This window comes from Cryptobacterium curtum DSM 15641 (genome assembly GCF_000023845.1).
Lineage (GTDB): Bacteria > Actinomycetota > Coriobacteriia > Coriobacteriales > Eggerthellaceae > Cryptobacterium > Cryptobacterium curtum.
Genome location: NC_013170.1, coordinates 1320857 through 1436199, shown reverse-complemented (window position 1 = coordinate 1436199; position 115343 = coordinate 1320857). Strand labels below are relative to the sequence as shown.

The following is a 115343-nucleotide window of genomic DNA, read 5'->3' as shown; positions in this document are numbered from 1 at the left end:
GAAACCGCTACGACGGATTCGTCTTATGCAAAAGGTTGCAATGCAAAAATGCCATCACAAGCGGCTGCAAGCTCGCTGGTCGACTCATTCCAGACAGAGGGTCGCGATGCAAAAGCGGAAGGCATTACGCTTTTAGGCAATGCGGGCACGCAGTATGCCAGCGATTACGATCCCAGTTTGTTGGAAACCTTTGAAAACAAGCATGCGGATCACGATTACATGGTGACTTTCCGTTGCCCTGAATTCACCACGCTCTGTCCTATCACGGGTCAGCCAGATTTTGCCACGCTGTACATCAACTATATTCCGCAGGTGCGTATGGTGGAAAGTAAGTCGCTCAAGTTGTATTTGTGTAGCTTTCGCAATCATGGTGACTTTCATGAAGATGTGGTCAATGTAATCAAGGACGACCTGGTAGAACTGATGGAACCCAAATACCTTGAAGTACGCGGAATGTTCTATCCGCGTGGTGGTATTTCTATTTATCCCTTTGCCAATTGGGCGCATCCGCGTTTCGGCTATCAGGATATTGCACAACGTCGTTTATTTAAACAGTTATCCGATTTAGATCGAGGCGACGGGGCACGATGACTAGAACCAACGAAACTGCACCAGCGTCGACGGCCCATGCCTTGGTGTTATCAAGCGGTGGGGTTGATTCAACCACGTGTCTTGCTTTGGCGGTGGATCGTTTTGGGCAGGCAAACGTTTCAACAGTGTCGTTCTTTTATGGGCAGCGCCATAGCCGCGAACTGGATGCCGCTGCTGCGGTAGCCGAGCATTATGGCGTTCATCATTATGTGCTTGATCTGGCAAGTGTGATGCATTACTCCAATAATGCGCTCATGGCCACATCAACGCAGCATGTTCCCCATGGCAGTTATGCGCAGCAGATGGAAGATGACGGTCATCCAAATACCTACGTGCCATTTCGTAATGGACTCATGCTTTCTGCCGCCGCCGCTTTGGCTGCTTCGCTTTTTCCTGATACTTCGTGTGCACTCTACCTAGGTGCGCATGCCGATGATGCGGCAGGGAATGCCTACCCCGATTGCTCACCAGCGTTTACTGCACATATGGGTCGTGCTATTTCGTTTGGGACGTACGGAAATGTACGGCTTGAAACACCATTTGTTAATCAGAACAAGGCCCAGGTTGTGGCAGAGGGCTTGCGCCTTGGCGTACCGTACGAAATGACCTGGTCGTGTTATGAAGGGGGCGAAAAGCCCTGCGGTACCTGTGCAACTTGTCTGGACAGAATTGCTGCGTTTGAAGCAAACGGTGTGAAGGATCCCGTTTCCTATAGATAAGCAAGCATAAACAGAAGACGAGTGCAGGTAAGAGATGCCTTCACGGATAACATCTTCGTCCTTGTCATTAACTAAAATTGGCAAGGACAGCAGGCAGACACGGGTGCTAGACGGACCGACAAGAAATTTCATATCCATATTTCGTGACAGAGCCACCAAGTAGACAGAGGTAATAGAAAGGTTCATCTTGGCGACGATGCGCTATAATGCCGTCTGCACGTTGTCTGAATTCGGCATTGTGCCCGATCCCGCTTGAAGGCGGGGGTTGTTCGCAACATCCAACCTAAAAAAACTAAGGAGTTTCCCCATGAAGAAAACCAATCGTAACCTGCTTATTTGCGCCATGGTATTTGCCATTTCGCTTGTTATTTCGAATGTGGTTACCGCAAAAACCATCCAGACGGGCATCCCGTTATTTGGAAGCACTATTACCCTGCCAGGTGCTGCCCTGTGTTACGCAATTACCTTTCTGATGACTGACGTTGTTGGCGAAGTGTGGGGGCGCAAAGAAGCACAGACTATTGTGTATGGTGGGTTCGCTTGCCAGGTGTTGGCTACCGTGCTAATTGTATTCACGCAGTCGCTGCCGGCAGTAAGTGCCGATATGCAGAATGCCTATGACATGCTGCTGGGTCAGAATGTCGTCTTTGTTATCGGCAGCATGACGGCGTATTTTCTTTCGCAATCATGGGACGTGTGGGTATTTCACAAGATTCGCGACCGTGTGCTCAGTGGTAATCATTCTGCGCGGGCGCGATGGATATGGAACAATGCTTCAACGATGACTTCGCAGATCATTGATACGGTAGTGTTTGTTGGTATCGCTTTTGGTTTTGGCTTCGGTTGGTTGTTTGATGCAGCTCTGCTGCCACAATTAGGGGCCATGATGGTAGGGCAGTACCTTATCAAGTTTATGCTGGCTGCTTGCGATACGCCCTTCTTCTATCTATTAACTCGGCGGTCACAGGCACCCATTCAGTCTCAGCTAGAAAGCCTGCAAGCGGAAGATTTTCAGGCGGATGGCTCTCTCAAAGGACATGCTGCGTCAGCCTAAGCATTCGCCATACGTCACACTGCATCAACTTACTAGTCGCTGTATGGCTGGCCTCAGCCCCAGTGATGATCATCGCGTCACCTCGATTTTAGCGCCCTTACACTGTCTCAGCGTCAGTAGTCACTGTGCTGCTTCAGCTTATATGCTTTCGTATATTGGTAAAGAATCATTAACGAAAAGCCGAGTCGCCTCTGTTTACTTGCCTGCAAGAGGGCTGGATCTCTTGGTTTTGCTGTAACGGTCTTCAGTGGATAAACATCGCATCGCCAAAAGATAGCATGCGATATTTGTTATCGATGGCGTGGCGATAGGCAGCCATAATAGCGTCGCGACTGCTGAAGGCTGATACCAGCATCATGAGCGTGCTGCGTGGCACATGGAAATTCGTGATAAGGGCATCAATAACATGGAAGTTGCTTCCCGGTAAAAGGAACAGCGCAGTTTGTGCCTGGTCGCGCGCAACAAGTTGGTGCGTTTCAACATCCCAAGCCGATTCCAAGCTGCGGGTGCTTGTGGTACCAACAGCAATAACGCGTCCACCGCGCTGATGAGCTTCGTTACAGGCATCAACAACCCGCTGTGGCACAGTATAGGTTTCAGTGTGCATCGCATGGTTGCGTGGGTCATCTTCGTCGACAATACGAAAGGTATCGATGCCTACTTGCAGTTCGACCGTTTCCCAGCGAGCGCCTTTTGCTTTAATAGCCTCGATAAGCTCGGGCGTGAAATGAAGCCCTGCAGTGGGTGCAGCGGCGCTTGTTTCACGATTTGAATAGACGGTCTGATACATTTCCTCGTCGCCGACATACTGTTTGATGTACGGCGGCAGGGGTGTATGGCCGACAGCATGAAGCGCCTCATCAAGGGTAGAGTAGGCTTCTGTGGAAAGGCGGGCGATGCGTTCGCCTTTCCCACTTTCGACGAAGCCGACTATTTCGGCGGTAAGAGCCGTGCTTCCATTTGTACTGGGGAAGTCAATGATCGCACCAGGTTTCAGGCGTTTACCGGGACGCACGAGCACTTCCCAGTCCGATTGAGTGTTGTTTTGTTGCCCGTGGGGAAGGGGACGGAGCAAAAAGACTTCTGCCGCGCCGCCTGTGGTGCGTTTGGCACCGAGCAAACGAGCTGGCAAGACACGCGTTTCATTTGCAACGAGGACATCACCGGGATTGATGTAGTCGATGATGTCGCAAAATATTTTATCTTCAAGAGCACCGGTAATGCGATCCATGACAAGCATTTTGCACTTGTCGCGAATGGGTGCTGGCTCTTGAGCAATGCGCTCTTCAGGTAGATCGTAATCGAAATCGCTTGTTTTCACGACTGAACCATCTGTGCTCTTGCTGCATTACGTGCAGCTCGTTTTGCCTGCTGTTTACGAGCGTAGGCAGCTTGCTGTTCATTCTTCAGGCGACGCTGTGCTTCGGCAGCAGCCCGCAAGGGAGCTTCAGCTGCTGCGCGTTGTGCCTTTTCTTGTGCACGGCGACGCTTACGTTCGGCGCGCTCGGCATCAGCTTCTATTTTTGAATAGGCGCAGCCACAGTAATTTTGGCGATACATGCCAGCATCGCGACTGCGACGGGTCGCTTCCGGGTAATAGGGGCGAAAGTCTTGCCAAACACAGGTCAGGCCATACTGGCTGCACACCGCTTCCAATTCTTCGTGACAAATATCAAAAAGCTGATAGGGGCTTACAGCCAGGGTAGTCGACAGAGCTTCGAAGCCTTCTTCAGCAGCAAAACGAGCGGCCTCTTCAAGACGCATTCGATAGCACGCTCGGCAACGGTCGCTTATACGGCGTGTTTCTTTCCAAGCAGCCCCAGCCGTTGCGTTCCAGGCGGTGTCGCTGTAAGCACCTTCAATAACAGGAATTCCCTCTTCACGGGCCCAATCGTGCAGTGTTTCTAAGCGATGGTCATATTCGGCGCGCGGTTGAATGTTGGAATTGGCAAATGCGATAGTTATATCGTACCCTTGGGCGGCAAGTAACCGAACCGGCTCGAGCGAACAGGGCCCGCAACAGGCATGAAGCAACAGTTTCACGAATCGGACCTTTCACTCTGGTTGGTGGCGCCGTAATGCTGTAATACTCATACCCTACGAGGGAAGACGCGACGCGTAAAGCCCCAACCGCTGATGTACGGAAAATCAGCGCGACCACGTAGTCGTATCCTTTTAAGGTATATGTTATAGGGGTATGTTCTGTGTATTGCAAAGGTTCCCTCTATACTGCCGATACGCGGCAAAGAGAAATAGCTCGCTGTTTTGCAACCGATGAAGATGTGCGCCGTTTGCACTTGAAAGGTTTTTATGAACGATGCATGTGCACAGCCCGCTCAGACGGCTGTCTTCTATGATGCGATCTTTTTCGATTTGGATGGCACGCTCCTGCCAATGGATGTGCCTGATTTCCTGGAGCGCTATTACTTTCATCTGGGAGTGCTTGCTCGTGAGCGGGGGTTTGATGCCAGCGTTATGACCGAAGCGCTCAACGAAGGCATGCGCGTTATGGGCGACCATGAGCCGGACATTACCAATATTGAAGCTTTTTGGGGCATGTTCGAGCGTCGTTTTTATGAGCTTGAGGGCACGTGGGCAGATCGTCAGGCGATTGAAGAGTTTTTCGACGAGTTCTATCGCACACGTTTTGATTTGGCGGGCGAACACATTGTTGCCGATCCGTCTGCTCAGAGGGCGGTAAGCACCTTGGCTGCGAAAGGCTATCCGCTCTACTTAACTACGATGCCGTTATTTCCTCGTGAAGCAGTGCTCGCTCGATTGCGATGGGCAAAGGTTGATGCGGGGTTATTTGCGCGCATTACCTCATGCGAGAACTCAACGGCGGTCAAGCCGCAGGTGGCATACTATTACGAAAACTTATTTATTGCCCAGACTGAACCAGCACGTACGCTTATGGTGGGTAACAACACGTTGGACGACTTAGTGTGTCTGAATGCTGGTATGGATGCCTATTTGGTGACTGACCATCTTATTAATACGAATGGGTACAACATCGATTCCGTTAAGCACGGGACATTAGCGCAGTTTTGCGCGTTTGCGGAAAGTTTGCCGCCCTGTACGAGCACCACAGCGCTTGCAGGAGACCCTATGCGCTCGCCGCTTGAGGATGATTCGGCGGGAGTCGCTTGGGCACGTTCGGGCGATCGTAACCTACATCCGCATGCCGACTGGGAGGATACGCTGTAGCATGAGCCTATTTGATCTAACGATTGATGCACAAAGCGGTCATGCACGTGCAACCACCTATCAGACAGCGCACGGTTCATTTACAACGCCGTTGTTTATGCCGGTTGGTACGCACGCCACGGTAAAGGGCATTATGCCCGACATGCTCAAACAACTACAAAGCCAGGTTGTTCTTGCGAATACCTATCATTTATATATGCGCCCTGGTGTCGATGTCGTCGAAGAAGCGGGCGGCGTTCAAAAATTCATGCATTACGATGGACCCATGCTTACCGATTCAGGCGGGTTTCAACTGTTCAGTCTTGATCACATGATGAAGGTTGATGGCGACGGCGTTAGTTTTCAAGCGCGTGATTACGACGGCAGCCGTCATCGGTGGACACCTGAAGCTAACATGCGCATTCAGGAGCGTTTAGGTGCCGACATTGCGATGCAGCTTGATCAGTGCATTGGCTATCCTGCCGAAAAGAGTGCGGTTGCGGCGTCGACAAAGCTTTCGTGGGAATGGGCACGTCGCTGTTGTGATGCCCATGTACGACCTGATCAAGCGCTTTTCGGTATTGTGCAGGGTGGTATGCACCTTGATCTTCGACTGGAAAGCGTCAATCGGCTGGCTACCATTGATAAGGAAAGTCGCAACCAGGGAGGGCGCGGCTTTCAGGGCTGGGGTATCGGCGGATATTCAGTGGGCGAGCCACATGATGTCATGTTTGCAACGCTTGGCCAGGTTGCTCGTTCGCTGCCCGACCATATGCCGCGCTATCTCATGGGCGTGGGTAATCCAACAACGCTTGTGCGCGCGGTGCGTGAAGGGGTGGACATGTTCGATTGTGTGCTGCCCACGCGCACAGGACGCATGGGAACGGCGTTTTCGAGTACGGGACGCATGAATCTACGTAATGCACGTTATACGCACGATTTCACGCCACTTGACCATGAATGTACCTGCCCAGTATGCACGCAATTTACCAGGGCCTATATTCGTCATTTGGTTAAACAGGGCGAAATGCTCGGTGGCATTTTATTGTCGATGCATAACATTTATTTTCTTACCGATTTGATGCGTCGAGCACGCGAGGCTATTTTGGCTGATGCTTACGAAGAGTTTTACGCTGCATGGATGGCAAGCCCTGCCGCAAAGGACTATTAGGTAGATATCTTTGGGTGGGTTTTAGCCCGAACTTCTAGAAAGAGATTCTTACATTCATCTAGACATGTGCGGCTCAATATGAGAATGAAAACTCAGTGTTTGAATGAGCTTTCAAATTAAGTGTCGAATTAAGCAATGGGCAGCGCGCATCAGGTAATTTTCCTGCAAGACTGCAAGGTTTCCTTAGAAGAACAATAGTGATATGGCATAATGAATCGGATTGTATGGGAAAGATGCCAAGATGCTGCCAAGCTTTCAGGCGGCATCGAAGGCTTTGTTCGTGCGGCAAAAGTCGCGCTACCTATTTTGAAGGACTAACATGACCGAGAGCACACGCAAGAAACGTAAGCATACAAATGGCAACGATCGCCGCAATGTTTGGCTTCTTATTCTGACAACACTGCTGGTAATTGGCTCAGTCGTCATGTTTATGCCGCCACAGCAGAAGATTAACCAAGGTCTTGATATTCAGGGTGGTCTTTCGGTGGTGCTTACCGCAAACAGCACTACGGGCGAAGCGGTAACCAGTGAAGACATGGACATCAGCCGCGACATTATTGAATCGCGTGTGAACGCTCTTGGTGCTTCTGAAGCGACCGTACAAAAACAGGGTTCCAATCAGATTCTTGTGCAGATTCCTGGTTTATCTGATACGCAGGAAGCGCTCAATACCATTGGCAAAACCGGCAAACTTGAGTTTGCACGTCTTGATTCCTTCACCGACGAAGATGTTCGTCAAAAAATAGAAAACGGGCAGCTTACCCAGGGTTCAACGACTGTTTCCGACGCTTATGGCAATCAGTTACCCGCTGAAACAACTCAGCCACTTACGGTAGAAGAGGGCACTTACACGCCCATCGTTACGGGAAGCAATATCGAACGCGTTACGGTGGATCGCGCTAGCAGTGGCGGTGGCCTGTATTATGCCGTTAATCTTCAGTTGGATGCCGATGGCACGAAGGCTTTTGCTGATGCCAGTCGTGATTTAGCACCAACCCACGGAAAGATCGTCATTATTCTTGATGGTCAGGTAAATTCTGCACCTGCTGTTCAGTCCGAAATTACGGGCGGCAAAGTAGAGATTACGGGCAACTATACGCAGGATCAGGCTAATGGACTCAAGACTGTTCTTGAAAGTGGATCGCTGCCAGTAAGCTTTAGCTATGCTCAAAGTCAGACCGTCGGCCCAACCTTGGGTCAGGATGCTCTGTCGAGTGGTGTGCTGGTGGCGCTGGCAGGCTTGGTGCTCGTTATGCTCTATCTGCTTGTGTTCTATCACGGACTGGGCATGATTACAGCTGCTGCTATGGCAGTGTTTGCTGTGCTCTATCTTGGTTTACTTGCCACGCTTTCCCATTTTGGACTCTTCAGCCTTTCGCTTGCTGGCGTTGCGGGTATCGTGTTGACCATTGGTATGGCTGCTGACTCGTCCATTCTGACGCTTGAGCGTTTCCGCGAAGAAATACGCTTTGGGCGCAGTATCCGCGCTGCTTCCATTACTGGTGTGCGTCACGGTATTCAGACCTCTATCGACGCCGACCTGGTTTCGTTGGTCACTGCTCTTTCACTGTTCTTCTTGGCTTCAAGTGGGGTTAAGGGCTTCGGACTCACATTGGCGCTGGGAATTATGTGCGACATCGTGATGATGTTGCTGTTTAAAGCACCAATCATTCGTTTGCTTGCTCCTCATGCTATTGCCAAACATCCAGGTTTCTGGGGTGTGAAAGACTCCCAAGCGGCTTCAAAGGTGTATGGACGCCTTGCAGCTGCCGAGGGTGAAATGGTGGAAACGGCTGTTTCAGCTGAGGCTATCAATTCTGCCGAAAGTGAAGCGTACGCTTCTCGCAAGGGTGGTGCCGAAGGAACTGAAGCAGCGCAGGCAGCTTCGAAGGTTCGCGGTCGCTTTATTAAGCATGATATTAATTTCCTTGGAGCACGAAAGGTGTTTCTGAGTATTGCGGCTCTTGCTATGGTGCTGTGTGCTCTGGTTATTGGCGTGCGCGGGCTGAACCTGGGTATCGAGTTTGTTGGTGGCACCAGCATTGAGTTTAACGAAACGGGCAGTGTAACAACTGACCAGGTGCGCAGTGCTTTTGCTGCTGCGGGTGAATCGGATGCGGTCATTCAAACGACAGAAAGCAATGGAGAACCTGGGTTCATTGTGCGTATTGCCAATACGGATGCTTCAGCAGCAGCTGGCGCAGCCACACAGGTTGCGCAGTCTCTCAATCTTTCTACCGATAGCTTCCAGGTAAGCACCATTGGTCCCGATTGGGGTGCAAGCATCATTCAGTCGATGGTTATTGCCCTACTGGTGTCCTTTGTCCTGATTATTATCTATATCGCTATCCGATTCGAATACAAGATGGGCATCACTGCTATTATCGCCCTGTTACATGACATCATCTTGGTAGTGGGTGTGTATGCGCTGGTGGGGCGTGAAATTAACCCCAACACGATTGCTGCGCTGCTGACTATTCTGGGTTATTCGCTCTACGACACCGTAGTTGTGTTCCATCGTATTAGCGACAACATGCAGCATTCAGAAATCAAGTGCACATTTATGACCATGGCTAACCATTCGATGAACCAGGTGTTCATGCGTTCAATTAATACGACGCTAACATCGATCATCCCAGTTTTGGCCATGTTGCTGTTTGGCAGCGAAACGCTCAAAGACTTTGCATTCGCTATGACCATTGGTCTGCTTGCGGGCGCGTATTCATCCATTGCCATTGCCTGCCCCTTGTTTGCCATTTGGAAAACACGTGAACCGAAGAATGTGCGACTTGTTAAGAAGTATGGCGCTGCAATTATGCACTTTGAATTTGCACGTGGTGCTTCATCGGACGTGGCTTCGGCTGGTCAGAATGTTGCAGATAGTAGTGCAGCTGGCGCACGCAATGCGGCAGCTGATAAGCAGCAGGAAGCTTCTTCTGAAGAAGCGCCGGCAGCATCAGGCGGCAAGTCGTCTCGTGAGGTCTCTCATAAAGCATTTCAGAGTAACGCGTCGGCACAGGGTGGACAGAACGGCACTTCATCTGCTCATTCTGAGGGTGCTTCTGCGTCGAAGGCGAAAAGCGGTCGCGTGAGGTATCGCAAAGACACAGCACATAAGAAAGCTGCTTCGGGGGCGAAGCGTGATGCACAAAGCGAATCGGATAAGGGCTTGGGTGCTCCGGACATCAAAATTGTTGACCGAGAAAAATTCGACGATCTGGGTGCTGACGCGACCGGTAAGGAAACTGAATGAGAACAGGTAGTGCCCCGAATTTTGCTCCGCCTGTTGAAGAGGGCGCGGTTTTTACGTTTGAGGATGAATCAGGCGTTGAAGTCGCGCTCGAGTTTCTGGGTCTTTTGCTGTTTAACGAAACGCGCTACGGGTTTTTCTTTCCTGTTAGCGATGATGCGCCGGCGCTGTCATCCGGCGAGATTGTGGTACTGCAAGTAACAGAGCTTGATAGCGAAGGTCAGCCGACTTCATTCGAGATGCTCGATGATGAAGCAACGGCGCTGGCTGTTTACGAAGAGTTTAAGAAGGCGGCAAAAGGTCTTTACGACTTCGAATAGCTGTTTTGAGTGGAGTATAACTACTTCGAGTAACTTGCCGATATCTTGCGTTAGTTTTGTCTATTTGCTCGTTTGCAAGCGCTTCCGGTCTTTAGTGCGCCAGCAAAGTATTTGTTGCAATAACACTGATAAGCAGCACAAACACGAGGATAGTACCCAGCGTATCACGTTGTGTATACTGCATCGGTTTGAGTTTCGTACGCCCTTCGGCTCCATGGTAGCATCGAGCATCCATGGCGGCTGAAAGGGTATCAGCATGTCGAAATGCGCTGGTGAATAACGGAACCATCAAACTGGTTAGCATGCGAAGGCCAGCAGCGGGCGATTGTTTGCCGACGTGTGCCCCGCGTGAGATTTGTGCAGCGCGGATAGTCCGCCATTCCTCGATAAACTGCGGGAGAAACCGCAAAGCGATTCCCATGATCATGGCGCATTCATGGGCGGGAAATCCCACCCGTCGCAATGGGGCGAGCATTGCTTCAAAGGCATCGGCGAGATCGAGCGTAGCGGTTGTGAGCGTCAATAAGCTTGCCGCGAAAAGCAGTTCGGTTAAACGCAGTCCCAGAAACGCCGCGTTATGCAGTCCCAACTGGCTTATTTCAAGAGGCCCTGTTTGAAAATAGACCGGTCCTCCTTGCACAAAAAACATGTTCAATAGCGCAGTAATAACTACGATAAAGGCAAGGGGAGCAATGGCTTTGAACGCTTGCTGAAAGGGGATACGAGCGATCACATAGAAGAGGATGATATACAAGGCGCAAACCCCCAGGGCTGTAAAGCTGGCAGCTGCAAAGATAGCAATCATTACAACAAGAAGTGCCGTTAATTTAATGCGTGGATCCATTGCATGTACGGGGCTGTTGGCTGCCCAGTACTGGCCAAAGAGAGCATTCTGCGTCATTGCTGGGTGCCCTTCCTTTGAGCAAATGCCGCGCCCTCTCCTGTTTGAACGGGATTTTTCCGAAGAGTTTCTGCAATGCAGTCTGCAAGTGTCTCAATACTAAAATCGCCCGTCGGCAGAGCGATCGGCATGCCAGCTGCCTGGAGCTTGCGAGCAATACGAGCAGTGGAGGGGAGCGCGAGTCCAACCTGATTCAATCGTCCCTCGTCGGCAAATACTTCTGCTGGTGTCCCCAGCGCAAACAGGCGCCCCTTTTCCAAAATGAGCACACGATCGCACAGTCGTGCCAGGTCATCCATGTTATGGCTGACCATAACCACCGTCAGTCCTTCGCTGGTATGCAGTCGTTCGATTAAAGCCAGAAAGGATGCGCGTGATTGCGGATCGAGTCCGGCGGTTGGCTCATCAAGCACTAGCACGCGAGGCCCCATAGCGAGTACACCGGCGAATGCCACCCGCCGCTGTTGGCCACCCGAAAGCTCGAAAGGGCTTATTTCACGCAAAGCGTTTGCATCAAGCCTCACGACCTCCATGGCGCGTAGATAACGCTGCTCAATCTCGGCGGCATCAAGTTTGAGATTGCGCGGGCCAAATGCAACATCTTCGAAGACGGTTTGGGCAAACAGTTGCCGCTCTGGGTACTGAAAGACAATCCCAATCTGACCACAGATGTCGTCAGGTGCATTTTTCCCGTATGGTTCGCGTCCATCTATCAACACCCGTCCTTCGGTGGGAGAAAGCAACCCATTCATGTGCTGGATAAGCGTGCTTTTTCCACTGCCGGTATGCCCAGCTATGCCAAAGAACTCCCCGTCGTGGACGCTAAAGCTGATGTCTTCAAGTGCCCAGATAGCGGCAGGATCGTTTCCCCAAGCGGGCTTTTGAGATCTAGACAGGAATATGTTTTCGCCGTGCTTAGTGGCTTTGGGGGATTCTTGGCGCGCTGTATGAGTAGATAAGCGGGAAGGCTTCTTTTGCTTCCGGTTTCGAGGAGCCTGATACGAATAGGAAACCTGATTAAACTCAATCATGGACAGCCGCACTTTCATGAGCAAGCGCAGCAAGGTGCGCTATGATTTCGTCTTCATCTACCGATGTGGCAAGTTCAATACCACGCGCCTGTAGTGCGCGGCAAAGCTTTACGGCAAAAGGAGCCTCAAGGGAAAGATGGGCAAGCTCGCTGTCGCGGGAAAGCACATCGGCGGGGGAGCCTTGCATAAGGGGGTGCCCATCCGCCATCACAACAATACGATCGGCTTCGACAGCTTCGTCCATAAAGTGGGTAATCATGATAATGGTCATGCCGGCTTCATGGAGAGCGCGGCAGGTTTTCATCAACCCATGCCGCCCACGCGGGTCGAGCATAGAAGACGCTTCGTCAAGCACGAGTACACGCGGTTCCATGGCAAGCACTCCAGCAAGTGCAATACGCTGCTTCTGTCCACCGGATAATGCACTCGTTTCGTTCTTTTCGTACCCTTGCAAGTCGACAAGCTCAAGTGCTTTAGTTACTCGATTTCGCAGTTCAGATTGGTCAACACCCAAATTTTCGGGTCCAAAAGCTACATCATTTTCGACAATGCTTGCGACAATTTGATCGTCAGGGTTTTGAAACACCATGCCCGCAATACTGCGGATAAGGTAGGTGCATGACGGATCGGCGGTGTCGTTACTATCAATGAGTACACGCCCGCTATCAGGGGTAAGTAGCGCATCGATGTGTTTAGCGAGCGTACTTTTTCCGCTTCCGTTTCCTCCGAGAATAGCGACGAATTCTCCCTGCTCGATGGAAAGATTTACTCCATCAAGTACAAATGACGTACCGTCGTAGGTGAATGCGACGTCCTCGAAGGAAATAAACGGAAGCTTCTGCATGCTACGAACGGCCCTTTACCTGGTTTTTCTTAGGAGTAATAAGGTTCGAGATGCTTTTATACACGATAACGGTCAGCACGGAATTTAAGCAGGCTTTCGCCAGGTTGAAAGGCAACAGAGCGGGTACAACAAGGGCAGCCACTGCTTCGAAGGGCATACCCAGGTAGAGCGGGTCGATAATTAGATTGCTGACAATGGCAGCAATGAGTGTACAGATAATGCTGACGATCAAACCGATAATGGCACCTTTGAGCGTGCGATTTTTCCGATAGAGCGCAGCAGAAGGAACCACCATCGCTGCTACCACAATACTGGTCATCAGGGCACCTACCCAGTCTGCCATGATCATCCCATGAATAAGAGCGCTGATCAGGCCACAAGCTAATCCAGCTGCCGGTCCAAAAGCGAAGCCTGCCACCATAGCTGGCATGCATGAGGGGTCGTATTTCAACCAGGCAATACCAGGGATCAGGGGAAACTCGACAAAACTCAAAATGACACTAATGGCACAAAGAAGTGCGAGCGTCACGAGAGTTTTCGTCTCCCATTTATTAGTATTGTGGATGGATGCATACTGCTCAGACATATGATCACCTGCCTCTTTCATCCGGACTTTAACCGTTGGCTTCGGATTTTCACCGAATCAACCCCACCGCGAACCAACGCGGCAGGGCTCGCGGGCTTATCGGTTCATGCGCAGAGTGCGCATCGCAGGCTGTTGTCTGCGCCGAATGACCGCCAGTGGGGAATTTCACCCCGCCCTGAAACAGCGGGGCAATTCTAGCACGCTCTTCTTTACAGGGAAAGTCCTTTGCAGGAAGGTATTGAATTTAAATGAGGCAGAATTTTCTGGTATTTGGTTTGATGAATGGTATAGCGATATTCGCTCTACCAATTACGACTATGAAAACGAGCGAACTTTCATGAAACCCTTTTTCTTAATGCTGAGTCATTTTGGATTGGAGATGCGGCTGAGGTTGAAACTTTAGGTGAGGTTGAGACTTTAGACTTTATTTTGCACTTGCGCTGCAAGGCAGGGTCGATGCGTTATATAATCGCCCGCATGGATATAATAGCTATTCTTAATCAAATTGATGCGGTGGTGTGGGGCCCGGTAATGATCTGCCTGCTCTTGGGCACGCACATCTTTCTTACCATTCGCACGGGCTTCATTCAGCGCAAGCTTCCCCAGGCCATTAAGATGTCGGTGGTGGAAGACCCCGATGCTGAAGGTGATGTTAGCCAGTTTGGCGCCCTTGTTACCGCCCTGGCTGGCACCATTGGCACTGGTTCGATTGTGGGTGTGGCGACAGCTATTATCGCCGGTGGCCCTGGTGCTATCTTTTGGATGTGGCTGACGGGTGTCTTTGGTATTGCGACGAAATACGCTGAGGTTTATGCGTCGGTTAAATACCGCGTGAAAGATTCGAGCGGCGAAATGCTGGGCGGTGCGATGTACGCGTGGGAGCGTGCGTTTGCGCGCGCGGACGGATCAACCCCCTGGTGGGCACGTTTAGGGGCTGTGGCATTCGCCCTCTTTGCCGTTATTGCAACAATCGGAACAGGATCTGCCGTGCAGTCGGCGGCTATGACGGGCATTATTGAGTCAAGTATTCCTGGTTCTCCTGATTGGCTTATCGCGCTTATTATTGCTCTTGCGGTCGCGCTCGTTATTTTTGGCGGGGTGCGCTCTATTTCGACTGTCTGCGAGAAGCTCGTTCCCTTTATGGCCGTGGCGTACGCCCTTGGCTGCATCATCGTTCTGGTTTATAACGGTTCTTATGTGGGGCAAGCACTTTCGACCATCCTTGATTCTGCGCTGACGGGTCGGGCTGCTTTTGGTGGTGCTGTGGGATCAGGCATTATGGTGGCACTTCAATTTGGTTGTGCACGCGGTCTCTTTAGTAACGAGTCTGGTTTGGGTACAGCTCCCATTGTGGCTGCGGCAGCTGCTACAAGAAACCCAGCTCGACAGGCACTTATTGCCATGACGGGCACGTTTTGGTCAACGGTTGTCATCTGTGCTATTACCGGTTTGGTTATGGTGTCAACTCTCCTGGCAAATCCTGGCATTATCGAAGGTGGCGGCATCAAAGAAGGGGCTGCGCTCGCCAGTGCAGCATTCGCGACAATTCCGTACGTTGGTACCCCAATTCTCGTGGTGGGTATGGTCAGTTTTGCCTATTCGACAATTCTTGGTTGGAGTTATTACGGCAATCGGTGTGTTACGTATCTGTTTGGCCGCCGTGCTATTCGTCCCTATCAGGTGCTGTATGTGGCGGTTGGCTTTTTGGGCGCGCTGGGCGTTGGCGATATGGTGTGGACCATTTCTGATATTGGCAATGCGCTCATGGCGATACCGAACATCATTATGGTGTTGCTGCTTTCGGGTCTTATTGCACGCGAGACAAAGCATTACGTATACGAAGACAACTTAAACGAACCCGATCATACCGAGATTCCTACTATTCCAACAAAATAGAGTGCTTTACAGGGGTTTCTCGATTAAGAGTGACCATGCTGAGCTCATCTGTGGGTGAGAGGTCTTATCGGTTTATCTGTAGGGTCACAGGCGGTATGGTCACCTACAGTGATCGTAGAGAATGTGGTTTCGCAGCTGAGTTGCGGAAGACAAGGCGTAGCAGTCAGAGAGGACAAAACTGTAGCGATCACAGAAGCTATCTTGTTTGTTAAAGGGAAACCGGCAGAAAGAGGAAAATAGCAATGAAGCCCTTAATTATCAAAGAGATTCCTCTTGGGGTGGGTGCACCTAAAACAATTGTCCCGCTTATGTCAACCCAGCAAGAAGATCTTGCTGCTCAAGCACGCTGCGCCGTGCAGGCTGGGGCAGATTGCCTTGAATGGCGCATCGATTTTCTCGATGCACACGTTTCTCCCTCTGAAATTGTTCATCAAGCGGCAGCGCTTACAAACGCATATCCCCACAATCCCGTGCTGGTGACCTTCCGATCGAAAGAGCAGGGCGGTCAGGGGAGCCTATCATCACAAGATCAGGTAGCGCTGATCACCTCTCTTATCGATGAGCACGCAGCCGATTTAGTTGATATTGAAATAGGGCTGGGCGAGCGCGCGGTGCGCTCGCTAACGAAGGCTGCACGCGAGCAAGGCGTGGCATCGGTTGTTTCATTTCACGACTTCACGGCAACCCCGCCATCAGACGATATTGTGGAATTAATCAGGCAGATGCGCACATGGGGTGCCGATATCGCAAAGGTTGCAACCATGGCGCGAGCTCAGTCTGATGCGTTTGAGCTAATGCGCGCCACTGCGGTCTGTGCTCGCGCGGACGAAGGGCCGCTTGTGGCAATGGCTATGGGGAAGGAGGGTGTTATCACGCGACTTGCGGGTGAAACATTTGGTTCAGCTTTAACGTTTTGCTCGGTGTCAGGGACATCGGCTCCGGGCCAGGTGGAGCTGGCTGAAGCGCGCAGGATTATCAACCTGCTGCATGATGCACTTGCGCATGACGAGCTTGCTGAATAGGTGAGCGCACCATGTATGCGGTGCCACGAGTACGGCTTTGCTCTGTAGAATGGATGTATGTACCGAACCGGTTAAAGGTCGGTCGAGGGCTATAAAAAGCACCTCAGAAGAGGGTACATAGATAGAAAGCTCGCAGAGAACGATTCAAGTGGGGCAGTCAAATCGGAAGGAGACAGCAATGGTTGAGAAGTCGGTATCGATAAGTGGGTCAACTCATATGGTCTGTCTGCTGGGTAAACCAACCCATCACTCATTGTCTCCTGCGACACATAACCTTTCATTTGCGCAGGCTGGTATCGATGCTGTTTACTTGTGCTTCGATATCGAAAACGACAATCTTCCAGAAGCTCTTGCAACGATGCGCGCCCTTGATACCTGGGATGGCGCCAATCTGACAATGCCTGCGAAACAAGCAGTGGTTCCCTTACTTGATGAATTGGATGAAGCGGCGCAGCTTATGGGCGCGGTGAATGTTGTTTCGTGCCGGAATGGCATACTCAAGGGGTACAACACCGACGGCGTTGGCTTCATGGAAAACGTGCGTAAGCACGGCGTGAAGGATAAGGGCGCGCATATGGTTCTCATTGGTTGTGGAGGCGCCGGTTCTGCCATTCTTGTTCAGGCTGCTCTCGACGGCGTTTCAACAATTGATGTCTTCGTGCGCCTGGGCGGTGGAAGTGAAGACAATGCTCGTCGACTCGCGAACCCTCTCCATGATAGGACGGGCTGTTCAATAGCGATTCATTCCCTTGCCGATGTGCAAACGTTGCAATCGTGTGTGGCGCAGGCAGACATTCTGGTTAATTCCAGTTCGGTCGGTATGGGAGAAGCCTCAACGGAAACCCCGGTGCCCGCCGATTTTCTACAATCTGGTATGGCGGTGGCCGACGTCGTATATTTTCCTCGCGAAACGCAGCTGCTCAAAGATGCGCGAGTGTGTGGGTGCACGACTATTGGTGGCTTGGGTATGTTGATTGAGCAAGCGGCAGCTGGCGAAAAGATATGGTACGGCATCGAAATGGATACCGATCTTATCGAGCGAGAACTGTACCGATAAAAGATTAGTCGGAAGGTTGATCGCGGTATGAAATCAGGGCGTATTTCAGCAGGTAACGCATGGCGTATGCCATCATTTGCCCAGTTGGGATGGGGGTTTTTACTCGCCTGGGTATTCTGCATGTTCTACACCGATATCGCTGCGACAATTGTGGGAGCGGTGGACTTGCAGGGGCAGGCAAGCCTATCGGTGCGAGGCATGCACCTGTTGCTGCCGGTCGGTTCGACCATTGTTGTGTTGCTGGCATTGATTGTTTTGGAAAAACGCACTGGCCTAGTTACCTCTCACAAAGCGTTCGTGATTATTACCGCTCTATGTGCTTCAGTGGCATCACCGCTTGTCCACGTGCCGTCTTCGCTGGGGCTTGACGACGGTCTCAGCGGTGTTCTGTTTATTATTGGCGCAGTATGCACAGGTGCGGGGAGTGCGGTTCTGTGGGTTATCTGGGGCGATTACTATTCTCGGCTTTCCCGCGATGAAATTGAGTTGTTTGCTCCAGCCTCTGCCTTGCTTGCTTCGGTTGGTATCGTGGCCGTTTCAGCTATGAGTGGTGTGGTGGGTGCAGTGTTTGTGGCGGCGCTTCCGCTGGCATCGTGCTTGTGCTTCTACTGGGCGGAGCATGAAGATCGACAAAATAGTCGCAATCGTTCGGTCGATTCGTTTTCTACAGGCAGTCAGAGTGTTCACGAAACGGCGGGTAGTCAGCTGACTGAGCAGCCCTTCAGGGCCCTGCGCGCTATGGGGCGAAGTGGATGGGGCATTCTTGCGGCCTGCTTTTTTGTCTGCGTTGAAGGGGGCTTTTGGAGTGCTGGCGATGTGACGTCGGTGCAGGCGGTCATTGTGGTCAGCGCGCTTGTTATGGCAGTTGTTGGCTTGGTGTCTATTGCGGGGCCACGGAGAGTGTCGGTGTCATTTGCGTTTCGATGGCTTTGCCCCCTGCTGGTAGCTGGTTTTGCATCGATTTCCCTGTTTGGGGAAGGTTTAGGGTCGTTTCTTGCATATGGTGCTTCAATTGCCGGACGATTTGCCTTTTGCGTGATTACCCAGATGTACTTCGCGCGATTTGTGGCATCAGGTCAGGCTACCGCCACGCAATCGTACGGATGGGGTTGGATATTCGTTCATGTGGGCGATGCCCTCGGCCTTATCTGTTTGCTTGCGTTAGGTGACGGCTCCTTTGCTGGTATGGTATTTCCCGCTTCGCAGGTAGCATCGGTCTGCGTGATCCTTTTGGTTGTTGTGGCTATGTGTATGATGGGTGACGAGCGCAGTGTAGCCTATGCGTTTGAAGATCGCCTAGAAGTTATGCATCCTGTACCTCTGCGCAATCTTGCATTTGCATCTGCCAAGACGGCTTCGGAAAACGGACCGACAGTAGCTTCAAAAGAATCCTCAGCGATAGCGGGGGAGCAAGTGAGCACGACAGCGGGGGAACAGAAAATAGTGGATGTGCCGATTCAAGATGGATCCCCGCAAGAAAACACGCCACAAGAATCATTTGACGAGGTGATTGCACGTCTTGCCGCCGAGTTTTCACTGACACCGCGGGAAACAGAAGTGTTTTCCTTGCTTGTGCGCGGGCGATCGGTTCCCTACATTCGTGATGAACTGGTTATTTCACGCGATACGGCAGCTACCCATGTTAAGCATATTTACGCAAAAGCTGGTGTACATTCGCGGCAAGAATTAATCGATCTCGCCATACAGTAGAGACGTTCCAGTACATCTTTGTCTCAGTAGATCTTTAGTAGATCCGCACACCTTACTGCGCATAGCATTGCGCGCAAGTGGTAAACTCATGCTGTTTTGCCCGTCGAGGTGAGCCGCTTCAGAGATTTCACTAATCCTATTGGAGCGCTTCCTGTAGTTCGAAGGTCAGTTTTACAGGGTTATGATCGCTATAGGTAAACCCGCAGTCGATATTTTCAGCGTATGCTTGCACGTTGTCAGAAATAATAAAACCATCAACGGTGGTGGTATAGGTAACGCCCTTTTCATAGGGGATATCGCAACCACGACAGCTTGCTACTTCAGAAAGATTATCTGCTTTTACAATACTGAAACCAGTGGGGAGGTCGGCATCGTCGAGTATGGATACCCAGGGAGGAACTTGTTGCTTTGAGGGGTAGATATCTTCACTCCCAGCAAGTGCATGGTTCCAGTCGCCTCCGCAGATCACATAATTACCGGTATCATATTCCGCTTTCATAATGTTGCCGATAAGAGCCAGCTGCTGTGCGCGAATTTTTCCGCCTTTGTCGTAGGCTGACATGTGACTGTTGATAAGCACGAGGTCGTGACCATTTTGCACGGGTATGCGCATCACCTCGAAGCAGCGATCGAGATCGAAGTACTTCGCGGGAAACGACCCATCAACAGGATAGCTGCGCCGCACCGCCGAGGAAATATGAGCGCGCGAAAGGGTAAGAAGGCCCGATTCAACAGCACCATGAGGCTCGGTTAAGGGGTAAGCGAGAAAGGCGCTATGAAAGTCGGAGACGAAGGAAGATCCGTCAGAAGGAAAGGCCTCGATAAACGATTGTTTCTGGTTGACATGAAAGCTACGGTCAGAATCGGTATCAACCTCTTGGATTAAGGCGAAATCGGGGTTAAGACGTTTGAGGATTGCGATGCTGCCTGCAGTGCAGTCTTCCACGCTTTGCTTGCTGACTGCTCGGGATTGAGTGCCGGTTGTCTGGGTGCCATCATCCATGATCCCTTCATCCATAAAGAAGGTGTAATCAGGGGTATAGGCACCGAAGCCGATGTTGTAGGTTACAGCGGTATAAGTGTGGTCGGTTTCAAGGCTGGTTTCTGGGTTGTTTGCTACGGGTGCATCAACGTTATCAGCGATGCGGGAATAGGTTGCCTCGAGGTATATGACATATCCTCCAACAATAAGTATCAGGATTGCAATAAGAACAGCTATGACCAAACCGACGCGCTTGGCGATAGTTGTAGCAGTCATGGCAGCCTCTTTCAGGTAATGCTCTAATGGTGCGGTTCAGTGTAACGCATGATTCATAGGCTTACTTTAACAAGCGGACCGTGCGGCCGACAACGTGGCAACACGGTCCGCTTGCATGAGAGAGGGCATGGGACTCAAGGTACGCGTAGATAGGAATTATTCCATCGACGCGAAGGAGTGAACGCGTGCAAAAAAGGGAATCATTACAGGGCGGGGTGATGGGGAGGTATCTCAATACTGGTTAGGCGATTGAGCACGCGTCCTTGGCAGCGATGCGAGCAAAGGTTGCGCTTCGCCCTGCGTTAATACCCGTAAACTCGCTGGGATAGTTGTGCGGGTAGAAGCCACCTTGGTCGTTACCGCAGACATACAAACCCTCAATTACACTGCCATCTTCACGCAGGGCGCGGCTTTTTGTGTCAGTAATAATGCCGTTGATAGTTACCAGGAAGTTGCCGGCGGTACGAATGGCGTAGAACGGAGCCTCTTCAACGGTACTGTAGCGAAATGCTGCTTTACCGTAATCGATATCGCCCGTGGCTTGCAGGGAATTGTAGCGCTCAATAGTTGCTAGGAAGGTCGTACGATCTTCCTTTTCGGGGAACATGGTTTCAGCTAGTTCATCGATCGTGTTGCACTTTTTGAGAATGCCGGCATCAAGCATTGGTTGCATCCAGGTTGAATCCAAGTGCTCTTTACTGAGAGCTTCACAGTTATATACATCCGCATTAAAAGCACTGCCATCAGGTGCGGGCGTCAGGCGACTGCACCCGCCTGTGTCGAAGCGTTGGATATCTTCCCAGTAGGTGCCGTCAAACACCTGCCAGCTAAATCCGCGTGGCTGACGGGTGCCCTGTGCATAGATTTCCGGATAGGTTGAGTCTTCGTTCATAAAGCGCTCACCATGCACATTTACGCGCAAGAATGGTTGGCTTGCCGGCAGAAAGAGCGGCTGTGCCTTTTCAGGGCCAACTTCTTCGCTGTCATCGACGACGCTCCGATTCCACACCATAGCGCCAGCGCCCTTTTCAAGTACGCCGCCTGCCCACAGTGCCATACGAATGCCGTCGCCTTCTTCGGTGGTAGCTGCGGTGCTTGTGCAGTAATTCAGCGAGGCGGGGCAGAGCTCCTGAACCATATCTTTGTTCGCACCATAGCCACCGGTGCACAGGATGACACCGTGTTTAGCATTGTACTGTAGGTACTTTTCTTTGTTCTGGGCGATAACACCAGTTACCTTGCCGCTAGCATCCTGCACCAACTGCCGTGCTGGTGTGGTGAAGTCAATGCGCCCACCAGCTGCCAAGAACAGATCGCGGAGCACTTCGAGATGGGCGTACGCACCCATATTGGGTCCCTGAGGATTAAATTCACCCATAACAGGATTTGTGCAGATAGCGGGGTAATAGGCATGGGGGTCGGCGGGGGAATGGTATTCAAAGGGGAAGGTCATGCCGGCAGGAGTTTCAATATCTTCGAGCCAGTCCATGAATTCACCTGACTTTTCTGCCCAGGTACGATACAGCGCCATGTTAACATCGCCGCTCTGCGTGGTTTTAGCGTGATTCATTAGGGTGGGGATGTCTGGTTCATGTCCCTGAGAATGACGTGAACCGATAGTGCCGATAGCCTCGCGCGCCTGCGCGATCGCACCAGATTTTTCAAGCACAATTACATCGAATCCAGCTTCCTGTGCGGTCATTGCGCCAACGAGCCCACCGTTGCCTGCACCGACGACAATAAGGTCGCATTCCACGGTTTCGGAAATATTGGTAATAGCTTCCGGTTTGTTGCGCCAGTTTGATGTAGTTTTGTCCGCTGTTTTTTCGCTGGCACTTTTCGGACTTGCGCAACCAGAGAGAGCAGCAGCTCCGGCAAGACCCGCAGCGGCGATACCGCTGAATTTAAACAGATCGCGACGACTGAGATTAGTATTTGACATGATTCCCTCCTTGATTATCGCCGATGAGCTATCTGACAGCTATCGGTGGCCTCACGGGATTAATTGTGTGGGAATCTTTGCAAGAACACATCGCGCACATGCGGGTATCTTTCCGTACCCGAAAATGGGTGAAGCCACGGATCTGTTCAATGGAATAAACATTTGCACTTTTTTTGAATTTTACGGTTTTAAGAGCATTCGTCACAATAGGCGATTCATTTTTGCTACCTTTCTCTAAGGAAATATACTTTTCCATTCTGCAACTTTTCTAAGGGGGAGGACGGTTTTATGGCACGACCCCGTAATGACAAACTGAAAGAAGCTATCCGCCGCGAAGCATGGCACTTATTTGCAACGACTGGATATCATGCGACATCCTATACGGCGATGGCTGAGGCATGTGGTATTAAGCGCCCGCTTGTGCAGTATCACTTTCCGAAGAAGGAAGCTCTTGCGGCGCAATTTTTATCAAACGAACTCAAGCGCACTCAAGAAGCATGGGGCTTTTCTGATATTGATCTTTCAAACAGTCTCGATAAGATCTATGCCGTCGGTGCGGCATTCTATGGATCATTCTGTGTTCCGGGCGGCCGATCGACTTTTCTGTGCGACATCCTTGAAAGTCGCATGCTTACCGATCGAGTTATTCCGTTTAATGGGTCGTGGATTGCTTCTCATGTTGCGGTTGCATCGGGCGGGGCAAGCAATGTAGCGGCGCTCTGTCCGCCTTCCGATGAGATTATTGTTCCCTTTGGCGGCTTTCATGAAGCGTTGTATGTCCATTTGGACGGAGGGGAACCATACGATGTAGCCGAGGGTCTTGCTCCCGTTGTGAGAGCTATTGCCAAGCAGCTTGGGTACCCTTTGACGCAGCTACATCAGCTCAATCCTGAAGAGAGCTTTGGTACCTTCAATCTTTCTGCGACGTTGCACCGCATGCAGGAAGAATCGAGCGCAAGTTTTTCTGCATGACGCACGGGCTTCAAGGGGAATGCATGAAAACGGTAGTTATCGCCAGCAACAACGCCCATAAAGTATCTGAAATAGCAGACGCACTTAATTTTGAGGGGTGGGAATTTAAGACGCTCCAACAGGCTGGTATCGAATCCGACCCGGAAGAAAACGCCCAGACCTTTTTAGAAAACGCGCGGATTAAAGCACGGGCAGCGCATGAAGCATGGGGCGGAGCAGTGTTGGCGGACGACTCGGGTCTTGAAGTTGACGCGCTCGGTGGCAATCCAGGCGTTTTTTCTGCTCGCTATGCAGGTCTTCATGGCGACGATGAAGCCAATAACGCGAAACTGCTTGCCGAGCTTTCTGATGTTCCACAGTCATCACGAACAGCGCGTTTTGTTTGCACGCTTGTCTTTATTGATGAGGACGGAAGCGAAACAACCGCACGCGGTACCGTTGAGGGTATTATTGGCTTTGAAGCGCGTGGCACCGAAGGGTTTGGTTACGACCCGCTGTTCATTCCCGATGTTCTCGGTGGCGTTAAAACGCTTGCTGAAGTAACGCAGCAGGAAAAAAGCGCGGTTTCTCATCGAGGAAATGCGTTACGTGAACTCAAAAAGAAACTTCTTAACGCTTAAGCCAAGTTTGCTATAATGGCTGAGCTGCACAGGCGGGACGTGGCGCAGTTTGGTAGCGCGCCTGCTTTGGGAGCAGGATGTCGCAGGTTCGAATCCTGTCGTCCCGACCAGCTTTTTGATATTGATGCTGATCGGAATCCGCTTGCCTTCGCTGTCATTTCCAGCACTTGTCAGGTTTTTTTGACCAGGCAGCAGTTTCCTGTGCGGGTGTGGTTCAATGGTAGAACTGCAGCCTTCCAAGCTGCTAACGCGGGTTCGATTCCCGTCACCCGCTCCATTAAAGATAAAGAAGGGCCTGCTGTATGTAGGCCCTTCCAATTGATTTCATGCTGCATCAGCGTGTACATAAAAGAGGGCTTGTTCTTTAAACCTCTTTTAACCCTTTGCCTTTCAGAAACTCTTAATCAGCGAGCTTTATTGCGCTTCATTAAGGAAACGCCTTTTATTCGAGGTGGGCCTCCAGACGATTTCTTGGACACATCAGGCTGCCATCCTAAGAACAGTCGATACCCTTTTATTCGTTATGCGCCGACAACTTCGCGTTTCAGAAATTCAATGATGTCCTTCGATTCGTACAGTGCTTTACCGTCAATGACCAGGCAAGGGGACTGTACTTTGCCGCCGATGGCTTTGAGTTCGTCGGCATTTTCTGGCTCGCGCACACTACGGTGTTCAATTTTGATGCCCTGGTCGTCAAGAAAACGATCAACCCGTGCGCAGAAAGGGCAGCCGGGCAGTACATACAGCAGTAAGGAATCTGAGGAAACCATGATTATCCTTTCAATTGTCTCGTCGAAGGGATAATAGCGCCTTTGTTTAGTCACAGATGCCGGCGATCGCCGTTTTATCCCAACTGTTACCTGGTCGACCTTTTCAATCAGGCGATATATCGATTTCGCTCGGCAGCGATAGGGGCACTTTTATCGAGAGCCCAAAGCTTACAGATACGTATTTTTAGCTGCTCTACGAATCTATATCGCACAATTCTTCATCGAGAGATAGGTGTCATCTGGTTGCCTATTGAGAGACAGGTATTATCCCTGCCGATCGCCGTCGGATTGTGATAGTGGCTTGAGACCTGCTCTGAAATAACCTGGCTAACTCTTGGCTCGTTTTTGGCCAGCAAGCGGACAGATAGTCGCGCTAGCATCAAGCCTATTCGAAGCCGAGTGGGTTCATGTTAGAAGTACTTCAACAAACATCTCAAGTAAGTTGTGTCGCATCAGCAGTGTCGTCTGTCGTGCATGACGCTGCGCAGTTTGCAGCTGATGCTTTCTGGCCGCCGCGCTGCGCAGTATGCGATGCGATAGGTGCTGTTCTCTGCGATTCGTGCCGACAAAATCTTCCGTATATTGATCAATGGAAGGCGTGCCCGCGTTGTGGTGCGCCATGGGGTGCTATTCAGTGCAGTGAATGTAATTCGTTTAGTCTGCGCGAAGCGGGTTTAACCACCTTTCCTCTTGATGGATGTGTCTCGGCGGTACTTTTTGATGCAGCAACCGCACGGATTGCGACGGTATGCAAGGATTCTGGTGAGCGTCGTTTAGCGCATGACATGGCATTTACTATTGCCTGTGCGATCCCGTCCGATTGGGTTGAAGGGGCAACTATTACCTTTGTTCCTTCAACGCGGGCTGCACGGCTTCGTCGTGGTTTCGATCATGCCGAAGAGTTAGCCAGCCACGTTGCTTGTTTTCTGGGCGTGCCGCTTGCTAAAACAATTACCCTCGAGCATGCCCGTGATCAGCGCGGACTTTCACGAACAGAACGCCTAGAAAACATGCGCATGACGATGCAGCCATGTGCCTCATCGGTGTCAGGGCGATATATCATCGTGGATGATGTTCATACCACCGGCGCCACACTCTATGCTGCAGCGGATATTCTGTGCAGGAAGGGCGCGTCGGCAGTCTATGGTGCGACATTCGCCCGAGTGTACTAAGGCTGCACTCCCATAGCAAGGCAAACAACAAGTCGTCCTATGACACCAAGTTCGTGCGCACGTATTGAAACGGTGTTGTACTGAAACGGGTATATTAAAATTAAGCAATTTATCGAACGCGAGAGGGTGTTTGATAGAATCCAATTGCTTTTACGGGCTGTAGTTGCGAAGGTAGTTCCTTCTATTCCATGGCAGATGCGGTCAAAAGGATCCACGTAAGCCACACCGCAAGGTGTTGGTGAGCACGGCGCATTCTAGAAGTAAGACGCACCGTCCGCGTTATGCAGCAGAGGGCTGCACGGGCGAGAGGGTGATGGTGCAAGCTCAACCCCAGTGCGCGAGTGTGGGGGCGAAGACTAGGTCAGCCGTAAGAGCCTGTTCGTTTTTCAAAAAGGAGTTGGGCGCTTCATGAAGCAGAGAGTTTCGTTGCTGGCTGTTGTGTCAGCCTTGCTTATCGCCGTGCTTGGTCTGTGTGGATGTGCACAGGTGTCGGAACTTTCTTCGTCTCTTTTTGGTAAGCCGTATACCCCTGAAAAACTGCAGCCAACAGTATCGACACCAACTATCGGCAAAGAAGGGGTTCTGCGCGTCGGCGTTGATGCGTCGAATGCTCCCTATTCGACGCAGGTGTCAGGCAAGCTTGCTGGCATCGATGTCGACATGGCGGCAGCGCTTGCTGCACAGATGGGCTTGTCACTTGAGTTGGTTGATGTCGGAAGTGATGCCGAAGGGGCGCTTAAGGCAGGTACCGTGGACGTGGTGATGAGCATGGACTCATCCGATTCGTCGTCTTCTTATTGGCTTTCAGACCCCTATTTGCAGACGTGCGTGGCTCTTTTTTCGAAAGGTCAAGCATCTTCTGTGCCAAGTGCTTCTAGTTCGGTAAGCATCGAAGCGCAGGCCGCTTCCATGAGCGCCTGGGAAGTTTCAAATCAATTCGGTGACGAGGCGCTGAAGACCGTGCCCGATTTGAAAACTGCGTTTTCTGATTTGAATGACGGTAAAGTTGATTATGTTGCGGCCGATGCCGTTATTGGTGTCTACATTACGCACACGACTCACAGTGATGTCCATATTACTGCACTTATGCAGAAGGTTTCTGGTCGCTCTATTGGTGTTTTGAGCTCGAATGACGAACTGAAGAAAGCGGTCTCCGATGCCCTTGATGCCATCAATTCGGGTGGCATTGGCAGCATTATTGAAGCGAAATGGCTAGGAAGTGCCCTATCGCTCGATCAATATTCTCAGACAGCAACCGCACAACGCGCCTCATCGAAGACTTCAGGAACAGCTTCGTCTACCAATTCTGCTGCTTCATCGTCTACCACAGAGTCCTCTTCGGATTCCTCTTCTGGGACATCAACGTCTTCCACTGAAGCAACAACTTCGTCCGATTCTTCTAATTCTGGTTCTGCCACCGCTAATCCCAATAGCTCTTTGGCAGCTTAAAGTTTTTCCGATACGTCGTCATCGGGCAATTCTTCATCTGTGTGATTTTTCCTTGCATGCGACGTTACGTCATAGCGTACAGTTCTCGCAGTTCTAATTGCAGACGAGAGAAGGAACGCTATGCAGGATGCAACCGAGGCACCCGTGGGTCGGCATGCAGGGTATCCTCTGTTTGTTGATCTCGAAGACCGCCTGGTAGTGGTTATCGGTGGCGGCGCGATAGCTGAACATAAACTGCGCACGCTACTGCGCTATGGTGCGCGTATCAAAATTGTTTCTCCCAAAATTACCGAGGGTATTCAGGCGCTTGTCGATGAAGGCAAGGTCGAATGGATTCCTCGGGTCTATGAGCTGGGTGATTTAGCCGGCGCATCAATCGCGTTTTCCGTGTGCGGTATTCCCGCTGTTGATGTGCGCATTCACGAAGAAGCGCGTTCACGCAATTGCCTGCTCAATGTTGCTGATGTGCCTGAAGAATGCGATTTCATCGTGCCATCTATTGTGCGACGTGGTCTTTTATCCATTGCGGTTTCCACTTCAGGGGCGGCCTGCACAGAAGCGAAACGCATTCGTCATCGTCTTGAGGATGACTTTGATGAAAGTTGGGTCGCCTATCTCGACTTGATGACACAGGTGCGAGACCTCGTGAAAGAGCGCATTTCGGGCGGGCATGACGCGCGCAAACCTATTTTCGAGGCTGCTGCCGATGCTGGCTGGCGCAAACGTTTGGCGGCAGGTGAGCGCATTTCGGTTGAGGACGCTTATAACGAAGCGGTCGCCCTAGCGCAATCTGTATCGCAGACGACATCCGAATCCGGCGGGCATGCATCAGCAGTCAAGCATGACGAGCCGACAACCACCGCGACAACCGCCGGGAAAGAGCGGTAGTCATGCAGCTCTATCTGCTGGGACTGAGCTTTCGTACGGCCGATATGGCACTGCGCGAACGCGTTGCTTTTGGACGCACGACGCTGACAGAAGCAATACGCACACTTGTCGATATGCCTTCTATTCAGGGGGCAATTATCCTATCAACCTGCAACCGCATGGAAATCTATGTTGATGCAGCGGATATCACAGCTGCTCACGAGAGTATCCTTCAGTTTCTTAGTTCGTACAAAAATATTGATCCCGCTTCTCTAGAGGGACATCTGTATGTTCGGCAAAAAACCGAGGTCGTTCATCATTTATTTTCAGTTATATCTTCGCTCGACTCGATGGTTTTAGGCGAACAGCAAATTGCCGGCCAGGTTCGCACCGCATTTAGCGAAGCGCTTCAAGCGGGGGGCGCCACAATGATGCTCGCTCATCTGTTCCGTCAGGCGCTTGCGGTCAGTAAACGGGTGCGCAACCAGACTGCAATCAGCGAAAACCATGTGTCAGTCTCGACGGTGGCTATCGATCTTGCACGGGAAACGCTCGATTCTTTCGAAGGGAAAACAACCCTTGTGGTTGGTTCGGGAGAAATGAGCGAACTTGCCGCACGATACCTGCAAAGCCAGGGAGTCGAATCGTTTATTGTTTCTAGTCGGACATACGCCCATGCCTGCTCTCTTGCGCGTGAACTGGGAGGAAGCGCTCGCTATTTTGAGGAACTTGAAAGCCTTATCAAAATGGCTGACATCGTACTTTCGTCCACAGCCGCACCGCACTACGTTATTGGCCCTGAGATCTTAAAGAATCGTGACAAGCCGCTGTTTATGCTCGATATTGCTCTTCCGCGTGACATTGATCCTGCTTGCAAGAATGTTCCGGGGGTTATTCTCTACGACTTGGATGACATCAACGAACGTATCAAGAACAATCGCGGTTTGCGTCAGCGCGCTGCTGATGAAGCACGACGTATTGTCGATGAAGAAACCGACCTCTTTATTCAGTGGACGGGCGAACATGCTGTAACGCCAACCATCAAACGCATGCGCGCTGATGCTGAAGCGGTGCGCGCGGCCGAGGTCGATCACCTTTTGCGTGTGTTACACATTGAAGCGGATTCGCCTGCGCGCGAAGCGATTGATGCTGCTACATGTGCGCTCGTGAACAAGATTCTTCATACGCCGACGGTACGGCTTAAGCAGGGTGCAGGCGGTGCCGATCTCGAATGTATCGAGGCCGTCCGCTATCTGTTTGGCTATTCCGAAGACATGATGGGATGCACACAGGCAACAGATACGGGCATGGCCGACAGTGTTTCGCCTGATGTACCCGATGCACCTGGCGTAACTACGGTATATCCGCAGTTGAAAAACGTGACACAGACCACTTTTGTGCCAACTGTGCTTGCGCAATAAATCTCTGCCATTCTATGTGTCGAGGAAGCGATATGACCGATAAAACTATCACCATTGGAACCAGGGGAAGCAAGCTTGCTTTGTGGCAGGCTGAAAAAGTGCGTGCGCTTATACAGGCGACTTTTCCTGAAGTGCACTGCGCGGTAAAGGTAATACGCACTAAAGGCGACAAGATTCTTGATGTCGCCCTTTCAAAAATTGGGGATAAGGGTCTATTTACTAAGGAACTCGAGCGGTGCCTGCTTGAGGGCGAAGTAGATGTGTGCGTTCATTCAATGAAAGACATGCCGACGGTTCTGCCCAAAGGTCTTTTTATTGCAGGGGTTACCGAACGCGCATATCCGAACGACGTGATTGTTGCTTCTGCTAAAGGGCTGACACTTTCTGATCTTCCCGCAGGTGCGCGAGTGGCAACAGGGTCGCTGAGGCGTGTGGCGCAGCTTGCACGCTTGCGTCCTGATGTCACCGCGTGCGAAATACGCGGCAATATTGACACGCGTATTGGGCGCGTGCTTGCAGGGGAATTTGATGCTGCTATCTTGGCGGCAGCTGGCCTGTATCGCTTGGGGTTAGAAGAACAGATATCGTCGCTTATCCCGACTGAAGAGATGATTCCTGCTGTTGGCCAGGGAGCGATCGCGCTTGAAGCCCGAGCAGATGACCGCGAGGTGGCGCATCTGTGTACAGCGATATCGCATCAGCCAACGCTTCGTGCTGTTGAGGCGGAGCGTTATATTATGCGCGCTCTTGAAGGGGGTTGCCAGGTGCCGATGGGTGCTTATGCTACCGAATCGGAAGATGAACAGGGAAGACGAATGATTCATATTGATGCTTTCGTCGCAACGCTTGATGGCACGCGCTTCTTGCGAGCTCAGGCAAGCACACCTGTTGATCAAGCAATTGAGGCTGCTGGGAAAATCGTTGATGACTTGGTAAGTCAGGGTGCCACAGAGATCTTGGAGGCATTGCGATGACGATGACCGAGCAAAGCGCTTCTTCAAACTGCACTGATACTTCGATGCTAGCTGAACAGTCGCTCAAGACGCTCAAGAAACGATCAGACGCTGCGAAAGTTGAAGGTACCGCTGTGTCTGAGTGTTTAGGCGCCACGGTGTATTTGGTTGGGGCTGGACCGGGAGATCCAGGTTTGCTGACGGTGCGCGCGAAAGAGCTGCTTGAGTGCGCTGATGTGGTTATCTACGACTATCTGGCGAGCAGTGCTGTCATGCACTTTGTCAATCCGGCTGCTCAGCGGATATTTGTGGGCAAGAAGGGTTTTTCTGACCATGTTACGCAAGAAGAGATTAACCAGTGTCTTATTGCAGTAGCCCAACAGTATGAAACGGCCCAACAGTATGGAGCAACACAGCAAGGTGCGGCAACTTACCCTGGCAAGGGAGTCTCGCATGACAAAACAGCGCAGCAAGATGAAATAAGCCAGCTAGATAAGGCGGCAGCGCAGGATCAAGCAACCCGTCAAGACCATCATGCGATTATTGTGCGCCTGAAAGGCGGCGATCCATTTGTATTCGGTCGGGGTGGTGAAGAAGCACTTGCCCTCGTGGATGCTGGTATTCCGTTTGAAGTAGTGCCTGGCATAACGGCCGGGGTGGCTGCAGCTACCTATGCGGGTATTCCCGTGACACATCGCACACAGGCAAGTTCAGTAACACTGATCACGGGGCATGAGACTCCCGATAAAGAAGCACCAACTATCGATTGGGAGCATCTGGCACAGGGCAGCGACACCCTTTGCTTTTACATGGGTATTCGCGACTTACCATTGATTTCACAGCGGCTGATAGAACATGGCCGTCCTGCGGATACGCCGGTTGCGCTTGTGCGATGGGGGACAACACCAAAGCAAGAGGTGCTTACTGCAACGTTGGATAGTGTTGCACAGGCGGCAGAAGAAGCAGGCTTTCAGGCGCCAGCCATTATTGTAGTGGGCGAGGTTGTTTCGCTGCGCGATAAGCTGTCCTGGTTTGATAACCGCCCGCTTTCGGGACAGTCCATTGTTGTTACGCGCAGTCGCGAACAGGCGAGTGTCCTTTCAAGTGGTCTTTCAACGCTGGGCGCGCAGGTGGTGGAGTTTCCAACCATTGCCATCAAGCCGCGTTCCATTGATGCACACATACGGTCAGCCCTCATGCGCCTGGCAAGCGATGCGGCCCATGTACGTGAGTCGTACGATTGGGTGGTGTTTACCAGCGCCAATGGTGTGCAGTGCTTCTTTGCTGCGCTTAATGAATTACATCTTGATGCTCGTTCGCTTGGCGGCGTAAAGGTAGCAGCAATTGGCCCCGCAACAGCCGCTGAGCTGCATAATCAGGGGATATCACCCGATGTCGTACCTGAAAAGTTTATTGCTGAATCAGTTGCGCAGGCGCTCGTTGAATCCGGCGTTGGTCGGGGTACGCGTGTTTTACTACCGCGCGCTGCGGTTGCGCGTGATGCCCTACCCAATCGATTGACGCAGGCTGGTGCACAAGTTGAGGTACTGCCGCTCTATGACACGGTTATTCCCCATGCTGAAGTGGCAGCGCAGGATCTTGCGACGTCCCTTCGTGCTGGTGAAGTGTCGGCTATCACCTTTACGTCGTCATCAACCGTGCGCAATTTTAAGGAAATGCTTGCAGCGGTTATGCCGGAAAGTGAATTAATTCATCTGCTTGAAACGGTAACCTGTGCGAGCATCGGACCGGTGACGAGCGATACCATGCGCGATCTGACAATTCCCGTTTCTGTGCAGGCAGATACCCATACGATTCCCGGGTTAATAAGCGCTTTGCAGACAGCGCTTGATAAGGAGGAGCAACTGAAATGATTGGAATTTCAAAACTTTATTGTGGCGCGGTAGAGCCATCCGATGTATTGCGCTATCGGCGCATGTCAAAGGAACTGCCCAGCGGACTGTTGCAGTTTTCGAAGGATAAAAAGCCTGTTGTCGTATGGAACTGCACGCGTACCTGCAACTTGAAGTGCGAGCATTGCTATGCCCTGTCCGATGCACAGCACTACGACCAATTATCGACCGATGAAGCTAAGGCAATGATTGATGATCTGGCGGCTTTTGGTGCTCCGGTTCTCTTGTTTTCAGGCGGCGAGCCCTGTGTGCGCCCCGATCTCCTTGAATTGATGCAGTATGCCAAGGCTGCCGGCATGCGAGTGGTTATATCCACGAACGGCACCCTGATTACTCCCGAACTTGCACATGACTTTGCTGAAGTGGGCTTGTCTTATGTGGGTGTGTCATTCGATGGCAATCCAGCAACACACGATAAATTTCGCGGCGTAGCGGGCAGTTTCGATGCCGCTTTGCGGGGGCTGCACAATGCGCAAGAAGCGGGCATTAAGGTGGGGCTGCGCTTCACGATTAACAAGCATAACTGGCGCGAAATCAATAGCATTTTTGACTTGATGCAGCGCGAAGGAATTAATCGTGCGTGCTTCTACCACCTGGTGTATTCGGGTCGGGGAAGTGAAATGATCACTGAAGACCTGACGCATGAAGAAACTCGTGCAGCCGTGCGTCTGATCATGGATCGCACAAAGCAGTGGTTCAATGCAGGCGGCACTCCCGAGATTCTAACGGTTGATAACCATGCGGATGGACCATTCATCTACATGGAGCTGTTGAAGGAAGATCCGCAGCGTGCCGCAGAAGTTCTGCAGTTGTTGCAGTGGAATCAGGGCAATAGTTCAGGTAATGGCATCGCCTGTATCAGCTGGGATGGCGAAGTATACGCCGATCAATTCTGGCGTCATTATAGCTTTGGCAATGTCAAAGATCGTCCGTTTAGCGAGATTTGGTCCGATACGAGCCGTACGACGCCTCAAAGCGAACTCATGCATCGGCTTAAGGACAAGCGTCCGTGGGTAAACGGGCGGTGCAAGGCATGTCGTTGGCTTGATATCTGCGGAGGCAATTTCCGTGTGCGTGCTGAAGCGGTAGGCGACCTATGGGCTCCTGACCCGGCGTGCTATCTGACCGATGAAGAAATTGCGCGGCATGATGACGACCCTGAACAGCGCATTGTTGAAGCGCCGGATGCCGCCGATGCGGCAGCTGCTGCGGCGATTGCTGTTTGATAACGGTGGCTATCAGGGACTACGTCGGGATTTCTGTTGGCTTTACTTCCTGCTGGCTCGGTGTTTTGAAAGGCGATTAAAAAGATTATGCAATACGGTTCATTTCCCACTTATCGACCTCGTCGCATGCGCAATGGCGAAGCAGTGCGCCAGATGATGCGCGAGACCGAGCTTTCAGTCAACGATTTCATTTACCCCCTGTTTGTGAAGCCTGGCACGGGTCGGCGTGATGAAATTTCCAGTATGCCTGGTATTTTCCAGGTATCGCTTGACCTGCTTATTGCTGAAATTGAAGAGCTGCTCGCGCTTGGTGTGCACTATGTCATCCTGTTTGGCATTCCTGCTGCCAAAGACGAACTAGGAAGCGAGTCAGCTGACGATCACGGCATTGTTCAGGAAGCATGTCGCCTTATTCGTCAGAACGCCCCCGAGATGTTTGTCATCACGGATGTCTGTCTGTGTGAATACACCAGCCATGGACATTGCGGTGCGCTCGACGAAGACGGGTATGTTAACAACGACAAAACGCTTTCGTTGCTTGCAGCCGAAGCGGTCAGTCACGCACGCGCTGGCAGCCAAATGGTAGCTCCCTCTGACATGATGGACGGGCGCGTTGGTGCCATTCGCGAAGCGCTTGATGCGGCTGGTTTCGAAAACGTGCCGATTATGAGTTATTCAACAAAGTATGCAAGTGGGTACTATGGTCCCTTCCGCGATGCGGCTGATTCGGCGCCTTCGTTTGGCGATCGCCGTGCGTACCAGATGGATCCTGCCAATGCCGACGAGGGTGTGCGTGAAGCGGCACTCGACATCGCTGAAGGCGCTGACATGGTTATGGTGAAACCTGCCCTGCCGTACCTTGACGTGCTTTCTCGCGTAAAGCGCGAATTTCATTTTCCGACGGTTGCTTACAACGTGTCGGGTGAATATGCCATGGTAAAGGCCGCCGCGCAAAATGGCTGGATCGACGAGCGCCGTGTTGTGCTTGAGACCCTGCTGTCTATCAAGCGTGCTGGTGCGGACATGATTATTACCTATCACGCTAAAGATGTAGCTCGTTGGCTTGCCGAGTAGCCTGCATCTGCAAGGAGAAGACGTATGGAGAGAAGCAATACAACAGAGGAAACAAAGCTTGCGCAGATGGTAGATCATGCGCGTCAGGAAGCTGCCAGCGCAGGAAAACTGACGGGAAGCAGTGAGCTTCAGACAGGGCGTCCGGGTGGGCGCCCGGGAGGACATCCGAGTAGTCGGTTGGGCGGGCATCCAATGGGTCATCCCGGTGAAAGGCCTGGCCAGCAAGAGAGCAATTTGGGAGAAAGCTCCAACAATCATCCAATGGGACACTCCGGCGGACACTCGGGCGCTCATCCCGGTGGACATCCTGCCCAGGCAGCAATCGGGCACCCTCACGGTATGTCGCCTGCTGCCCATCCTGGGTCAGCAGCTGGGCATGGGTATCGTCCTGGCGGTGGCGCGCAAGCACGCGCTTTCGAAAAGCGCACCGGCAAAAAGGCACCGCGCATCGTTGCGTGGGAAATCACGCGAAGCTGCAACTTGTCGTGCGCCCATTGTCGTGCGGCAGCAGAGTTTGGCTCTTATGCAGGTGAACTTTCTCTTGAACAGTGCAAGGCCGTTATCGACGACATTGCAACGATCACCAATCCTATCCTGATTATCACGGGTGGCGAACCATTCATGCGCCCTGACATTTGGGACATTATTGACTACGCGCGCGAACGTGGTTGCATGCCGGTTGTCGGCACGAATGGAACAATTGTTACCGAAGAGATCGCCCACAAGATGGCCGAACATGGAATTCGGCGCATGTCGGTGTCGCTCGACTTTCCGACAGCTGCTGAACACGATGGATTTCGGGGTCAGCAGGGCAGCTTTAATGAAGCAATTCGCGGCATTCGTCTTGCTCAGCAGGCCGGGGTTGGCGTACAGATCAACATGACGGTTACGAAGAAGAACGCCGAGCGTATGGAAGAAATGCACGACTTGTCTCAGCAGCTCGATGCCGTGGCTTTCCATCCGTTTTTGCTCGTACCAACCGGGCGCGGCGAAAGTCTGCGTGAGATCGAGCTTTCCCCTCAGGAATACGAAGAAGTGCTCACATGGGCGTACTACAAGCAGAAAACCTCGCCGCTGCATTTCAAGCCAACTGATGCACCGCATTATTACCGCATTGCTCATCAGCAAGCGCGGGCGGAAGGGTCGAAAATAACTGCTGAACAGTACGGCCTTGAAGCGATGACGCGTGGCTGCTTGGGCGGCATCACCTTTGCCTTCATCAGTCATGTCGGCGATGTGCAGCCTTGCGGTTACTTCGATATGCAGCTCGGCAATGTCAAGGAGAGACCCTTCAGCGAAATCTGGGAGACGTCTGCGGTATTCAATGATCTGCGTGATTATTCGAAGCTGCGCGGTAAGTGTGGAGCGTGCGAATACAAGGGAGTATGCGGTGGCTGCCGTGCGCGCGCTCTTTCCGCAACCGGCAATTATATGGACGAAGAACCGTACTGCGCTTATGTTCCCGCCAAATGGCGTACGGCGCTTGACGCACTGCCAGCTGACCAGCGCGAAGAAGAGCTTGCTCGCTTGGAAAGTGCGGCGACTACCAAAGCGACGCCGACCATTCTTTCCCAACAGGAAATGGACGCATTGCGCACCGCCCCAGCGATGGGCAAAGACGGCGTCCCAAGCATTCGACCTCAAGGCTGCGACCCTCAAGCGATGGAATCCTGCCCGATGGTGATGATGGGAGAACTGATCGATGTCTGATCTATCTGCTCTTGACAAGAAAATTCTTACGCTGATCCAAGCGGATTTTCCTGTGCAACGTCGCCCTTACGCAGCTATTGCACAGGTGTGTGGTTGTACCGAACCAGAAGCGCTTAAGGCGGTCAATCGACTGCGAGAAAAAGAAATTCGGCGCCTTGGTGGCGTATTTGACCTGGCGCATTTGGGCTATGTCAGCACACTGTGTGCCCTTGCCGAAGAAGATCCGGCGAAAATTGAGCAAACTGCTGCAGTCGTTTCATCGTATCCCGAAGTAACGCATAACTATCAGCGTGAGGATCGCTATAACATTTGGTTTACTGTTATAGCGTATGGGCAAGAACGGATCGATGCGATTCTGTCCGATATTGCGCAGCGCACTGGCGTCGATGATATTCTTGATTTACCTGCTCAGAACCTATTTAAAATCAAAGTTGATTTCAATTTGACGGATAATCAATCGCGCGAAGTGCAGCCAAAAGGCAGCCAAGAAACAGAAGATGTGTGCTCGATAGAAGGGAAACTTTCTTCGCATCCCACAAAAGAGAAGCCTTCAGCACATGAAGAGCGCGTGACACCATCGTCCAATAAAGCCAACCATGCGCTTACGAACCCGCGTGCTGTTGCTAAGGCAGCACCGCGTTTAAGTGAAGCAGAAAAGGCGCTCGTACGCATTTTGCAGGGAAATATATCACAGGGTGAATTGCCGTTTGACGAGGTAGCTGATCAGCTGTCTCAGGTAGGCTTTACGCTGTCTGTCGATGAGGTAATCGATCGCATTAAGCGCTGGATCGCCGATGGAACGATTCGCCGGTTTGGTGCGTGCGTGCGCCACCAGCGACTGGGGTATGCATTCAATGCGATGACAGTGTGGGACATTCCCGATGCTGATATCGAAAAAGCAGGTGCCATTATGGCAGATGACCCCCGTGTCACCCATTGCTATGAACGGTTGCGCAAACCTACCTGGCCGTCCAATGCCTACACGATGATTCATGGTACGCATCAAGAAGACTGCTTTGCTGCAGCTGATGATATCTATCATGCGCTTATCAAGGCGGGCATTGCGACTTCGAAACCGCGTTTGCTCTTTTCAACCCGTGAATTCAAAAAGCGATCGATGCGCTATTTCTGCGAGGAGGAAATGCGATGATCCACTCTCGTTCTGAACGCGATTTTGCGCGGGCGCGTGCCTGCATTCCCGGTGGTGTGAACTCGCCGGTGCGTGCTTTTGCTAATGTGAATGCCCTTCCGGTGTTTTACGATCACGCTGAAGGTAGCCATGTGTGGGATGTCGATGGGAACGAATACATCGATTTTATTGGCAGTTGGGGTCCCATGATTTTGGGCCACCGACCTGCTGCTGTTGAGGCCGCCGTTCGTGCACAGCTTGATCGTGGTGTTTCATACGGGGCGCCTTGCGAAGCGGAAATTACCATGGCGGAGGAAATTTGCAAGTTGGTGCCTGCAGCTGAAAAGGTGCGCATGGTATCAAGCGGTACCGAGGCAACCATGAGCGCTATCCGCCTTGCGCGCGGATATACGGGACGCGATAAGTTCATTAAATTTGCGGGCAACTATCACGGGCATTCTGATGCTCTGCTTGTTGCGGCGGGCAGTGGTGTTGCCACGTTTGGTATTCCAGGGACACCCGGTGTCACAGCCGGCGCGGCTGCCGATACCGTTGTATTGCCCTATAACGATGTCGCTGCTGTTGAACATGCCTTTGCGGCTGATCCGCAGGGAATAGCAGCCATTATTGTTGAGCCGATTGCGGGGAATATGGGCGTGGTTCCTCCTGCACCGGGCTTTCTCGAAGCGCTGCGTGCTCTCTGCTCAGAATTTGGTGCACTTCTTATATTTGACGAGGTTATTAGCGGTTTTCGGGCAGCACTTGGCGGTGCACAAGAACGATATGGCGTCGTGCCCGATCTGTGCACTTTCGGCAAGATTATTGGTGGCGGTTTTCCGGTGGGGTGTTTTGCTGGTCAGGCCCGCATAATGGACGAACTTGCACCGGATGGCCCGGTGTACCAGGCCGGCACGCTTTCAGGCAACCCGGTGGCGATGGAAGCAGGTCTCGCACAATTGCGCGAACTCCAGAAACCGGGCGTGTATGAGCGTCTTGAAGCAGTGGGTGCGCGCTTGGAAGCGGGGCTGACTGCTGCTACCGAAGCATCGGGTATTACAGCAACGCTCAACCGCGTTGGCTCGCTTGCAACCGTTTTCTTCACTGATCAGGTAGTGACGTGCTGGGAAGATGCTGCGTCCTGCGATACCGATGTGTTTTCTCGTTATTTCTCGGGAATGCTCGCGCGGGGATATCTTATTGCGCCGAGTCAGTTTGAGGCTCTCTTCCTTTCACTGGCACACACCGATGATGAAATCGATGCCTTCTGCGCTGCAGCTGCTGAAGTCTTTGCTGAAATCGCGTAATCGATCATGCTATTCACGCTTACGTTTGCTCATTAGCTATTATGGACAAGCGGCGCTAAGCCGCATTTCAATGCCCCCTTCGTCTAGCGGCCAAGGACGCCGGATGCTCGATCCGGAAACGCAGATTCGAATCCTGCAGGGGACACCAGGAAACGCTTTTGAGACATTTTTCGAAACGTTTCAGCGAATTCGCGCAGATGTGCAGATGAAAGGCAGGTTGCAAACGTGTCGAAGGATGACCGATTCCCCCATCTTTCTCTGAACGACGACGATGACGAGATTGTTATTCAGGCTGGGGCAACGTCTCGTGCCACTGCACGGGAATCTGTGCAGTCATCGAATGAGGAGCGCGAAATAGCACACAGAGGGAAAGCAACAGAGCCTCACTCTCCCTCGGCTGATGCGGCTAATTCCGCCGAAGCAGCTTCCTCGACTTCGGCGACAGATACAGAATTAGCGGATGAAAACCGCTTGCATAAGACGACAGAGCTAGCAGAGGTAGAAGCAGATCAGGCGCCGGGTTCTCAAGCTGATCGTGACGAGCTGTCACGCCACGAAGGACAGAAGTTTCGTCGTGCCGACGAGTTCTCCATGCAAACGACCGAGGATGACTTGCATGCGAGTGGTCCCTTCACTCGGATGCGCGCCATTATTCTTATCGTGGGTGTTCTTGCGCTGGCGGCTTGGATTATCTGGTGGGTGCTTCGATAGCAACGGGTAACGGGTTTCGAACGCATGCAGTGCGGCAGCCAACAACAGCAAGTCCGTTGAGATACGTGGAATACGTGGGATACGTGTTTGAAACGTACACCTGCGACACATAATAGGGATATGTGATTAAAGCAGGCAGCAGGGATAAGCGGTATGATAATCCTTCATCGGCGAAAGGCGATAAGGTATGTCTGATATTCAGGACAAAGATACGAAATCAAAAAACGCGGAGGTAGTGTCCACCAGCGTCGAGTCATCGCACGGTGCGCATGATAATGCCGCTGCTAGTACTGCCAATTCACTAGAAACAGCTCATTTTGGTGGTGCGGCTGTTGATAACCACCATGTGGGCGAAGCTCCCGATGATGGAGTTCCGCGTGCTGCAAAGGCGGCTGAACAAGCGAAAGCGGCTGAAAAATCCAACGACAATCAGGGCGAACTACTCGACGCGGACGATAGTGTGTCGATGGAAGAGTCTACAAGCAACACAGAGACCTCCGATGCATCGGGCAAAGACATCGCCGCAGAGGATTTGCAGCCGTCATCTGCGGCATCTGGCGAGTTTGCAGCATCCGATGTGGTCGACAAATCGAAATCTGGGGAAAAACGCGGCAGCACGCGTGGTGGTACGGCAAACAAGAAGGCAAAAAAGACATCCCGTAAAGACCGCCTAGCTGCCTTGCCTGAACATCAGCGCAAATCGCGTCGCACGCGGCGTGCTCTTACCATTGCCATTATCCTTCTGATCGTATTATTAGGTGCTTTAGTTTATCTTGGCTATGAATTAATCAAGACCAGTCAAAATGCTATCAGTCAGACGACACCATCGCAGGGTAACGATGCGACACAGGTGGCTGAAAGCGGCACCACAACAAAAGATGCTACGACTGATACTGTTAAACGAATTGATGTTCCTGCGTTAGCATCGGTGATTGGTTCTTCACGTGATGAAGCGATTTCCCTGCTGGGTCATGGCGCCACGCTGACCTTATCTTCGGAAGTCGCCGATGAGAATTCTGCGGTAGTCGAAACCGATACCGTTATGCTGACGGCCGACGCGTCCGATTCCAAATTAGCTTCGCCAACCGTGTATCTGTCGCTCGATGAAGCGGGTACGGTTGTGCAGGTGAGCTATACCGCAGCAACAGCAAGCCTTGGATATGGCACGCTTTCCTTTGCTGATGCGGTTTCGAATGAACATGTGATAGAGAAAACTCTTTCAGAAGCCGGCCTGTTGGTTCAAGAGGAAACAGTTGAACTGCCTGATCGCGGGGAGTATTCAACCTATGCGGCTGACGGCACAACACTCACTGCGGAAAAATATTCCTTTAGTGGGACGGCTCCTGCAACAAGCGGGTCGGCGTCTTTCAACTGGGCTGCGGTGCTTTCCTATGACTACACGGCTTCTAATGCGAGTGGTAATTTGTCCGACACCGTGCGCATGATTACTATTTCTCTTTCAGCATCTGCATAGACCGAGAAATCTTAATACATCGCGGTTCTTTCGTTTCATACCGCCGTGGGTTCTGTCTCTTTTCCTGTTGTCTTTTCGTGTCGTCGTGGGTTCTGTTTGCTGACCTGTTCGATCAAACGGGTCTGTTAGTTATGTACCGCGATTGCCTGGTGGTTATACGCCGCGACTAGCCACGGTATTGTTCCTAAAGCGATTCGGCAACAGGTTTGAGTGGCAAGGTCGGGGCCTTCTGCTTGTTAGCTTGAAGAATGTGTGGACCCTTTCCGACTTAGCGGGGGCGTGGTATCATGCATGAGTTTCTTATCACACATGCACGCGGGACTCGCGTCTGCTAGTGGCCATCGAAAAAGGCTGCGGGTGCGGGGTTGAACGGGTGCAGAGGCTTAACGAATGGAGCAGAACATGGAGAAGGTCTCTATCCAGACCCTGGTCGATGCCGGTGCGCATTTCGGCCATCAGACACGCCGCTGGAACCCCAAGATGAAGCCGTTTATTTTCGGCAGCCGTGGCGACATCTATATCATCGATCTGAAAAAGACGCTTATTGGCATGGACGAAGCGTACAGCTTTGTTTCCACTCTTGCTGCAAACGGTGGCACCATTTTGTTCGTGGGCACCAAAAAGCAGGCACAAGAACCTATCGCTGAAGCTGCCAACAGCTGCGGCATGCCGTATGTGAACGCCCGCTGGCTCGGTGGCATGCTGACGAACTTCGTTACCATCCGTTCTCGCGTATCACGTATGGAAGAGCTTGAGGCTATGGATGCCGACGGCCGTATGGAAAAGCTCCCGAAGAAAGAGCAGATCCTGCTGCATAAGGAACTCACGAAGCTGCAGACGAACCTCAACGGTATCAGGAACATGAAGCGTGTTCCTGATGCGATTTTCGTAGTTGATACCAACCGCGAACTGATTTCTATCCGTGAAGCGCAGCGTTTGAACGTTCCCATTGTGGGGCTTATCGATACCAACTGCGATCCTGATGATGTCAATTTTGGTATCCCTGCAAACGACGATGCAATTCGTTCGGTAAAGCTGTTCTGCAACTTTATTGCTCAAGCCGTTATTGCTGGCATTGGCGCACCTGTTTCGGCTGCTGAATTCCTGGCTGAAGACGCTCCTGAACGTGCTGCTGATAAAGTTGATGCCGAAGCTGCCTTTGCTGCCCCTGCCGCCGAAGCAGCCTCTGCGGCCGCTCCTACCAACGCAGTTCCCGCAGCAAGCGCTGAGGCTCCCGCAGCCGAAGCAACCGCGCCTGCAAACACCGAGGCTTCCAAGGCCGAATAGGCTTTACGAGCATATCTGTACACGAAGAGGGGCGATAAGGTAGGACTTTCGCCCCTTTCAAACATGAAAGGAACAACCATGGCTCAGATTACCGCTGCAATGGTAAAGGAACTCCGTGAGATGACCGGTGCCGGCATGATGGAGTGCAAGAAGGCTTTAACCGAAGCCGACGGCAACCTTGATGCTGCTGTTGACATCCTGCGTACGCGCGGGCTTGCTGCCGCTGCCAAGAAGGCTGGTCGCGCCACAAATGAAGGGCGCGTTGTCGCGCTGGTTGAAGGCAAGGCAGGTGCTGTTTGCCAGGTAAACTGCGAGACTGACTTCGTAGCGCTTACCGATAAGTTCCAGGCTTATGCCGAGGGCTTTACCAAAGCTGTACTCGCTAATGATCCGGCCGATGTTGAAGCACTGCTTGCTTCCGAATATGAGGGCGCCAAGGTTCAGGACGAACTCACCGAAGCTATTCATGTCATTGGCGAAAACATGCAGATTTCAAGCTTCAAGCGTCTGGCAATTGAGGGGACGGGTGCACTCGTCCCGTACATTCATATGAATGGCAAGATTGGCGTACTCGTTGCATTCCGCTTTGCAAACGATGCAACCGCAGATGACGAGCGCTTCTTGACCATGGGCAAAGACGTTGCCATGCAGATTGCTGCGACAAATCCGGTCTCGCTTGATGAGTCGAGCGTTCCTGCCGATGTGCGCAACCACGAGATGGAAATCTACAAGGCACAAGCAGCTGAGTCCGGCAAGCCTGAATCCATTCAGGAAAAGATCGCTTCTGGTCGTATGCAGAAGTTCTATAAGGAAAACTGCCTGGTTGATCAGGACTTCGTAAAGGATAGCGACAAGTCTGTGGCTCAGTATGTGGCTGGTGTTGCCAAGGAAATTGGTGACACTATTGAGGTTGCCGATTTTGCCCGCATCGCGCTGGGTGATTAATACAGCGATGTTGCACGGTTGCCTGTGACGTTCATCGAAGTGTTCGGCTGAATTTCGTAAAAGTCTTCACGCATTCGATTAAGCGCGCAAGGTAAGCGAGCACCGCCACCATTGCTGATTGCGCCCGCCCTTTGCTCTTTCCTTGGGAAGGATGTTAAGGGCGGGCGTTACTGTCTATAATCGAAAGTCAATCTAAACGCGCGTCTGCGCGGAATATCTCAAGTTCTATTGTCAGTCGAGGAAGCGCAGGTTATGTCAGAAGAAGTAATCATCGCTCGCGAGAGTGAAAATCTTACGGGTACCGTGCGTGCCTCTGGTGCGAAGAATTCTGCTTTGAAACTTATGGCAGCCTCGTTGTTGGGGCAGGGCAAGAGCACTATTCGTAATGTGCCGTTAATTTCTGATATTTACATCATGGGTCGGGTACTTGAGGCGCTTGATGCACAGGTCACGCGCGAAGATCATGTTTTAACGATCGATACAACCGCAGTTGAGCGATATGAAACGCCATACGAACTTGTTTCAAAAATGCGGGCGAGCATTTCGGTGCTGGGTCCGCTCATCGGTCGTTTTGGTTGTGCGCACGTTGCGATGCCCGGCGGCTGTCAGATAGGCGCCCGACGGATTGATATGCATCTGGTGGGGCTTGAACAGCTTGGTGTTCACTTTGAAATCGACCATGGGTTCCTAATTGCGACAACGCCCAATGGGTTGCATGGTGGCAATATCACTCTTGAATTCCCAAGCGTCGGAGCAACTGAAAATACCATGATGGCAGCCGTTACCGCTGAAGGGCGCACCACTATCGACAACGCTGCCTGCGAACCCGAAATTGAAGATTTGGCTTTGATGTTAAACGAGATGGGCGCCCAGATAGAAGGGGCAGGATCATCTTCGATAACCATCGAAGGCGTTCCTCTCTCGGCATTGCATCCTTGTGATCATGCAACCGTGGGAGATCGTATCGAGGCGGGCACCTTTCTCGTGGGTGGTGCGCTGCTGGGCGGACCCGTTACGGTAGAAGGAATAAACCCCAGTTATCTGCGTATGGCTCTTATGAAGTTGCGTGCGATGGGCTGCATTGTTGAAGAAGGCGAGCAATCGGTGACAGTGCGCCGTGATGGCCCGCTTCGTGCTGTCGACATTCAGACGCTGCCGCATCCTGGCTTTCCCACCGATTTGCAGGCTCAATTTATGCTGCTTGCTTCGCTGGCAGAAGGCAATAGCGTTATTACCGAAAACGTTTTTGAGAACCGTTTCATGTTTGCAAGTGAATTGGTGCGCATGGGCGCTGATGTAACAATTGACGATCATCATGCGCTTGTTCGCGGGGTGAAACGTTTGCAGGGTGCCCCGGTGGTTTCTACCGATTTACGCGCGGGGGGAGCCCTTGTTCTCGCTGGCATGGCTGCCGAAGGTGAAACGATTGTACGGAAGATATCCCATATCGATCGCGGCTATGAAGATTACGTCGGTAAGCTCACTTCGCTAGGCGGCAATGTTGAGCGCACGGTTGTCGACGATATCTAGGCATTTGAACCGATGAGCCGACAAGAACGACGGGAATCCCGCGAGCGTTCGCGCTTGATCAGAGAATCAACTATTGGCACGCATGTGGTCAACAATGCACGTCGCGCGTCAGGTACTCGGGTGCATTTTGGAAGCCATAGAGGGGCGTCGCGTGCAAACCGTGGCGAGATTCGCCATGTGACACCCGCAACGCGCACGCGGGAGAGTGCAGTAGATTTTATAAGGCGGTCTCATACGCCGGATTACGTTGCACAAAGTATTCGTCGACGTCGGCGCCGAACGATCCTTCTGGTGCTGGCTCTTCTGGTAGCCGCAGCTGTTGTCGTTGCAGGAGTTGTTACCTTTGTCTATTCATCATCGGTGGATAGCAAGATGGCTCTTTCTGACGATGCGGCTCGTAATGCGCTTGTTTCTCCGAGCAAGGCGGAAGAAGTTCATTACACGCTTGTCGTGGGTGAAGGGGTGGCATCGCAAGGGCACCAGCGCGCCTTTATGATAAATCTCGTGCGGGTGAATGCGGCTTCTCATCAGGTTACCTATACCGCAATCTCACCTGACATTCCCGTGACAACATCAAGTGGGGAAACCACCACGTTGGGTGACGTTATCCAAACCGATGGTGATGCAGAACTTATCAAACAGGTTTCCGCATTAACCGGGGTGGATGTTGCCCATTTCATTAAGGCAAGTGACAAAGGTCTTGAGCATCTGGTTGATGCGCTTGACGGTATTGACATAACACTGCCTTATCCGGTTGACGATCCGGCCGCTGGCATTATTTCACTCGATGCGGGAGAACAAACGCTGTCGGGACAAGCGACAGCTACTGCTTGTAAGGCTTCCAATTACGAAGATCCTGCTCGCACACAGGGACAAGTTCAAAATGAGATACTCGCTGCTATTACGCAGAAGCTTGCCGACCGGGGTGGATTTGATGCGCTCTCAACGTTCGATTCTCTCGCCGAGGACATCAAAACTGATCTTGGATACCAACGACTTGCTGATGGTATTGAAGCTCTTTCATCAATCAACAATCCCGTGGTGCAACAGGGTGTTCTGCCAGTAACTGTTTCGGTTCAGTCAGGAACAGTGTCGTATCGATGCGACAAACAAGCAGTTGCTTCGTTTATGAGCGTTGTTAACGACGGTGGTGATGCTTCGGCGGTGGCGGATACCACACAGGATGTTGATACTACCGGCATCACTGTGGCAGTTCGCAATGGCGGTGGCGTTAACCAAGCGGCATCGCAGGCAGCAGCTCTTTTGCGCGATGGAGGCTTCACGGTAACCGAGGTGGGCAATACTGATAACCCTGTGTATGACGAAACGCTCGTGATCTATCGAAATGGCGATATGAAAGCGGCAGCTGAACAGGTTGTGCGGGATTTGGGTCAGGGCCGTTCAACTGATGCAAGTGTGTATTACAGCTTCAATTCCGATTTACTGGTGATTGTAGGGAAGAACTGGGTGGCGTCTTCGTAAAGGGCAGGCCTGCTTACCAGACCTGCCCTTTACTGAATGTGAGCTTTCTTGCACTTTAAGCTGGAACAACCTGCTGTACGCCAGGTACGCGGTCCTTCAGAATGCGCTCAATGCCGTGCGCGAGTGTCATCTGGGACATGGGGCAACCTTGGCAGGCACCCTGCAACTCGACGGTCACCGTGCCGTCTTCCATAACGTCGACCAGTCGGACATCGCCGCCATCAGCCTGCAGGCTCGGGCGTACAAGCTCAAGTACTGCAGCTACATCTTCCTTATTCACCATAAGAACTCTCCTTGATCGTCAGATGGGTACCCGCGAATTCTAACATACTCGCCACTGGTGCCCGTAAAGGATTCGTCCTGTTCACTTCCCGTTGATTTCGCATCACAGCTCCCAAGATGTGGGGAGGTGTTTGTTACAATGCGACAGGTTAAAACGGCGGCGGGCACAATAGAAAGCCAGGGAATTTGCATCATGCTCAATAGTCTCTACCATGCTCTGGACCCGATTGCTTTTTCGTTGGGGCCTTTAACGGTGAGATGGTATGGCATTGCCTATATCCTTGGATTTATCTGCGCTGCGGTGGTTATTGGACATACGGCGCGTCGTTGGAAGGTTTCCCTGACACAAGACGACCTGTTCACTATTTTAATCTGCCTGATCATTGGGGTAATTGTCGGCGCTCGCCTGGGGTATGTCCTCTTCTATGGTGATGGATATTACCTTGAGCATCCTCTTGATATTTTGGCATTTTCCCAGGGAGGCATGAGTTTTCACGGGGGCCTTATTGGTGCGCTGTTGTCAGGCTTGGTCTCAGCGCGCTTGTGCGGTGTCCCTTACGCAACGCTTGCCGACTTGGGAAGTATTGCTGCTCCAATTGGTCTATTTTTCGGGCGTTGTGCCAACTTTATCAATGGCGAACTGTGGGGGGCGCCGACCGATGCGCCGTGGGGCGTTATCTTCGGTGGAGCAGCTGGGTCGGTTGCCCGTCATCCGTCTCAGCTGTACGAGGCGTTTCTTGAGGGCATTGTTATCTTTACCGTGCTTTTTCTTCTGTCGCGCAAGCGCCCACCGCGTCCACAGGGCACATTTATTGGGCTGTTTCTTATCATGTATGGCTCGTTCCGCTTTCTTATCGAGTTCGTGCGACAGCCGGATGCGCAACTGGGATACCTGTGGGGCGGATGGCTCACGATGGGTCAACTGCTTTCGGTGCCATTAGTACTCGCGGGTATTGCTGTTCTGGTGTGGATGTATCGTACACAGCGACCTCAGGAAGGTAAGCCTTCCTTGTCTATATCTGATGAATCTCTCGGTTAATAGGATTGAATCCTATAAATAATCTCGCTACTATGGGGATGCTTTTACGAGAAGAAGGAGATTCCCATGAGTCTAGAATTTTATCAATGCCTCCATTGCGGCAATATTGCTATCAAGCCCTTTGATTCTGGTGTGCCCCTGGTGTGCTGCGGCGAAAAGATGGCCAAAGTCGAACCGAATACGGTCGATGCAGCGCGCGAAAAGCACCTGCCAGAGGTGACAATTGAAGGTAATACCGTTCGGGCGCAGGTTGGCAGTGTCGAGCATCCTATGGAAGAAGTTCATTACATCACGTTTGTGTGCCTTGAAACTGAAAAGGGTTATCAGATCGCTCATTTGACACCTGGCATGGCTCCTGTTGCTACCTTTGCGGTTGCTGAAGGCGACAAGCCAGTTGCTGTGTATGAGTATTGCAACAAGCATGGCTTGTGGAAGGTTGAACTCTAAGTCGAACCCTAACAGGTAGCACGCTTTTGCGGCTTTCAATGGACGGATACAGTGAATAAAGTTCACGCAGAACCCTCGCCTTGGTGCGGGGGTTCTGCCGTATCATGGAGTTATGAGTAAAACAAAGGCCAAAGATACGCTCGCTTTACGCACAGCAACGGGTACCGAGAGCAGCAGCAAGAGTCGCAGCAATACGAGGCGCGGCAGCCACATGTGCAGCGCTCAGCAACTCGGTGGCAACAAGCACAGCGACAAGTGTGGCAGTACTGGCGGTACGAGCAGTGCCTTCAATACACAGCGCAGCACGTCGTGTGATGTTATCGTTGTAGGGGCGGGCGCAGCTGGCCTAGCGTGCGCAATAACCGCAGCGCAGCATGGCAGAACAGTCACGGTACTTGAAGCGGGCGATCCAGGTCACTCGATTCGTGTAACGGGCGACGGCCGCTGCAATATTGCCAATACAAACACTGCTGGACAGGTGTATTGGAATACGGCCTTTGTTGAGGCAGCATTTTCTTCCTGCGCACCTGAAGAATCCCTTCGCTTTCTGGAGCGCTGTGGCATTGTCATGCGTGCCGAAGCGGAAGGCCGTCTGTACCCTCTTGCGAATAAGGCATCATCAGTTGTCGAAGCATTGCTGTTGGCTGCCAACCGTGCAGGTGTCGCTATACAATCATCGGTCACAGTGGAAGCGGTACAGCGCAGTGGCAGCGGGCTGACGGTGTCAGCGCATAGGGGGGATAAACCCATTTTGTACCGTGCGCAGGCGGTGGTGTTGTGCTGCGGTGGGGCTATTGAAAAGATTTCCTTGCCCACCGAGATTGCGTGTATACCAACAAGCCCTCTTTTAGGACCGCTTGCATGCCAGGCCGCACCTCTTCGAGGTCTCGACAAGGTACGTGCAAAGTGCGCAGTCACCTGCGAAGGCGTGCGTGAAGAAGGCGAAGTCACCTTTCGTACGTATGGCGTCTCAGGCATTGCGGCATTCAATGTGTCGCGTGTTGCCCATCCGGGAAGTATTCTCTCGATTGATTTTCTGCCCGCTATTCCCGCCGAATCAGCGCTTTCGTGGGCGCAAGAACGCTCACGCGCGTTGGGGGTGTGTACGTGGCGCGAGTGGTGTACGGGAGCATTTTTACCCCTGATTGCACGCGCTCTTTTGACGCACGCACATATCAGTGCAGATACTACTGTTGAAGAACAGTCGCTTCAGACCTTTATGCGGGTGGCAAAGTCGTTTGACCTGATAGTAAAAGGTATTGGCGATGTGTCGCGCTGCCAGGTAACACGTGGCGGTATCGAGGTGTCGATGCTTAATCCTACTACGATGGAAACACCAGTTAAGCATGTGTATGCCTGTGGGGAATCGCTTGATGTTGATGCTCCGTGTGGAGGATATAACTTACACTGGGCTTGGACGTCTGGTTTGATTGCGGGTAGGGCGCTTGCCAATTGCCCTTCGGCAAAGGAAGTCGTGTGATAGTTGTTTCCCAAATTGCCCTTTCTCTTGATGATGAGGCGTTTTCGCGTGGCGGGCAGGTGCAGCAGGCCAGCCCGCTCATTCAAGTGATTGCTCGCATGTTGGCTATTCCTGCTTCTGCGGTAAATACAGCTGAGGTCATACGGCGCAGTATTGATGCCCGTCGGAAATCCAACGTTCATTTTATTGTTACTGCCCAGGTGCACCTTGCAACAAATGAGCAGGAAGAGCAGGCTCTGTCGTTGAACTGCGTCAAAAGTGATTCAGATTCTTCTGATGTCCGCCGGTTAGGCCAGATGGCTGCCGCTATTGGTGAGGCTGCCTTTGCTGTGCACACTAAAAGTCGTTCGGTGACGGATGCTAAAACGGATGCCAAAGCGAGTGTTAAAGAGAGCGCTAAAGAAACTTCAGATGTGTTATCCATCGGTCAGGTGCCGGTGAATGCACCCAATTCCTCAGTGCGTCCGATTGTGGTGGGGTGTGGTCCAGCGGGGTTGTTCTGTGCGCTATATCTGGCATATGCGGGTGCGCGTCCGATTGTGCTCGAACGTGGTGCCGCGGTGGAAGATCGCCTGCGTGCCGTTGATATTTTCAATGCAGGCGGCCCGCTTGATGCGCGCACAAATATTCAGTTTGGCGAAGGTGGCGCTGGAACGTTTTCCGATGGCAAATTAACAACGGGCACGAAGAGTCCCCTGGTGCGCCAGGTGCTTTCGTGTTTCGTGGCAGCAGGAGCACCCGGAGAAATCTTATGGGATGCAAAACCCCACATCGGGAGTGACCGTCTTCCAGCTGTTGTTTCCGCGCTGCGTCAAAAGATTATCGCTTTGGGGGGCGAGGTGCGGTTTGAACACCGCTTAGCTGATATGTCCTTTGAAGAAGGTCGGCTGGCACGTGTTTCTATCGAGGATCCAACAGGAACCTGTTACACGCTTCCTGCCAATCACGTGGTTATCGCGTGCGGACATTCAGCGCGCGATACGTTTGAGATGCTTCATGCGCGGGGTTTATCGTTAGAACAAAAACCGTTTGCTATGGGCGTGCGTATTGAGCATCCACAGCAGCTTATTAATAAGGCGCAATGGGGTAAGGCCGCAGCGCATCCAGCGCTGGGAGCAGCTGATTACAAGTTGGCTGTCCACCTTGATAATCGGCGGAGTGCGTATACGTTCTGCATGTGTCCGGGAGGTACGGTTGTGTGCGCCGCAAGTGAAGCGGGCGGTGTGGTTACGAATGGCATGAGCAATTATGCCCGTGATGGTAAAAATGCTAATGCAGCACTGTTGGTTAATGTGGATCCCTCAGACCTTCAGTCCGATGATGTACTGGCTGGTATGCACTTGCAGCGCCACATCGAACAGGCAGCCTACCAGGCAACTCTTGCTGCGGGGGGCAGTGCCTATCAAGCTCCTGCTCAGAGCGTGGGAGCGTTTCTGAAGCGGGAAAAGGATATCCAGTTTCCGCATGATAGCAGGGGGGAACATATCTGTGCGCCCACCTATGCACGGGGTGTTGTTGCCTGCGACTTGCACGATATATTTCCTCGCTTTATAACCGACGCGCTCAAGCAGGCGCTGCCCTTGCTTGATCGAAAGCTTGCTGGTTTTGCCCATTCTGGTGCAATTATGACAGCTCCCGAGACGCGTTCGTCTTCGCCGGTACGCATACTGCGCAAAGACGATTTGCAAGCTCGATTAAACCAGAACGAAAAGCCTTGTGGTGTGTATCCCTGTGGCGAGGGTGCTGGTTATGCAGGGGGCATTATGTCGGCGGCTGTTGATGGCCTGCGGGTAGCTTTGCGCCTTGCAGAAGATTTAGGTCGAAAGTAACTACACAAGAAACAACTGATAGAGTGAGCAGTGCACGAAGGAGAAATACATGTCGAGAGTATCTGCAAACGGTTCGACATTCGATACGGTTTCTAATCCTGGTGGCTCAAAGATAGGTGAGAATCTTGAACGCACCGTGGCTGCTCTGCGTGCTGGCTATCCGGTGATATTTCCCACTGATACGGTGTATGGCATTGGGGTGTCAGTTGATGCAGCTGAGAGCCCTAAAGCTATCTACCAGGCGAAAGAACGCGACCTTTCAAAGCCGGTTGCGTGGTTAGTTGACAGCATTGAGGCACTTGATGTGTATGGTGATGCTGTACCTGCCGCTGCACACGCATTGGCGCACGCTCAGTGGCCGGGTCCGCTGACGCTGGTGGTAAAAGCTTCAGAACGAGTGCCAGCCGCGTTTACCTCTACCGCAGGCACTATTGGACTGCGCATGCCCAACCATGCTATTGCGCGCGAGCTTATTCGGCGACTCGGCTGCCCGATTGCTACTTCGTCGGCGAATATTTCCGCTCATCCATCAACTGCTTACGCGCAGGGAATCGACCCAGCGCTTTCCGATAAAGTTGTCGCTGTTCTTGCTGATGATTCCCAAGGGGCAAGTGGCATATCATCTACGGTGGTTGACTGTACGAGCTCTCCATTGCGCATTCTGCGGGAAGGATCAATTTCTGCCGCAGACGTGCGTGCGATATTTACATAGGAAAACAAGAGGCGCAAGGAGTATGAGTATGGATGTGAACAGAGATACGTTTTCATTTCCTTCATCTGATAAAAGTTCAGCCTTACACGCATGTGCATGGTACGTGCCAGGTCAGGCTCCGCGTGCCGTTATTCAGTTGACCCATGGAATGTCGGAGCATATTGCGCGATATGACGACTTCGCCTGTCATCTTGTACAACGCGGCTTGTTTGTCTGTGGACATGATCACATTGGACATGGAAAGAGCGTCGCTTTGATCGACCGCCTGTGCTGTCTGCCGTGTGATGCCGATGTGTGTATGGAAGAAGATATCAATATCCTGCGCCGTGAAGCGACAGCGCGGTTTTCTCTTGAAGGAATTCCTTGGTTTCTGTTTGGACACTCGATGGGGAGCTATCTGGTACGGGCTTGCCTGCTTGATGGGGCGGCAGATGGATACCGACAGCGTGCTTGTGATACTGACCCGTGTGCTGCTGGCCTTGCGGGGGCGATTCTCTGCGGTACGGGTCAGGTTCCAAAGCCGCTTTCAATAGCGGGAGTGGCATTGGCACAGCTAATTGCACGCGCGCGCGGCGCCGATTATCGCAGTGCGTTTTTGGATGACTTTGGAACAGGGACCTTCGAGCGTGCTGTTCCTGAAAATCGCACTTCATTTGATTGGTTGAATAGCGACCCGTCAGGGGTTGATGCTTATGTTTCAGACGAACTTTGCGGCGTGATGTTCTCCGCTGGAGGATACCGTGCTATCGGGCATTTAACCGGTCGCGTGAGTGCACCCGATTGTGGGAAATTGCTACCAAATGGATTTCCCATTCTTATGATAGCGGGTGCCGATGATCCGGTGGGTAATCGCGGTCGCGGGGTGCAGGCCGTTGCGCGTGCCCTGCGTGCCGGCAGTCAGGCACAGGTAGACGTTCACTTATATCCGGGTATGCGTCACGAAATCCTTAACGAACCGCGCCACACAGACGTGTATGACGATGTCGATCGGTGGCTCGACGAAGTACTTGGGGAAAATACTCAGGAAAAGTAGGCACGTGCCAACACAGTCAAAGCGTGAGATGTAGGCAGTGGGGCGGTTACAGCTTGTTTGTGTTGCGCGTGTGCCAACGAGAGAGCTTTGACGATAGATGGCAACGATAGAATACGATGTTGTTCGGGTTTGAGCTGATAAGAAAGCAGTTGCAGAAAAGGGGGAGAGCATTGGGATATGTGATAGCGCTTGATCAGGGAACAACCTCGTCAAGAGCGCTGCTTTTCGATCGCCAGTGCGGCGTGCGTGGTGTCTATCAGATGCCGTTTGAACAGCACTTTCCCCAACCGGGTTGGGTTGAACATGATGCGTTCGATATTCTGCGCTCGCAGATATCGGTACTCGACGATCTGCTGGCTGCCTATTCTCTTGAGTCGGGCGACATCGACTCTATTGGCATTACCAATCAGCGCGAGACAACTATCCTATGGAATCGCCATACGGGACTACCTATCGGGCGGGCCATTGTGTGGCAATGTCGTCGTACCGCTGGATTAATCGAGCAGGTGTGTGCAACACCTGAAGTGCGCTCACATATTTCTCAGGTAACGGGTTTAGTGCCCGATGCCTATTTTTCGGCTAGTAAGATTGCTTGGTTACTCGACCATACACCGGGGGCTCGCGAGGCCGCCTGTGCTGGTGACCTGCTTTTTGGCACCGTCGATAGCTGGCTGGTGTGGAACCTTACCGGTGGCGCAGTTCATGCGACCGATGTCACAAACGCGAGTCGAACGATGTTGTTTGATATTCATCGGGGCTGTTGGGATGAAGAATTGTGCAATCTCTTTCGCATTCCTCTGTCTTTGCTGCCCACGGTGCGCCCTTCGTCTGGTGATTTTGGTGTTACCGTTGATGATATTCCAGCGGCTCGGGGGCACGACGGCTTATCATTTCCGCGTATTCCAGCGGGCATTCCTATTACTGGCGTTGCGGGCGATCAACAAGCTGCGCTGTTCGGCCAGTGTTGCACGCAGGCCGGCGAGGCAAAAAATACTTATGGCACTGGTTGCTTTTTGCTCATGCATACCGGCAGTGAATGCATTACATCGCACAACAGCCTTGTTTCTACTGTCGCTGCAACCGAGCCTGACTGTACCGGCTTGGCTTATGCGCTTGAAGGAAGCGTGTTTATGGCGGGCGCGCTTATTCAGTGGCTTCGTGATGCCTTAGGTCTTATCGGTTCAGAAGCGGAAAGTGAACAGGTTGCGCGCAGTGTCGAAGATACGGCGGGTGTGTATGTGGTGCCCGCCTTTACTGGTTTGGGTGCGCCCTATTGGGACGCCGATGCACGGGGCGCTATCTTTGGCCTGACGCGTGGTGCTACGCGTGCTCACATTGTGCGTGCGGCTCTTGAATCGCTTGCCTATCAGGTCTCCGATCTCATGGATGGCATGCAGGATGACGCTGGCATGCGCGTGCGAACGTTGTCGGTTGACGGAGGGGCAAGTCGTAACGACTTCTTGATGCAATTTCAGTCAGACATTCTTGATGCGCGTTTAGTACGCCCGGCCGTAGCGGAAACAACAGCAGCCGGCGCAGCTTATTTAGCAGGATTGCGCACCGGTTTCTGGCGCGATATGGATGACATTCGGTCGCGGCGTGTGGTCGAGGTCACGTTTGCCCCTCATATGGCATCATCCGAGCGTTTACGACGTTTGGAAGGTTGGCGAGAATGCGTGAGTCGTACTCGCTCGGAGAGGCGAGCTGTGCAAAAATAGGTGCAGGCATATCGGGTATATTCGCAGCACCAAAGTAAAAAGATGTCTCTGATAACAGGAGGAAAACTTCATGATCATATCGATGGGCAGCGATCACGCAGGATTTGAGCAAAAAGAGCAGCTCAAACAATATCTTGAGACAGCTGGCCATACCGTTATTGATCGTGGGTGTCCCAGCGAAGAGCGAGTTGATTATCCGGATTATGCATATCCTGTGGCATGCGATGTGGCTCAGGGAACAGCTGAGCGTGGTGTGCTGGTGTGCGGCACGGGCATTGGTATGGCTCTGGCAGCTGATAAAGTGGCTGGTGTGCGCGCTGCCAATATTATTACGCCGCAGTTTGCCGGCCTATGTCGTGAACACAACGATTGTAATGTGATTACGCTTTCAGGGCGCTTTGTTGACGTGGGCGTTAATAAGGAAATTGTTGATGTGTTTCTTGCGACGCCTTTTGGTGCTGGTCGTCATACGGGGCGTGTCGAAAAGATTATGCAACTCGACTAAACTCAGCGAGGCTCAACTAAACCCAAATCAATTCGACTGGACTCGACTACCGCAGAAACCTCGTGCATGAGCTGATAACTCACCGTTTTCCACTTGGCTGTACCGTTGCACCGTCTATCTGCATCGATGATCGCCACGATAAAGAAGCACTTGCTGCGCTGTGCTAGGATGGGCGCATTATAGACCTCGCCGCCACAAGGCGCGCATGCGAGAAAGGCAAGAATATGCCGTTGACTTACGTAGCCCAGACCGACCCCGAGATTGCCGATGCGATCGACCAGGAACTTGCTCGCCAGAGGGGCACCATCGAGCTTATTGCCTCGGAAAATATTGTGTCACCTGCGGTCATGCAGGCCATGGGTACCGTTCTTACTAATAAGTACGCCGAAGGCTATCCGGGTAAACGGTATTACGGCGGCTGCGAAAAGGTCGACATTGTCGAAAATCTTGCCATCGAACGGGCAAAAAAGCTTTTTAATGCGGGCTTTGCCAATGTGCAGTCCCATTCAGGGGCACAGGCCAATTATGCTGCCTATGCCGCTATTATCAAACCGGGCGATACGGTGCTCGGTATGAGCCTTGATAACGGGGGTCATCTCACGCACGGCTCGAAGGCGAATTTCTCGGGCAAGCTCTATAACGTGATTCCCTACGGGCTCGATGAAAACGAGCGCATCGACTATGACGCCCTCGAGCGTTTGGCTCAAGAACATCGACCCAAGGTTGTTGTTGCTGGTGCTTCGGCTTATCCGCGTGCCATCGATTTCGAACGCATGGCTGCCATTGCGCACGAAGTTGGTGCCTATCTTATGGTGGATATGGCTCATATTGCTGGTTTGGTCGCTACCGGTGCCCATCAGAATCCGGTTCCCTTTGCTGACATCGTCACCACAACGACTCACAAGACGCTGCGTGGGCCGCGTGGTGGCATGATTCTTACGAATAACGAAGAACTGGCGAAGAAGATTAATAGTGCGGTATTCCCTGGCACACAGGGTGGCCCGCTTATGCATGTGATTGCAGGTAAAGCGGTTGCCTTCCATGAAGCGCTGCAGCCTGCCTTTAAAGAGTACATCGACAAGGTGGTTGCTAACTGTGTTGCACTTGGTCGCGGCATGACTGAGGGCGGTTTGCGTTTGGTTTCGGGCGGCACCGACAATCATCTGTGCTTGGTCGATTTAACGCCTGCGGACGTCACGGGCAAGGATGCCGAAGGTCTGCTGGAATCGGTTGGCTTAACGGTGAACAAGAATTCCATTCCCAACGAGCAGCGGTCTCCCTTTGTGACCAGCGGTATCCGCGTGGGAACGGCAGCAGGAACGACGCGCGGTCTTTCTGATGATGAATTCTTCGAAGTCGGATCGTGCATTGCCGAGGCGGTCTTTAATGCAGGCGACGATAATCGCTTGGCTCAGGTTCGCGCACGAGTTTCTGCCATTATTGACGCTCATCCGTTGTATCCTGAATTCGACCGCTAAAATGGTGCGTACTGTGTACGCACTAGATGAATATCACTGATAGGGCGGGCAGAACTGAAGAGAGGAAGCCAATGAATCAACTGAGCGAACGCGTTATCCTGGTCGACCATCCGATGGTACAGCATAAGTTGTCCATTTTGCGCGATAAGAATACTTCGTCAGGTCAGTTTCGCCAGCTGGTGCGTGAGCTCTCTCTCTTTGAGGTGTACGAAGCAACATCAGATCTTGCGCTCGAGCCAGTTCATGTTGAAACACCGGTCGCCATGGCTACCTGCATGCAGTTAACTGGCCGCAAGATGGCGGTGGTGCCTATTTTGCGCGCAGGTCTTGGAATGGTTGATGGCGTACTCGATCTTATTCCCGCTGCTCGAGTGGGGCATTTAGGCATGGAACGCGATCATGATACCCATGAACCGCATGAATACTATGCAAAGATGCCCCGCGATATCGCTGAACGTGATGTGCTTGTGGTTGACCCTATGCTGGCAACCGGTGGGTCCTGTATTGCGGCTATCGAGTATCTGCGCCGCCTGGGGGTTAAAAACATCAAGGTTATGGTCTTGGTGGCAGCTCCCGAAGGTATTGACGCTCTCCTGGCAGCCGATGGTGATGTTCGGTTGTACACCTGCGCTATCGACGAATGTCTCAACGAAGATGCTTACATTGTGCCGGGCTTAGGGGATGCGGGTGATCGCATCTTTGGGACGGTGTAGCACACCATCTACGCTGAGCACCATGCGAAAAATATGCAGAAAAGCTGCATGTATCGCCTATGAGGCTACCGATAGTCGCGATAATAGGGGATGTCATCAGGTTTTTGCATATCTCTCGAGGGTTTCTGAGGTAATTGCGTTACTATATGCTGCGCTGACTTTTGGTTAGGCACATTGAGGAAGGGGAAGTCCGGGCGTGCAGGCTGCGATGAGCATCGTTGGCGGCATCCTGGCTGCCCTGTTGGGTTTTGCCCCCCTGTGGGGCGCACTCAAACTGTCGCGTCGCTCTCAGTCGACGCTTGTCCTTGAAGCAGCGGGACAAGGCCTTATCGGGGTCTTTTTCTCGCTGATTGTGCTGGGAGGCGCCCTATTCGCGGTATCGCGCATCGCACGCGAAAGCGTGCTGCTGTTTGGGATTGTTGAGATTGTGGCGTTCGTGGGGGTCACTTCGGTGTACTTCATGTGGCGCAACCGTGTGATTGGTCACACACAGACAGATAAAGAGCAAAGGGGAAGAGGATAAATGGGCGAGGCCTTGCAAGAATTCGTATCGCAGGCACAGCATCTTGCTCCTACCTTCGATTCGCAGACCGTTTTTGCCATCGGTGGATGGAACATTTCCCAGTACACATTGTATATGTTCATTATTTTGGCATTGGTATTGCTGATGGTGTTGGTGGGTGCACGCAAGTTGCAGATGATTCCACACAGCAAGCCAACCGCCATTCTCGAATACCTCTATGGCTTTGTGGGCGATTCCATTGGTCGCGATGTTATTGGCGAGGGATTCAAGCAGCATATCCCGTTTCTTGCTACTCTCTTTATATTTATTCTCACTGCTAACTTTATTGGCCTGATTCCTGGGTCGAAGGCCGCTACCGGTACCATTTCCATTACCTGGGCGCTTTCACTTATTTCATTCATTTACTTTAATTTCTATGGCTTTAAGAAGCTAGGTTTAGGTGGCTATCTCAAAAGTATCTGCCCGAGCGCCGTACCTGGCCCAATGAAACCCATTATTTGGGCTATGGAAGCATTTTCGCTTATTCTGCGTCTGCTGACGCTTGCTGTGCGACTTTACGGCAACATGCTGGCGGGACACATGATCCTCGGCGTGTTCTCTATTGCAACGACCGTGTTTATGCAGTACACGTTCCTTATGAATGGCGGTCTGGCTACCGGTGTCACCGGTATCGTGTGGTTTGCACTGCTCTTGTTTATGTACTCGCTTGAAACGCTTGTTGCGTTTCTTCAGGCGTACGTATTCGCTATTCTCACATCATCCTATATCGGGATGGCTGTGCATCCCCACTAGGGGGCTGGCCTTTGTGGGTCAGGTTTAATTGGTGCTTCAGCTGATGTACGTATTGCAGCTGGGTCATAAGTAAGAAGGGTTCGGAGGAAAGGCTTTCGAATCCGCCTAAAGGAGGTAATTGTGGATATCACTCTTGCGCTCGCCACACTGAAGGTTGTCGGCTACGGTCTGGCAGCCATCGGCCCTGGCATCGGCATTGGCATTGCCACGTACGGCCTGTGCGTGTCAGCTGCCCGCCAGCCCGAAATGAAGGGTCAGCTTATGGGCTACTTCTTCATTGGCGCTGCCATGTCCGAGGCGCTCGCGCTTATCGGCCTGGTCCTTTTCTTCATCGGCTAGCAGGCTTTCTTTGGATAGCCGCTTTCGAGGAAAGGAAAAGGAGGCAGGCAAGTTGAACATCAAGAACGGCAAACGCATCATTGCCAGTGGCGCATTCGCTGCGGTAGCTGCGTCGGCTTTGTGCCCTGTGCCCGCATTTGCGGCAAGTGGCATTGAAGCGATCATGCCGGTGATGGACGAATTCATCCCGATGCTCGTCGCCTTCATTATCCTTTGGATTATTCTTGCGAAATTTGGCTGGCCCTTGTTTGACAAGATGCTGGTCAAGCGCGAGAACACGATCAAGGAATCGCTTGAAAAGTCCGAAGAAGCCCGCCAGGAAAGCGAGCGCGTGCTTGCACAGTACAAGCAGGAACTCGCCGAGGCTAAGGCAACTGCCGCGCAGATTGTTGCCGATGCAAAGGCTGCCGGTACGGCGGCTAAGGCTGATATTACGGCTCAAGCGCAGCGGGAAGCATCTGACATGATTGCGAAGGCACAAGTTGCCATCGATGCCGAAAAGAAGGCTGCGATTGCCGAACTGCAGGGTTCGGTGGCCGACGTGTCGATCGCAGTCGCTTCGAAGCTCATCGGAAGTGATTTGTCTGACGATGAACATCGCGCCCTTATCGAGCGCTATGTAAACGAGGCAGGTAGTTTCAATGCCCGGTAACCGTCGCGTGGAACAGGCAGAAGCCGAATTGTACGCATCGACACTTATCGATACGCTTATGGCTGATGGCGGTTTAGATGCGGTGCTACGGGTTCGTTCTGAACTCGATGTGATCCTTCTGTATGATCGCTCTCATGTGGAGCTTTCCGATGCAATGAACGATCCGGAGTATTCGCCACACGATCGCGCTGAGCTCATAAAGAAGGTCTTCGCCGCGTGTCATCCGCTTCTCGTAAGTACCTTAGGTGTTGCTGCCGAGCGGGGCGACTTTGACATCCTGCCGCGCATAGCAAATACCTTTGAGGGTCTAATTACCGAGAAGCTCGATGTCACTGTTGTCGATGTGACAACACATGTCGCGCTCGATGACCACCTGCGCGAGGTAATTAAAAATAAAGCCGCCGCCGATTTCGGCACAAAGATTGTCTTAAACGAGACAATCGACCAGCATCTGCTGGGCGGCATCATCATGAGCGCAAATGGCAAGCGTATTGATGCGAGTGTGAACACGCTGCTTGATACTGCTCGTAACGCGCTAAAAGAGACCACTGATGGAGGTGAATGCTAGTGACTGAAATCACCGCACAGTCTATTGACGATGCCCTGCGCAAGCAGCTCGATGCCCTTGACACCAGTGTTGAGGCACGCGAAGTTGGCACAGTTATCCAGGTTGGCGACGGTATTGCCCGCATTGATGGCCTCAAAGATGCCATGGCTGGTGAACTTCTTGAGTTCACCGGATCTGCTGGTCAGATCGTCTATGGTATGGCTCAGAACCTCGAAGAAGAGGAAGTCGGCGCCGTATTGCTTGGTGACGTCACCGCAATCAAAGAAAACGACCAAGTAAAGACTACTGGTCGAATCGTCGAGATTCCCGTTGGCCCCGCAATGTGCGGCCGCGTGGTTAATGCTTTGGGCATGCCGATTGACGGCAAGGGTCCCATCAAGACGACCGCAACACGTCCCGTTGAATTCAAGGCTCCTGGCGTTATTTCGCGTCAGCCCGTAAGCGAGCCTATGCAAACGGGTATTTTGGCTGTCGACTCGATGATCCCCATTGGTCGTGGTCAGCGTGAGCTGATCATTGGCGACCGTCAAACGGGTAAAACGGCCATTGCGATTGACGCCATCATTAATCAAAAAGATCAGAACATGATCTGCATCTACGTGGCGGTTGGTCAGAAGGCATCTACCGTTGCTGGTATCGTTGAAACGCTCGAGCGCCATGGCGCTATGGACTATACGATTGTCGTATCGGCTACCGCTGCTGATTCTGCTCCGCTGCAGTATCTGGCTCCGATGGTTGGTGCCGCTATCGGCGAGTACTTCATCTACAACGGCAAGGATGGCAAGCCGGCATCCAAGGACAATCCGGGCGGTCACGTGCTTGCTATTTATGACGACCTGTCCAAGCAGGCAGTGGCCTATCGTCAGATGTCGCTGACCCTGCGCCGTCCGCCGGGACGCGAAGCCTATCCGGGCGATGTGTTCTACCTGCATTCGCGCCTGTTGGAGCGTGCAGTTAAGATGTCCGATGAAAACGGTGGCGGTTCGCTGACGGCTCTACCGATCATCGAAACCCAGGCTGGCGACGTATCTGCTTACATTCCAACGAATGTTATTTCGATTACCGACGGTCAGATCTTCCTGGTTACCGATCTGTTCTTCCAGGGTCAGCGCCCCGCTGTTGACGTTGGTATTTCGGTATCACGCGTTGGTGGATCTGCTCAAACGAAGGCGATGAAGCAAGTTGCAGGTTCTCTGCGTCTTGACTTGGCTGCCTATCGCGAACTGCAGGCCTTTACTCAGTTTGGTAGTGACCTGGACAAGTCGACCCAGCAACAGCTTTCTCGTGGCGCTCGTATGACCGAACTGCTCAAGCAGGGTCGCTATGTGCCGATGCCGTTCGAAGAGCAGGCTTGTGCGATCTATGCTGGTAACGAAGGCTATCTGGATGATGTGCTCGTTGAGGACATCACGCGCTTCCGCACCGAAATGCTTGACTATATTCGTACGTCCCATACATCTGTCTTCGCCGATTTGCGCGAGGCTAAAAAGTGGACCGACGAAATCAAGCACGAGGCAAACGAGGCGATCGAGGCCTTCAAGAAGCAATTCGCTCCTTCGGCCGAGTAAGGCGGCGCACACATGCCCAACCTACACGACATACAAAGGCGCATCAACTCCGTCACCTCGACGAAGCAGATTACGCGTACCATGGAAATGGTGGCGGCCGCTAAAATCCGTGGCGCTTCGGCACGCGTGGATGCAGCGACCCCGTATGCCGAATCCATGGCCGAAATGCTGGCGAATGTCGCAGACAGTGCAGGGAGCTCGGATAATCCGCTTTTACAAGAACACAGCGAAACAAAGCGTATGCTGCTGATTGCTGTTGTTTCCGATCGCGGTTTGGCTGGTGGCTTCAATTCGGAGGTGCTGCGCACCGTCGAAAAGCTGGTGCGGGCCAATGTGTCTGCAGGCATCGACACGAGTGTTATTGCGTGCGGTAAGAAGGCTATTTCGTACTTCGAATTCCGCAACATTGCACTGGAGATGGTCTTTAAAGACCTTTCCGCCGATCCGACAATCGAAGAAGCTCGCTCTATTGCTAATCGCGCCGTAAGTGGTTACACAGCGGGGGACTTCGATAAGGTTGTTATCGTGTATAACCATGCTAAGAATGCAGCTGAACAGGTATTACGGCAAGAAGTTATTCTGCCTATCGATGCTCAGAGCTTAGCTGCTGAAACAAGCGAGGCAGCTAAAGCTGCAGCCGCTGCGCTGGTGAGCAACGAAGAATCAGGGGAAATTGCCGGAGATATTATCTTCGAGCCAAGCGCTTCTGGTGTTCTCGATCAACTGCTTCCTGCTTATGTCAACACGATGATCTACCATGCACTGATCGACAGCGCAGCTGGTGAGCAGGGTGCTCGCCGCAATGCGATGAAGTCAGCAACCGATAACGCGAACGAAATGGTGGAAACGCTCGAGCGTTACTATAACCGCGTTCGCCAAGGCGCCATTACAACCGAGATCAACGAAATCGTCGGTGGCGCAGCAGCTTTGGAGGATTAAATGGCTGAAGAAACCAAGAACAACACGAAGGGGGCCATGGGACGTATCGTCCGTATCGTCGGACCTGTTGTCGATGTCGAATTCCCGCGGGATGCCATGCCCGCCATCTACAACGCGCTGACGGTTTCAGGCACCACTCCCATTGGCGAGGTACATGTTGTACTGGAAGTGCAGATGCACCTTCCGGGCGACCTGGTACGTGCCGTTGCCATGTCATCAACCGATGGTTTGGTGCGTGGTATGGAAGTCCAGGATACTGGCAATCCTATTATGATGCCGGTGGGCGAGCAGACGCTCGGCCGCATTTGGAATGTTGTCGGCGAACCTGTCGACGGCAAGCCGATGCCCGACATTGCACGCCGCATGCCTATCCATCATCCCGCTCCTGAATACGATACGCTGACAACCACGACCGAGATCTTCGAAACCGGTATTAAGGTTGTCGATCTGATTGAGCCCTTTATCCGCGGTGGTAAAACCGGTCTATTCGGTGGCGCTGGCGTTGGCAAGACGGTTATTATCCAGGAACTCATCAACAACCTCGCTCAGGAACACGGTGGTACATCAGTATTTACCGGCGTCGGTGAGCGCACCCGCGAAGGTACCGACCTTTATCTGGAAATGAGCGAAGCAGGCGTTATCAACAAGACCTGCCTGGTGTATGGTCAGATGAACGAACCGCCGGGAGCGCGTCTGCGCGTTGGCTTAGCTGGCTTAACAGAAGCTGAGTACTTCCGCGATCAGGGCCAGGATGTGTTGTTGTTTATCGACAACATTTTCCGCTTTACACAGGCTGGCTCCGAGGTGTCCGCTCTGCTCGGTCGTATGCCGTCTGCCGTAGGCTATCAGCCGACGCTGGCTACGGAAATGGGCGACTTGCAGGAACGTATTACGTCGACCAACGTTGGCTCAATTACGTCGGTACAGGCTGTCTACGTGCCTGCCGACGACTTGACGGACCCGGCGCCTGCGACAACGTTTACGCACCTCGATGCTAAGACCGTTCTGAACCGCTCCATTGCCGAGCTGGGCATCTATCCGGCAGTTGACCCGCTGGAGTCCACGTCTCGCGCCCTTGAGCCCGCTATTGTGGGTCAAGAGCACTACGATGTAGCAGTTGGTGTACAGCAGATTCTGCAGAACTATAAAGATCTGCAAGACATTATCGCCATCTTAGGTATGGACGAACTGTCTGAAGAACAGAAGCTCACGGTTAACCGTGCGCGTAAGGTGCAGCAGTTCTTGGGTCAGCCGTTCCACGTAGCCGAGCAGTTTACGGGTAACCCTGGCATCTACGTGAAGATGGAGGATACGGTCCGTTCATTCAAAGAAATTCTCGACGGTAAGTGCGATGAAATTCCCGAGCAGTGCTTCCGCTACAAGGGCGCTATCGAGGACGTATACGCCGCCTACGAGGAACTGAAGAAGGAAGAGAACTAGATGTCTACGCTCACCTGTGACATAGTCACTCCGGCGAAAAAGCTCTTTACCGAGGAATGCTACATGGTGGTTGTTCCTGGTAAAGAAGGTGAAATGGGCTTTTTGCCCGGACACGCTCAGCTGATGTCGACACTTGCCGATGGGGTAGTGCGCGTGCTGTCTGATGCGAGTACCGTTGCTCATACGTATGCACTGCAGGGCGGCTATGTACAGGTGACTGGCGAAAAAGTGATTATCCTTGCCGACCGGGCACAGTCTGTTGAAGATATCAACCTTGACGAAGTGCAGACACGGATAGCCGATCTGACGTCTCGTATTGAGGCAGAATCTGACGAGGCGCATCGTGATCTGCTTGAAGTTGATCTTGGATGGTACCGCGTACTTGAGCATGCTGCTGCTTAAGATTTGACGATTTGGTTTGCGGTTGAGTTTTTTCAGCTGTATTCAAATGGACAGTTGGTTGGGTCTTTCGATTTCACTGACACATATCATGTAAGGGAACGTCTCCGCAGAGCGCGGAGGCGTTCTTTTTTTTGATTCTTTCAATCTGCATGACTGCGTGAAAACTCCATCTGAATCCATGCGGTTCGTCGGCGCGTGGCTGTTATGATAACGAAGAAGAAAACGGGAGGATAAGGGCGCGCACATGGCATTCGTACACTTGCATAATCATACGGAATATTCCCTGCTCGATGGGGCAACTCACGTGAAAGATATGGTACAGCGTGCCGCTGATCTGGGCATGCCTGCTGTGGCCATTACCGACCATGGTGTGATGAGCGGTGTGCCCGAACTTGAAGATGCCTGCATTTCCGTCGAAAAGGAAACCGGCATAAAGGTGAAGCCGATCTTTGGCTGCGAGATATATTTCACGACCGACGATGAATTAAAGCGCGAAGGCAAGCCCCGTCTGTATCACATGATTTTGCTGGCTAAGACGAATGAGGGTTACCACAACCTAGTTAAGCTTGTCAGTGAATCGCACGTGGACAATTTTTACTATAAGCCGCGCACAACCTTTGCGATGCTTAAGCGCTACAGTAAAGGTCTTATCGGCACCAGTGCATGCATAGCAGGCATTATTCCGCGCCTGCTTGATTTGGGTCAGTATGAAGACGCCATGTCGTGGGCCCGTAAATTGGCGGGGTTGTTTGAGCCGGGCGATTTCTATCTTGAGTTGCAAGATCAGGGTGTCGTTACCGACCTCGGCCATACGCAGCATGAATTAAATGTACAGTTGTCGCAGATCGCGAAGGAATGCGGCCTTAAAACAATTGCTACTAACGACTTTCATTATCTGACGCACGACGATGCCAAGGCGCAGGACATCATCTTGTGTATCGGCACCGGTAGCCAGGTGGATGACACAAACCGCATGCGGTTTTCGAACGACCAGTTCTATATGAAAACGGAAGAAGAGATGCGTGCAGCGCTTGCCGATTTTCCTGAGGCATGCGACAACACGGTCGAGATTGCTGAAAAATGCAACGTGGTGCTCGAACGCGATTCGATTCTTCCGCGCTTTCCGGTGCCCGAGGGCGAAACTGAGGTCAGTTGGTTTCGCAAGCAGTGTGAATCGGGCCTGGTGCGCCGCTATGGCGAAGGTAAGGTACAGACCTTCCAGGAGCTTGCTCAAGTGCGTCCTGAAGTGGCCGAACGGTACGAGCACGAGGCGCAGGTTATTATCAAACAAGGCTTTCCTGCATACTTTCTTATCGTGCAGGAATACATTATGTGGGCAAAGGATCACGGTATTGGTGTTGGACCCGGTCGTGGGTCGGCAGCTGGCTCTATCGTTACGTATGCCATGGGCATTACCGACCTCGACCCGCTACCGTATGGACTGCTGTTCGAACGTTTCCTTTCCGAAGAACGTGTCGAGATGCCTGATATCGACGTTGACTTTGACGACCAGCATCGACAAGACGTTATTGACCACGTGCGCGAATTTTACGGTGAAGACCATATTAGTGGTGTGATCACCTTCGGTAAGCTGCAGGCAAAAAATGCTGTTCGCGATGCAGCCCGCGTACTGGGGTATCCGTATGGCGTGGGCGATCGCCTGTGTAAGCTTATTGGCAACGAATTGGGTATTACCATTCAGCAGGCACTGGAGACAAATCCCGACTTGAAAGCAGCTTATGAAAGCGAAGCGGATGCCCAGGCCGTTATTGATGCTGCGCAGTCCATTGAAGGACACGTGCGTGGTGAGGGTGTGCATGCCTGCGCCACGATTATCTGTCGCGATCCATTAGCCGACCATGTGCCTGTCAAGCGTGACACCAAGGGCGGTGGCATTATCACGCAGTACGACGGTCATTACACACCTGAGCTTGGCTTGCTCAAGATGGACTTTCTGGGGTTACGTACCTTAGGCGTTATTAGTCGTGCTTGTGACAACGTGAAAGCGCGTCACGGCATTGATATCGATCCTTCTGCCATCTCGTTGGAAGACCCTGAAGCATTCAAACTTATGTGCGGCGGCAACATGGATGGCCTGTTCCAGGTGGAGGGCAATCTATACGTTACGTTGTTCGCACGTATGAAGCCACGGCGCTTTTCCGACATTGTTGCTTCGATTGCACTTAATCGTCCGGGCCCGTTGCAGAATGGCTTTGTGGATGACTATGTTGACCGTGTGTCAGGGAAAAGCCAGGTCGTGTATTACGATGACCGCCTGCGTCCGATTCTTGAAGAAACCTATGGCACGATTGTCTATCAAGAGCAGCTCATGCAGATATCCATGCGTATGAGTGGTTTTTCGGCTGGTAAGGCTGACAAGCTGCGCAAAGCTATGGGTAAAAAGAAGCTCGAAGTTATGAAGGCCCTTGAAGAGGATTGGAACCAAGGGGCAGTCGATAATGGGTATTCGCTTGAGGTATCGAAAAAGATCTGGTCAGATGCTGAAAAGTTCGCCCAGTATGCGTTCAATAAGTCGCATTCGGCTTGTTATGCCGTACTCGTTATGCGCACAGCCTATCTTAAAGCTCATTATCCGAATGAATTTATGGCGGCTGTGCTGTCAAGCTATCTGGGGAACAACGATAAGCTGATTCATTACATTGCCAGTTGTGCGGCAAGTGGGATTCAGGTACTGCCCCCTGATATCAATAGTTCAAATGTCGAATTCACTCCCACCGATGAAGGAGTGCGCTTTGGTCTTGCTGGCGTGCGTGGTGTAGGCGAAAAGGTGGTTGAAGAAATCATCGCCGAGCGCGATACGCATGGACCATACACAAGCCTGCATGATTTTGTACACCGCCTTGATTCGCGCTGCTATAACCGCAAAACGCTTGAAGCTCTTATCAAGGCAGGGGCGTTCGATTCCACTGGCTATACGCGCAAGCAGCTGATGTACTTCATCGACGAAACGCCACTGCTTGAAAGCGCTGCCAAGCGCCAGAAAGACCGCAACTGCGGGCAAACGAGCATGTTTGACTTGTTTGGCGACAGCGATGACTCAGGATTTTCGGAGGAAACACCTGCGCCCGATGGGGTGGAATGGGACAAGCGCACGCTACTTGCCTTTGAAAAGGATATCTTGAAGATCTACGTGTCCGACCACCCTCTGCGTCCGTATGCTGGGCTGTTGAGTAAGTTGTCGAAGTTTCGGTTGGGCGACCTTGCCGATCGCGAGCACGATATTAAAAACGCAACGTTTGTCGGCATGATATCGAGTGTAGTGACAAAGCTGACAAAAAAGGGAACCCGTATGGCTACATTTACCCTTGAGGACACCACGGGTCATGTTGAGGCAGTTTGTTTCAAATACGAAGACTTCGCCAATGCTATTGCTGAGGACACCATCGTTAAGGTGAAGGGTAAGTACGAAGTAGGCGATCGCAACCAGCTGATGGCTTTCGAAGTCGAACGGTTGGATCTTGCTGATGAGCCAACTGATGTTGCGCCGCGTACCGTAGCGCTTTCGGTGATGCAGCGCGACCTATCGCAAAGCAACATGCAGTTCCTTACGCAGATACTGCGTAAGTATCCTGGTCAGGATAGTCTCGTACTTTTCGTGAGCCAACATGATGGACGCAAATATCGGGCAAATCTTCCCCTTACGGTTGATTCGCATGATAAAGCACTCTTTGGCGAACTGCAGAGTCTCTTCGGACGCAAGGTTTGGAGTGCCGCATCCTAATGGCAACCATCGCGCTGCTTATATCGTATAACGGGGCACCTTTCCATGGGTTTGCCCGTCAAGAAGGGGACCTTTTAACCGTTCAGGGCTCTCTTGAAGAAGCGCTTTCGTTGTTGTATCGCCGCGAGGTCGAAACGGTGTGCGCTGGTCGAACCGATACAGGTGTCCACGCTCGGGGGCAGGTAGTGACATTCGAGGTGACACCTGAAGAGCTTGCCAGCCATACTCCACATTCTCTGATACGATCGCTTAATGCGCTGACGCATGATGCTATTGGAATACGGCAGCTTCGCCGCGCACCGGATGGCTTTTCAGCGCGGTTTGATGCCAAGAGCCGCCATTATCGTTACTTTATCAGCGATGGATCGGTGCCGCCGCTTGTTATGCGCGATTTTTGCTGGCAAGTGCGCGGTGGTGTGTCGCTTGATGCGAACGCTATGACTGCCGCCGCCGCTTATCTTGTGGGCGAACACGACTTCAAGAGTTTCTGCTTGGCGGTGTCAGCTGCAGGAAAGCCCACACGGCGCGAAGTGCTGTCACTTACTGTTGAGCGCATTGAGGTTTTAGGCGATGAAGTGGTCTGCATCGATATCATTGGCAGTTCATTTCTGCACTCGATGGTGCGGACGATAGCTGGTACGCTTGTAGCGGTAGGACGCGGTTTGCGTCCACCAAGCTGGATGGCCGAAGTACTCGCAGCGTGTGACCGCACAGCAGCTGGGGAAAAGGCTCCGGCAGCAGGCCTAGTGTTTTGGGACGTTGATTACGGCAACGTCTTGCCATCTGACGGTTTCTGGCGGGAAGGAAGCTCAACATGGTAAAGCATCACACCCATAAAGAACATACCTTTAAAGCATCTCGTCAGATAAAGGCGAGTGTGCAGGCGGCTGCTGACCGGGCACACAGCGACAAGGGTGAGCACAGCGGCAAGGCGACACACAGCACGTGTAAGGTGTCGGGCTCTAGGGGTGAGTACGGCCAAAATTGCCAGGACAATCAGGGTCATTCAGCATCATCGCAGGCGCACAGGACTGCCTGTTCTGCTGACGCTGCTGAAACAGACCAGTCTGCATCTCCGCAGACTGAAGCGGCACGATTCAAACACTTTTACAGTTCGCGTGACGGTCTTATTTTGGTATATGAAGATGCCGCAGGACACCTCACGGCAATTGATCCAACAAGGCTGGCATAAGTGAGGGCGCACGCCGTGCAAACGAACAGTCTGTATGCCAGACAGCCTTCTGCAAAGCGACCCGCTGCGCAACAAGTTCAACATTCTCGAAGGGTTTCACCTATCCAACAGGCCAAGCAGGTTCGACAGCGCCCTACCCATTGTCTTGCAGGATTGATACACCGCGCTGCTTCACCTGTGGCAGTGCTCCTTATATTTCTGTGTATGGCGCTTATGTTACACTTTTTGTTTTTGCCTCAGTTTGCAGGCTTGCCCTTCGTGGGATTTACTTACGACGGTGGTGATGCGTCAGCCCAGTTGATTCCTGCTGTATCACTACTCGAGCGAAGCCTGATGGATGGCACGTTTTTCTGGTCGTGGGATTACGGCCTGGGCGGCGATCTCTTTTCTGAGTTTTCGTATTATTATTCGACGTCGCCCCTTTTCTACCTGCAATTCAGTATCAAATGGCTTTTTGGCGCCGCAGGTGGGGATTTCGCCACTACTCAAGCATGGCGCGTGGTGTTCAGCATTATTAAGCAGATTCTCTGCATGCTGTTCATGTATCTTCTTATCAGGCGTGAAGGAAAGGGTCGCCTTGCTGCTCTAACAGCTGGCATCCTGTATGGCTGTTCATTCTGGTACATCGATAATTCAGTAGCTTTTGACTTTATGACCGACGCCATGCTGTGGCCGCCGCTTTTGGTTATGGCTTTTAATCGCTGGAATCGCACCGGTTCGTGGATGCCACTTTGCCTTGTGCTCGCGCTGTCTATTGCGAGTAATTTTTACTTTGGCTACATTGTGTGCGTGTTCTGCATCTTGTTTGCGCTGGTGTTTGCCTATCGTGGAGAAAACGGGCAGAAATGGGCTGCTTTTATTCGCGGATATCTGCGACGTCTTGGTGTGTTGGCGCTGGTAGCGATAGGTGCTATCCTGCTTTCATCAATTGCTTTTATTCCCTCTGTCATTGCATTACTTTCAGCTGATCGTGCGCAAGTTCCCCTGCAGGTGGGTATTTTTCCGTCGCTGCATTTTGTGAAAGCATTGCCGGAGATTCTGTTTTTCAAGGGGGGTATGTTTTCGGCAAATGATGCGCAGACGTATGCATTTCCTCTTATTGCTATGTTGGCACCATTTCTGTTCAAACATTTGTCACCAGCTGGGCGCAAGAGGACTATTTTTGCGGCGCTTCTTGTTTTGCTCTGGTTACTGCCGGTTGTATCAAGCTTGATGAACGGCTTATCGTACCCGTCAAACCGCTGGTGCTATCTCGTGGTGTTTGCAGTGGCCTATGCGGTGCCCGATTGGATTGAATGCCTTGCAACAAAAGGTATTCGAGCTGTTCGTCCAGTGGTTTTTGTTGGGTTGGCTGTGCTGGCACTTGTTGTTTTGGCAACCCATAATGTGCGAGTACAAGATCTCAGCGGTGCGCCGGGTTATGTGTTCCAGCTCCTTGGTATATCTGACTTGGTATTTTTTGGGCTGCAAGTTGCCTTTATCGCAGTTATTTTGCTCAAAGGAACACGACAGCAAACAAATGGGGCAGCTCGAGTGCATGGAGTGCCTCTTTCGGCAGCGGCATTGGCACTACTTGCTGGTGCGGTTTTGTTGGCTATGCCATTTGGACCATATGCGGCCTATGCAGGGTTTCGCGATATGGGTGGAGCGGTTACCTTTTCGTCGCCCGAACAACTTAACAAAACATTTGAAGGCGACACGAGCAATCAAGAGACATATCGCCTTTTGGCTCAGGCTGGGGCTGAATTTGAAGCTGGGGTCAAGACTAAGACCGAACCCAGGGTTGCAGCTCATGTTCAGATTGATACTGATGCTAATGCTGGTGTTGATGCTAATTCTGGCACCGACTCTATTGATGCTAACAATACGTTCTTCCGTACAGCAGATGAAGAAACTTATCAAGATGATGCTAACTATCGTCGCTTTGAAAATCGTTCGTGGATCCTGGGCACTCATCCAGTGAGTGTTTACAATTCCCTGATCACCAAGGATATTAGCCAGTGGATCAAGCGCGAGCGGCAGGTAACTCCGACAACGCGGTCAGCCTCCCAGTATCGTGGGTTTGGGCATCGACTTTTTATTGAGAACGCATGGGGTATTGAGTATAAATTCAACACCACCGAAGCGAGCAATCTCTATGGGTATGAGCCACTTGATGATAGCAGTCACGAATCGCTCGGCGATACTTCCCAGGTACTTGGTGCTCAAGATGCTTCGAATGAGAACGCTAGCCAGACAAATATCTCGCATACAAATACTTCTCAGACGAATGCCCCTTCAAGCGACGAGGCAACCGAAGGGAAAACGACTGAGGGTAAAACAACCGCGGACAAGACCACCATGGACAAGGTCACCGCGTCAACCAAAGAAATCTGGCGCAACCGCTATGCTACCGGTATCGATCTATGGTACTCGACAGCAACTGCAAAAAGCAGCACACCTACCTGGAGTTTTGAAGAAAGCGATGCAGCCTTACTACAAACAGCAGTTGTTGACGATGACGTGGCCAATCGCCTCGCGCTGCCAAGTGGTACCCTTGAGTCGACGGTAACCGTTCTTCCTCTTGATAATTCGAATACACACTTCGACAATTGTTCACTTTCAAACGGGATTTTGCAGGTTGATTCAGGTGGGGGATCGATAACTATCGATCTTCCCGATAATCTCGGCAGTGGTGAGTGCTTGCTTTCTTTCACGCTTAAGAATACACAGGAAGAATCGTTCACGTTCCGTGTTAATGGCGAAGAGTACTGGCAAGGTGGAAAGACGCATCGCTGGCGGTATCCGATCGATAATTACTCTCTCTGTTTTCCCGAACCGGAAGGCTCTCTCAAGGTCAATATTTCTGCGGGAACGTACACAGTAGACAATGTGCAGCTTGAGTTTGGGTCATACAGCCGACTTGCTGATTGGACTAACTCGGTAAATCGGTATGGATTGGCTGATCTTACCGTCGGAAAAAGCAGCATTACAGGTACCATTCATACAGATGAAGCAGGCATTTTGGCTTTAGCAATTCCCTATAAAAAGGGGTGGACCTGCTTAGTTGACGGTAAGCCGGCAGATTCCTTTGTGGTAAACGGAATATTCGCCGGAGTCTTTCTTGATGCGGGGGATCACACCGTACAGTGGAGCTATGCTAACCCCTATTTTCCTTTTGCTGCAGGACTGAGCATCTTGACAGGTATGGCTCTTGCAGCGATATGGTATTTTAGGCGGCGAAAATCTGGGTCTAATGTACTTACTCGCAAGCAGATAGCGCGTCCGTCGGTACCGTCATGCTCACAGTCACGCGTACGGTCACACTCACCACACTTACTTGAAAACGACCTTGCGAAACAACACGAAGTTCCACGCCACAATGCAGACCATAGTAGCGAGCTTAGCAACAAGCGGCATAATGCCGACACCAGTCATATATGAAATAGCGACTGTACTAAACGTGCTGTTAAAGGCAAAAAGCACTAAGTACAAAAGAGCGCTTCGCGCCGGATTAGCAGAGCTTTTAAAGGTAACGCCACGGTGAGCAAGAAAGTTTGCAATAGTGGCAATAGTGATGGCGGTAAGGTTTGCCACCGGAATACTGACCTGAGCAAATACCGAGAGCCCCTGGAAGATAACCAGTTCAAGAAGGGCAGAACTTCCGCCCACAATTCCATAACGGATAAGCTGCCCAAGTGTTTTGCGGGCAGCGGTTTGGTTTGTCTCGGTGGTCATGCACATCCTTTCCTTACCGGGATAGCCTCATCCTTAAAGCCGGCCTGTACTGCTGATGTTGTGCACCACAGCTTTTCATATGCGGTTTCCGATCCCCTAATATCTTTAGCACTAGATGCTTTTCATACGTTTCGCAGACATCCTCTGCCGTGTCTTGTAAAATAGCAGCGCTAGCTACCACGTACTCAAGGACACCACATGATTGTCTCCTTTATTGTTCCTGCATTCAATGAGGAAGGAAATATTGAACCGTTTTTCGATGCGGTTGTCGCTGCTCTTGCTCTGCAGCCCGATGATGTTTCGTGTGAGGTTGTGTTTATCGACGATGGTAGCTCGGATGCAACATTTGCGGTGATGCTTCGCATCTTGCGTGAAAAGTCGTGTGAACGCGCGCGGGTGAAGGCGGTTTCTTTTTCACGTAACTTTGGAAAGGAAGCAGCGCTGTATGCCGGACTTCATCATGCTATTGGCGATATAGTGGCCTTTGTCGACGCCGATATGCAGCAGCCGCCAGCCGTTGCGTTTGAGATGGTGCAGGTATTGCGCGACCAGCCTGAATACGACTGCGTGGCAGCGTATCAGAAAGCGCGTCGACAGGGTTGGCTGCTGGCAAAGTGTTCGAGTGCCTTTTATCGAGTGCTTGGTAGTTCATCAAATATGGATGTTGTTGCCGATGCAAGTGACTTTAGGGTATTTCGCGCATCAGTCGCTCGTGCCCTTATGCAGTTGCCTGAGTATCATCGTTTTTCCAAGGGACTGTTTTCCTGGGTTGGGTTTCGTACGCTACCATTTCCCTATACGCCGGCCGAGCGGCTTTCTGGTAAAACGACCTGGTCGTTTCCAAAACTCGTACGGTATGCCCTGAATGGTGTGATTTCATTTACGACAAAACCCTTGCGCATTGCAACATGGCTGGGGCTTCTTTCGTCGCTGGCGGCAGTCATTTACTTTGTGGTTGTGATTATCCAGAACCTGGCGTTTGGTATAGACGTTCCTGGTTACACGACTATTGTGTGTCTCATTCTCTTGTTGGGTGGCATTCAGCTTTTGGTGCTTGGCATTATTGGTGAATACCTCGCGCGCGTATATGTACAAGGAAAGAATCGTCCCGTTTACATTGAACGTCGCTACGAGGAATAACCTCATAGGTGTCTTGCCAGCGAGGGCTTTGTGCAGAGAGCCAACCTTATACGGGAAAGCATCTCATGCAGAGAGTGTTTCTCCCAGTGATGCACAACTGTTGCAGTAAAGCGCTCTGAAGACTGTGAGTCATGTGGAATGCGGATTTGCGACTCGTATCTTACATTGGCAATGAAACGCTACGCTGGCTTTTTGCGATCGACAAAATAGATGCGGTACCACATAAGGAACATGTAGACAATCCAGATGCGGCGCGTGTTATCACGCGTGCCCGCTTTATGTTCGTCGAGTAAGCGCACGAGTTCGTCGGTGTTGAAAAAGCGCTGTGCTTCCTCGCCAGTAAACCAGCCTTTGACAAGCCCGTAGTACTTGTCCTGTTTCAGCCAGTTAGCAACGGGCACGGGAAAGCCAAGTTTTTGCTTTTGTGCCCAGTCGGTTGGTATGGCACGTTCAGCCGCTTGGCGCAGGGTAATCTTCGTTTGATGGTCGCTTACCTTGAGTGCAGTGGGAATAGAAGCAGCAACATTGAATACTTCTTTGTCCAAAAACGGCACCCGTGATTCAAGAGAATGTGCCATTGCCATTTTGTCGGTCTTCAGAAGGATGTCGCCGACCAGCCAAAAGTGCAGGTCGAGATATTGCATACGCGTAACTTCATCAAGACTGGATGCTTCAGCATATACCGGAGCCGTCAGCTGCTGAGGAGTTTTCATAGTGGCCGATGTCTTTTTCAGCAAGCGTGCCCGCTGATCTGGAGAAAACGCCACACCATTCGCATTTGTGTAGTACCAGTCCTCAACGGTTTCGCTTGCCCTCTCCAGATAATTTGCCCCGCGAATTCCTAAGCCACGCAACAATTTTGCAGCTGCTCGTAAAATAGGTTTTGGACACCACGAGAGTTTAGCGTTTTCAAGTGGTGTTTCGTACACGCGATAGCCGCCAAAAAATTCATCGGCTCCCTCGCCAGAAAGTACGGCTTTTACCTGTTTGGCGGCCAACTGATCGACAAAGTAAAGCGCTACAGCCGACGGGTCAGCAGATGGCTCATCCATATGCCATTGCACAGCTGGTAGCACATCCCAGTATTCTTGTTCGGTTATATGCTTACTTTCGTTTGATATGCCCAGTTCTTGCGCGAGTTCACGTGCCCAAGATATTTCGTCACGTTCCCCTTCATATTCAGAAAAGCCCACGGTGAACGTATGAATCGCCGGATTTTCGGTAGCCAAGCAGGCAGCCATATAGCTTGAATCGATGCCAGAAGAAAGAAACGATCCAACTTCAACATCCGCGACATTGTGATAGCGCACCGATTCACGCATGGTTTCATCGATAGCCTGGACGGTTTCGGCTTCACTGTGTGCATGATCGGGCGCAAAAGACGGGCGCCACCAGCGTTTGATATCGCAGGTGCCATCGGCACGTACGGTTAAACAGTGACCCTGAGGAAGTTTAAAAATGCCCTTGAAGAACGTTTCGTCGAGCGCTGAAAACTGGAAACATAAGTACTGTTCGAGTGCTTCTTCATTGAGTTCGCGCGTATAGGCAGGGTGCTCAAGAATGCACTTAATCTCGGAAGCGAAGATAAACGAGCCGTGCTGCTCTGTGTAGTAGAACGGCTTAATACCGAAGAAGTCACGTGCACAGAACAATTCGTGGGTCTTTTTATCCCAGATGGCAAAGGCGAACATGCCACGAAGACGGGGGAGTGCCGCTTCTCCCCACGCCAGATAGGCAACGAGCAGTACTTCGGTGTCGGAATGAGTCGCAAACGTCCAACCGTCGTGTTCGAGTTCGGCGCGAAGGTCCTGGTAGTTGTATATTTCACCATTGAATACTATTGCATAATCACCGCGTGCTGCCGCTGACTGTTTGTCTTGGCAGAATGCGCCATCAAGCGTGCGAGCGGGGGAGGTCACCCGAGCTGTTTTATCGCCTGTTGAACGCACCATTGGTTGACTGCCGCCTTCGAGGTCGATCAGAGACAAGCGGCGATGTCCCAAAGCGATATTGTCGTCGAGATAGCGTCCTTCGCCATCGGGTCCTCGATGAGCCATGACGTTGCACATGTTTTTGAGAATCTGGTCGCTGTCCGTATTCGTTTTTGTGAATCCGCAGATGCCACACATAGTGTGATTCCTTCTGATCGGGTTTTGAATGGTAATCGAACGACATTCTATCCTTCGGTTGCGCACTTGCGGCATGCTTGCTTAAAACAACATAGAGCGCATCAGGTAGGATATTTCAAACAATTTGTCAGTTTAGTCCTCTGTGGGTAACGATTGCTTTTGTAATTGTGGAGACGTGCCGTTTTTGCGATCTATAACCCCGAACAGTGGATGTTGCCTTTCCGTTATCCACTGGGAGATCTATAATGCCGGTTTTATATACTAATTCGAGCTGTATGGAAATATAGCTCCAGTGACACCCAGGAGGGTTTCATGACGCAGAAGACTGAACGAGCCTTATGGTCGGGCAAATGGATGTTTATCCTGTCTGCTGCCGCCAGTGCGGTGGGTTTGGGAAACATGTGGCGTTTTCCGTATCTTGCGGCGAAGTATGGCGGCGGCATTTTTATTCTTACATATCTGGTACTCGTATTTACTTTTGGCGTTTCGATGCTCTTGCTTGAAACGGCTTTTGGTCGCAAGACGGGTCAGTCAGTTATTGGGGCATTTCGCTCGTTTGGTAAGAAATATACCTTTATCGGCGTACTTGCCTCGGCAGTGCCGTTTATTATTACGCCGTACTACTGCATCATCGGCGGCTGGGTTGCAAAGTATATGGTGTCATATGTGACGAACTCGCCAGCTGATATGGCTGACGGTGGTAATTTCTTCGTAAACTTTATTGACAGTACTGATTCAAGTTTCTTGTTTATGCTGCTGTTTATGGCTGCGGCATTTCTTGTTGTTTCGTTGGGTGTTAAGGGTGGCATTGAAAAGGCTAACCTGGTTATGATGCCTTTGCTATTGGTAGCTGCTGTCGCTATTGCTGTGTACGTGGCAACGTTTCCTGGAGCGCTGGGTGGCATTGCCTATTATTTAACGCCTGATTTCAGCAAAATGTCGCCGGAGCTTCTTATTGGCGCATTAGGGCAGATGTTCTACAGTTTGTCGCTGGCCATGGGCATTATGGTTACGTATGGTTCATATCTCGGTAAGAAGGAAAATCTTACGAAGAGTGTGGCATGGATCGGCGGTGCTGATCTAGCTGTTTCGATTCTTGCCGGTTTAATGATTGTTCCTGCAGCGTTTATCGCCATGGGTTCAGCTGATGCAGTGGCGGCTAAATCGGGCCCTTCCCTTATGTTTATCACGCTGCCTTCGGTGTTCCAGCAGATGGGTGGTATTGCTCCAGTTATCGGTTTTGCCTTCTTCCTGCTGGTGTTCTTTGCTGCATTAACAAGTGCTATCTCGCTTATCGAAGCATGCGTTTCTATCATTAGTGATGGAGCTGGTTGGTCGCGTCGTCGCTCTCTTATTACTACGGTTTTTGTGGTAGTAGTCGCAGGTATTATCATTAACCTTGGCTACAACGGCCTTTCGTTCATTCAGCCTTTGGGCGAAGGTTCAACGCTCCTTGATTTCTTCGACTTCATTTCGAATTCGGTGCTCATGCCTATCGTGGCACTGATGACGGTTATCTTTATCGGTTGGATCATGAAGCCGAGCATTATCATCGAAGAGGTGAAGCAGTCTTCAGACTTCAAGCTGGAGAAGGCGTGGACGGTTATTATCAAATATGTAGCGCCGGTGCTGCTTGTGGTTATTCTGGTTGCTTATGTCGGTGCACAGTTTGGCCTGTTCAGCTTCTAAGGCTTTCACATTTGCTATTATGGAAGCGCCTGCACTAACGCGGGCGCTTCCATAATGTTACGAAGAATATAAGTAACCAGGCACAACAGGAGATTGTCATGTCGCTTTCTATCGGTATCGTGGGTCTGCCTAATGTTGGCAAGTCGACGCTGTTCACCGCGTTAACGAAGAAGGGCGGCTTAGCAGCAAATTATCCCTTTGCGACGATCGAGCCCAATGTGGGGGTCGTGCCAGTGCCTGATGCGCGACTCAACCGCTTAGCAGAAATTGATCATCCTGCTCGCATCGTGCCGGCTACGGTTGAGTTTGTTGATATTGCTGGTTTAGTGGCAGGCGCATCGCAGGGTGAAGGACTGGGCAATCAGTTTTTGGCAAACATTCGTGAAACCGATGCGATTTGCGAAGTAGTGCGCTTCTTTTCCGATCCAGATGTCGTACATGTGGCTGGTAAGGTTGATCCACAGAGCGATGTAGACACTATCAAAACAGAGCTGATACTGGCAGATGTCGCGACGTTGGAAAAAGCGCTGCCTCGTTTAGAAAAGGAAGCAAAACGCGACAAGTCGCTTGCCACACGTGTGGAAGTTGCACAAAAGGTAATGGCAGGGCTCAACGAAGGTCATCGTGCTCGTACGCTCGGCTTATCACATGAAGAAACTGCTGCTATTTACGATCTGCACCTGCTAACCATGAAGCCGATGTTGTACATAGCCAATGTTGATGAGGACGCACTTTCGGCTGATCTGCCTGAAATTGATGGAACAGTGCCCGTTCCTATTTCTGCGCAGGTTGAGGCTGATCTCGCTGATTTAGAGCCTGAGGAAGCGCAGGAATATCTTGCTGAATTGGGGCTGTCTGAAAGTGGACTCGCGCGATTGGTGCGCGAAGCGTACAAGCTGTTGGGATTGCAGAGCTATTTTACAAGCGGTGAAACAGAAACGCGTGCTTGGACTATTCCCGTTGGTGCCAAGGCACCTGAAGCAGCTGGGGTGATCCATTCCGATTTTGAGCGCGGATTCATTAAGGCTGAGACAGCAAGCTTTGCCGACTACAGCGAACTTGGTGGTGAGGCGGGTTGCCGTGCTGCGGGCAAATTGCGTCAAGAAGGCAAGGATTATGTGGTGCAAGACGGTGACGTCATGCACTTCAAGTTCAACGTATAGAAATTGACACCCTTACAGGCAAGAACCATGGCGGTACACCACCTCAACCGCATATTTCACCTGCTTACTTCAGGTCTATGCCTTTACAAGTAAGGGTCAAGGGCTTTCTTCCAACTATCAATAAGACGTTCCTTCGACCAAGCGGCATTGGCAGGGCTGGTCGAGGGAAGACCAATAATCGGTCGTTTTGTGTGTGCTTCAGCCAAGCGACGATATAGCGTCTCGGCAGTACGGCCATTGGCGTACACAGCTTCGATTGATGCCGCATCGAAAATGATATTCAGGTTGGCGGGCACCGCATGCCTGATAGTGCTGTCGGCAGACCCTTTAATGTCACAGCTCTCGATAACGTCCCAAAGGGCAATGCCAGCATCTTTTAACAATTGCCGCTTCGCCTGAATGGACGTATTCAGCGGGGTATTTGGTGGCGTAGGCGCCCCAACGCAGGCAGCTATAACGTGCCAGAAACGATTTTGTGGGTTGCCGTAATAGAAACTATTTTGTCGTGACAGCACTGAAGGAAAACTGCCTAGTATGAGCACGTGCGATCGACTGTCGAAGACCGGACCAAACCCATGGTCGATATGTTGGTATTCTTGCAAACGTTCATCCTTCGTGCGCGGTTGGTAACGATGGTTATTATAAAAGGGAAAGAAACGTGGTACCGAGTCGCCAACTGGAAATGCTTTAGAACCATGAAAGGAGGAAGCAACCTGATGGCACAGCAAAAAACAAAGCTTCGTTGGCTGCCTGCTATCGTTTGGGCCTGCTTCATCTTTTTCATGTCAGCTCATTCGGGAGGCGATCTGTCTTCAGGAATGTTTGGGTCGGTGCGCGAGACCCTGAAGGCCGCTATCGACAGTATGATTGGCTACCAAGACGATCCAGTTTCACCGCTTTGCCACTTTCTTGAATACTTGATATTAGGCCTGCTCGTGGCTTTTGCATTAAAGGGCCAGATGCGGTCGTCACATGCTTTTCTGTTGGCTGTTGCCCTTGCAAGTGTGTATGGGGTAACTGACGAAATTCACCAACTGTTTGTGCCGGGACGCTTCTGCGATCCGGCTGATTGGGCTACCGATACCTGTGGAGCAATTCTCGGTGCAGCTTTGGTGCTCGCGCGCAGTCGCAGTCGAGTGACGGCAAGATCAGACCACGCAACACCAGCAGGCTCAGATGATATGGAGCAGCTGCAATGAATACGTTTACACACATTCATTCCGATCCAGATGTTTATTCAATTCCCGTTCCGTTTCCTAACTATGCGACGTCGGAAACGAACTGCTATCTCATTCAACAGGACGGCGAAACGCTCGTTGTCGATGTGGGTGCCCCTAGTGCCGTAGGGCGCACCATGCTTGAAGGTGCGTTGCACGATTTAAAAGCCGATCCGCAGCACACGTCGTTTTTCCTCACGCATTTTCATATGGACCATGTGGGATTGCTCGACGAAGTGGCGAACCCGAGCCAGACGGTTTATCTGAGTCACGTTGATTTTGGACGGATGCAACGCAGCCTTTATGACCCCTGGGTTGACCAGCTGTATAAGCGCATGCTTTCAGAAGGCTGTCCAGCCCACTACCGTTCGATTATTGCTGAAACAAGACAGGCCGATCGCTTCGATGCGGATATCCATATGCTTTCGTTTGTCGGGGAAGGGGACTCTATCGCAGTGGGTTCTGCCACGTTTGACGTGTTTGAGGTTGGTGGTCATACGCCGGGCCATCTTGCTCTGCTGCACCGACCAAGTGGAATGCTGTTTAGCGGCGACCATGTGCTGTTTGTTATCTCGCCCGGCGTCGATTTACAGCCTGACCGAACCGATTCGATGGAAACCTATCTCCAAAGTTTAGAAAAGGTGCGAAATCTGCCGTATCGCCAGCTGTTACATTCACATGGGCCCTTGTGGAACAACGTAGAAGAGCGCATCGACTGGCTGGCTCATCATCATGTGCAGCGTGCGGCATCGGCCTTGTCGGTGATTGAGGCAACCCCGGGTTTGTCGGGTGAAGAGTTGACACGCTTGCTTTCTTGGAATGTGCCTCATAAAACCTGGGATGATATTGCGCCAGCTCAGCAGCGTTACATTTCAGGCGAGGGCATTGTGATTCTGGACTATCTTTGTGGCCTCGGCGACATTAAACGAACTGCCGATGACATGGGCATCAATCGCTATTATGCGCAGCGTGCTGGTGCTGATTCGCGCATAGCGGCACTCCTTGCACAGGCTTCGCAGCGGTTAGAGAATACAAAAGTGTAAAAGGCAAGCTGGTTGTCCTTCGGGCATGCGCCATGGGTTGCATAATATTAACTGAACAGGAATAATATATAGACACAAAAAGGAGGATTTAGAGAGAAAAAAATTGAATTTGCGGAGGTTTTCTATGAAGTATGAAGAAATTAAATTAAATATTTCAAATGATAAAATTAGCAATTACAAAATATTTAAAGGGATGAAGCTGTATTCTGAAATATTTAAATCCGAAAATGAAAAGAAGTTAATAAATAAAAGAGTATTTGTAACTCCAAAAGGAAACTATGTTTATTATGAAAGGACAGATATAAATTGGAACTATTGGTCAGATAGAACAAGATATGATTCGAGTTTTGAATTAAGTGATATCAAACATAATATAGTATTTGAAGTATCAACAGAATTGACTAAGTTTACAAAATATTTAGGAGAAGAAGTAGTCAAAAAAATTATGTTTAAAGAAAAAAATGGAGAAATAGTAGAAGTACTAGATATTTAGTACATCTTGAACTCCCTATTTATTAAATTAAGTAAATTTAGAATTTTGGGGGTATCCGTTTATGGAATGGTATAGTTATATAACCAAACAAGAAAAAAGAAATTTTCAAAATTTGTCGAAGTAAAACAATTAAATATAAACAATTATATAGCAACTTATGAAACAGTAAATCAAAAAGGTTTACTGTTTTTTGTTGTTCAATTTTCAAAAAATCGTCCATAAACATAAAAAGGTACTTGACAAAACGCTCTCTGGGCTGCAGGACACTATTCTGGGTCCTACTCCAGAGAGTTTTCTTATTTCGTATTCACTCGGTTATACACACTATTTCTCGTATCCCATTATGAATATCCACTATTTCATGTTGCCTCACAGTTACTCTCTCGCATCTACTTGCGCAAGTTAGCTCATGTACTGTTTTACTTGCTTTGTCAGTCAAAAATTGCTGTCCCGTTAAAAAGGTGCATTTTAGAACTGCAGCACAGAGGCCTTAGCTGGCTTTGCTATGATGAGAAACCGTGATACAGCTCGTCCAGACTGAAGTGTCGGGAAGTTTTGTACGAATTGCGACAAACAACCGGCAGCCGTGCAACTTTTAAAAGCGATAGTGCTGGAGGGCAATTCTTTTGCAGATCGATCTTGCATAATGCTTATGCAGCGAAGGTGTGTGTCATGACCGAACACGTAACTGAAAAGGATGTGCGTGCGATTGCCGAATACGCCCGCATTGGTCTAGCCGATGGGGAACTCCCTCAGATGACAGCTGACTTAAATGCGATCATTGACAGTCTTGCGCCCATTACTGAATACGATTTGGAAGGCGTTGAACCGACGTTTCATCCCATTGGTGATCTTTCAAATGTTATGCGCGACGATATCGAGCAGCCAAGTTTTACGCAAGAACAAGCGCTTGAAAATGCGCCAGCACAGCAAGAGGGAAGTTTTCTTATTCCTTCTATCTTGGGTGGAGGTGATGCCCGATGAAGGATTTCGCTTGCTGTTCTATCGCTACCATTCGCGAAGGCCTACGTGTGGGGGAATTTACTGCGCGCGAAGTTGCTGAACAGTCGATTGCCCGTATAGAGGCTATCGATCCGACAATTAATGCGTTTTTGGAAACAACGCCCGAAGCGGCTCTTGCGCAGGCTGATCAGGTTGATGCAGCTATAACTGCAGGCAACTTTGATACGCTAGGCTCCTTGGCCGGCGTGCCGGTAGCTTTCAAAGACAACATGAATCAAAAGGGCACCCACACCACGTGTGCTTCGCGGATGCTTGAAAACTATGTTTCACCTTATACAGCTACCTGTGTACAACAGGTGATTGACGCTGGCGCTCTGCCATTAGGCAAGCTCAACATGGATGAATTTGCGTTTGGCAGCACAACCGAATCGAGCGCTTTTGGCACGACCAAGAACCCTTGGAATACCGCACATGTGCCAGGAGGTAGTTCGGGTGGTAGCGCTGCGGCAGTAGCTGCGGGCATGGCAAGCCTGACATTAGGAAGCGATACGGGTGGGTCTATTCGCCAGCCGGGTAGTTTCTGTGGTGTCGTGGCTGTTAAGCCAACCTATGGAGTGGTATCGCGCTATGGGGTCGTGGCCTTTGGCAGCTCGCTTGACCAGGTGGGACCTTTCACGCGTACAGTTCACGATGCGGCCGTTGCGCTCAACGTGCTTTCTGGTCGCGACACGAAGGACTGCACAAGTCAGCAATGCACCATCGACTTCACAGAAGGGCTCGATCGGGGCATCGAAGGCATGACTATTGGTATCGTGCCGGCGTTCATGGAAGCAGAAGGCCTTTCGCATGAAGTGCGCAGCGCGGTTGAGTCTGCCGCTGAACAGCTGCGCAGTTTTGGTGCCCAGGTGGTAGAGGTTGATCTTCCTCATGCGGCGGCTGCTATCAGCGCTTACTACGTGTTGGGTCCCTGCGAGGCTTTTTCGAATCTTTCGCGTTTCGATAGTGTCCGTTATGGATACCGCGACCCGGGCCATACGGATCTGGGCAGCCAATATGAAGCGAGCCGAGAAAAAGGCTTCGGTCTTGAGGCACGCCGGCGCATCATGCTCGGAAGCTATCTTCTTTCAGCGGGGGTCTACGATACGTACTACTATCCCGCTCAGCAGATTCGCACCCTTATCACGCAGGATTACAAGCAGGCGTATGAGAAGGTTGACTGCATTCTCGCGCCTGTTGCACCGCGCACGGCATTTCGATTCGGTGAACTTTCTGATCCCACGAGCATGTATCTGTCCGATATGTTCACTATTTCTATTAATATCGCTGGCAATGGCGGCATGAATATGCCGGTTGGCCTGGGAAAAGAAAGTGGGCTGCCCGTTGGCGTGCAGCTGATAGCACCAGCGTTTCATGATGAAAACATGTTACGTGTAGCAGCAGCACTTGAAGTGGCCTATGGCTCTGCGCCGATCGCTCCCGATTTTGCTAACCAGAAAGCAGGTGCATAGGCCATGAAAAGTATGGAAGAAGTACTGCAAGACTGGGAAGCAGTTATCGGGCTGGAGGTTCACTGTGAACTAACGCGCCTGGAAACAAAAATGTTCTGCAGCTGTAAGCTGGAATTTGGCGCCGAGCCGAATACGCATACTTGTCCGGTGTGCTTAGGGCTTCCCGGAGCATTACCGGTTCCCAATAAAGCAGCCATTGAAAGTATTGTGCTTGCTGGTTTTGCGACGAACTGTGATATCGAAAAGCGCACGATGTTTTATCGCAAGGGGTATATGTACCCCGACATGGCGAAGAACTACCAAACCACGCAGGGTCCCAAGGCATTTTGTATGCGTGGATACCTCGACTTATCGGTTGATGGTCGGGGTGCTTCCGAACGCTGGGGCATCGAGGGCCTTGCTGAAGGCGATGAACAAGAAAATATTACCCGTACAGCCGATGGGTATCGTGCTCGAGTGGGTATCGAACGCATCCATATGGAAGAGGATGCCGGCAAAATGGTGCACTTGGGTGGCGTAGAGGGTCGTATCGAGGGTGCTACGCATTCTCTGGTTGACTACAATCGCGCTGGTACACCACTTATCGAACTCGTGACAAAGCCCGATCTGCGTACACCTGAAGAAGCGCGTCTGTTCATGCAGAAGCTGCGCCAGATATTCCTTGCTCTTGAAATATCCGATTGCAGCATGGAAGAGGGCAGTCTGCGCGCTGATGGCAACGTAAGCTTGCGGCGGCGTGGTACAACGCAGCTGGGTACAAAAACCGAGCTCAAGAATATCAATAGCTTCAAAAGTCTCCACGATGGCTTGGTGTATGAGATTCGCCGTCAAGCTGAAGTGCTTGAAGAGGGCGGCATCATCTATCAGGAAACGCGTCATTGGGACCCTACATCGAAGCGTACGATTGTCATGCGCGTGAAGGAAACAGCCGACGACTACCGCATGTTCCCTGATCCGGATTTGGCCCCATACGATCTGTCTGATGAATTTATCGAACGGGTACGGGCGAAGCTGCCTGAATTACCCGACCAAAAAGAGGAACGTTTCCGTACGTCTTATGGCTTAACGGCGTATGATGCGCGTCATCTGGTAGAACATCGGGCAACAGCAAACTTCTTTGAGGCGTGCATGCACATTGCCGATGCAGCACTTGCGAAGCCGGTGGCCAATCTGCTGATTAACGACCTTGCGGCGCGTGCGGGTTTCGAAGAAGGTTCTGATTTGGCAAACAGCCCCCTGACGCCAAAGCGCGCCGTCGAACTTGTTTCTCTTGTTGCTGATGACGCTATTTCATCCAAGCAGGGAAGAGAAGTGCTTGAAGCTGTGTTTGAACAGGATGCCGATCCAGCCGCTATTGTTGAAGAACGCGGCATGCGACAGGTGTCGGATACCGCTGCTATTGAAGCGGTTGTTGATGCGGTGCTGGCAGAAAACCCCGATAAGGTGGAAGCCTACCGGGGTGGCAAGACGGGGCTTATTGGCTTTTTTGTCGGGCAATGCATGAAGGCCATGCACGGTCAGGGTAATCCGAAGGTTATCAACCAACTGTTAGCAGAACGACTGAAGTAAATAGTTGATTGAAGTAACGGTTCTTTCAGGAAATCGGTTGCATTACTATTTCAGTCTGGGCATTCAGTCGGCGCCGAACTCGAAGGTTTCCGATTGCTTGCCAACTCTTCAGCTTTATAGGTTGCGCTTGCCGTAGGGCGAGGCCTTGACATAGCGGACTACTCTAGTCTTTCAGCAGCCAGCGCAGCGATTCGAAGTCCCATAAGGTCCCATGATCGAAAGAACCGTCGAGGGCGGGGTCGAAGAACGTGGATACGAGCGATGATGCTGCATCAAACGAGGTGTACTCCTTGGGAACGCTGCTTTTTTGGCGAACGCTGCGAAGCCTCCCGCCCAATCCCGGGGCACCTCGAAGCACTCCGGGACGGCCATACCGCGCTTAGAGCATTCGCACTGTATTGAGTGGGCAAGGCTATCGAGGGGAAGGCTGATGTTCGTGATATAGTACACGACGTCGACCAGGTCCTTCATCCTCGATGAGGGCCAACCGCCGGGCTGCCTTTCCATTATTGCGCACAGCTTGTCAGCCAGTTGGTCGACAAGCGGGTGGACGAGGTAGTCGCATGACTTGAGGCCGTCGACATGCACCCTGTTAGCAGGCGCAATTCACTCTGCGGGTTGTGTGATACTGCAGTCGAGCGACAGGTCGATGAGGATGGGATCCTTCTCCTCGTGGCCTAAGTAGGTCTGAAAACGCAGCTTGATCAGGCGTGAGTAGCCGTTCTCGTCCAAGGATTCCATCCATTTGTCAAGCCTGAACGTGAGGAAATTGCCCATGTCCTTGCCGACAAGCTTGACTATCGCCGTGAGCACGAACTCGGAGGAATCGCGCGCGACCGTTGCGAAACCGATGTCCCGCGTGGCGCGGCCGTCGGGGACGCGGGCGAGCAGGCCGCTGCCATCTTTGAGGACGAAGCGCCCGTCGGGCTGTCTCAAAAACGGAACTCAACTGGAACTCGGCGCTGAGTTCCAGTTTGGCACGTGAAAGCTCTAGAATAGCAGCAGGCTACTGAGGGGTGAACTCCTGGCCAGCGGAGCGCGAGTTATTGATGCACGCTTGAGTTCCGTATATTCATTTTCGTAACTGTATGGTTCCAAGGTTCATTGACTGCGGACCGGTTAGATTCGCCATGCCTTCGTAAGCGAGCGAGGTTGCCTCTGGGTGCAGACCGCCGCGATGACTGCTGACGGGGAACGGCATCTAGCCCACCGTGAGCTTGTAGCCGCTCGCTGTCGCCTCTATCTTCCAGGTCACGCCCGTGGCAGAGCCGAGCAGGGCGGCGTCGTGCGAGACGAGCATGAGCGCCCCGGGATACGCGGACAAGAGGCGCTCGAGGGCCTCCGTCGACCCGAGGTCGAGATGGTTGGTGGGCTCGTCCAAGATGACGAGCTCCGGCGATTCGAGGATCCCGAGGGCGAGCATGAGCTTGCGCATCTCCCCAGGGCTGACGGCATCCCCTTCGAGCATGCGGTCTGGGTTGGAGTTGAGCTGCGCCACAATGGAGAGGACGCGCCCGCGCCGCGCGGCCGAGAGCTTGCGTATCGTCCGCAGCACTTCTCTTTTCTGCGATTCGTCGGGTTCCTGGGGGATGTAGAGGAGCCTCGTCGCATCGGGAAGACCCTCCACGATCCTCTCGACCAGCGTCGTCTTGCCGGAGCCGTTGTCCCCGACGAGCCCGACGTGGTCCTTGTTCCCAATGTACAACGCAGGCATGCTCAAAGAGACATCGCCAAGGGGAAGGCTGCAGGGTCCCATCCTGAAGAGGACCTTGCGCCTGCTGTGCTCGGCGTCGAGCCACACGTCGGCGTCGTAGCGCTTCTCGACCCGTGTCGCCGCAAGCCTCGCCTTCGCGCCCTCCAGCCTGCCGGTCATGCACGACGAGAGCCTGCCCGCCTTCCCGTCCTTGCCGGTCATCACCGCCACGCGCACCTTCCGGCGCGCGTCCGCATCATGCTTGTTTATGCCCCTGAGGCTTCTCTTGCCGGCGGCACGAGAAGCCTCTTCGCGGCGGCGTTGCGCTTCGCTCTCCATACGGACCTTCTCCTTGCGGACCGCGTCTCGTGCATGAATGGCGCTTGCGCGTTCGAGGGCCACCTGCGCGGACGCCTGCGAGTATCCGCCGGGCCTCATGACGGCTGCGCCGTCCGCGACGAGCAGACACTGCGTGCAGAGCGCATCGAGAAGCTCCCGGTCGTGCGAGACAAGCAACCCGATGCCGTCGAACTTCGAGAGAGCTGCGGCTATGGCGCGCTTTGTCACGGCGTCGACGTGGTTGGTCGGCTCGTCCACGACGAGCACGTCGGGGGCAGCCCACAGGGCGCAGGCCACCTGCAGGCGCCTCTGCTGCCCTCCGGAGAGTGTGCCGTAACGCCAGGGCCAGTCGCCCTCGATGGCAAGCCCGCGGCGAAGCCTTACGGCCAAGCTGTCGTAGGCAACCGCGAAATCTTTCACATTGATTGGCGGTTCTTTCGCACTTTGAGCGCAGTAGGTGCAGAAGAGGGACGGTGTGACGGTGCCGGCGTCGGGCTGTAGTATCCCGCATGCGATAAGGGCAAGCGTCGTCTTGCCCCCGCCGTTGTTGCCGACAAGACCAGTCCATCCCTGCGGGAGTGTCGCGGTCACGCCACGCAGAGCAGGGTCTGCCGCTGACGGATAGGCATATTCGATATTGGTAAGGTTGAGCTGCATGTTGCCTCGGTTCTGCAGGAGGTCATGCGGGGGCAGCAGGCGATCATCGGTTTTAGGATATATGGCTTTGGAATAGCGTTTACGCACGCGATGCTGCACCCGTGGCATAGCCGCCAGCGATGTCGCTTGGTTTTCGGATAGGTGTGGGCATCGCTAGTTCTTCACGCGCCTCGTCCCTTCTCTTGCCGGCGCTTGCCAAAGGCCCCGGCGGGTTTCTCGGTGTGACTAGTATAGCCTGCCGGGCGCGTCGGCGTGAAGGGTTGTGGGATACACGCGTTTGAGTCATGCAGATTCTGGATGAACTCGTCAACCGAGCCCACGATGCCTCACGGTCAAACAGCCCGCTGACAAGCTTCGTCGCGACGTTTGCGCCGAGCATGCCGCCCTGAAAAGAATCAGGATTTCCCAGACGGGTACTGCCTGGACGGTTCGCGTGATAAGATACGGGGCCGGAGTCTGGCAAAAAACGTGTCCGAAGCCTATCTCGTAGCCGAAAAGATTTTCAAGGCAGGCAAAATTCTTCACGGTGTCCCTTCTCACCGTGGCTGGCGTCTTCACTTCGACGGGATTCAGGGTGTGCCCATCTTGGATGACGAGGTCGATTGCGCTTGTCAACATTAGGCAAACTCGCTCATGCCCTTCATGAGGCGGTATTGTGTATAAGATAGCCTTTCAGCAGCGGGAGGGCATTATCTCAGTGGTATCAAGAACGGTAAACTATGGGAATTAAATTCCCATAGTTCGCAGGCTGAAGGATACATAAAATCACTGATCGGACAGCTCAGAGAGTTCGCACTCTCTGGCTATGCAACTATTGAGCGGGAATGGCCGGGGCGGTGCAATAGATGTTAAAAGAAGCGACTAGTTGCTGCCAGATGTTAAAAGAATGCACTAAATGGATTACTCCCACTCAGTGGTCGCCGCTGGCTGCTTCGGCGCGCTCTTCAGGTGTATCGGGTTCCAAATGCACCGTGACATCAACAACTTGGGGAAACGCCTTTTTAATTGCCGTTTCTACCTGATTGCCGACCGCATGGGCGTCTTTAATGGATAAAGTTGGATCCAAAAGAATGTGCAGGTCAAGATACACTTCACCTTCGGTACCCCGCGTGCGTACTTGATGACACTGTCTCACATCCTGAATACTCTGCGCACAATCGACAATTGCGGCAGCGGGTATACGTGCTTCATCGGAAAGCGTGGCGTTTGCTTGCTTGAAAACTTCCCATGCGGAATGGAGTATTGCCACTGCAACAACAAGCGAGCAAATGGGGTCGGCCAAGGGAAATCCCAAGAGCACGAAGATAAGCCCGATGATAACTGAAAGAGAAACGAGTGCGTCAGCGGCGGTGTGCAATGCATCAGCTGAAAGGATTTCACTTTTTAGTGCGTGGCCACGTTTACGTTCGTAGAACGAAACACCAAGATTAATTGCCAGTGTGCCTATCATCACAATAAAGCTGCCCGCATTCACTTCAATGGTGTGAACTGGCTCGGTAAAGGCAGCGTAAGCATCGCTTGCTACGTTCCAAGCCGCAATAAGTAGCATCATTCCGATAACGACAGAGGCGTATGTTTCAAACTTGGCGTGGCCATAAGGGTGATCGGTATCGGCAGGGCGTGCGGCTATGAGCATGCCAGCGATACCAATCACGTTCGAAGCAGCATCAAATACCGACGCAATGCCATCGGCGCGCATCGATACCGACCCGGTGACTGACCCATAGAAAAATTTAGCTGCAGCAACAGCCAGATTCAGCAGCATGATAACAACAAGGACCCTGCGGATATGGCGTGCGCGGATGGCGGCATCTGTTTTAGGTGGTGCAGGATCAACAGTTTGGACCACGTTGCATACTCCTTGGATTTGGAAGATTCATAGACAATATAGCTGCGGTATAGGTGATAAAATTCCAGTTAACAGAGGTGAAAAGCCTCTGATAGCAAAGTTTTAACCTAAATCTAGGGGATTGTCCATCTCTTTCCCAAAGACTGCGGTATTGTTGAAATACACACAAGACTCCAACCAGGAAGGAGGGTGCCATATCAGTTGAGTATGCAATCGAGACAGCGGGTTTAGTCAAACAGTATGGAAGTAAATTCGTTATTAAGGAACTGTCTTAGCACCAGGTGTCCAGTTAACTCTTGCAGGGCTTATCGCAACGGGTATTTTTGTTGCGGTCAGTCTTATTTTTGATTTTTGCCCCGAAGAAAGATATTTAATCGTCTCTAGCTGACTGTGAGGTTACTTACTGATCTGCTAATTCGTTTAAAGATTTGGTTCGGTTCTGCTTGAACAGCTCTCTGCTTCCTATTTTCCATGCTTGAGAAATAAGCGAAATCGGGGTAACCCTTACTCTATTTGGAGTATTTTTCAGAATACTGCTCAAACGGGGGCTATGCGTTATACTGCGCTTCACAAGAACATACCAAACGGCGATGACGAAGACAGCGTCGCGGTCCCATGTGAAACCAGAGAAGAACCTCGTGGCTGTAAGGGTTCGGAAACATGCGCGGCGATTCACTTCAGAGCTATGCGGGGGAATGGCGTCGTATGTGATACGACAACGTTGTGGCAGCACAACAAACTTAGTAGTCCGCATCGGGTGCTCCCGTTACAGAGCAGATAAGTGGGCAGATTCCGCTGATAGCAGTTGTTTCTGTCAACCAGGGTGGTACCGCGAGAGTCCCTCTCGTCCTTGGAAAAGGATGAGAGGGACTCTTTATATTTGAAGGGAGAAAAGGCATGGCGATCGTTGATGAGCTTGCTACTTTGCAGGATAAGACGCTGGCAGAAATTGCGACAGCAAGCGATACAGCAGCGCTTGAGCAGGTACGTGTGGGGGTGCTGGGGCGTTCCGGTACGTTAACTGGTTACCTGCGTTCGATGGGGCAAATTCCCTCTTCCGAGCGTGCACAGGTGGGCAAGGCTGCCAATACGGTGCGTACCGTAATCGAAGAAGCGCTGACCAATCGCAAAGAAGAGCTTGGTCAAGCTGAATTGGCCGCGAAGATGGCAGCAGGCGCGGTTGATATTACCTTGCCTGGACGAGCTCAGCAGATAGGTACCCGTCATTTAATCAGCCGCATTACCGATGAAATAACCGAAGTCTTCCTTGGTCTGGGCTATTCAGTAGCAAGTGGAAATGAAATCGAAAACGACTACTACAACTTTGAGGCTCTGAATACACCACCCGATCATCCGGCGCGTGGTATGCAGGATACGTTCTATGTAGTTGATCGTTCAGGCGATACGGCAGCCGTACGTGGTGAATCCGACGTGCTGTTACGCACGCAGACTTCAGGGGTGCAAGCGCACGTGATGGAAGAATCAGAACCGCCTATCTATATTATTGCGCCCGGAACGGTGTATCGCCGTGATGTGGCTGATCCAAGCCATTTACCCCAATTCAATCAGATAGAAGGTCTGGTTGTCGATCGTGGTATTACTTTTGGTGATTTGAAAGGTACGATTGATTATTTCTGCAAGCAGATATTTGGCGACGATCGCAAAACACGTCTCAGGCCACATTATTTCCCCTTTACCGAACCATCTGCTGAAGCGGATGTGAGCTGCGGTATTTGCGGTGGTAAAGGATGCCGTTTCTGCAAAGGAACAGGTTGGGTAGAGGTGCTTGGCTGCGGCATGGTCGACCCGAATGTGTTTGGTTACGCCGGTATTGATCCCGAAGAGTATTCAGGATTTGCGTTCGGTATGGGCGTCGAGCGTATTGCTGCTCTGAAGTACAACGTGCCTGATTTGCGCATGCTCCTTGAGGGTGATATGCGCTTCTTGCGCCAGTTCTAGTATTCGGCGGATCATCACAGAAAGAAGAATGACATGAAGGTTTCTCTGAAATGGCTTTCTACCTATGTCGCAGTACCCGATAACACGAAAGAGTTTTGCGATCGTTTGGATTTAACCGGCACGGGTGTAGAAGGGGTTGACGAAACAGGCGCCGCATTTTCAGGCGTTTATACCGGTCAGGTAGTTGAAAAGATTCCCCATCCCAATTCGGATCATATGTTTATCACCCAGGTCAACGTGGGTCTGCGTAATGTGGATGCCGATGGCAACCCCGAACCGCTTCAGATTGTGTGTGGTGCGCAGAACTTCTACAAGGGCGATAAGATTCCCGTTGCCCTGGTAGGTGCAAAGTTACCAGGTGATATTACCATCAAAAAAAGTAAGTTGCGTGGCCAAGTCAGCATGGGTATGAATTGCTCGGCGCGTGAACTTGGCTTGGGCGAAGATGTCGACGGGCTGTATATTCTTCCGGAGAACACCCCGCTTGGCTTGGATCTCGCTCAGTATCTTGGCTTGTCCGATCGTATTCTCGATTTGGAAATTACTCCCAATCGACCTGATTGCCTTTCGATGGAAGGTATGGCGCGTGAAGTGGGCGCTATGTATCGTATTCCCGTTACCGATGTCCGCGAAGGACGCACGCTCAAAGAAGGCGGTCAAGCCACTGCCGATATGGTTGAGGTATCCATTGATGAAGCGTCGCTTTGTCCGCGCTATACCGCACGGGTGATACGCAATGTAAAGGTGGGTCCAAGTCCGCAATGGCTTGCTGAACGTATTGCTGCGGCAGGCGCTCGACCTATCAATAATGTGGTTGACGCAACCAACTATGTGCTGTTTTTGCTGGGTCAGCCGCTCCATGCATTTGACTTCAATAAGGTTGCGGATGCCAGCGGCAAGGCGCACATTCGGGTGCGCGCGGCAGCGGAGGGCGAAAAGCTCACGACGCTTGACGGCGAAGAGCGTACTCTGACCAGTGATATGACGGTAATAGCAACGCCTGATCGTGCAGTGGCATTAGCTGGGGTAATGGGCGGCCTTGATACCGAAGTAGTTGATACTACCTGCGATATTCTGCTTGAGGCAGCTACCTTTAGCCCTGCCCATACAAGCCGCACGAGCCGCAATCTGGGGCTTATCAGCGAAAGCAGCATGCGCTATGAGCGGCGTGTTGACGACGTCGATATCGATAAACGCGCTGATTTTGCGGCATCTCTTATTGCAGAGCTTACCGGAGGTACGGTCTGCCGGGGATTGGTAGATGTGTGGCTCGAAAAGACCGAGCCGGTGCAGCTAACGTTTCGCACGAAGCGCTTCTGTTCAATGATGGGCGTTGAAGTGTCCATCGAAGAGGTCTCAGATATTTTGCGGCGTCTTGGTTGCACGGTTGAAGCTGCTGAGACGGAAACTTCTGGGGAAGAGGGCACACTGTCGGTGGTTGCCCCCACATTCCGCCCCGATTTGGAACGCGAGATTGACCTCTATGAAGAAGTTTTGCGTCTCCATGGTATGGAAAACGTGCCGCCCACCTTGCCGGGCGGTCGTGGGCGTGTGGGCAAGCGGTCGTGGTCAGAGCAGGTGGTTGCAACCCTGCATCACACCCTGTCAGCGAGTGGACTCAACGAAACCATGACCTATTCGTTTGCAAGCCCCGATGATCTTGCACGACTGCGTATGAATACGGTTATTGATGGCGAACCAGTCGAGCTTATCAACCCAATTAACGCCGACCAGTCGGTGATGCGTCAGAGTATTGTTCCGGGCTTGCTGCACAGCGTTGCATACAACCAGAATCACGGGGTGGCAAATATTCAGCTCTACGAGATTGGCAATGTATTCGCAGCACACGAAGGGCGTAAGTTGCCACGGCAGCGTGTAAAGTTGGCGGGCGTTTTAGCAGGGTCGCTTCACGAGACCGGCTGGAATCGCCATGCGGTTGAGCTTAATTTCTTTGATGGTAAAGGTGTGCTTGAAAATATTGCACGTGAGTTGGCAATCCCGAAGATTCGTTTTCGCGCTCTTGACGAGCAGGCAGCTTCCTTTTTGCAGACAGGTCGGGCAGCCGAAATGCTTTCAGCTGGCACTGTTATTGGCTGGGTAGGAGAAATTCATCCACTGGCTGCACAGGCGTTTGAAACGCAGGCCCCCATTGTGGCGTTTGAACTCGATGTTGATGCATTGGTAAAGTCGGCGCGCATCGAGCGTGAAACATACGAGGTACCGGAATTTCCGCCGGTTTCGCTGGACGTAGCGTTTGTTGTTGATGAAGACGTAACGAACGAACGTCTTGAGCAGTGCATGCGTAGCGCTGGTGGCAAGCTTCTGAGCAATATTCGTCTGTTTGATGTGTATCGCGATGAAGAACGCATCGGCGCCGGTAAAAAGTCGATGGCCTATGCACTTGAGTATCAATCGCTTGACCATACACTTACAAGCGAAGAAGTCGAGAAGGCTCATAGTCGTCTGGTGAAGAAAGTTGGTAACGCTACCGGAGCTGAAGTACGTGGATAGGGTGCAGGGCGAAGTGGTTGTTTCTGCACCATATGAAGCAACCGCTTCGATAGATATCGTGTTGCTACAACCAGCGTATAAACCTTCGGAGTGCTGAGTATGAAGATGGTGGAAGTAGCGGCAGCCATTATCGAGTGCGATGGAAAGATACTCGCAACTCAGCGTGGCTATGGTACTTTTAAGGATGGATGGGAATTCCCTGGTGGAAAGCTTGAACCGGGAGAATTACCCATTGAAGCTCTTGTGCGGGAAATTCGCGAAGAGCTGGATGCAACTATCGATGTTGAGCGCTCTGTTTGCGTGATCGATTACCCATATGATGACTTCTGTCTGCATATGCATTGCTATCTATGTCACTTAAAGGATGGTTCATTTACCTTGCTTGAGCATGAGGCATCCCGCTGGTTGGGGGCGCGGGAGCTTTTCTCAGTCGAATGGCTTCCTGCTGATATCCAGGTGATTGAAGAGATTCGTCGCCAGGGGATCGCACGATAAGATAGCGGGTCTACGTAGTAAGACGGTAGATCGGCGCGGTACAATGCCCTACATGAACACGAGCACCGAACATATTTTCATGGCGTCAGACGAAGCACAAACTGAGCATTTAGCAGCTGCGTTGGCACCCTTGCTGCAACCTGGGGATGTCGTGCTGCTCGATGGGGGCTTAGGCGCAGGTAAAACACGTTTTGTGCAGGCGATTGCGCGGGCACTTGGTGTGTCTCAGCCAGTAACGAGCCCTACCTTTAACATCCAGTCGATTTATGACGATGGTCGTCTTCCTCTTCACCATTTCGATCTGTATCGGCTGGAAGATCCGGCCAATCTGGACGATGTGGGGTATTGGGAAGCGCTTGAAGGTGAGGGTGCTAGCTTTGTGGAATGGGCTTGCAAATTTCCTGATGACCTGCCCGATGACTATCTTGCGCTTGACATCGCTGTAGTCGATAACGTCTCGCGTCGCATAACAACTCGTGCGGTGGGCATGCGTTCGACGACGCTGCTTGAAGATTGGTCGAATGCGCTCACCTGATCGCAGAGGTGTTTGCGGTATGCCGTACAATAGGCGCGCAATACAATAAGGAAGCGGTTTCATGGATTTTTCTGCTGAACGGCCACGGGCTGTTCTTGCTTTTGATACAGCCAATGAAGTAATTGCTCTTGGCTTAGGTGTTTTGGACGACACAACACAGACGGTGCGCTGCGTGGCTTCGAAACGTATTCCTGCGCATCGGTCATCAAATACTCGTTTGCTTCCTGAAATCGATGCGCTGCTTACAGCAGAAAAGATGGAACGTGCCGATATTGCGACGGTTTGTTGTGGACGCGGACCAGGATCGTTTACTGGAGTGCGCATCTGTATTGCTACGGCGAAAGGCATAGCTCAGGCGCTTGGGGTGCCGCTTATTGGTGTATCGACGCTTGATGCGATTGCATGGCAGATGCACGAGGCAGGTATCCGCGGTCAGGCGCTGGTGTTGGCCGATGCCATGCGCAAAGAAGTCTATCCGGTTCGGTTTACTCTTGACGATGCTGGTGTGCATCGTTTGGAACTGGATACGGTCGTGAAGGCCCAAGAGGAAGCGCGACGGCTTGCTGAAGCGGCTGTATTACTGGTGGACTCAGCGGACTTATCCGCTGAAGCGGCAGCATCGTCAGTACGTTCGGCGGATCTGTTTAGTGCTTCCGTCGAGGCGGCAACACTGTCAGCAACCGTGTCCGATTCATCTGCTGAAGAGGTCGTATCACCAGCAAGCCCAACAGATTCCTCTGCACGGGGTGCTCAGTTAATTATTGCTGGTGATGCGCTTTCTAAATACGCCGATTTATTTGCCCCGTGTGGGACCTTTGCCCCCGAAGAGGTATGGACGTGCGCAGGTTCTGGCTTACTCGCAGCACTTCAGGCAGCTTGGCGCCGTGGCGATGCCAATCCGTTTGATGTCCGTCGTCATGATCCGGCATTTTTGCTTCCGGTGTATACAAGACTTTCCGACGCTGAAGAAAACGAGCGTATGCGCGATGTCGCCAAGGCACAGATTCCGCGCAACTTGCACACGGGCGTTCAGTCGGCATCTGTTCCATCGCATGCAGCGGTGGGCGAAGACAGGGACATAGATAAAGGCGTACAGAGTGTGTCTTTTCGTCCAGCAACTATAGCGGACGTGCCGACTCTTGCTGAACTTGATAGTCAGTTGATGCCGGATGATACATGGAGCGAATCATCAATACGTGACGATGTAGCGCGTCGCGATCGTACCTGGTGGGTGGCGTGCGATGAGACGAGCAATGCCTTAGTTGCCTATGCGGGTGGCTGGGTAGTCGAAGGGCAACTACAGATACTGAAGATAGCGTGTGAACCAGCATATCGGCGCCGAGGTATTGCGCGTGAACTTTTGGCGCATCTCGCAAGTGATGCGCGCGATTTGGGGGCTTGCGAGTGCACGCTTGAGGTACGCGCTTCAAACGAGGTTGCTCAGTCGTTTTATCAGACGGTAGGGCTTGCTGAAGTGGGGCGACGGGTTCACTATTATCGCGATCGTGAAGATGCGCTTATCATGACGGGGCCACTGCCACTGTCTGTGCATGATGTGGCAGGAATGGATTTGCTTATCGGTCAGGTGTCACCTGCGGACAGTTCCCATCCACTTATCTTGGCGATCGAGTCGTCATGTGACGAAACGGCGGCGGCTATTGTCGATGGGCACGGGCGCATTATCGCCGATGTGGTAGCAAGCCAGATCGACTTTCACGCGCGATTTGGCGGCGTGGTTCCTGAAATTGCGAGTCGCAAGCATGTTGAGGCAATCTGTGGCGTTGTGCAAGCATGCCTTGATGAAGCAGCGGAACATCTTGGCACGGCAAACCTTTCATGGAACAGCCTTGATGCTGTGGCTGTTACGTACGCACCCGGTTTGGTGGGCGCACTCGTTGTGGGTGTGGCGTACGCCAAGGCTGCCGCCTGGGCGGCCGGCATTCCCTTTATAAAAGTGAATCATCTAGAAGGTCATCTATACGCGAACAAACTGGCGCGCAGTGACATCAAACCGCCGCTGGTGGTATCGCTTGTTTCGGGTGGGCATACCATGCTTGTTCACGTGCGCGACTGGGGTGACTATTGCGTTATGGGATCAACCATTGACGATGCGGTGGGCGAAGCATTCGATAAGGTAGCTAAGGCACTCGGCCTTGGGTATCCGGGTGGTCCGGTGATCTCGCGATTAGCGCAGCAGGGCAATCCAGCTGCTATTCACTTTCCCCGTGCCATGATGCATTCAGGTGATTTGCGTTTCTCGCTTTCGGGGTTAAAGACTGCTGTTGTTACCTACATTCACAACCAACAGCAGCAAAAGGCCGATCTGAATGTGCCTGACATTGCGGCAAGCTTTCAAGCGGCGGTTATCGATGTGCAGGTCGCAAAGGCTACAGCAGCTCTTGACGAAACGGGAGCGAAGGAATTCTGCCTTGGTGGGGGTGTAGCTGCCAATCCGGCTTTGCGTGCGGCGTATGAGAGCGCTTGTGCGCAGCGTGGTGTGCGCCTGACCATGCCGCCAGCACGTGCCTGCACGGACAATGCGGCGATGATAGCGCTTGTGGCACTCGACCGGTACCAGGCGGGCAAGACAAGCGGTCTTGATACCGATGCTGCAGCCCATAGCAATCTTGAGGAGCCATACTAAAATGACGTTGGAAGAAGAGCATCCGCAGCAGAGTGCGCTTACTGAACAAAAAGCAACTATTGATACAGCTACGGGCAAGGCGGCACCTGCTGCTCTTTCGGAAGAGCGAGTGCTTTCCATCTTTAGTGAAATCGCCGATCAATACGAACAGTTCAATCATGCTTCAAGCTTTGGACAAGATCGCAAATGGCTTGAACGCTTGGCCGATTTGGCACCTATTAATTCAACCTCGCGCGTTCTCGATGTGGCGGGTGGCACGGGCGAGGTAACGTTTACGCTGTGTCGGCGTTACCATCCGGCTTCAATTCTTTTAACAGACTACACGCCCGGCATGTTAGAAGTGGCAAAAAAGCGCATTACAGCTGGTGATGCACGGAGTGTCGACGTATCGTGTCAGGTGGTTGATGCCCAGGATATGCCCTTTGCGGATGCGTCGTTCGATGTGGTTACTATGGCGTACGGTATTCGCAATATGCCTGATCGCCTGCGTGCACTGCGTGAAATTCATCGGGTGCTGGTACCAGGTGGTACCGTAGTTATCTTGGAGTTCAGTCAGCCTACACGACCGATAGAGCGGGCGTTTTACCGGGCGTATCTTAAGTGGGGCATTCCCGCTTGGGGGCAGCATTTCACCGGTAAACGAGATGATTTCGTCTATCTTGCACAGTCTATCAAGGCGTTTCCCGATTGCGAAACGTTCGCTGACATGCTGCACGGTGCTGGGTTTTCCCAGGTAACGTACGAACGCGTTGCCTTCGGTGCCGCGGCGCTTCATACGGCGGTAAAGTAAAACCCGCGCGAAGCCCGTTTGCTTTCAAGACCTGCGAGGGGCCTTTCTCGTCTTCAGACGTTCAAGTGACTTTTAACCTTCAAGAAGTTTTTACGTCTACGGTCCTGTAATTCTCCGAGTATCTTTTTAGGGAAGGCCTCATCCGTTCCCTCGATGCATTTCTAGGTAATGCTATGATTGCGCCACGCATATTCAGGAGGATGCCATGCTGTTGTGTGCCGAATACGTTTTACCCATTACGTCAGACCCTATTGAAAAGGGTGCCGTATTGGTGCGCGATGGCAAGATTTGCGATCTTGGTCCGGCGGCCCAATTGCGTAGCCGCTACGAAGATGAAGAAGTGCGCGATTTTGCTCAAGCAGCGCTTATGCCAGGCTTAATCAACGTGCACACCCATATGGAATATTCGGTGATGCGTGGTATGGCTCCCGACGAACCATATGCAACATGGCTTGCGGCCGTGTCCGATATAGAAGAGTCTCTGACGGAACTTGATTTATATTATTCGGCCATTATTGGGGGCCTTGAGGCAATATCATCGGGTATTACGCTGCTTGGCGATACCAGTACGACCGATGCGGCGGCACGCGCCCTACATGAATTGGGCTTGCGCGGCGTTGTATATCGCGAAACGGGTGCGATGGATAAGCACCAGATTGCCAGCGCCATGGATGCTGCTATAGAAGATATAGAACGGTGGCGCAGCCTTGTTGATGGCGATCGCATTACTATTGGCATTGCGCCGTCTGCCTTACACGAATGTCATCCGTCCATATTCCGCCTGATTTCTGACTATGCAGGTGATTCTGTGCCGGTAGCGATGCATCTGGCCGGCAGCCGTGAAGAATACGATTTTGTTAAAAGCGGCAGCAGCGCCTTTTCGCTTGCTAAAATGGAGCGGCATGGTTGTATCGAGTTCCCGCCCTGGCTTCCGACAGGCGTCACGCCAGTCAATTACGCGCTTAACTGGGGTGCCTTTGAGGCGGGTAACGTGCTTGCTATTCATTGTGTACATGTTGACGATGATGATATTCTCAAACTGCGTGATAGAGATGTTGCAGTGGCTTTTTGTCCCCGATGTAATTCTCAGCTGGGCATGGGTGTGGCACCTATTGGAGAATATTTGCGCGCTGGATTGCGTGTAGGTTTGGGAACCGATAGCCCCGCAGCGACTGATTCAACCGATATGTTTAGTGAAATGCGCATTGGCTTGATGGTGCAGCGTGCCGTGAGCACTCAGGATTTCTTGCCCGCTCATACTATGCTCGAAATGGCAACCATTGGCGGGGCGCGCGCTTTGCGCCTTGATGATAAACTCGGGTCGCTTGAGGTGGGCAAACTGGCCGATATTACCGCGGTTGATCTTTCTGGATCTCATCAGACACCCACCGACAACCCAATGTCGGCGGTGGTCAATACGGCGGGTAATTCCGATGTGGTTATGACCATGGTCGGTGGTACTATTCTTTACGAACAGGGGAAATGGAACATCGATGTGGAGTTCGCAAAAAGCATCGCTCAGGTTATGAAAGTACGGGGGAAGTTGCGTCATTAAGAACTACGACGCATGCATACCTCATCCAAAGGAAGAAGCATGGCTAACAAGCAGAAAAAAATGTCAGCAAAGCAGCGTGAGGCACGGTTAGCAGCGGCCGAAGAACGCGAGCGTCGTGCACGTGAAAAGAAGGAACGCTCCGAGCGTCTGAAGCGTATCGGTATTATCGTTGTTTGCATCATTCTTGTTCTTGCCCTCGGGGTACCGACCGTTGCACTGAGCTTCCTTACTGCGGGAGCATAGGTCTTATTCCATTCTGCTAAAACGTTTCCTTCATGTCCTTGGCGCGAAGCGCATCACAGGTGTGCATGATGCGGTAAAATCTGCGTTTACAATGCGTTCCAGCAGAACACATCAGTGAAGGAAGGCTATCTTGTTTGGTATTGGAGCAAATGAGCTCATACTCATACTGCTGTTTGGCTTCTTGATATTTGGGCCTGACAAGCTGCCAGCTATGGCGAAAACCATTGGACGAGCGATTGCTAAGTTTCGCGCTGCACAAAGCGAGATGTCCAATGTTATCAAAAATGAAGTGTACGACCCTGATGCGGAGGACCCCTTCAAGAACCCGCTTGATGCATTGTCTCGACTAGAAAACGATGCCAAGCAGGAAGATAAGGGCGAAAGTTTTACCGAGCGTAAAGCGCGCTACGACAAGCAACGGGCTGCTCGTAAGGCAGCTGAAGCGCGCAAGGCTGAAGCTGAAGCGAAGAAGAAAGTTTCTGAAGCAAAGGATTCTGGGGCTGCTACCGCAGCCGCTTCGGCAACTGCGGCGGTAGGCGCAACAGCTGCTGAAAAGAGCACTACAGCCAAAGCAGCATCTGATACTCAAGAAGATGCGGCTGCAGCGTCGGTATCATCTGATTCAACTGCCAAGTCCGCGAAGTCGCCTGCAAAAGCAGCATCAAGCCAGGCTACTCAAGAGAAACCAGTTTCATCTGAGCGCACAACACCGCATGCACATGCTGGTGGCGCCAAACCTGATCGCAGCACGCTTTCTGTCGACGAGCTGTACGGCGCAAAGCCAACGGCAAAAACGCCCACGCGCAAGCCGACAAGCAGCAGTAAATCAGCCACATCAAAATCAGCCGTATCGAAGCCAGCTAATAGTCGCAAAACTGCTACAGCCAAATCGACAGCGTCTCAGTCTGCAACATCTAAGACGACAGTTTCCAAGCCAGCGGCATCAAAACCAACGGCGTCCAAGTCTGCGGCATCTCCTAAACCAACGGCGTCCAAGTCGGCTTCATCGAAAGCAGCATCCAAGCCAGCTGCCCCTCGGGTAACTGAGGCTGCCGACACCGATGTCCCTTCAGAAGAGAAGGGAGCTTAAGATGCCTATCGGTCCTGCTCGTATGCCCCTTTTTGACCATTTGGGCGAACTGCGTATGCGCCTTGTTCGCATCGTCGTATGCCTGCTTATTGCTGTCTGTGTCTTCTACATGGCCACGCCGACCCTCGCACAATTTTTGCTGCATCCAGTTGCTGAATATATGCCGGTGGATGCTAATGGCAACGTGGTGCTTAACGTCTTTGGTGCATTTGATGCCTTTGCCGTGCGTTTTATGATTTCATTCTGGGCGTCCATTGTGGCCTGTATGCCCGTTATCATCTGGCAAGTGCTTGCGTTCTTTTTGCCGGCTCTCAAGCCCAACGAGCGCAAATGGTTTCTGCCTACGTTTGCTGTGGCGTGTGTGTTGTTTATCTTCGGCACGGTGTTCTGCTACAACATCATTCTCGACCCGGCATTTCAATGGCTTACCGATCAGGCCAGCGGTTTTGCGGTGGTTATGCCTGAAGCGCAGAAGTGGATCGACATTATTATCAAATTCGAAATCGGTTTCGGTTTTGCCTTTGAGCTGCCCTTGATTGTGTTTTACCTCACCGTATTTGAAATTGTGCCGTATGCTCGCCTGCGCGGACTGTGGCGTGAAGTCTACATTGGTCTCTTGGTAATTTCGGCGTTTATCACACCCGACGCCTCGCCGGTAACAATGGTGCTCATGTTTGCGGCGATGATTTCGCTTTACGAGATCAGTATGTTTGCCGCACGCATGGTGCTGGGTGGTAAGATCAAAAAGCAGAAAGAAGAAGCCGCCCGTCAAGCTGCAGAAGATGCAGAATGGGAAGCGGAATGGGCCGAGCGCCAAGAGCGGCGCAAGCTGGAAAAGGAATCGAAGGAATAATCCATGCACGAACTAGGCATGATGACAAGTGTAATGGACGCGGTGACGCGTGCAGCGCATGATGCCGGTGCAGACAAGGTGTTACAGGTTACTCTTTCGGTCGGTGAAATGACTGAGGCTATCGAAGATTGCCTGGTGTTTGCCTACGAGGCACTCACCGAAGACAACGAGCTTTTCAAAGGCTCGAAACTAACCATCAATATGGTGTCGCCGCGCAGTCGCTGTCTTGAATGCGGGCATGAATTCGATCACGATCGTTTTCATATGACATGCCCCAACTGTGACAGTTTTGCGACTGAGCTTATTGCCGGGCGCGATCTTGCAATTGAGTCTATCGAGGTTGATATTCCCGACGGCAAAGAGGAGTGATTTTGATGCAGATTGATATGAAGCAGCCGATTCTCGATAAAAACGACCGTCTTGCCGCAGAGAACCGAGCGCTGTTTGCCGAAAAGAAAGTGTTCGTTCTCAATATTCTCGCAAGTCCTGGATCAGGGAAGACATCAACTATCCTAGCAACTATTGAAGCGCTTCGTGATGAATTCAATATTGCCGTTATTGAAGGCGACATTGCTTCAAGTGTCGATTCCGAAAAAATTAAGGCGCAGGGTATTGCGGCAGTGCAGATCAATACGGGCGGTGCCTGCCATCTTGAAAGCGATATGATCAAGCGGGCCATAAGCGTGCTCGATTTGGATAACCTCGATTTGATTCTGCTGGAAAACGTGGGTAACCTAGTGTGTCCCACTGATTTTGATTTAGGGGAAAACGCTAAGGTTATGATCTTGTCGGTGCCTGAGGGCGATGACAAGCCACTGAAGTACCCTGGTATTTTCCAAGTTGCACAGGCTATTGTGCTGAATAAAATCGACACGATGCCCGTGTTCGACTTTGACCAAGATGCCTTTACCGAGCATGTGAAGCAGCTCAATCCAACAGCCCCCATTTTCCCCCTGTCGGCGACGAATGGCGCAGGTGTTGAGGCGTGGGCTTCGTGGCTTGCCGAGCGTGTTCGCGCACTGCGGTAGCCGAGCTCCTACTGTTTAACAAGAAGCCAGAGGTTTCTTATGGACGCATTCGAGAAATATGATACGTGCGTTGCGGCTCTTCGCACGTTTGCTCATCAGGCGGGATTCACGGAATGCGTCATTGGCCTTTCAGGGGGCATTGATTCTGCACTCTGCGCTGTGCTGTGCGTTGATGCGTTTGGTGCTTCATCAGTTCATGGCGTGTTGTTGCCTGGCCCGTATTCGAGTGCCCATTCGGTTGAGGATGCCGAAGACGAAGCGCGTACGCTTGGCATCGACTATCAAGTACTTTCTATTGTCGAGCCGTATCAGGCATTTGCCGAACTGCTTGCTGAGCCGTGTGGGAAAGCATGGGATAACCTACCCAGTCAGAATACGCAAGCTCGCTGCCGGATGGTCTGTCTGATGGCTCTTTCGAATGCTCATGGGTGGATGCTCGTCAACACGGGCAATAAAAGTGAAGCTATGATGGGCTATTCGACGCTTTATGGTGATACTGCTGGGGCGTTTGCGCCCATTGGTGGCCTGTATAAGACTGATGTCTATACCCTATCTCGGGCGCGCAACGAACGCGCACGAGCAGCCGGTCTGCCAGAACCTATTCCTACGCGCGTGCTGGTAAAGCCGCCCAGTGCCGAACTAGCACCGGGTCAAGAGGATGAATCAAGTTTGGGCATTGATTACGCAACACTCGATGCCATTCTTATCCGTTATTTCGAATGGGGATGGGAAGTAGAGCGCATCGTCTCTGAGGGACTTTCTGGATCGAAAAATGTCTCAGAAGTGCGTCAGATTATTGAGCGGGCGCAGCGCTTTGCCTTCAAACGAGCGCTTGAGCCGCCCTATCCATCTGCGCGATTCTACGATTAACGCTACCAGCACACATTCATAGTACGTATCGCACATCTCGGGAGCAGGCGTGTCTCATAGTGCAGCGCAGACTGCATGAGTACGAAAGTACGCACAGAGTAGGTACACGCATAATAGGCACACGAAGTACAGGGCCGCTTAAACGATTAAACTGGCTTCCATACGCGTACTTTGCACGTGCGTTGCGATGTGTCAGAAGTAGAAGGGCTTACCTGAGCTGCGGTAACAATTGTTCCATGTTGGCCACTGCTCACCAAATAATCTCCCCAGCTCGCTGCTCCAGAAGGAACATCGAAGGCGCAGTATGTCTTTTCCGCTACGTTTACCGCGCAGACCGATTGCGTGGACTTTACGGCCAGCCAGCTATCGGTGCACCAGGCGGGTGCGGCAAGCGGCGTGCGTCCGAAGCGGAACCATGGCACCTGGTTGTAATCGCTACTGGTACGAGCAGGTACATAGGTGCCCAGGTTGGCGATACCATCGCCAAAGTTGTAGATACTTTCAAAGCAGAAGGACATACCCGAAGGACCCCAACCAACTTCAGTCGGTTTCATGCCAGCAGGAAGTGTTAGTGCGTCATCTGTTCGTGCTCCTTGTTCGTCGAAGCAAACAATCTGATAGTACCGCGATGAATCGGGATGGTGCGGTGCAGCAGCTATTCCCTTGTCGGAAGCATAGATTTCGCACGCGGGCTGTCCATTTGATTCGTGGATAACTTCAGCATCACCCGCAGAAAATGCAGCGCGTTTGATTTGGGTTTTTCCTGTACGGCTTGATTTTTCTTTGGTCGTGACAGCTGGTGCTACTTGCCAAAATGCCGACGACCCGACAGCTGCCAGAGAGGGAATATCGGTTGCGTTTGTTCCTTCGTCAACAAGACGAGCAGTCCCCAGGGAAAACCCACTTGAAAGAGGGGCGCAGTACAAGCGCCACTGCCCATCAAATATGTTTTCTTCAATCCAGACAACGCCGGATTCCGTTGCACGCAGATCGTATACTTCAAACCCTTCTTGAGCACTTTGAGCGGCCTTTAAGACAACGGTGTGATTGCCACTCGAAAGATTAAGAAGGGCGCCTTGTACAAGTGGACTTGCCGATTCGGTAGGGATTAAACAGCCTGCTACATTGGTATCGTTTACCCAGATAAGCGATCCAAAGGGAAGGGTGAAATTGCCCACTTGCTCAAATGCTTCAGATGAGTCTACTTGCGTGCAATCATCCAGCGTGAAGACCGATGAAGTAGGCACCGACAGCGTACTGATAGAAGAAGTGTTGCGTCGCTGTTCTAAGGCGACAACGCTCCCGCCGACAACTGCGGCTGTTGCAGCCGTAATGCCGGCGCCGATCAAAAAGCGCCGCCGCGTGATCGGCCGGGCTGTCACGCGATTTTCTAATCCATTCTTTTCTAATCTGCCCGATCCGGTGTTTCCCGCCGACTGAAATCCCGCAGACCGCTGCCGCTGGGACGCCACTGAAGGGCGCCCACTAGCATTCGTGCGCCGTGGGGACGCTTGACTGCGAAACGGTTGTTGTGGTGATGCCGACAAAAGACTTCTTTCAAATGGGATTTGTGACGGACAGAAAAATATTTTGTCATCCTGGCTGCAATTTCAGGTCGACTTCAGCTTAATTGATACAATAATTGCAGACGCCCTGAAAAGACGTTTCTCACATCGTGTGATTACAACATGAAGGGCGCTCATTAGTATCCTATGGATTGGATCGAAGGAGACGTCATCGTATGAATAATGAAACACGGCGAATTCTTCTCGTCGAAGACGAAAAGGCCATTCGCGACGCAGTTGCTGCGTACCTCGAACGCGAGAACTACTGGGTAACAGCTGTTGGTGATGGCCAGGAAGCACTAGAAGAGTTCAGTAAGCATCATTTTGACCTGGTTATTCTCGATTTGATGCTGCCACGTGTTCCGGGTGAGCGGGTATGCCGCGCTATCCGTGACAACTCCGATGTGCCCATTATTATGCTAACAGCCAAGGGTGAGGTTGAAGACCGCATTATTGGCTTAGAGCTGGGTGCTGACGATTATTTGGTTAAGCCGTTTAGTCCGCGCGAGCTGGTGGCGCGCGTGCGTGCTCTGCTGCGCCGCGTGCATTCCGACGTTGAGCCGCAGCGCGAAGTACTTGAATTTGGCGAGCTCACCATTGACGTAAGTGGACATAAGGTGCTTGTTTCTGGTAAAGAAGTTGACCTAACGGCTAGTGAATTCAAACTTCTGACCACCCTTTCACGGTATCCGGGACGTGTGTATTCCCGTATGGAACTGGTGGAAAAGGTACTCGGCTACGACTTTGAAGGCTATGAGCGCACAATAGATAGTCATGTGAAGAACCTGCGCGCAAAGATTGGCGACAATCCGCGTAATCCCACGTGGCTGCACACAGTTCATGGTGTGGGCTATCGATTTGAGGACCCAACGAAGCAAGGTCAGTAACGCACAGAAACGTGAAGGCGCGGTCGTGGGAGCGGCCGCGCTTTGCTTTGGTGTAACGCATACGGCAAGGGGGCAAACGGGTGCGCAACGGTGCATCTCAAAAGCAGCGCCAGAAGCAAGGCGATAAGAAGCGGGGACACAACTGGTCCTATACCACCAAGGTGTCTGGTGCCTTCGTGTTGATTGCTGGCATGACAGCACTCGTGGCATTCGGGGTGCTGTCGTTCGTATGGGAACAGCACTTTCAAACGTATACACGCGAGAACATGCAGCGTATTGCGCAGACGACAGCTGGAGCAATCGGATCGAAGTATGCTCAAAGTGGTGAATGGCATAGTGGCGCTTTATCGCCTGCTCAGTCGGCAAGCGATATATCTGATGGTGTGGGCGTGCAGGTGATTGATGCCGATGGTAATACACTGTTCGACAATTCACTGACTACTGCGAGCAGCGCACAAATATCCCTAGCCCCAACAAACAGGGAATCCCTTGCGAGTGCGCCTATTTATTCCAATGGTGAAAATATTGGTACCGTGCGGGTGTGGGTCTATGGATCAAGCACGCTGCTTACACAAGCCGACCAGGCATTCCGTAATAAAAGCTATCAGGCTATGGTGTTTTCCACTACCTTAGCGGTTGTGCTTGCCTTGATTATTGGTTTTGTGTTTGCGCGCGCTTTGGTGGAGCCTATTAATCGCATTTCACGGGCGGCCAAGCAGATTGGTGAAGGCGACCTGTCGGTGCGCACCAATATGGTGGGCGACGACGAAATAGCTCGTTTAGGTAAGACATTCGATTCGATGGCCGAATCGGTGGAAAAAGATCGTCGCCTTGAACGGCGGCTGACCACCGACGTGGCGCATGAATTGCGTACTCCGCTGATGGCTATTCAGTCGACGGTTGAAGCGATGGTCGATGGCGTATTCGAAGCTGATGCGGTGCGTCTTGAGACGGTCAATTCTGAAGTGCGGCGCCTCAGCCGGTTGGTGGATGCCATTCTGAAACTATCGCGCCTAGAAAACCGCTCGACACCCTTAGATATGCGGGTGCTTAATGTGGGCGACTTGATTTCAGGCATCATTGCAACGCATGAGGCACTGGTGCATGATTCGGGGCTTGAATTGCACTATCGTGCTGAAGACGATGTGTACGTTTATGGCGATGCCGACATGATTCGGCAGGCGACGGCCAATCTTATTTCTAATGCGGTGCGCTACACCCTTGAAGGCGGCAGCATTACGGTTACCGTGCGCGGTGGGGAAGAGATGGCTCAGATTTCGGTGGCTGATACGGGCATCGGTCTTTCTCCCGAAGAAGCCAAGATGGTGTTTTCTCGTTTCTGGCGAGCCGATTCGGGCCGCACGCGTGAACAGGGCGGTCTTGGTGTGGGTCTTTCTTTAGTCAAAGAGATTGTCGATCAACACGAAGGCTGGGTGCGCGTTGAAGGTAAGAAGGGCGAGGGTGCTGTTTTTACTATTTACATCCCGCTATTCAGTGAAGAGCGCGTCAAATTGGCGAAGGAGCGGGCAAAGCGTGCCCGTATGTCCCATAATGAAACGGCTGGCGAATAGCGCTTTATTGTACGGATTGATGCGCGTGGCCCACTGAAGGGTTGATGCGAGTAACTTTACCGTGTGCTACGAGTGATAGTTACAGCGTTTAGAAAGTGCTTGCTTGATAGTATGGCTGCGCGGCATTAATGTCTGTGTGTATATTGGTTGCTGGGGTAGAAGTGCTCTCGGGCAGCCGGAAGGGGATGAACACAATGTCTGGTATAGAACTGAAACCCGACGCTCAGGGTAAAGTGCGCGATCTCTATGATTTGGGCGATAAGCTGTTGCTGGTGGCTACCGATCGCATATCAGCATTCGATTACGTTCTTGAAGATGAGATTCCCTATAAAGGCAAAGTTCTCACGCAGCTTTCTCGCTTTTGGTTTGACCTGCTGGCAGATATTGTTGACAACCATGTAATCAGCACGGATGTTGCTGATCTTCCAGATGAATTCAAGCCGTATGAAGAATATCTCGATGGGCGGTTCATGTTGGTGCGCAAGGCCCAGATGTATCCAGTGGAGTGTATTGTGCGTGGGTACCTTACCGGAAGTGGTCTTGCGTCGTATCGTAAGAATGGCACAGTGTGCGGCATTCAGCTGCCCGAGGGGCTGACTGAATCATCCAAGCTTCCCACCGCGCTCTTTACTCCATCTACCAAGGCTGAAATTGGTGGGCACGACGAAAACATCAGCTTCGATACGACTGTTGATCTTGTGGGGGAACAAGCTGCGACTACCTTGCGTGACTTGACGCTTGCGGTGTATGAGAAAGCGGCTGATCATGCAGCTCAACAAGGTATTATCATTGCCGATACCAAATTTGAGTTTGGTGTTGTTGACGGTAAGGTTATTCTGGCCGATGAAGTGCTCACACCTGATAGCAGCCGCTTCTGGGCAGCTGCCACCTATCGTGAAGGCGAGGTACAGCCGAGCTTTGATAAGCAGTTTGTGCGCAATTGGCTCAATGCTAATTGGGATCGCAGTGGTAATCCACCGCATTTGCCTGAAGACGTTGTTCAAAAGACAAGCGAGAAATACATTCAGGCATACGAGCTTATTACGGGCACATCGTTTCAAAAGTAGCAGTACCAAGTAAGAGGTAACAGCTACTACACCAACAACTAAGAGCAAACAACAATACGTATCTATCCAATACGTATTCATCATTGAGGAGCAAACCGCCTTATGACCCAACGCAATCCTATGAACGAACGCTATCAAAGCGACGATCGCACTGGCAAAACAAGAAAAAGCGCCGCATCGGCTAAGCCGGTGTCAAAGGCGGGTGCCAGTGTGCGTGTGGCAAGCGGCAAGAAACAAGCTGCTTCACGAGGGTTCTTATCGCGCCTTTCTGGTGGTGGTAATGCAGCTGCTTCAAAAAAGCAACAGGAACGCGAAGCGCGGGCGCGGTATTACAACCCTGATACGCCTGAATATCATCGGTGGCGGCGTTATTGGTGGGTTTCGATTGTACTTGCACTTTCTTTAACGGCGCTGTCCTTTGTGGTGCAGATAGCCATTCCTGATTCTGCGGTAGCAAGCTATGTGCTTTTGGGTGTCGGCTATGCTCTACTGATCTTCGCTATCTGGGTTGATATGGGCAAGGTGCGCAAAATTCGTCGTGCTTATGCCGACCGGATGATGGCCGGACGTTCAAAGGCAGCAACGCGTGCGCGCAAGGCTGAAAAGGCTGCTGCCCAGAAGGAAGCTGCTGAAGCTCGTAAATTGGGTGAGGCCGAAGCAGCCAAGCGTGATGCAAAGGCGCAGGCTCAGGCGCACGGGAACTTTTTTACACACCTGTTCAGCAAAGGGAAGTCTGCGGCTGCTGGGGTATCTGGTACTGACACGTCTACAAAAGCTTCTGCCGGAGCTAACACAAGTGACACCATGGCGGCTTCTTCTACTCGCAAGCATTAATAGTTTGCATATTTGTTTCTTCTCATGGTAATTGCTATTATTCCGCTAACAAAATAATAAAAAGAGCTTTAATCAGCCTAAACAGTGGTAAAGTATAAGATGTTGGTGTCGGTTATCCAAAGGGCAGTTGCTTGAAAGTGTGCTTTCACTTCTGTGTGCGGATAATGACAGAGAGGGGAAAGATGAGTAACCAACAAATCGTATCAGGCACAGGTGTATCACGCCGTGTATTCCTTGCAGGTGCTGCAGGCGCTGCTGCACTCGGCGCTCTCGGAGTGGCAGGCTGCTCTCAGCCGAAAGGAAGCGGTTCGTCTTCTTCTGAAGGTAAGGAACAGTCTCACGATATCATTATTATTGGTGCTGGTGGCGCAGGTATGTCTGCAGCTATTGCTGCGTACGATGCAGGTGTGCAAGATGTTATTCTGCTTGAAAAGGCCGAAGCAGTTGGTGGAAATACCAGCTTCAGCTCAAGCGGTATGAATGCTTCTGAAACAAAGTTCCAAAAAGAACAGGGTATTGAAGACAGCAACGAACTGTTTGCTCAGGAAACACTTGATGGTGGTCACAACACCGGTGATCCGGTGCTGGTGCATTTCATGTGCGATCATTCAGCCGCTACGATCGACTGGCTTGATGAACTGGGTATCGTGCTTGACAACATCACGTCAACGGGTGGCATGTCAGTAAAGCGCTGCCATCGTCCGACCGATGGATCGGCCGTTGGTGCCACGTTGGTGCCGGGTCTGGAATCACAGGTAAACAATCGCCGCATCGAAGTTGAAAAGAGCATGACTGCAACCGAATTGGTGCTTGATGATTCAGGCGCAGTGGTCGGCGTGAAGGCTCAGGATAGCAAGGGCCGTGAAACCACCTATAAAGCTAAGGCCGTCATTATGGCGTCGGGTGGCTTGGGTTCCAATAAAGAACTTATTTCGAAGTATCGTCCTGACCTTGCCGATTACAGCTCGACAAACCAGCCAAGTGCAACTGGCGATGGCTATACCATGGCCGAAGCAGTTGGTGCTGAACTAGTGCAGATGGATCAAATCCAGATCCATCCGACAGTTGGCGTGGTCGAGGGTGGCAATTCGGGTCAGCCCGCTCCCCTGATCGCAGAGGCTGTTCGTGGTAGCGGCGCCATTCTGGTTAACCAAGATGGCAAGCGCTTCTTTGATGAAATGAGTACGCGCGATAAGGTGTCGGCAGCCGAACTTGAACAACCCGGTAAGTACGCCTGGGAGGTATTCGACCAGACCGTGTACGATGCCAACAAGGCAATCAAGAACAGCTATGAAAAGAAGGGCTTGGTCGTCACCGGGTCCAGCTTGGATGATCTGGCAAGCAAGATCGGTGTCGATGCTGCAACGTTGCAGGCAACGGTCGATGCATACAACGCGATTACCACCAGTGGGGCTACCGACGAATTCGGTCGCACGAAGAGCTGCATTGCTTTTGTTGATGGTAACTACTATGCCATCAAGGTTACGCCAGGCATTCATCATGAAATGGGTGGCATTAAGATCAACGACAATAACGAAGCTCTCAAGGCAGATGGCTCAAAGATTCCTGGTCTGTATGCTGCTGGTGAAGTAACGGGTGGCATCCACGGCAACAACCGTATTGGTGGCAATGCCGTGTGCGACATCACGACGTTCGGACGCAATGTGGGCGAAGTTGTTGCAGCTGCTATTAAGTAGATAGTTATCAAGTAGGTATCTATCACGTTTAACGGTTGCGACAGCTATCTGTTTCCGCCGTTTTCGTAAGGACGTCCTCGTGCAGTCGCGCGGGGGCGTCCTTTTGTATCCTACTCGTATACACTGATATCAGATATCGTACATCAGACATCAGCACTGGTTTAAGGCATCAGTTGGCAACCAGTACAGAAAGGATATTCATGCGTTTGGTCTCGTGGAATGTCAATGGGCTTCGTGCTGCCGAGAAAAAAGGCTTCTCTGATATATTCACTTCGCTTAAGGCCGATGTGTTTGCTCTGCAGGAAACAAAATTGCAAGAAGGTCAGATTGACCTAGAGTTTCCCGATTATGAAAGTCACTGGAGCTACGCGGAGCGCAAAGGCTATTCGGGTACGGCAGTCTACGCACGACAAAAGCCACTACAGGTTCTTCATGGTCTGGGCGTACCGCATCTTGATACCGAAGGCCGTATTTGTGCACTGGAATTTCCTGAATTTTGGTTCGTCGATGTGTATACGCCCAACGCGCAAAACGAACTCGCGCGTATCGACCATCGCATGGAATGGGATGATGCGTTCCGCGATTTCTGCAAGGGGCTTGAAAAGGGCACAACGCCCTTAGGGCCTGATACCGCGCAGCCGAAGCCAGTTATCATGTGCGGCGATTTTAATGTTGCCCATGAAGAAATCGATTTGAAGAATCCGAAGTCGAATCGTGGTAATGCAGGTTTTTCCGACGAAGAGCGCGAAAAGTTCACCAAGCTTCTTGATGCGGGCTTTGTTGATACCTTTCGCCTATTAAACCCTACTGAAGTGGGTGCTTATTCCTGGTGGAGTTATCGTTTCAATGCGCGGGCAAATAACGCTGGGTGGCGCATTGACTATTTTCTTGTCAGCAAGAGTCTCGCCGACCGCGTGCGTGCAGCGCGTATACACGCCGATTTATTTGGAAGCGACCACTGTCCGGTGTCGCTTGATATCGACCTATAAAGGAAAAGAGATCATCGTATGAGCAACGATTTGGATATCACGGGCACTCGAATGGACTTGGACAAGGTGGCACAAGGCGTTCGCCTTATCTTAGAAGGGGTAGGGGAAGACCCTAACCGCGAAGGCTTGCGCAAGACACCTGAGCGTGTCGCGAAGATGTATGCGGAATGCTTTGCGGGTTTGTATGCAGATCCAGCATCGTATTTCGAAACGACCTTCGATGAGAACCACGAAGAAATGGTTCTTGTGCGTGATATCCCGTTTTATTCGATGTGCGAACATCATCTGGCACCCTTTTTTGGTCGCGCTCATGTGGCGTATGTGCCGGCTGAAGATGGGCGTATTTGTGGTATATCCAAGCTGGCACGGCTGGTGGATGCGTTTGCACGGCGCCCGCAGGTGCAAGAGCGCCTAACAAGTCAGATAGCCGATACGCTGGTTGAACAGCTGCATCCGCAAGGGGTTATTGTGGTGATGGAAGCAGAACACTTGTGCATGAGCATGCGCGGAGTAAAAAAGCCGGGCAGCAAAACGACAACAAGTGCCGTACGGGGTTTGTTCAGACGCAATCCTGCGACACGTGCCGAGGCACTTTCACTTATCTTTCAGCGCTAGTTACTTCGTACAGAAAAATTGGCGCGGTACTTCACACAGAGAAATCGGTGAGAGATCAGCTATTGGATGACACTGAGCGAATGCTGAGCAGGCGGGGGTAGTGCGTTGAGTGACAGGTACATGAGCTCTCTGGATTTATCTGGGCTATACCGTTGCTTTTAGTTGTGCGGTTAGTCGTACTGTTGTCTTAGTTGTACAGCTTCTCACATCGTATCGGTACAATGGTGGGGCAGTAAGGAAAGGATCAAATATGAAGTGCGTAATCTCCGTTCTTGGTAAAGACCGCAGCGGCATTGTAGCGGCAGTTGCTGTGGCGCTCGCCGAATGCCAAGCTAATATTGACGATATCTCTCAGACGATTCTTGAAGGCGTATTCAGCATGACGATGTTAGTAACGCTCGACACTGATTGCGCTGATTTCAACGAAGTGCAAGAA

Annotated in this window: 101 protein-coding genes, 3 tRNA genes and 1 riboswitch (2 of these 105 running past the window's edge); of the genes, 86 read left to right on the top strand and 18 right to left on the bottom strand. The window is 51.9% G+C overall.

Annotated features, from left to right (window positions below; translation table 11 throughout):
* The 3 genes from queF to CCUR_RS06285 form a co-directional block, all read left to right on the top strand.
* A protein-coding gene (gene queF, locus CCUR_RS06295; RefSeq protein WP_280985056.1) for a preQ(1) synthase crosses the window boundary here: on the top strand, positions 1-591 show its 3' portion. The gene continues 36 nt to the left of window position 1, outside the view; only the last 591 of its 627 coding nucleotides appear in the window; the start codon falls outside the window, past its left edge; it ends in the stop codon at positions 589-591.
* Complete coding sequence (gene queC / locus CCUR_RS06290) at positions 588-1310, top strand: 7-cyano-7-deazaguanine synthase QueC (RefSeq protein WP_015778810.1); 723 nt, start codon at positions 588-590, stop codon at positions 1308-1310. The genes queF and queC overlap by 4 nt, the downstream gene beginning before the upstream one ends.
* Before the next feature lie 307 nt (positions 1311-1617).
* Entirely contained in the window at positions 1618-2364 is a 747-nt protein-coding gene (locus CCUR_RS06285) for a queuosine precursor transporter (protein WP_015778809.1), read from the top strand.
* 244 nt (positions 2365-2608) lie between these two features.
* On the opposite strand, the gene queA is transcribed toward CCUR_RS06285, so the two are convergent.
* Together queA and CCUR_RS06275 are read right to left on the bottom strand one after the other, a co-directional pair.
* Positions 2609-3685, bottom strand: a complete 1077-nt coding sequence (queA, locus tag CCUR_RS06280; RefSeq protein ID WP_015778808.1) for a tRNA preQ1(34) S-adenosylmethionine ribosyltransferase-isomerase QueA — start codon at positions 3683-3685, stop codon at positions 2609-2611.
* Positions 3682-4407 carry an epoxyqueuosine reductase QueH gene (locus CCUR_RS06275; protein WP_015778807.1) on the bottom strand — a complete coding sequence of 242 codons (726 nt, stop codon included), beginning with the start codon at positions 4405-4407 and terminating at the stop codon, positions 3682-3684. The genes queA and CCUR_RS06275 overlap by 4 nt, the downstream gene beginning before the upstream one ends.
* Before the next feature lie 267 nt (positions 4408-4674).
* Between CCUR_RS06275 and CCUR_RS06270 the strand changes: the two genes are divergently transcribed.
* The 4 genes from CCUR_RS06270 to CCUR_RS06255 all read left to right on the top strand — a co-directional run bounded on the left by CCUR_RS06270 (position 4675) and on the right by CCUR_RS06255 (position 10291).
* A complete protein-coding gene (locus CCUR_RS06270) occupies positions 4675-5571 on the top strand; it encodes an HAD family hydrolase (protein WP_015778806.1) in 897 nt (298 codons plus the stop codon).
* A 1-nt stretch (position 5572) separates the two neighbouring features.
* Positions 5573-6721, top strand: a complete 1149-nt coding sequence (gene tgt, locus CCUR_RS06265; protein WP_015778805.1) for a tRNA guanosine(34) transglycosylase Tgt — start codon at positions 5573-5575, stop codon at positions 6719-6721.
* 319 nt (positions 6722-7040) lie between these two features.
* Entirely contained in the window at positions 7041-9974 is a 2934-nt protein-coding gene (locus CCUR_RS07435; RefSeq protein ID WP_015778804.1) for a protein translocase subunit SecDF, read from the top strand.
* Positions 9971-10291 (top strand): hypothetical protein, encoded by a 321-nt coding sequence (locus CCUR_RS06255; protein WP_015778803.1) that lies wholly within the window; start codon positions 9971-9973, stop codon positions 10289-10291. Before CCUR_RS07435 ends, CCUR_RS06255 begins: the two co-directional genes overlap by 4 nt.
* Positions 10292-10382: 91 nt before the next feature.
* Here CCUR_RS06255 and CCUR_RS06250 read toward each other — a convergent pair whose 3' ends face one another.
* From CCUR_RS06250 to CCUR_RS06235, 4 genes are read right to left on the bottom strand one after another with little or no spacing between them, the layout of a single operon-like run.
* Positions 10383-11192, bottom strand: coding sequence for an energy-coupling factor transporter transmembrane component T family protein (locus CCUR_RS06250; protein WP_015778802.1), 810 nt, complete (start codon positions 11190-11192; stop codon positions 10383-10385).
* The gene (locus CCUR_RS06245; RefSeq protein ID WP_015778801.1) at positions 11189-12223 is read right to left on the bottom strand and encodes an energy-coupling factor transporter ATPase; all 1035 of its coding nucleotides are present in this window, start codon (positions 12221-12223) and stop codon (positions 11189-11191) included. The genes CCUR_RS06250 and CCUR_RS06245 overlap by 4 nt, the downstream gene beginning before the upstream one ends.
* Entirely contained in the window at positions 12216-13067 is an 852-nt protein-coding gene (locus tag CCUR_RS06240) for an energy-coupling factor transporter ATPase (protein ID WP_015778800.1), read from the bottom strand. The genes CCUR_RS06245 and CCUR_RS06240 overlap by 8 nt, the downstream gene beginning before the upstream one ends.
* Before the next feature lies 1 nt (position 13068).
* Positions 13069-13653, bottom strand: a complete 585-nt coding sequence (locus CCUR_RS06235) for an ECF transporter S component (protein ID WP_015778799.1) — start codon at positions 13651-13653, stop codon at positions 13069-13071.
* 5 nt (positions 13654-13658) lie between these two features.
* Positions 13659-13840, bottom strand: a riboswitch (FMN riboswitch).
* Positions 13841-14130: 290 nt separating this feature from the next.
* On the opposite strand from CCUR_RS06235, the gene CCUR_RS06225 reads away from it, so the two are divergent.
* From CCUR_RS06225 to CCUR_RS06210, 4 genes are all read left to right on the top strand, one after another.
* Positions 14131-15549 (top strand): alanine/glycine:cation symporter family protein, encoded by a 1419-nt coding sequence (locus CCUR_RS06225; protein ID WP_041225667.1) that lies wholly within the window; start codon positions 14131-14133, stop codon positions 15547-15549.
* Positions 15550-15791: 242 nt separating this feature from the next.
* Entirely contained in the window at positions 15792-16571 is a 780-nt protein-coding gene (gene aroD, locus CCUR_RS06220; RefSeq protein WP_015778796.1) for a type I 3-dehydroquinate dehydratase, read from the top strand.
* 178 nt (positions 16572-16749) lie between these two features.
* Positions 16750-17628 (top strand): shikimate dehydrogenase family protein, encoded by an 879-nt coding sequence (locus CCUR_RS06215; protein WP_015778795.1) that lies wholly within the window; start codon positions 16750-16752, stop codon positions 17626-17628.
* Between the two features lie 27 nt (positions 17629-17655).
* Entirely contained in the window at positions 17656-19338 is a 1683-nt protein-coding gene (locus tag CCUR_RS06210; RefSeq protein WP_015778794.1) for a response regulator transcription factor, read from the top strand.
* Between the two features lie 136 nt (positions 19339-19474).
* On the opposite strand, the gene CCUR_RS06205 is transcribed toward CCUR_RS06210, so the two are convergent.
* Both CCUR_RS06205 and CCUR_RS06200 read right to left on the bottom strand, forming a co-directional pair.
* On the bottom strand, positions 19475-20596 hold the full coding sequence (locus CCUR_RS06205) for an endonuclease/exonuclease/phosphatase family protein (protein ID WP_015778793.1): 1122 nt from the start codon (positions 20594-20596) through the stop codon (positions 19475-19477).
* A 241-nt stretch (positions 20597-20837) separates the two neighbouring features.
* Positions 20838-22538, bottom strand: a complete 1701-nt coding sequence (locus tag CCUR_RS06200) for an FAD-dependent oxidoreductase (RefSeq protein WP_015778792.1) — start codon at positions 22536-22538, stop codon at positions 20838-20840.
* Between the two features lie 288 nt (positions 22539-22826).
* Here CCUR_RS06200 and CCUR_RS06195 point away from each other — a divergent pair, with 288 nt between their 5' ends.
* The 4 genes from CCUR_RS06195 (at position 22827) to CCUR_RS06180 (ending at position 24407) form a co-directional block, all read left to right on the top strand.
* Positions 22827-23510: a TetR/AcrR family transcriptional regulator gene (locus tag CCUR_RS06195; protein ID WP_015778791.1), complete on the top strand. Its 684-nt coding sequence runs from the start codon at positions 22827-22829 to the stop codon at positions 23508-23510.
* A 23-nt stretch (positions 23511-23533) separates the two neighbouring features.
* Complete coding sequence (gene rdgB / locus CCUR_RS06190; protein ID WP_015778790.1) at positions 23534-24130, top strand: RdgB/HAM1 family non-canonical purine NTP pyrophosphatase; 597 nt, start codon at positions 23534-23536, stop codon at positions 24128-24130.
* A gap of 33 nt (positions 24131-24163) precedes the next feature.
* Positions 24164-24240, top strand: a tRNA-Pro gene (locus CCUR_RS06185).
* A gap of 93 nt (positions 24241-24333) precedes the next feature.
* A tRNA-Gly gene (locus CCUR_RS06180) sits at positions 24334-24407 on the top strand.
* A gap of 244 nt (positions 24408-24651) precedes the next feature.
* Here CCUR_RS06180 and CCUR_RS06175 read toward each other — a convergent pair.
* Positions 24652-24900 carry a glutaredoxin family protein gene (locus CCUR_RS06175; protein ID WP_015778789.1) on the bottom strand — a complete coding sequence of 83 codons (249 nt, stop codon included), beginning with the start codon at positions 24898-24900 and terminating at the stop codon, positions 24652-24654.
* 407 nt (positions 24901-25307) lie between these two features.
* Here CCUR_RS06175 and CCUR_RS06170 point away from each other — a divergent pair, with 407 nt between their 5' ends.
* From CCUR_RS06170 to CCUR_RS06085, 18 genes are all read left to right on the top strand, one after another.
* Positions 25308-26072, top strand: coding sequence for a double zinc ribbon domain-containing protein (locus CCUR_RS06170; protein WP_015778788.1), 765 nt, complete (start codon positions 25308-25310; stop codon positions 26070-26072).
* Between the two features lie 408 nt (positions 26073-26480).
* Entirely contained in the window at positions 26481-27521 is a 1041-nt protein-coding gene (locus CCUR_RS06165) for a substrate-binding periplasmic protein (RefSeq protein WP_015778787.1), read from the top strand.
* Positions 27522-27641: 120 nt separating this feature from the next.
* Positions 27642-28409, top strand: a complete 768-nt coding sequence (locus CCUR_RS07315) for a precorrin-2 dehydrogenase/sirohydrochlorin ferrochelatase family protein (RefSeq protein ID WP_015778786.1) — start codon at positions 27642-27644, stop codon at positions 28407-28409.
* Positions 28410-28411: 2 nt separating this feature from the next.
* Positions 28412-29809, top strand: a complete 1398-nt coding sequence (gene hemA / locus CCUR_RS06155) for a glutamyl-tRNA reductase (RefSeq protein WP_015778785.1) — start codon at positions 28412-28414, stop codon at positions 29807-29809.
* A gap of 32 nt (positions 29810-29841) precedes the next feature.
* Positions 29842-30783 carry a hydroxymethylbilane synthase gene (gene hemC, locus CCUR_RS06150; protein WP_015778784.1) on the top strand — a complete coding sequence of 314 codons (942 nt, stop codon included), beginning with the start codon at positions 29842-29844 and terminating at the stop codon, positions 30781-30783.
* Entirely contained in the window at positions 30780-32636 is a 1857-nt protein-coding gene (gene cobA / locus CCUR_RS06145; RefSeq protein WP_245526093.1) for a uroporphyrinogen-III C-methyltransferase, read from the top strand. Before hemC ends, cobA begins: the two co-directional genes overlap by 4 nt.
* Complete coding sequence (ahbC, locus tag CCUR_RS06140; protein WP_015778782.1) at positions 32633-33901, top strand: 12,18-didecarboxysiroheme deacetylase; 1269 nt, start codon at positions 32633-32635, stop codon at positions 33899-33901. The genes cobA and ahbC overlap by 4 nt, the downstream gene beginning before the upstream one ends.
* 87 nt (positions 33902-33988) lie before the next feature.
* Positions 33989-34975, top strand: coding sequence for a porphobilinogen synthase (gene hemB, locus CCUR_RS06135; RefSeq protein ID WP_015778781.1), 987 nt, complete (start codon positions 33989-33991; stop codon positions 34973-34975).
* A gap of 24 nt (positions 34976-34999) precedes the next feature.
* Entirely contained in the window at positions 35000-36685 is a 1686-nt protein-coding gene (locus tag CCUR_RS06130) for a radical SAM/SPASM domain-containing protein (RefSeq protein ID WP_015778780.1), read from the top strand.
* Complete coding sequence (ahbB, locus tag CCUR_RS06125) at positions 36678-37835, top strand: siroheme decarboxylase subunit beta (protein ID WP_015778779.1); 1158 nt, start codon at positions 36678-36680, stop codon at positions 37833-37835. The genes CCUR_RS06130 and ahbB overlap by 8 nt, the downstream gene beginning before the upstream one ends.
* Positions 37832-39118 carry a glutamate-1-semialdehyde 2,1-aminomutase gene (gene hemL, locus CCUR_RS06120; RefSeq protein ID WP_015778778.1) on the top strand — a complete coding sequence of 429 codons (1287 nt, stop codon included), beginning with the start codon at positions 37832-37834 and terminating at the stop codon, positions 39116-39118. The genes ahbB and hemL overlap by 4 nt, the downstream gene beginning before the upstream one ends.
* Positions 39119-39190: 72 nt before the next feature.
* A tRNA-Glu gene (locus CCUR_RS06115) sits at positions 39191-39266 on the top strand.
* A gap of 77 nt (positions 39267-39343) precedes the next feature.
* Positions 39344-39829, top strand: a complete 486-nt coding sequence (locus tag CCUR_RS06110; protein WP_015778777.1) for a hypothetical protein — start codon at positions 39344-39346, stop codon at positions 39827-39829.
* Between the two features lie 187 nt (positions 39830-40016).
* Entirely contained in the window at positions 40017-41303 is a 1287-nt protein-coding gene (locus CCUR_RS06105; RefSeq protein WP_015778776.1) for a hypothetical protein, read from the top strand.
* A gap of 402 nt (positions 41304-41705) precedes the next feature.
* On the top strand, positions 41706-42590 hold the full coding sequence (rpsB, locus tag CCUR_RS06100; RefSeq protein ID WP_015778775.1) for a 30S ribosomal protein S2: 885 nt from the start codon (positions 41706-41708) through the stop codon (positions 42588-42590).
* 78 nt (positions 42591-42668) lie between these two features.
* Positions 42669-43535 carry a translation elongation factor Ts gene (gene tsf / locus CCUR_RS06095; protein WP_015778774.1) on the top strand — a complete coding sequence of 289 codons (867 nt, stop codon included), beginning with the start codon at positions 42669-42671 and terminating at the stop codon, positions 43533-43535.
* A gap of 252 nt (positions 43536-43787) precedes the next feature.
* Positions 43788-45065 carry a UDP-N-acetylglucosamine 1-carboxyvinyltransferase gene (gene murA / locus CCUR_RS06090; protein ID WP_015778773.1) on the top strand — a complete coding sequence of 426 codons (1278 nt, stop codon included), beginning with the start codon at positions 43788-43790 and terminating at the stop codon, positions 45063-45065.
* 12 nt (positions 45066-45077) lie between these two features.
* Positions 45078-46547: an LCP family protein gene (locus CCUR_RS06085; RefSeq protein WP_083771590.1), complete on the top strand. Its 1470-nt coding sequence runs from the start codon at positions 45078-45080 to the stop codon at positions 46545-46547.
* A gap of 55 nt (positions 46548-46602) precedes the next feature.
* Here the strand turns inward: CCUR_RS06085 and CCUR_RS06080 are convergent, their stop codons facing one another.
* Positions 46603-46830, bottom strand: coding sequence for a NifU family protein (locus CCUR_RS06080; protein ID WP_015778771.1), 228 nt, complete (start codon positions 46828-46830; stop codon positions 46603-46605).
* A 192-nt stretch (positions 46831-47022) separates the two neighbouring features.
* Between CCUR_RS06080 and lgt the strand changes: the two genes are divergently transcribed.
* The 23 genes from lgt to CCUR_RS05965 all read left to right on the top strand — a co-directional run bounded on the left by lgt (position 47023) and on the right by CCUR_RS05965 (position 73363).
* Positions 47023-47868 carry a prolipoprotein diacylglyceryl transferase gene (lgt, locus tag CCUR_RS06075; protein WP_015778770.1) on the top strand — a complete coding sequence of 282 codons (846 nt, stop codon included), beginning with the start codon at positions 47023-47025 and terminating at the stop codon, positions 47866-47868.
* Positions 47869-47934: 66 nt separating this feature from the next.
* Positions 47935-48315 carry a desulfoferrodoxin family protein gene (locus CCUR_RS06070; protein ID WP_015778769.1) on the top strand — a complete coding sequence of 127 codons (381 nt, stop codon included), beginning with the start codon at positions 47935-47937 and terminating at the stop codon, positions 48313-48315.
* Positions 48316-48427: 112 nt separating this feature from the next.
* Complete coding sequence (locus CCUR_RS06065; RefSeq protein ID WP_015778768.1) at positions 48428-49795, top strand: aminoacetone oxidase family FAD-binding enzyme; 1368 nt, start codon at positions 48428-48430, stop codon at positions 49793-49795.
* Entirely contained in the window at positions 49792-51624 is a 1833-nt protein-coding gene (locus CCUR_RS06060) for an NAD(P)/FAD-dependent oxidoreductase (protein ID WP_015778767.1), read from the top strand. Before CCUR_RS06065 ends, CCUR_RS06060 begins: the two co-directional genes overlap by 4 nt.
* Before the next feature lie 49 nt (positions 51625-51673).
* Complete coding sequence (locus tag CCUR_RS06055; protein ID WP_015778766.1) at positions 51674-52336, top strand: L-threonylcarbamoyladenylate synthase; 663 nt, start codon at positions 51674-51676, stop codon at positions 52334-52336.
* 28 nt (positions 52337-52364) lie between these two features.
* The gene (locus CCUR_RS06050) at positions 52365-53369 is read left to right on the top strand and encodes a serine aminopeptidase domain-containing protein (RefSeq protein ID WP_015778765.1); all 1005 of its coding nucleotides are present in this window, start codon (positions 52365-52367) and stop codon (positions 53367-53369) included.
* Positions 53370-53539: 170 nt separating this feature from the next.
* Entirely contained in the window at positions 53540-55087 is a 1548-nt protein-coding gene (glpK, locus tag CCUR_RS06045; protein ID WP_015778764.1) for a glycerol kinase GlpK, read from the top strand.
* A 70-nt stretch (positions 55088-55157) separates the two neighbouring features.
* On the top strand, positions 55158-55592 hold the full coding sequence (gene rpiB / locus CCUR_RS06040; RefSeq protein WP_015778763.1) for a ribose 5-phosphate isomerase B: 435 nt from the start codon (positions 55158-55160) through the stop codon (positions 55590-55592).
* Positions 55593-55816: 224 nt separating this feature from the next.
* Positions 55817-57070 (top strand): serine hydroxymethyltransferase, encoded by a 1254-nt coding sequence (gene glyA / locus CCUR_RS06035; RefSeq protein ID WP_015778762.1) that lies wholly within the window; start codon positions 55817-55819, stop codon positions 57068-57070.
* 71 nt (positions 57071-57141) lie between these two features.
* The gene (gene upp / locus CCUR_RS06030) at positions 57142-57783 is read left to right on the top strand and encodes a uracil phosphoribosyltransferase (protein WP_015778761.1); all 642 of its coding nucleotides are present in this window, start codon (positions 57142-57144) and stop codon (positions 57781-57783) included.
* Between the two features lie 196 nt (positions 57784-57979).
* Entirely contained in the window at positions 57980-58306 is a 327-nt protein-coding gene (locus CCUR_RS06025; RefSeq protein WP_015778760.1) for a hypothetical protein, read from the top strand.
* Positions 58307-59098 carry a F0F1 ATP synthase subunit A gene (atpB, locus tag CCUR_RS06020; protein WP_015778759.1) on the top strand — a complete coding sequence of 264 codons (792 nt, stop codon included), beginning with the start codon at positions 58307-58309 and terminating at the stop codon, positions 59096-59098.
* 120 nt (positions 59099-59218) lie between these two features.
* Positions 59219-59437, top strand: a complete 219-nt coding sequence (gene atpE, locus CCUR_RS06015; RefSeq protein WP_015778758.1) for an ATP synthase F0 subunit C — start codon at positions 59219-59221, stop codon at positions 59435-59437.
* Between the two features lie 79 nt (positions 59438-59516).
* The gene (atpF, locus tag CCUR_RS06010) at positions 59517-60089 is read left to right on the top strand and encodes a F0F1 ATP synthase subunit B (RefSeq protein ID WP_390885241.1); all 573 of its coding nucleotides are present in this window, start codon (positions 59517-59519) and stop codon (positions 60087-60089) included.
* The gene (locus CCUR_RS06005; protein ID WP_015778756.1) at positions 60079-60657 is read left to right on the top strand and encodes a F0F1 ATP synthase subunit delta; all 579 of its coding nucleotides are present in this window, start codon (positions 60079-60081) and stop codon (positions 60655-60657) included. Before atpF ends, CCUR_RS06005 begins: the two co-directional genes overlap by 11 nt.
* Positions 60651-62225, top strand: a complete 1575-nt coding sequence (atpA, locus tag CCUR_RS06000; protein WP_015778755.1) for a F0F1 ATP synthase subunit alpha — start codon at positions 60651-60653, stop codon at positions 62223-62225. Before CCUR_RS06005 ends, atpA begins: the two co-directional genes overlap by 7 nt.
* 12 nt (positions 62226-62237) lie before the next feature.
* Positions 62238-63164, top strand: coding sequence for an ATP synthase F1 subunit gamma (atpG, locus tag CCUR_RS05995; protein ID WP_015778754.1), 927 nt, complete (start codon positions 62238-62240; stop codon positions 63162-63164).
* Complete coding sequence (atpD, locus tag CCUR_RS05990) at positions 63165-64604, top strand: F0F1 ATP synthase subunit beta (protein ID WP_015778753.1); 1440 nt, start codon at positions 63165-63167, stop codon at positions 64602-64604.
* The gene (atpC, locus tag CCUR_RS07430; RefSeq protein ID WP_015778752.1) at positions 64605-65006 is read left to right on the top strand and encodes an ATP synthase F1 subunit epsilon; all 402 of its coding nucleotides are present in this window, start codon (positions 64605-64607) and stop codon (positions 65004-65006) included. It begins immediately after the preceding gene.
* 244 nt (positions 65007-65250) lie between these two features.
* Entirely contained in the window at positions 65251-68748 is a 3498-nt protein-coding gene (gene dnaE, locus CCUR_RS05980; RefSeq protein ID WP_015778751.1) for a DNA polymerase III subunit alpha, read from the top strand.
* Positions 68748-69569, top strand: coding sequence for a tRNA pseudouridine(38-40) synthase TruA (gene truA, locus CCUR_RS05975; RefSeq protein ID WP_015778750.1), 822 nt, complete (start codon positions 68748-68750; stop codon positions 69567-69569). Before dnaE ends, truA begins: the two co-directional genes overlap by 1 nt.
* Positions 69563-69940 carry a hypothetical protein gene (locus CCUR_RS05970; RefSeq protein WP_015778749.1) on the top strand — a complete coding sequence of 126 codons (378 nt, stop codon included), beginning with the start codon at positions 69563-69565 and terminating at the stop codon, positions 69938-69940. Before truA ends, CCUR_RS05970 begins: the two co-directional genes overlap by 7 nt.
* A 204-nt stretch (positions 69941-70144) precedes the next feature.
* Positions 70145-73363 (top strand): YfhO family protein, encoded by a 3219-nt coding sequence (locus CCUR_RS05965; protein WP_143711821.1) that lies wholly within the window; start codon positions 70145-70147, stop codon positions 73361-73363.
* On the opposite strand, the gene CCUR_RS07425 is transcribed toward CCUR_RS05965, so the two are convergent.
* Positions 73256-73657 carry a GtrA family protein gene (locus CCUR_RS07425; protein WP_169302070.1) on the bottom strand — a complete coding sequence of 134 codons (402 nt, stop codon included), beginning with the start codon at positions 73655-73657 and terminating at the stop codon, positions 73256-73258. The genes CCUR_RS05965 and CCUR_RS07425 overlap by 108 nt on opposite strands.
* A 198-nt stretch (positions 73658-73855) precedes the next feature.
* Between CCUR_RS07425 and CCUR_RS05960 the strand changes: the two genes are divergently transcribed.
* Complete coding sequence (locus tag CCUR_RS05960) at positions 73856-74797, top strand: glycosyltransferase family 2 protein (protein WP_015778747.1); 942 nt, start codon at positions 73856-73858, stop codon at positions 74795-74797.
* 179 nt (positions 74798-74976) lie between these two features.
* Here the strand turns inward: CCUR_RS05960 and asnB are convergent, their stop codons facing one another.
* Positions 74977-76926, bottom strand: coding sequence for an asparagine synthase (glutamine-hydrolyzing) (gene asnB, locus CCUR_RS05955; RefSeq protein WP_015778746.1), 1950 nt, complete (start codon positions 76924-76926; stop codon positions 74977-74979).
* Between the two features lie 312 nt (positions 76927-77238).
* Here asnB and CCUR_RS05950 point away from each other — a divergent pair, with 312 nt between their 5' ends.
* Entirely contained in the window at positions 77239-78615 is a 1377-nt protein-coding gene (locus tag CCUR_RS05950; protein ID WP_015778745.1) for a sodium-dependent transporter, read from the top strand.
* Between the two features lie 98 nt (positions 78616-78713).
* On the top strand, positions 78714-79778 hold the full coding sequence (gene ychF / locus CCUR_RS05945) for a redox-regulated ATPase YchF (RefSeq protein ID WP_015778744.1): 1065 nt from the start codon (positions 78714-78716) through the stop codon (positions 79776-79778).
* Positions 79779-79861: 83 nt separating this feature from the next.
* Here ychF and CCUR_RS05940 read toward each other — a convergent pair whose 3' ends face one another.
* Complete coding sequence (locus CCUR_RS05940; protein WP_015778743.1) at positions 79862-80380, bottom strand: DNA-deoxyinosine glycosylase; 519 nt, start codon at positions 80378-80380, stop codon at positions 79862-79864.
* A 114-nt stretch (positions 80381-80494) separates the two neighbouring features.
* Between CCUR_RS05940 and CCUR_RS05935 the strand changes: the two genes are divergently transcribed.
* The 6 genes from CCUR_RS05935 (at position 80495) to gatB (ending at position 86571) form a co-directional block, all read left to right on the top strand.
* Positions 80495-80977 (top strand): VanZ family protein, encoded by a 483-nt coding sequence (locus CCUR_RS05935; protein ID WP_015778742.1) that lies wholly within the window; start codon positions 80495-80497, stop codon positions 80975-80977.
* The gene (locus CCUR_RS05930) at positions 80974-82038 is read left to right on the top strand and encodes an MBL fold metallo-hydrolase (RefSeq protein WP_015778741.1); all 1065 of its coding nucleotides are present in this window, start codon (positions 80974-80976) and stop codon (positions 82036-82038) included. The genes CCUR_RS05935 and CCUR_RS05930 overlap by 4 nt, the downstream gene beginning before the upstream one ends.
* A gap of 124 nt (positions 82039-82162) precedes the next feature.
* Positions 82163-82531, top strand: a complete 369-nt coding sequence (locus CCUR_RS05925; RefSeq protein WP_015778740.1) for an EXLDI protein — start codon at positions 82163-82165, stop codon at positions 82529-82531.
* A gap of 672 nt (positions 82532-83203) precedes the next feature.
* Complete coding sequence (gatC, locus tag CCUR_RS05920) at positions 83204-83515, top strand: Asp-tRNA(Asn)/Glu-tRNA(Gln) amidotransferase subunit GatC (RefSeq protein ID WP_015778739.1); 312 nt, start codon at positions 83204-83206, stop codon at positions 83513-83515.
* Entirely contained in the window at positions 83512-85002 is a 1491-nt protein-coding gene (gatA, locus tag CCUR_RS05915) for an Asp-tRNA(Asn)/Glu-tRNA(Gln) amidotransferase subunit GatA (RefSeq protein WP_015778738.1), read from the top strand. Before gatC ends, gatA begins: the two co-directional genes overlap by 4 nt.
* A 3-nt stretch (positions 85003-85005) precedes the next feature.
* A complete protein-coding gene (gatB, locus tag CCUR_RS05910) occupies positions 85006-86571 on the top strand; it encodes an Asp-tRNA(Asn)/Glu-tRNA(Gln) amidotransferase subunit GatB (protein ID WP_015778737.1) in 1566 nt (521 codons plus the stop codon).
* A gap of 171 nt (positions 86572-86742) precedes the next feature.
* Here the strand turns inward: gatB and CCUR_RS07715 are convergent, their stop codons facing one another.
* From CCUR_RS07715 to CCUR_RS05890, 4 genes are all read right to left on the bottom strand, one after another.
* On the bottom strand, positions 86743-87159 hold the full coding sequence (locus tag CCUR_RS07715) for a nucleotidyl transferase AbiEii/AbiGii toxin family protein (protein WP_169302069.1): 417 nt from the start codon (positions 87157-87159) through the stop codon (positions 86743-86745).
* Positions 87160-87177: 18 nt separating this feature from the next.
* Positions 87178-87507 (bottom strand): hypothetical protein, encoded by a 330-nt coding sequence (locus CCUR_RS07305; protein ID WP_049754298.1) that lies wholly within the window; start codon positions 87505-87507, stop codon positions 87178-87180.
* 265 nt (positions 87508-87772) lie between these two features.
* On the bottom strand, positions 87773-89260 hold the full coding sequence (locus CCUR_RS05900) for an ATP-binding cassette domain-containing protein (protein ID WP_041225650.1): 1488 nt from the start codon (positions 89258-89260) through the stop codon (positions 87773-87775).
* 910 nt (positions 89261-90170) lie between these two features.
* The gene (locus CCUR_RS05890) at positions 90171-91109 is read right to left on the bottom strand and encodes a cation diffusion facilitator family transporter (RefSeq protein WP_015778734.1); all 939 of its coding nucleotides are present in this window, start codon (positions 91107-91109) and stop codon (positions 90171-90173) included.
* Between the two features lie 897 nt (positions 91110-92006).
* Between CCUR_RS05890 and pheS the strand changes: the two genes are divergently transcribed.
* The 13 genes from pheS to nadE all read left to right on the top strand — a co-directional run bounded on the left by pheS (position 92007) and on the right by nadE (position 105682).
* Complete coding sequence (gene pheS / locus CCUR_RS05885; RefSeq protein ID WP_015778733.1) at positions 92007-93068, top strand: phenylalanine--tRNA ligase subunit alpha; 1062 nt, start codon at positions 92007-92009, stop codon at positions 93066-93068.
* Between the two features lie 33 nt (positions 93069-93101).
* Positions 93102-95579: a phenylalanine--tRNA ligase subunit beta gene (gene pheT, locus CCUR_RS05880; protein WP_015778732.1), complete on the top strand. Its 2478-nt coding sequence runs from the start codon at positions 93102-93104 to the stop codon at positions 95577-95579.
* A 99-nt stretch (positions 95580-95678) separates the two neighbouring features.
* Complete coding sequence (locus CCUR_RS05875) at positions 95679-96074, top strand: (deoxy)nucleoside triphosphate pyrophosphohydrolase (protein ID WP_015778731.1); 396 nt, start codon at positions 95679-95681, stop codon at positions 96072-96074.
* 43 nt (positions 96075-96117) lie between these two features.
* Complete coding sequence (tsaE, locus tag CCUR_RS05870; protein ID WP_015778730.1) at positions 96118-96609, top strand: tRNA (adenosine(37)-N6)-threonylcarbamoyltransferase complex ATPase subunit type 1 TsaE; 492 nt, start codon at positions 96118-96120, stop codon at positions 96607-96609.
* A gap of 61 nt (positions 96610-96670) precedes the next feature.
* The gene (gene tsaD / locus CCUR_RS05865; protein ID WP_015778729.1) at positions 96671-99253 is read left to right on the top strand and encodes a tRNA (adenosine(37)-N6)-threonylcarbamoyltransferase complex transferase subunit TsaD; all 2583 of its coding nucleotides are present in this window, start codon (positions 96671-96673) and stop codon (positions 99251-99253) included.
* A 1-nt stretch (position 99254) separates the two neighbouring features.
* On the top strand, positions 99255-100043 hold the full coding sequence (locus CCUR_RS05860) for a ubiquinone/menaquinone biosynthesis methyltransferase (protein WP_015778728.1): 789 nt from the start codon (positions 99255-99257) through the stop codon (positions 100041-100043).
* A gap of 205 nt (positions 100044-100248) precedes the next feature.
* Positions 100249-101598 (top strand): amidohydrolase family protein, encoded by a 1350-nt coding sequence (locus tag CCUR_RS05855; RefSeq protein WP_015778727.1) that lies wholly within the window; start codon positions 100249-100251, stop codon positions 101596-101598.
* Between the two features lie 39 nt (positions 101599-101637).
* On the top strand, positions 101638-101841 hold the full coding sequence (locus CCUR_RS05850; RefSeq protein WP_015778726.1) for a hypothetical protein: 204 nt from the start codon (positions 101638-101640) through the stop codon (positions 101839-101841).
* Between the two features lie 130 nt (positions 101842-101971).
* Positions 101972-102931, top strand: a complete 960-nt coding sequence (locus CCUR_RS05845) for a Sec-independent protein translocase subunit TatA/TatB (protein ID WP_015778725.1) — start codon at positions 101972-101974, stop codon at positions 102929-102931.
* A gap of 1 nt (position 102932) precedes the next feature.
* Entirely contained in the window at positions 102933-103784 is an 852-nt protein-coding gene (gene tatC, locus CCUR_RS05840; protein WP_015778724.1) for a twin-arginine translocase subunit TatC, read from the top strand.
* A 3-nt stretch (positions 103785-103787) separates the two neighbouring features.
* Positions 103788-104153, top strand: coding sequence for a hydrogenase maturation nickel metallochaperone HypA/HybF (locus tag CCUR_RS05835; RefSeq protein WP_015778723.1), 366 nt, complete (start codon positions 103788-103790; stop codon positions 104151-104153).
* Positions 104154-104158: 5 nt separating this feature from the next.
* Entirely contained in the window at positions 104159-104812 is a 654-nt protein-coding gene (gene hypB / locus CCUR_RS05830) for a hydrogenase nickel incorporation protein HypB (RefSeq protein WP_015778722.1), read from the top strand.
* 39 nt (positions 104813-104851) lie between these two features.
* Positions 104852-105682, top strand: a complete 831-nt coding sequence (gene nadE / locus CCUR_RS05825) for an NAD(+) synthase (RefSeq protein ID WP_015778721.1) — start codon at positions 104852-104854, stop codon at positions 105680-105682.
* 146 nt (positions 105683-105828) lie between these two features.
* Here the strand turns inward: nadE and CCUR_RS05820 are convergent, their stop codons facing one another.
* Positions 105829-107229, bottom strand: coding sequence for a Tat pathway signal protein (locus tag CCUR_RS05820; RefSeq protein WP_143711820.1), 1401 nt, complete (start codon positions 107227-107229; stop codon positions 105829-105831).
* 194 nt (positions 107230-107423) lie between these two features.
* Here CCUR_RS05820 and CCUR_RS05815 point away from each other — a divergent pair, with 194 nt between their 5' ends.
* The 8 genes from CCUR_RS05815 to CCUR_RS05780 all read left to right on the top strand — a co-directional run.
* Positions 107424-108134 (top strand): response regulator transcription factor, encoded by a 711-nt coding sequence (locus CCUR_RS05815; RefSeq protein WP_015778719.1) that lies wholly within the window; start codon positions 107424-107426, stop codon positions 108132-108134.
* An 80-nt stretch (positions 108135-108214) separates the two neighbouring features.
* On the top strand, positions 108215-109705 hold the full coding sequence (locus CCUR_RS05810) for a sensor histidine kinase (RefSeq protein ID WP_015778718.1): 1491 nt from the start codon (positions 108215-108217) through the stop codon (positions 109703-109705).
* Positions 109706-109899: 194 nt separating this feature from the next.
* Positions 109900-110772: a phosphoribosylaminoimidazolesuccinocarboxamide synthase gene (locus CCUR_RS05805; protein WP_015778717.1), complete on the top strand. Its 873-nt coding sequence runs from the start codon at positions 109900-109902 to the stop codon at positions 110770-110772.
* Between the two features lie 102 nt (positions 110773-110874).
* Positions 110875-111606 carry a DUF805 domain-containing protein gene (locus tag CCUR_RS05800; RefSeq protein ID WP_015778716.1) on the top strand — a complete coding sequence of 244 codons (732 nt, stop codon included), beginning with the start codon at positions 110875-110877 and terminating at the stop codon, positions 111604-111606.
* Between the two features lie 182 nt (positions 111607-111788).
* Positions 111789-113303 (top strand): flavocytochrome c, encoded by a 1515-nt coding sequence (locus CCUR_RS05795; RefSeq protein ID WP_015778715.1) that lies wholly within the window; start codon positions 111789-111791, stop codon positions 113301-113303.
* Positions 113304-113503: 200 nt separating this feature from the next.
* Complete coding sequence (locus tag CCUR_RS05790) at positions 113504-114292, top strand: exodeoxyribonuclease III (RefSeq protein ID WP_015778714.1); 789 nt, start codon at positions 113504-113506, stop codon at positions 114290-114292.
* Between the two features lie 18 nt (positions 114293-114310).
* Entirely contained in the window at positions 114311-114907 is a 597-nt protein-coding gene (folE, locus tag CCUR_RS05785; protein WP_015778713.1) for a GTP cyclohydrolase I FolE, read from the top strand.
* 250 nt (positions 114908-115157) lie between these two features.
* On the top strand, positions 115158-115343 hold the 5' portion of the coding sequence (locus tag CCUR_RS05780; protein WP_015778712.1) for an ACT domain-containing protein. 84 nt of this gene lie beyond the right edge of the window; the window shows 186 of its 270 coding nt (coding positions 1-186); it begins with the start codon at positions 115158-115160; its stop codon lies off the right edge, out of view.

What these genes read in the sequence shown, in the direction of transcription:
- CCUR_RS05965 (WP_143711821.1), top strand. Translation starts at nt 70,145, where the DNA reads ATGGCGCTTATGTTACACTTTTTGTTTTTGCCTCAGTTTGCAGGCTTG.
- CCUR_RS06065 (WP_015778768.1), top strand. Translation starts at nt 48,428, where the DNA reads ATGAGTAAAACAAAGGCCAAAGATACGCTCGCTTTACGCACAGCAACG.
- CCUR_RS05860 (WP_015778728.1), top strand. Translation starts at nt 99,255, where the DNA reads ATGACGTTGGAAGAAGAGCATCCGCAGCAGAGTGCGCTTACTGAACAA.
- CCUR_RS06240 (WP_015778800.1), bottom strand. Translation starts at nt 13,067, where the DNA reads ATGCAGAAGCTTCCGTTTATTTCCTTCGAGGACGTCGCATTCACCTAC.
- hemB (WP_015778781.1), top strand. Translation starts at nt 33,989, where the DNA reads ATGCAATACGGTTCATTTCCCACTTATCGACCTCGTCGCATGCGCAAT.
- CCUR_RS05875 (WP_015778731.1), top strand. Translation starts at nt 95,679, where the DNA reads ATGAAGATGGTGGAAGTAGCGGCAGCCATTATCGAGTGCGATGGAAAG.
- CCUR_RS06195 (WP_015778791.1), top strand. Translation starts at nt 22,827, where the DNA reads ATGGCACGACCCCGTAATGACAAACTGAAAGAAGCTATCCGCCGCGAA.
- queC (WP_015778810.1), top strand. Translation starts at nt 588, where the DNA reads ATGACTAGAACCAACGAAACTGCACCAGCGTCGACGGCCCATGCCTTG.
- asnB (WP_015778746.1), bottom strand. Translation starts at nt 76,926, where the DNA reads ATGTGTGGCATCTGCGGATTCACAAAAACGAATACGGACAGCGACCAG.
- cobA (WP_245526093.1), top strand. Translation starts at nt 30,780, where the DNA reads ATGACGATGACCGAGCAAAGCGCTTCTTCAAACTGCACTGATACTTCG.
- CCUR_RS06050 (WP_015778765.1), top strand. Translation starts at nt 52,365, where the DNA reads ATGGATGTGAACAGAGATACGTTTTCATTTCCTTCATCTGATAAAAGT.
- lgt (WP_015778770.1), top strand. Translation starts at nt 47,023, where the DNA reads ATGCTCAATAGTCTCTACCATGCTCTGGACCCGATTGCTTTTTCGTTG.
- CCUR_RS06005 (WP_015778756.1), top strand. Translation starts at nt 60,079, where the DNA reads ATGCCCGGTAACCGTCGCGTGGAACAGGCAGAAGCCGAATTGTACGCA.
- CCUR_RS06080 (WP_015778771.1), bottom strand. Translation starts at nt 46,830, where the DNA reads ATGGTGAATAAGGAAGATGTAGCTGCAGTACTTGAGCTTGTACGCCCG.
- CCUR_RS06070 (WP_015778769.1), top strand. Translation starts at nt 47,935, where the DNA reads ATGAGTCTAGAATTTTATCAATGCCTCCATTGCGGCAATATTGCTATC.
- CCUR_RS06215 (WP_015778795.1), top strand. Translation starts at nt 16,750, where the DNA reads ATGGTTGAGAAGTCGGTATCGATAAGTGGGTCAACTCATATGGTCTGT.
- CCUR_RS06165 (WP_015778787.1), top strand. Translation starts at nt 26,481, where the DNA reads ATGAAGCAGAGAGTTTCGTTGCTGGCTGTTGTGTCAGCCTTGCTTATC.
- CCUR_RS05950 (WP_015778745.1), top strand. Translation starts at nt 77,239, where the DNA reads ATGACGCAGAAGACTGAACGAGCCTTATGGTCGGGCAAATGGATGTTT.
- CCUR_RS06255 (WP_015778803.1), top strand. Translation starts at nt 9,971, where the DNA reads ATGAGAACAGGTAGTGCCCCGAATTTTGCTCCGCCTGTTGAAGAGGGC.
- ahbC (WP_015778782.1), top strand. Translation starts at nt 32,633, where the DNA reads ATGATTGGAATTTCAAAACTTTATTGTGGCGCGGTAGAGCCATCCGAT.
- atpA (WP_015778755.1), top strand. Translation starts at nt 60,651, where the DNA reads ATGCTAGTGACTGAAATCACCGCACAGTCTATTGACGATGCCCTGCGC.
- hemC (WP_015778784.1), top strand. Translation starts at nt 29,842, where the DNA reads ATGACCGATAAAACTATCACCATTGGAACCAGGGGAAGCAAGCTTGCT.
- rpsB (WP_015778775.1), top strand. Translation starts at nt 41,706, where the DNA reads ATGGAGAAGGTCTCTATCCAGACCCTGGTCGATGCCGGTGCGCATTTC.
- CCUR_RS06175 (WP_015778789.1), bottom strand. Translation starts at nt 24,900, where the DNA reads ATGGTTTCCTCAGATTCCTTACTGCTGTATGTACTGCCCGGCTGCCCT.
- hemL (WP_015778778.1), top strand. Translation starts at nt 37,832, where the DNA reads ATGATCCACTCTCGTTCTGAACGCGATTTTGCGCGGGCGCGTGCCTGC.
- atpG (WP_015778754.1), top strand. Translation starts at nt 62,238, where the DNA reads ATGCCCAACCTACACGACATACAAAGGCGCATCAACTCCGTCACCTCG.
- tgt (WP_015778805.1), top strand. Translation starts at nt 5,573, where the DNA reads ATGAGCCTATTTGATCTAACGATTGATGCACAAAGCGGTCATGCACGT.
- CCUR_RS06205 (WP_015778793.1), bottom strand. Translation starts at nt 20,596, where the DNA reads ATGACTGCTACAACTATCGCCAAGCGCGTCGGTTTGGTCATAGCTGTT.
- tatC (WP_015778724.1), top strand. Translation starts at nt 102,933, where the DNA reads ATGCCTATCGGTCCTGCTCGTATGCCCCTTTTTGACCATTTGGGCGAA.
- gatC (WP_015778739.1), top strand. Translation starts at nt 83,204, where the DNA reads ATGACCGAACACGTAACTGAAAAGGATGTGCGTGCGATTGCCGAATAC.
- CCUR_RS05855 (WP_015778727.1), top strand. Translation starts at nt 100,249, where the DNA reads ATGCTGTTGTGTGCCGAATACGTTTTACCCATTACGTCAGACCCTATT.
- CCUR_RS06225 (WP_041225667.1), top strand. Translation starts at nt 14,131, where the DNA reads ATGGATATAATAGCTATTCTTAATCAAATTGATGCGGTGGTGTGGGGC.
- CCUR_RS05805 (WP_015778717.1), top strand. Translation starts at nt 109,900, where the DNA reads ATGTCTGGTATAGAACTGAAACCCGACGCTCAGGGTAAAGTGCGCGAT.
- pheS (WP_015778733.1), top strand. Translation starts at nt 92,007, where the DNA reads ATGGCGATCGTTGATGAGCTTGCTACTTTGCAGGATAAGACGCTGGCA.
- upp (WP_015778761.1), top strand. Translation starts at nt 57,142, where the DNA reads ATGAATCAACTGAGCGAACGCGTTATCCTGGTCGACCATCCGATGGTA.
- CCUR_RS07435 (WP_015778804.1), top strand. Translation starts at nt 7,041, where the DNA reads ATGACCGAGAGCACACGCAAGAAACGTAAGCATACAAATGGCAACGAT.
- CCUR_RS05925 (WP_015778740.1), top strand. Translation starts at nt 82,163, where the DNA reads ATGAAGTATGAAGAAATTAAATTAAATATTTCAAATGATAAAATTAGC.
- CCUR_RS06105 (WP_015778776.1), top strand. Translation starts at nt 40,017, where the DNA reads ATGTCTGATATTCAGGACAAAGATACGAAATCAAAAAACGCGGAGGTA.
- CCUR_RS05935 (WP_015778742.1), top strand. Translation starts at nt 80,495, where the DNA reads ATGGCACAGCAAAAAACAAAGCTTCGTTGGCTGCCTGCTATCGTTTGG.
- ychF (WP_015778744.1), top strand. Translation starts at nt 78,714, where the DNA reads ATGTCGCTTTCTATCGGTATCGTGGGTCTGCCTAATGTTGGCAAGTCG.
- folE (WP_015778713.1), top strand. Translation starts at nt 114,311, where the DNA reads ATGAGCAACGATTTGGATATCACGGGCACTCGAATGGACTTGGACAAG.
- atpC (WP_015778752.1), top strand. Translation starts at nt 64,605, where the DNA reads ATGTCTACGCTCACCTGTGACATAGTCACTCCGGCGAAAAAGCTCTTT.
- CCUR_RS06245 (WP_015778801.1), bottom strand. Translation starts at nt 12,223, where the DNA reads ATGATTGAGTTTAATCAGGTTTCCTATTCGTATCAGGCTCCTCGAAAC.
- tsf (WP_015778774.1), top strand. Translation starts at nt 42,669, where the DNA reads ATGGCTCAGATTACCGCTGCAATGGTAAAGGAACTCCGTGAGATGACC.
- CCUR_RS05795 (WP_015778715.1), top strand. Translation starts at nt 111,789, where the DNA reads ATGAGTAACCAACAAATCGTATCAGGCACAGGTGTATCACGCCGTGTA.
- ahbB (WP_015778779.1), top strand. Translation starts at nt 36,678, where the DNA reads ATGTCTGATCTATCTGCTCTTGACAAGAAAATTCTTACGCTGATCCAA.
- murA (WP_015778773.1), top strand. Translation starts at nt 43,788, where the DNA reads ATGTCAGAAGAAGTAATCATCGCTCGCGAGAGTGAAAATCTTACGGGT.
- CCUR_RS06085 (WP_083771590.1), top strand. Translation starts at nt 45,078, where the DNA reads ATGAGCCGACAAGAACGACGGGAATCCCGCGAGCGTTCGCGCTTGATC.
- atpD (WP_015778753.1), top strand. Translation starts at nt 63,165, where the DNA reads ATGGCTGAAGAAACCAAGAACAACACGAAGGGGGCCATGGGACGTATC.
- CCUR_RS06200 (WP_015778792.1), bottom strand. Translation starts at nt 22,538, where the DNA reads ATGTCAAATACTAATCTCAGTCGTCGCGATCTGTTTAAATTCAGCGGT.
- CCUR_RS07425 (WP_169302070.1), bottom strand. Translation starts at nt 73,657, where the DNA reads ATGACCACCGAGACAAACCAAACCGCTGCCCGCAAAACACTTGGGCAG.
- CCUR_RS05800 (WP_015778716.1), top strand. Translation starts at nt 110,875, where the DNA reads ATGACCCAACGCAATCCTATGAACGAACGCTATCAAAGCGACGATCGC.
- hypB (WP_015778722.1), top strand. Translation starts at nt 104,159, where the DNA reads ATGCAGATTGATATGAAGCAGCCGATTCTCGATAAAAACGACCGTCTT.
- pheT (WP_015778732.1), top strand. Translation starts at nt 93,102, where the DNA reads ATGAAGGTTTCTCTGAAATGGCTTTCTACCTATGTCGCAGTACCCGAT.
- CCUR_RS06170 (WP_015778788.1), top strand. Translation starts at nt 25,308, where the DNA reads ATGTTAGAAGTACTTCAACAAACATCTCAAGTAAGTTGTGTCGCATCA.
- truA (WP_015778750.1), top strand. Translation starts at nt 68,748, where the DNA reads ATGGCAACCATCGCGCTGCTTATATCGTATAACGGGGCACCTTTCCAT.
- CCUR_RS05835 (WP_015778723.1), top strand. Translation starts at nt 103,788, where the DNA reads ATGCACGAACTAGGCATGATGACAAGTGTAATGGACGCGGTGACGCGT.
- hemA (WP_015778785.1), top strand. Translation starts at nt 28,412, where the DNA reads ATGCAGCTCTATCTGCTGGGACTGAGCTTTCGTACGGCCGATATGGCA.
- rpiB (WP_015778763.1), top strand. Translation starts at nt 55,158, where the DNA reads ATGATCATATCGATGGGCAGCGATCACGCAGGATTTGAGCAAAAAGAG.
- rdgB (WP_015778790.1), top strand. Translation starts at nt 23,534, where the DNA reads ATGAAAACGGTAGTTATCGCCAGCAACAACGCCCATAAAGTATCTGAA.
- dnaE (WP_015778751.1), top strand. Translation starts at nt 65,251, where the DNA reads ATGGCATTCGTACACTTGCATAATCATACGGAATATTCCCTGCTCGAT.
- CCUR_RS06250 (WP_015778802.1), bottom strand. Translation starts at nt 11,192, where the DNA reads ATGACGCAGAATGCTCTCTTTGGCCAGTACTGGGCAGCCAACAGCCCC.
- CCUR_RS06055 (WP_015778766.1), top strand. Translation starts at nt 51,674, where the DNA reads ATGTCGAGAGTATCTGCAAACGGTTCGACATTCGATACGGTTTCTAAT.
- CCUR_RS06270 (WP_015778806.1), top strand. Translation starts at nt 4,675, where the DNA reads ATGAACGATGCATGTGCACAGCCCGCTCAGACGGCTGTCTTCTATGAT.
- nadE (WP_015778721.1), top strand. Translation starts at nt 104,852, where the DNA reads ATGGACGCATTCGAGAAATATGATACGTGCGTTGCGGCTCTTCGCACG.
- CCUR_RS05790 (WP_015778714.1), top strand. Translation starts at nt 113,504, where the DNA reads ATGCGTTTGGTCTCGTGGAATGTCAATGGGCTTCGTGCTGCCGAGAAA.
- CCUR_RS06210 (WP_015778794.1), top strand. Translation starts at nt 17,656, where the DNA reads ATGAAATCAGGGCGTATTTCAGCAGGTAACGCATGGCGTATGCCATCA.
- aroD (WP_015778796.1), top strand. Translation starts at nt 15,792, where the DNA reads ATGAAGCCCTTAATTATCAAAGAGATTCCTCTTGGGGTGGGTGCACCT.
- gatB (WP_015778737.1), top strand. Translation starts at nt 85,006, where the DNA reads ATGAAAAGTATGGAAGAAGTACTGCAAGACTGGGAAGCAGTTATCGGG.
- atpB (WP_015778759.1), top strand. Translation starts at nt 58,307, where the DNA reads ATGGGCGAGGCCTTGCAAGAATTCGTATCGCAGGCACAGCATCTTGCT.
- CCUR_RS07315 (WP_015778786.1), top strand. Translation starts at nt 27,642, where the DNA reads ATGCAGGATGCAACCGAGGCACCCGTGGGTCGGCATGCAGGGTATCCT.
- CCUR_RS05960 (WP_015778747.1), top strand. Translation starts at nt 73,856, where the DNA reads ATGATTGTCTCCTTTATTGTTCCTGCATTCAATGAGGAAGGAAATATT.
- CCUR_RS05850 (WP_015778726.1), top strand. Translation starts at nt 101,638, where the DNA reads ATGGCTAACAAGCAGAAAAAAATGTCAGCAAAGCAGCGTGAGGCACGG.
- tsaE (WP_015778730.1), top strand. Translation starts at nt 96,118, where the DNA reads ATGCCCTACATGAACACGAGCACCGAACATATTTTCATGGCGTCAGAC.
- tsaD (WP_015778729.1), top strand. Translation starts at nt 96,671, where the DNA reads ATGGATTTTTCTGCTGAACGGCCACGGGCTGTTCTTGCTTTTGATACA.
- CCUR_RS05970 (WP_015778749.1), top strand. Translation starts at nt 69,563, where the DNA reads ATGGTAAAGCATCACACCCATAAAGAACATACCTTTAAAGCATCTCGT.
- gatA (WP_015778738.1), top strand. Translation starts at nt 83,512, where the DNA reads ATGAAGGATTTCGCTTGCTGTTCTATCGCTACCATTCGCGAAGGCCTA.
- CCUR_RS06285 (WP_015778809.1), top strand. Translation starts at nt 1,618, where the DNA reads ATGAAGAAAACCAATCGTAACCTGCTTATTTGCGCCATGGTATTTGCC.
- CCUR_RS05930 (WP_015778741.1), top strand. Translation starts at nt 80,974, where the DNA reads ATGAATACGTTTACACACATTCATTCCGATCCAGATGTTTATTCAATT.
- CCUR_RS05815 (WP_015778719.1), top strand. Translation starts at nt 107,424, where the DNA reads ATGAATAATGAAACACGGCGAATTCTTCTCGTCGAAGACGAAAAGGCC.
- CCUR_RS05900 (WP_041225650.1), bottom strand. Translation starts at nt 89,260, where the DNA reads ATGCAGCTCAACCTTACCAATATCGAATATGCCTATCCGTCAGCGGCA.
- CCUR_RS06235 (WP_015778799.1), bottom strand. Translation starts at nt 13,653, where the DNA reads ATGTCTGAGCAGTATGCATCCATCCACAATACTAATAAATGGGAGACG.
- CCUR_RS06130 (WP_015778780.1), top strand. Translation starts at nt 35,000, where the DNA reads ATGGAGAGAAGCAATACAACAGAGGAAACAAAGCTTGCGCAGATGGTA.
- glyA (WP_015778762.1), top strand. Translation starts at nt 55,817, where the DNA reads ATGCCGTTGACTTACGTAGCCCAGACCGACCCCGAGATTGCCGATGCG.